This window comes from Bacillus yapensis (assembly GCF_005280205.1).
Lineage (GTDB): Bacteria > Bacillota > Bacilli > Bacillales > Cytobacillaceae > Robertmurraya > Robertmurraya yapensis.
Window position 1 is genome coordinate 230,687 of the sequence record NZ_SUND01000003.1, and the last position, 115,343, is coordinate 346,029.

The following is a 115,343-nucleotide window of genomic DNA, read 5'->3' on the forward strand; positions in this document are numbered from 1 at the left end:
CTATCGACTTTCTCGTAATAGCCGAAATACCATCGGCTAACGTTTTTCCGATAGAAGAAAAGAAATTATAGGCCTTCATTTCCTCAAGCTTTTCCTTCTTTTCTGCGAGATTGTGACTATTAATATCATTGCCGAGAACAGAGACCTCCATTTGCCCACCCTCGTTTTGGTTCACATTTAGCGCACTTTTAAAATCAGCATCCTCAAAGCCCTTCATCCGATGAATACCTTGATTTGCTTGCTGCATCCCGAATAAAACCGACACGAACATTAAGGCGGCGACAAAGATAAATTTTAGAAAAAACCTTTTCATTTTGAGCACCTCTTTGACTAACTGCGTATTTCTTTTAAAAGCGGGCAATCGTCCTTTACCGATTACCCACCTTAAAATTACTGTTCATCTGCTGGTTCACTTGTTGGCTGATCGACACTTTCTGCATCCCAGAATATTTCACTAAATACATTAGCAAATGCATCGGCTGAGCGATTCAATTCCTCAAAAGTGTTATCCACACCACCAAACTCAATTAACATCGCATTCCCTGACAAGTCCTGGTTAAACTTACCATTGGTGCTTGCCCCTTTTTTCTCAATAACGCCACGGCTTAAGCCTGGATAGGCCGCCTCTAATTTTTCATGAATCTTTGTAGCCAATTGAAGGTTTTTTTCATAATTTGGATTTTCAGCGCCAATGACAAAAGCTAGTTTCGCATATGCTTGCCCATTGATATCTATCGTCGTATGTTCTTTTCGTTTAGAATCTCGATGAATATCAATTAAATAAGTTAAATCTTTATTATTGGTAATGGCCGCTTCGACCACATTTCTTGATTCATCATAAGATCTTCCATATGTTAATCCTTTTTCGTTTAGATTTGTCATAATATCTGTTTTATCTACGACTGTTCCAATGCCCTTACTTTCGAGTTGCCCAAGCAAGTGGTCACCAATTTTCGTTACGTTAATTTTTGAATGCTGTGCACTGTTAGGATCCGTCACTCCTTTTAAATATGGGAGAAAGGACTCTCGTGTATGGGAAAAATAAATATAAACCATCTTTTTGTCTCCCGTTGTCTGGGACGGATTTGTCGTGTTGTCCGAGTTATTCTCATCAAGCCCTTCCGTATTTTGCAAGTCTGCTTCATTCTCCTCTTTTAATACTTCTGGTGGAGGAGAAGATTCAATCGGTAAGTTCGTATAATTCGTTCCTTGCCCAGCAACAACGATTCGCCCATCAAACAATGAAAATCCAGGCAACTCTCTTCCAAGCAAACTCCGCGGATCATCTAGACTAACATTCGTAGATAGCTTGAACATTAAGCTAGACAACTTTACATCAGAGCCTTTTTCAGGTAGTGCTTGTAGTAATGCGTGATTCTCCGTTCCAAAAAGTTGAAAAAGGATTTCTCCATTAATATTTGAAGTAGCTGTATTAATAGAGGATGACTTCAAACGATATTCCGGGTTTAACGACGTGATCAATCCACTTACGGAAAACATAAGCAACAGTACCAATGCTACTACCATGAAAAAATTGAGTAGGCTTGTCCCTTGAACCGTTACGACAAAAGATGAGTTTCTATTATATTTCATTGTTCCACCTCTCAAAGTAAGTCTACTAATTCATATGACTTTACTAGAGAAGATAGAACAAACGTCTATTATTTTTACATTACTATCTTGTATAATATCCTGCATTGTCTTGATTGACTGACTTGTGCAATGCAGAATTTAATCCATTTGCAACCAAATTTGCCATGTCTTCGATAAAGACATCAACTTCCTTTGGGGTTACCATCAGATTATGTCCAAGAGGAGAAAGGACCTCAGAGATTAATTTTCTTTTTTCCTCTTCTTCTAACGTTCCGATCATTCCTAAGAAGGTTTTACGGTGATGCTCTTCTGGTAAATCCTCTTCCGTCAGCTTTTTTCTTTTTCCAAAAGTCATCCCAGCAGGAGCCAGTGCACGGGATGGTCGGTTGCCTTCCTTAAGTTCCTTGCCGAAATGCTTCAGAATATAATCGATCGTATCGCTCGTAATTGACACAGCGTCCACCACGGTGGGAATTCCGATGGCAACTACCGGGATCCCTAATGTCTCTTTACTTAATTCTTTCCTTTTATTCCCGACTCCAGATCCCGGATGGATCCCTGTATCGGAAATTTGAATAGTCGAATTGACTCTTTCAATCGATCTTGCTGCAAGTGCGTCGATCGCAATGACGAAATCCGGTTTTGTTTTTTCCACTACGCCTCGGATGATATCACTCGTTTCAATCCCAGTAAGTCCCATAACCCCTGGGGCAATCGCACTTACAGGACGATAACCTTCCTCTACACTTTCAGGCTGTAATTCATAGAGATGTCTTGTGATTAAAAGATTTTCACATACTTGAGGGCCTAAAGCATCAGGGGTGACATTCCAATTTCCTAATCCAACTACTAAGCATGAAGCATTTTCTCCAATCCCTAGTTGCTTAATGAAATGGGAAAATTCATTCGCGAAGACTTCTTCTACCTTTTGTTGTAGCTCTGTATCCTGTTGACGAATCCCGATCACTTCAAGTGTCAGATATTTTCCTTCCTTTTTTCCGAGTGCTACTGCTCCTTGTTTTGTAATTTCTACTAAGGAGACTTTGATGTCGTTTTCTTCTTTCTCCTTAATAATCACACCTTCAATTTGTGAGATATCCTTTTCCCCATAAAGAGCACTTTGTTCACGCTCTGCAATGACCATTTCTCTCGCCTCTACTGCTAAATCCGTACGGACAGAAAACTTGCTTAAATCGATTGAATTCTCCATCTAAAGATCGCCTCACCTGTTTTATTTTGAAAAATATTCTATTATTTCCACATAAAAGTTAACTATTCTCTAGCATTGCCGCTGAAATTATAAAAAATTCATTTGTTATTCAATTGAGTTTGACTTAAAATAAATAGATAGTATTGCAAAACCAAGAACCGTTTGATAAAATATTTCTTGTTCTGCAAATTATGTATTTGAACGTGAATGTCGAGTTTTATATAATCTCGATTGCTTTGTGGGAGGTGAATGGAATGGCAAATATTAAATCTGCTATCAAGCGTGCTAAGACAAGTGAAGAGCGTAGCGCTCATAACTCTACAGTTAAATCTGCAATGCGTACTGCTGTTAAAAAAGTAGAAGCTGCAGTTGTAAATAACGACGAAGCTGCTGCAAAGGCAAGTTTTGTAGAAGCTGCTAGTAAATTAGATAAGGCTGCTGCAAAAGGTTTAATCCACAAAAATGCGGCTGCTCGTAAACAATCTCGTTTAGCTAAGAAGTTAAACTCTTTAAACGCGTAATTGTGTCAGGCTATCTTTTATAGATAGCCTTTTTATTTTGTATAAAAAAGGGAACCTCGTGAGGTTCCCTTTCATTGTCATATTGAAAATAGACCGTCGATTTCCACTCCGGGTGGACGCTTTCCGTGGGGCGGGGTCGAGCCGCTTTTCCCACTGGAGTCGCCACCCTCCGCTCCAATCAACTGGTTTAAGTTATTCTATGTAGTGCACACTTCTTCTTACAAACATATCTAAATTATATATACCGCCTCTGCACAATCACTTTTCCAATTACTATAAATCTGTCCAGCGTATTATCTTCTCATCAATTATTTTTCACATCAAAAAATAATAAATTTTATTTTATCTATATCAGTTGGATGGTAAAATTTAGTTAATTCATTTTCATTAAAGGAGTGAAGTAATGGAAGTATTATTAACAAGTCTTTTTTCAGCCATCATTATATTTATTACTATTTTTTCATTGATGAAGGCTTTCATTATCGCTTATAAGAGGAATGAAATATCACTTCGGAGATTCATTGTTTTTTCGACGTTTTCAATGGTAATAGGTATAATAGTCGCTTCTTTGTTACCTTTTGGTTATCAGAAAATTTTTGATTACTTATACTAACTCTTTTAAATATATCTAAATTCACTCAGAGCAGGGTCTCTACTCCTATCAAGAGTTACTTTTTGTATAGTTAAAGCTTAAGTGTTTATACGCTAGAGTACTACCATGGAGATGCTCTCTTGAGGATATCTCACTTTCTTATTGAGGTGATTACGTGGATCATGATGAGTACAAGGCATATTTGAAGCAGCAATATTCCCATGAAATTCGACCGTTACAATCAGTTAATGACGTTATCTCCGCATTTCAAAAAAAATTAGATATTGCCGAAACAGAATTATCAGAATCCGAAGCTATTTTCTTAAAAATGACAATTCCTAACTATATTAATGCACACAAAAACAACCCTATAAAATCTAACTTGGATAACTTAAATTTCATTTCGTATGGTGTAGTAAGAAATGAAAAAAGTGATCATTACTACAATCATATGAGGATTTCATCTGGTAATGAAAGAATACTTGTCATTATTGAATCCCAGTTAAATGCAATAACCTCCAATTGCGAAAAACTAAAAGTTGATATGCTTATCGAACGTGGAATCGACACATCTCATGTTAATCAAGAAACACCTGAGTTTTTTGCATATCTAATGCTTTTTGATTCTTATAAAGAGAATCATTGGCTACGCATGTAGAGGATGGAAAGAGAATGTCTATATTTCAAAGAGTGGAAATCCACCGTTTTAAATAAAAAAAGGAACCAGCTAGGTTCCTTTTTACGCTCTTCTTCCCTGTAGTCGGAAGAGGAACATTTCCATTAGGAGTTCTTTGTTCATGCCGCCGGTTTTGGATTGGTAGTCGGCGTCGGCTAACATTTTCATGATTTCCGTTAGTTCTTCGTCTTTAAAAAGTTGTGCTTGTCCAGCAGCAAGTTTTACACGGAAAGGATGAACCTTGATAAGACCAGCGATTTGTTGTTGCCCATAGCCTCTTCTCGCTAATTCTTTTACCTGATAAATCAAACGGAACTGCCCCGATAGAATCGACATAATTTTTATAGGCTCTTCGTTCTGCTTTAATAAGTCATAGTAAATTCTAAAGGCCTCTTCAATTTTTTTATGGATAATCTTATCGACTAAATCAAAAATATTTTGCTCTAAGGATCTAGATACGAGCTTATCGACCATTGCAGCAGTGATTTTTTGGCCCTCTGTGGCGTAAAGGGCTAGTTTATCAACTTCTGTTGTTAACATGGAGAGATGTGTCCCAGCAAGTGTGAGGATTTGCTGAATAGCATCCTCTTCAATTTCAACATTGTTGAGCCCAGCTCTTTCCTTAATCCAGGACCTTAACTCGTTTTCGTTCAGCTTTTTCGCTTCTCCGACAATTCCTTTTCTTTTTAATTCCTTCGTAATTTTCTTCCGCTCATCGAGTTTTTCATAGTTCCCTGCAAAAACAACAATGGTGTAAGGAGCCGGTTCCTCCAAGTAAGCCTCAAGCCGTTTTATGTTATGTTCAACTTTAGATTTTGATTTCTCAGCCGTTAAAAAGAAAGGATTGTTCAGGAATACGAGCCTTTTTTCACCCATAAAAGGGAAAGTTTCAGCATCCTCAATCGCTACTTCGATCGGAGTTTCCTCTAAGTCATAAACAGACAGATTAAATTCAGCCTCTTCCTCGTTTAATGCATATTTCGTTAATAAATGCTTTGTTTCATTGATAAGAAACGATTCTGTTCCATATAATAAATATATGGGAGAAAACTGCTTTTTCTTAATTTGTTTCCATAAATCTAAAACCAATTTCCTTCGCTCCGATCATGTAAAATCCATATTACAATCGTATAGAAGGAAAGGACTTTTGACAAGGGGATTACATTATGTAAAGGCTAATTTTTAGAAATTAAAAGGGAACTGGCACCTCGAAGAACCAATTCCCGATTTATAGTAAACGCTAGCAAACAAGGCCTAGGATACTTATCTACTAGCGGTACACCCTTTGTATGAATTATTGTTACCTCGGATTTGCAAACTATTTGTGACAACTCTTGTCAGTAAAGGAAAACTCAATTATACTAAGAAAAGCGTAAACATCTTATTTAAAAAAGTTAATTTAAATCCATTGCTTTATGAAATCCATCTACTATAATGGAAATGGGAGGGATTAGTGTGAATCCATTTGAAAAAGAAGTCCAAAGCAAACGAAATGACGCATTAGATGCAGGAGTAGGATTTATCGCCTCTTTTGGTTTCTTTGCTATTTTATTCATTATCGCAACAGTTGTTAAACAAATCGGAGCTTAAGATTTACCTACATATTTTTTAACGGAGACTACACCAAAGTGTAGTCTCTTTTATTTTTCGCCTAGTTAGTGTTTCGTTTTATCATATGAAATTGAGAGAAAAAGGTTCCCTTTTCTCCTCTAAATTGAAAAGTAATTGCCCCGTTCTCGTCTGTCCGATAGATGCGAATGCTTCGTTCCTCTAATCTTGTTAAAACGTCCCCATGTGGATGTCCAAAACGATTGTTCTCTCCAGCCGAAATTAAGGCTATTTTCGGTTCTAGCTGTTCCAATAAGCTTTCCGTGGTTGATGTCTTACTTCCATGATGTCCTACTTTTAAAACATCCACTTTTAAATTCGGGTAGCTGGCAAGTAGTTTCCTTTCACCTTCTTCTTCCAAATCACCGGTAAATAACCATCTTAATCCTCCGAAATCTGCATATATGACAATCGATTGATCGTTTTTCCCTAAATGAGTCATATTACTAGGTGAAAGAACCTCAAAACGGTAGCCTGCGTCTGTCCAAGCATCTCCTTTCATTCCGAAGTGAACCGGAATCTTTTTTTCATCACAAAGATCCATTATCTCGGTTTCAAGTTCAGACGATACTTCCACTTTTGGCAGGACCACTTCTCTGACCTTTAGGGTTTGTAAAACAGCCTTTGCCCCGCCAACATGATCCATATCTCCATGCGTAAGAATAAGCTTATCCAGCTTCGTAATTCCTTTGCTCTTTAAATACGGCACGACAACATCTTTGCCGACTTCAAAAGGATCAGCTCGCTCCATCCATTCCTCAGTCGGAAATTCGAGCGTTCCTCCCGTATCAATTAAATAGGTTCCCTTATTCATTGGGAGCTGAATTAGAATACTATCTCCTTGTCCAACATCAATAATGGTCACTTCTCCAGTTACATCAAGTTTTATCGTTAGCAGTTGGATTGCAAGTAAGCTAATAGGGATGATGAAAGCTAGGACAGTTTGTTTAATTGTTCGCGCCCTCTCCCAGCGGAAAAAGAAATAGGGGATTCCAACACAGTATAGGACAAGCAAAAGATTAGAAGGGCGCCCAAGGACAAGAGTGTTAAAGGGAAACTTCGATAAAAATAGCGTTAGCTGATGAACTAATCGTAGATTGAAATCAAAAAAATGGAGAAGAGGATTAAGCATATCTCCTATTAAAAGATGGAGGAAGTACATAATCATCAAAACGGGAGTAATCACGACAGAAAACAAAGGAACATAAACAAGGTTTACGATAAACGAGACAAGGGAAAATTCAAAGAAATGATAGAGAAGAATCGGCATTGAGGCAATTTGTGAAATAATAGAGGTAGCAATCAGAAAGGCTACTGGCTTTAGCGTGTATTTTTCAAGCATCGAGGCAGACAAAATGAGGGCATATGTGACAACAAAGGAGAGTTGAAAACCTACATTATAAACAATATGCGGATCGATGAATACATATCCAACAAAGACGATGCTTAGTATATCTACAGGCATTAATTTTTTTCGAGAAAATTTAGTTAGCACTAAAGCAAATAGCATCATCAGACAAGCACGAATGACCGATGGAGCACCACCTGTCAAAATGATATAGATTGGTACAAATGCCATTAGAACATAGACCATTTTCTCCCTTGTAACATGCAATCTCAACCCTGTATAAAAGAGAATGCCAATGAGCATGGCTACATTTAAGCCTGAAAGAGCGATTAAATGAACGATTCCGAGTCTTTGATAGGCGGTCATTAGATCGGGTTCAATGAGATTTCGATCACCAAAAATGAGGGCTGAAGCAAATGGAGCAGTATTTTGAGGGAAGTGAGCGTAGATATATTGGATGCCATTTTGCCTGATTTTTTGAAGAAAGGTGAGGACATTTCTTTTTTCTTCACATTTGTTAAGGTCGATATTTTCTACATCTAAAATCCAGGATATTTGTTCATGCCGAAGATACTCCTTGTAATCAAACGCATTGGGATTTCTCGAGGGTTCGGGCGGCTCTAATGTTCCTTTAACCTTACAAACGGTCCCAACCGATATTTGTTCGAAAGCTTCCTTCTCCTCGATTGTAGATAGTCTGTGTTGGAGTACAAGTGTCTCTTTGGTGTCTTCATCTTTTCCATAGGTAGTAAAATAATTTCCATCTATTTTTGGTGGTTCTTCAAATAGGATGGAAAAAGCCTTCTCTTCTCCGGTGAAAAGGGTTTGAGCGAGTCGATCACCAATCTCCGCTCTTCCTAAAAATAAAATGAAGATAAAAACAGTAACTATCATCATCGAGGCGGAAAATTTTCTTAATTGTATGAGAAAAAGAAAAAGCAGTATGGCTAGACCGAAAAAAATCCAATGTCCATCTAAGGCAAATAAGGCACCTAATAAAGCTGAGAGACAGATAAAGATCCAATTTCCTTTCAAGCATTAAGCCCCCTTCCTAAATAGAGAGGCTGTTGGGATGGAATTTCCGCAACAGCCTCTGCCGATATTCTTAAGATCATTTCTACTCTACACTTGCGTTCATTTTTGGTAAGTGAACGACTTCAATATTCTTCAAGAAATACTTATTCCACTTATTTGGATACGAATCTCTGAAAACAACTCTCGATATACCTGCTTGCGCTAATGTTTTTGAACAGTTTTCACATGGTTCATGGGTTACGTACGCAGTAGCTCCCTTTAATAAATCACGCTCTGCATGTAATACCGCATTTAATTCCGAATGGCAGCAACGAATACAACGACCGTTTTCATCTAATAAACAGCCTTCATCTTCACAGTGAGGATGTCCATGAATAGAACCATTGTAACCTGTCGATACAATATGTTTGTTGTTCACGATTACAGAACCTACATGCAATCTATTACATGTCGAACGAGAAGCAACTTGTTCTGCTATATCTAAAAAATATTCATCCCAACTTTTTCGCGCCATTGTATATTCCCCCCATTAATTCTGTTTAGTGACTTTTACCAAGACTTGTCTTAAGTTTAAAGGGAAGAGAGAAGGTACGTCAATTTGAAATTTTGCGATTTCACTTTACTGATATACTTTCTTTTAGCTTTTCAAATGTCTTTTCACCAAAACCACTGATGGACATAATGTCTTCAATTGTTTGAAAAGGACCATTTGTTTCTCGATATTCAATAATGGCGGCTGACTTTGCAGGTCCAATTCCAGAGAGCGTTTCTAGCTCTGTCGCAGTGGCTTTATTGATATTTATTTTGTCACTCTCACCACCTCCTGGAGAAACCACACCTGCCACACTTTCCGTTTCTTCACCAATCAAAGGTACGTAAATCACCATTTCATCGGTTACCCGCATCGCCAAATTTACCACTTCTCCATTAGCTGCTTCTGTAATTCCACCTGCTCTTTCAATCACATCTATCACTCTATCTCCTGTCGTCGCCTTATACACACCTGGATTCTGAACAGCACCCTTCACATCCACAAGGATTTCTTGCTCCTCTATTTCCTCTACTTGCTTTCCCTCTTCCTCCACAGTTGATTCTGGTTCGGTTGAAGATGGCTCCCAATTGCCGTTCTCCTCATCTTCTAATGGCTTTAAGACTGATGAAACTAAATAATAACTGAGCAATATGAACATCAAAGCAGCAATAACGACGAATTGCTTATGATTTTTTACCCATTCTAACATCTACATCTTTCCTTTCCATTGACATAAATTATCAGGAAATTTCATATCGTTTTATGAGAGGGCTCGCTCTGAAAGAGAAGGAGGGTAGTAACAATGAAAATTGGGTTCATTGGTACAGGTAACATGGGGAGAATTCTGATCGAGGCACTCCTAGATGGAAAAGCCGTATCCCCTTCTTCGTTATACATTACAAATCGAACGATATCAAAAGCACTTGATATACGTCAGGCTTTTCCTAATATCGTTGTATGCAACAAGGCCGAAGAGGTAGCAAAACAAGCTGAGTTGCTTTTTATTTGTGTTAAACCGATTGATATGTTTGATTGCATTCAACACATCACACCTTTTTTAACAAATGAACACTGTGTGGTTTCCATAACAAGTCCAATTAGTATTGAGCAACTTGAATCGGTTGTACCGTGTTCGAGCGCTAGGGTCATTCCAAGTATTACAAATAGAGCATTAGCGGGAGTATCTCTTCTTAGCTTTGGGGAAAAATGCACACCACATTGGAAGGAATCTTTACTAAGCTTAGTACAATCTTTTTCAACTCCATTACAAATCGAAGAAAACATTACGAGAGTGGCATCTGATATTGTTAGTTGTGGACCTGCGTTTTTTAGTTATTTGACGAGGAGATTTATTGATGCAGCAGTTTCGGAGACAAGTATTGATGAAGAAACGGCGACAAAATTAGCGAGTGAAATGTTAATTGGATTAGGTGAGTTATTAAGAAAAGAATTTTATACGTTGCCAACTTTGCAGGAAAAGGTATGTGTTAAAGGTGGAATTACTGGTGAAGGGATAAAGGTTCTCGAAGAAGAAATTGGGGATGTTTTTGAACATGTTTTTCAAGCTACTCATTCAAAATTCGCTGAGGATATAAAAGAAACAAAAAAGCAGTTTACTCTTAACTAATTCTTTGTTTTCCGGTAAAATCCTCCTTAAAAAACAAAAAAATTTAGCCATTCCGGAACAGGTCGGGATGGCTAAATTTTTTCTAAATATGCTTACAAACAAAAAATATCCGTTCAGATTGCGGATGCAATGCTTCATCAAAATCACCGAACATCTCCAAAATTTGAAAGCCAGCTTCTGCAAGCCATTGTTGATACGTCTCCACTGAGAAGGTTCTCTGTGTATGATTCTCATCAAATCGATCATATTTACCAGATTCATCTTCGACGAAGAAGGTGAGCTCATGGTCCACACTATCTGGAAATTCGCCCTCAAAACAATTCCAAATATAGCAAATTCCCTCATCATCGTATGTATACGTTTGATCAATAAAAATCTCATTCATTTTATAGAGAGAATGAACATCAAAAATAAATAAACCATCGCGATTTAAATATTGCTTAACCCGCTCAAATGTTTGTTTGACTTCTTCTTCTGTCTGCAAATAGTTGAGGGAATCACAAAAAATCCCGATCATATCAAAGGTATCAATTAACTCAAGTTCTGCCATGTTCTGCTGGAGAAACTGAATAGTTACAGACGCATCAGATGCTTTATTTTGTGCGACTGTGAGCATATCATCTGATAAATCAACACCAGTAACTTCATAGCCTTTATTGGCCAACCGAACGGATAACTCTCCCGTTCCACAGGCTAAATCTAAAAGCTTCTTCCCAGCTATATGATGCTTTTCACTTTGTTCTTGAATGAGTTCCACCCATTTTTCATAGGGAACATCCTTCATCAGTTCATCATACAAATAGGCAAACCTTTCATAACTCATGATAACTCACTCTGTATATGTTCAACCGGAGCATCGCCCCATAGACGTTCAAGATTATAATAGCTACGCTCATCACGGTGGAAAATGTGGGCAACGACGTCACCAAGGTCAACAAGAATCCATCTTGCCTCGTCAAAGCCTTCCATACGGCGTACATCATACCCGTTCTCTTCAGCCTTATCTTTAATTTCTCGGGCAATAGCTTGAACCTGCTTGTCGGAATTTCCATGACAAATCACAAAGTAATCTGCGATTAAAGAAATTCCTTTCATGTTCAATGCTACAATATCTTCCGCACGCTTATCATCCGCTGCTTTAACAGCTGTCTTCAGTAATTGGTTATCTATCATTTAATCAATCCTCCTGTTTGTAATTAGGTCATTATATGTATGGAACGTATCGGGAAAGACTGCTTGATTTTTCTTCATCAAAAACAGGATCGTGTTCTGAACCGACTTGATTAGTGCCGTGTCTAAATCCTCTTTTGCGAGCTCTCGTACCTCTTCAACCCCTGGAAAATGTCTGCCTGGTTCAATGTAATCCGCTAAATAGATTACTTTCTCTAGCAATGTCATTCCAGGTCTGCCAGAGGTATGAAATTTAATCGCATCCAAAACCTCTGCATCTGTAATGCCAACTTCTTTTTCAACTAAAAATGCACCTACTGGGGCATGCCACAGCTCACTATTATACTCTAGCAACTCAGGCGGCATTTTTTCCTCGACAATAATTTGTTTCATTTCCTCTTTCGGACGAAACTTTGCATAATCATGAAAAATGGCAGCAAGCTCAGCCTTTTTTTCATCTGCTCCATATTGCTTCGCTAGCTGAATCGCTGTTTCCATTACGCCAACCGTATGGACATATCTATGCTCTGTTAATTGAGCTTTGACAATTTCAAGTCCCTCTTTACGCTCCATATAAATTTTTCTCCTTCAAATACTCGATAATCGAATCCGGGAGTAGATAACGTATCGTTTTCCCTTCCAACATCCTCTGTCTAATCAAACTGGAAGAGACGGAAAACTCCGGAATGTCTAAATGGATTATCGGGTAACTTGTTTTCTCCTCAAAAGTAGGTCGATTAACGCCAATAAACGAAATCATGTCCATTAGCTCATCAATCTTGTACCATTTTGGCAGGTACTCAATCATATCCGCACCAATAATAAAATAAAATTGCACATCTGCATGCATTTCTTTTAATTGCTTGATCGTATCATATGTGTAAGAAGGTCCTGAGCGTTCCAATTCAATTGTTTCCACTCTAAAATATGGAACATCCTTGGTTACTAACTCTAACATATTTAGTCGATCCTCATTTGTCATCAGGCCAGACTTCTTTTTATGAGGAGGTTCTTGATTTGGAAGAAACCAGATCTCATCCAAGCTTAAGCCATGTAAGGCTTCATTCGCAATTAGAAGATGTCCATGGTGTGGAGGATCAAACGTTCCTCCTAAAATTCCAATCTTCCGCATTCATTCACCTCCAAAAGCAATAGCAACAATATTTGCGAAAAGAGCTTATGGTAAAACGATTTCTTTATTTTCTCTAGACTCTTTGTAAAGAACGATCGTATGCCCGATAATTTGGACAAGCTCTGCATCACAGCCCTCTACAAGTTGCTCTGCAACTGAATCTTTATCCTCATCACAGTTCTGTAAAATGCTGACTTTAATTAATTCACGTACTTCTAATGCTTCATTAATCTGTCTAACCATATTTTCATTTACTCCGCCTTTACCCACTTGAAAAATTGGGTTAAGATGATGAGCTTTTGAACGAAGAAATCTTTTTTGTTTTCCTGTTAACATTTTGTGCCTCCCAGCTGTGTTAACACTTTTGTTGTCATTCGACTTGTATCAGGCATAATCCCTGTCCATTTTTCAAAGGCCAGAGCTCCTTGATTGACGAACATTTCTATCCCATTTTGTGTGTTGGCCGCTTTTTCTCTAGCCATCTTTAAAAGTCTCGTTTCCAATGGGTTATAGATAATGTCACTAACAAAAGCATTTTTACTTAAATTATGTAAAGAGAGCGGTTCGCATTCAGTTTGTGGAGCCATTCCGATCGAAGTCGTCTGAATGATAATATCATAAGCTCCTAAACGGTTTTCCGCCTCTTCCAATTGTAGTATTGACGTATTGACGCTATAAGGACAATCATTAGCTAAATTCTCAGCTTTCGTAATGGTTCGGTTCGTAATGTCTAAATGCTTTACCCCAACGTGAGCCATTGTAAAATAAATCGCTCTTGCAGCACCACCAGCGCCAATAATTAACACTTTTTTTGATTCAAGATCGTCAAATTTATTTTTGAGTCCAAGAACAAAACCGCTCCCGTCCGTATTATATCCGATCAAGCGTCCATTTTCATTGACGACGGTATTAACAGCACCGATTGAACGGGCGAGAGGATCGATTTCATCTAGTAGCGGCATAATGGCTACCTTATGAGGAACCGTCACATTAAATCCTGAAATCCCAATCGCTCTAAAGCCTTTTACGGCATCAGCAAGATCATCAGGCTCAATTGCAAAAGCATGGTAGTGAGCATCCAATTCATAATGCTGAAATAAATCATTATGCATGACTGGCGACATTGAGTGGGCAATCGGCTTTCCAATTACCGCATATAAACTTTTCATTCTCCTCCCCATCCCTTTCGCTGTTTCTTTTTATATAAGCGATTTTCTCAGCATTGCATGAACGCCTTTTGGTACGTAGACAGCTACCTTTGCACCAGGTTCAGTTACAGTTATCCAACCGAGTCCTGAGAAAACAATATCTGTTTTGCCTTCTTTTATCGTAAATTCATGCTTTACTAAAGGTGGAAAAGTTTCTAATTGCTCCTTACGAGGTGGTGTTAACATCTCCCCGACATGTCTTTCATAAAGATCAGTCGCCTTTTCCAATTTTGTGCGATGAATTTCGATATTATTGGAAAAATGACAAACAAATGAACGTCGACCGCCCGAAATGTAATCAAAGCGAGCCAAGCCTCCGAAAAACAACGTTTGAGCTTCATTTAATTGATAAATTTTTGGTTTAATTTCTTTTTTCGGTGTGATGACCTTTAAATCCCTTTTATCAATATAATGGGCCATCTGATGATGATTAATAATCCCCGGGGTATCAACTAAAGACTTTCCATCTGCAAGAGGAATTTCAATGATATCAAGCGTAGTACCAGGGAAATGGGAAGTTGTGATCACATCTCCTTCACCTGTTACCTCTTTTAAAATTCGGTTAATGAAGGTGGATTTCCCTACATTCGTACATCCGACTACATAAACGTCTTTTCCTTCACGGTATTTCTCAATCGCTTCTGTCGCTTCTTTAATAAAGTGTCCCTTATCAGCACTTACTAATAGCACATCAATCGGCTTCAAGCCAAGCTCTTTAGCTTCCTGCTTCATCCAATTGATCAGCTTGTTTGGCTTAACCGAATGAGGGAGCAAGTCCACTTTATTTCCAATTAATAAAATCGGATTTTTCCCGACAAATCGATGCAATCCAGGTAACCAGCTTCCGTTAAAGTCAAAAATATCAACAATTTTAACGATTAAAGCATCACGTTCTCCAAGCCCATTTAAAATCTTTAAGAAGTCATCATCTGTTAAACTGACATCCTGAACTTCATTGTAATGCTTCAATCGAAAGCATCGCTGACAAATAATATCTTCTTTTTCAAGGGACGACTTCGGCGCATAGCCCAATTCATCCTTATGCTCCGTTTGAATTTTCACACCGCAGCCTATGCAAATATATTGTTCACTCAAAGATTAATCCTCCCAAACTAACATACCTTTTTTTCTAAACCAGTTGAGTATTCTTCTTTCAACCAAACGATTGAATTTGGTAAAAAAGCCATCTGTTGAAGCAACAGGAACTACCAAGATCGTATGAAAACCTCCGCGGTTCCCTCCGAGTACATCGGTTAAAAGCTGATCACCGATGACAACCGTTTCTTCTTTCATTAAGCCCATATCATTGATCGCCTTGCGAAATGCTTTTCCTAAAGGCTTTCTAGCTTGGAAAATAAACGGAATGTTCAATGGGTCAGAGAAAGACTGAACTCTTTCACGATTATTATTCGAAACGATCGTAATTTTAATATTTTCTTTTTGCATCGCCTCAAACCATTCCTGAAGCTTCGGTGTAGCGTTAGGACGATCCCATTCTACTAACGTATTATCTAAATCAGTAATAATCCCCTTGATCCCTTTTTCTTTCAAACTCTCAGGGGTTATTTGAAAAATATTTTTCACATGCTGATTTGGTAAAAAGTTATTTAACAATATAAGACACCTCTATTTCGTCATGACACATCCGTCGGTTTTAAATTTTTGCCTAAACCGAGAACATCATACCAATTTTAACTGTTGAGTGTTGGAATAGGCAAGCGGACAAAGAATTGAGATTATCTCCACTACCCTTTAGCTATGTTCAACACACTTCTACAAACAACCATAAAAACATGCTCTAAATATGTCGAAATACATAAAATCACAGTATTTACATAAAAAGTTTTCGACAAGGACACCGACTTTTCAACACTTGTGGATAACTTTATTCACAAAATACACATTGATTTATAGAGTTCTATTTTATTTATAAACATATTACTCACAACTTATCCACTGGTTACTGTGGATAAAAGGAACGGTTGTTCTACTGCATTATTTTTGTTAGAGTAAGAATACACCAAAGACCAACTTACATTATATGTATTTTTTTACTTAGTAGAACCTTTTATAACGAGGAGGTGAATTCTGACATGAGGAAATTGTCAGATGATCTATTAGTAGAATCCTATTTCAAAGCTCAAGAATTAAATTTAAGCAAAGATTTTATCCGTCTAATCGAAACAGAAATTCACCGACGTTCATTGGCTCACAAAATAAAAGTTTCCTCTTAATTTTATATGCCCTATAGGGCTTTTTTTTTGCCCTTAAAAAAGAGTCATTGTAGTGTAACCTAAACGTTCCCCTACCTTCATTTCCTTTGGAGTTTCAAACTTTAATGGCTTAAAAGAATCTTTTGTAAAGAGGAGAATAACCGTAGACCCAAATGTGAAATACGCCATTTCTTCTCCCTTTTCAATCTGCTCTCCATTATGGATCGTTTCGATCGAATTGACAAACATAGCCCCCACCTTGACGATAGCAGCTACACCATTTTCATGCTGGACTTCCGTGATCTTTCGAAAATTTTTCGATAGTGTATCTCTTCCATATTTGAGACCGTAACGATTGACAGGATAGGATTTTTCTCCCAATGTCCATGTCCCAACGATTTTTCCTGAAAGAGGGCTATGTATCCGGTGATAATGACTCGGACTGAGATAAAGAAGAAGATAAGTTCCTTTTTCATATTGCTGAGCCTTTTCCTCGCTGCCCAACATATCCAACAAGGAATATTGCTTCCCTTTCACATTTAGCGATAACTCTGAAGTAATCCCACCCATATCCTCAAGCACCGCATCAACCGGACTGACAACAGCGTTTTCAGCCTTGTCAATTTCTCTTGCATCTATATGTAATTTCCGAATGAAAAAGTCATGGAGGGTCGAAAACTCATGAATCGAATGGGCCATTTCATTCAAATTAATCTTATATACTTTTGCAAAAGACGGAATTAAAAACCGACTTGCTTTCGATTGAGCAAATCTGCTTAACAGTACGGATGACCATTTTCCGTTTGTTAGTTCAATGAGCGTGCGATAGAGCATTTGAATCAATTTACATACCTCCATAGGCGAAACATTTTGATTCCATGAGTGCTATTATATCATTTGCACTTACTTATGCACTATTGAATATCAAAAAAACACAAAAACAGCACCCGATTGGATGCTGCCATTGCCATTATTTATTCGTCAATTGTAAAAACTCTTCCACATCGTCAATACATAGCTGTACACCCTTTTCCCAGAAATCAGGCTGCGTTAGGTCTACATTTAAGTGCTTGAGTGCTAATTCTTCAACCGTCATTGAAGCTGTATCCTTAAGTAAGCTAATGTATTTTTCCTCATATCCTTTACCTTCTTCTATCGCTTGCGCGTAGATACCTAGTGAAAAAAGATACCCAAACGTGTATGGGAAGTTGTAGAATGGTACCCCAGTGATAAAGAAATGAAGCTTAGACGCCCAGAATAGTGGATGATACTCTTCTAGTGCATCCCCATAAGCTTCTTTTTGCGCATCTTCCATTAATTGATTTAAGCGCTCTGTATTAACAATTCCTTCTTTTCTTTCTTCGTAGAATCTCGTTTCAAATAAGAATCGAGCATGGATATTCATGAGTAAGGCTACTGAGCGTTGCACCTTATCTTCTAAAAGAGCAAGCTTTTCCTCTTCTGTAGTAGCGTTTTTCACTGAAGCATCCGCTACAATCATTTCCGCAAATGTAGAAGCCGTTTCAGCCACATTCATCGCATAGTTACGATTTAATGTATGCAAGTCTCTCATTGCATACGTATGGAAACCATGACCCAATTCATGGGCCAATGTAGACACATTAGAAGGAGTACCAGAATACGTCATGAAAATTCTCGATTGACTGTCTTCAGGGAAATATGTGTGGAATCCACCTGGTTTTTTCCCAGGACGATCTTCTGCTTCGATCCATTTGTCTTCGAAAGCTTTTTTCGCAAAGCCGGTCATTTCATCACCAAATTTTGCGAAATGCTCGAGAATAAACTCTGCTCCTTCTTGGTAAGAAATTTTTGTCTCTGCTTGTCCAAGTGGAGCATCTAAGTCATACCAGCTCAATTTTTCAAGCCCTAGAAGTTCAGCTTTTCTTTCTAAAAATTTCACAAGCGGAGCTTTGTTATCCGAAATGACCTTCCACATCGTGTCTAACGTTTCTTTTTTCATTCGGTTGATAGCTAGTGGCTCCTTCAGTACTTCTTCCCAACCTCTTTGTTTGTACACTTTCAAGCGAAAGCCAGCTAAATGATTAAGTGTTTTTGAGAGATAAGCAGATTTATCACCCCATGCTTTTTCCCATCCTTCAAAGACCTCTTTTCGCACGTTGCGATCAGGATGAGAAAATTTATTTGCTGCTTGTCCAACTGATAAGGCCTTCGGTGTACCATTTTCATTGATTTCTACTTTCGTGGTTCCAACGATGACATCGTATAATTGCCCCCAGCCATGGTAGCCATCGACACTAAGAGCATTGATTAGCGTTTCTTCATCCTTTGAAAGCTTTTCATTCGCCTCTTGTCTTCGTTCAGATAATACAAAGGAAAGCTCCTTCAATCCTTCTTGCTCCAAAATACTGCTCCATACATCATCGTTAATGGAGGTAAGTTTTTGATCCAGATCGGTCAATCCAATTTGAAATTCAGCACTAAGTGCAGTTACGTTTCCACGCAAGCCCTCTACGAGTCTATCCTCTGTATTTTGAGCTTGTAAACAACTTACAAAAGCTCCTGCCTGGCGAACCTTTTTGGTCACTTGTTCAAATGCATGAACAATGGATAAAAGCTGATCGCCGTCTTCTTTTGTATTCGTTGGTACCCAGTTTGAAACTTTTTCCTTAAAATTTTCAACAATCGTTTTCGTTTCTTCCAAATGTGCTGTAAATTCTGGTGAAGCACTCCCACCGTTAAAAAATACATCTAAATCCCATACCTCTGAATATGTAGTTGTCGTCATCAAATTTCCTCCTCTTAATATGTATAGTTACATTTTTCTGAAATTTCATTAATTATATCACAGTATATTTCGCTAGTCTAAATAAAAAAGCAGTAAGTTTTCCCCTACTGCTTTCCTTTGTATTATTTAAAGTAACCGCCGTAAAACCACCATGCTCCGAAAATCAATAAAATAATAAATAATACAATCCATAATGCTACCCAAGCACCACTTCCGCCACCATAGTACGGGTAAGGGGATGGATATGCATAAGGACCAGGGTAACCATAAGGCATTTCCTATACCTCCTTTAAACTATGCTAGTAATAAACTATGCTAGAGCCTGCCATCTGTATAGGCAAATGTCGATTTCTACGATATTTGTAGGACATTTTTCCAAGCAAACAGAAGGTAATAATCCCCAAACAAAAATAATTCTTTATGGGACAGACAAATACAATCCTCTCTCTTCATAATTATTAGTTATAGGCGAAAGTCATAATAGCGGGGGTGTCTACATGTCTGGAATTCTGACTGCGCTTGGAGTTTTAGTCAAAGAGATTATTTTTCTAGTCTCTTATGTAAAGAACAACGCCTTTCCTCAACCATTGTCACCTGAAGATGAAAAGAAATATTTAAGATTAATGACTGAAGGGGACAGTCATGCCCGTAACATGCTAATCGAGCACAATCTCCGACTCGTTGCCCATATAGTGAAAAAATTCGAAAATACCGGTGAGGATTCAGAGGACCTCATTTCAATCGGAACAATCGGCTTAATAAAAGCGATTGAAAGTTACTCCGAAGGAAAAGGAACAAAGCTTGCTACCTACGCCGCTCGCTGTATTGAAAATGAAATCCTTATGCATTTAAGAGCTCTCAAAAAGACAAAAAAGGATGTTTCACTACACGATCCAATCGGACAGGACAAGGAAGGAAATGAAATTTCACTAATTGATGTACTAAAATCCGATTCAGAGGATGTCATTGACACGATCCAGTTAAACATGGAGCTTGAAAAGGTCAAAGAATATATCGATGTACTGGATGGGAGAGAAAGAGAGGTCATCGTTGGTAGGTTCGGTTTAGATTTAAAGAAAGAAAAAACTCAACGCGAAATAGCCAAGGAGCTTGGTATATCTAGAAGCTATGTATCTAGAATTGAAAAAAGAGCCTTAATGAAGATGTTTCATGAATTTTATCGAGCCGAAAAAGAAAAACGAAAAAATGATGCGAATAATTAAAAAGAAGAAGCATTGGTCATCTAAAGCGACCAATGCTTCTTTCATTTAGTCTTCAACGCTTACTTCTGCGGCAATAATACAGCCGATTGTTCCACAAATGACAAACCCCATCACGATTGATAACATAACTCTCACACCCCATCAACAGTATTCAAGTTAACCTATTGTTAATTTGAATTTACCACATAAATACGGTGTCAACCTTCCAGGAATGTGAACATTCTGTTAAAGCTTTCGATCTTTCTTTTTACGAAAAACAAGTGTCAACAATAAGATATTAAGATACATGTGCATCACTCCTCATCTTAGAGAGCTCTGTTAGTCGGTATCCTTCTCCACCCACAAAACAGCATTTCTTCTTTGCATTAAAAACATCATTGTTATTCCCGCCTTTCATAAATTTTTTTAACGAACATTAAAATAAGCGATGTACGGTTAGTGCACGATTTTTCATATTTTCATAAGCTTCTCTCGCCATTTCATTACGCAAAGCATCATCCATAGACACTTTACGTTGTCTAATGGTCACTGTAAAAAACAAAATATTTAGGGTCATAACTCCCACCTCCTTATCAGAAAAGCGCCTAGCGCCTTCTCCGTAATTCAAGCATCCTTTTTTGGGCACAAAAAGGCCGTAAAGAACAATCTCTACGGCCTAAAAAAGTGCATAAAAAACCGCAGGGCACAATACTCCCTGCGGTTTGGATGCATATAGTAAGTTAAATTACGCGATCCATTCCTTAAGATTCATGAAGAACCATGCAGGTCGATTGTGAAAATAATCCATATAAAATTGTTGAAGACATCTTTGAAATTCCCATATTCATCATCATTTTCATCGACCTCCTTTTTAGAATTTTTCGCTTACAGTGGTAATTATATCCACTATCCTAGTAGTTGTAAACCTTTTTTTACCTATTTTTCAGAAAAATATACAAAAAACATACAATTCTAGCTTTCTAATCCCTGCTTTAAGTCCTCAATTAGGTCTTCAACATCCTCTAACCCTACGGAAATACGTACTAAACCATCTGTGATTCCAAGCTCAGCACGACGCTCTTGCGGAATCGACGCATGAGTCATACGTGCTGGAACAGAAATAAGACTCTCCACAGCACCTAAGCTTTCTGCAAGTGTAAAGTATTTTACTTTTCTAAGCAGTTCGTCAGCTGCTGCTTCACTTCCTATATCAAACGAGATCATTCCACCAAAACCAGTCGCTTGTTTCTTTGCGATTTCATGATTCGGGTGCGACTCAAGTCCAGGATAATAAACCTTTTTCACACGAGAATGTTTCTCTAGAAAGGCAACGATTTCTCGTGTATTCGCTTCAGTCTCTTCCATTCTTACTCCAAGTGTTTTAATCCCTCGCATCAATAACCATGAATCCTGTGGTCCTAAAACGCCTCCAGTTGAGTTTTGAACGAAATGAAGATCCTGCGCAAGCTTCTCATTATTCACTACAACTAGGCCTGCAACAACATCTGAATGTCCACCAATATACTTAGTTGCGCTATGTAGGACAATATCTGCCCCAAGCTCGATTGGATTTTGCCAATAAGGAGTGGAAAAAGTATTATCAACAATTGTTAGCAAATCATGTTTTTTCGCAATATTTGCAGCCTCACGAATATCAGTAATCTTCAATAACGGATTTGTTGGTGTTTCAATGTAAATTGCCTTTGTGTTTTCCTTGATGGCTTTTTCAATTTCTTCAAGATTGCTTGTATCGACGAATGTAGATTCAATGCCAAAACGATTTAACACTTTATTCATGACACGGTAAGTTCCACCGTATACATCATCTGTTAAAACGACATGGTCTCCACTATTTAAGAGCATGATCACAGCTGTGATGGCTGCCATCCCTGAACCGAATGCAAAACCAGCATGCCCGCCTTCGATATCCTTAATCAGTTCTTCAAGCGCATGACGAGTTGGGTTTCCTGTACGAGAGTATTCAAAACCCTTATGTCCCCCTACTCCCTCTTGCTTATAGGTGCTAACTTGATAAATCGGCACTGACACTGCACCTGTTGCAGGATCACCTGAAATGCCACCATGAATTAATCTTGTTTTACGTTTCATCCTAGATCCCTCCTTCATAGATTTTCTTGCTTAAGTATCTTTCACTTCCATCAGGAAAAATCACGACGATATTTGTACCTTGCGGAGCGATCTTTGCTTCTTCTAATGCTGCATGAAAAGCAGCTCCGGATGAACTTCCTACTAGGAGCCCTTCCTTTTTAGCTAGTTCCTTTACGAGCTCAAAAGCATTTTGATCTGAAACGGAGTGAATCGCATTAAAATAGTTCGGATCCATATAACCTGGAAGAAATTCCATTCCGATTCCTTCTGTTTTATGAGGACCAGGCTCTCCCCCATTTAATATCGATCCTTCAGGCTCAACAATCACTGTTTTGATACCTGCTTTTTGTTCCTTTAAATAGCGCGCGGTTCCCATAAAGGTTCCACCCGTACCAGCACCCGCGACAAAAACGTCAATTTGTCCGTCTAATTGATCCCAAATTTCCGGGCCAAGTGTCTTATAATAAGTATTCGGATTTGCAGGGTTTCCAAACTGCTGCGGACTATAAGAATTAGGAATTTCCTGAAGCAATTCATTAGCCTTTTCGATTGCTCCCTTCATTCCTTTTTCCGTAGGTGTATGCACAATTTCTGCTCCTAAAGCCTTCATTAACTCTTGTTTTTCCACACTGAATTTTTCCGGAACACAAACGATGACCTTAATTCCAGAATTGATTGCAGCAAGCGCCAAACCGATACCAGTATTTCCTGCCGTTGGCTCAATGATCGTGCTACCTTCTTTTATTTTCCCAGTTGCAATAGCCTCATGAAGAAGCTCCAAGCCTAATCGGTCTTTCACACTACCTCCCGGATTGAGGAATTCGAGCTTGGCAAAAAGACGAACTCCTTCTGGTAAGGAAAACTGTGTAATCTCAAGCATCGGTGTTTGACCAATCAGTTCATGGACATTTTTGTATACCTTCAAAATTTCTCACCCTTTAAAATGAACCTAGATGTTCTTCTTGTTGATTGCTGCCACAATCTTCATTACAAGTGTCGCTGAATGTAAAGCTGCTTTATCTAAAAATTGCTCAAAAGAGACATTTGATTCTTTTCCAGCAATATCTGATAAAGAACGAATGATGACAAAAGGAGTGCCAAATTGATGGGACACTTGCGCGATTGCTGCTGCTTCCATTTCTACCGCTTGGAGGTCGATAAATTTATCTTGAATTGCTTCAACACGCTTCGGATCATTCATAAAAGAATCACCCGTTGCAATCAATCCTTTTACAACCTGAATACTATCGATTTCACTTGCTGCTTCCTCAGCAATTTGCACGAGCTCCTCATTAGCAATAAATGCAGGCGGTAGCTGTGGCACTTGACCATATTCGTAGCCAAAAGCAGTAACGTCCACATCATGATGTCGGACCTCTGAGGAAATGACCACATCTCCCACATTTAAGTCAGGATGAAATCCACCAGCTGAGCCTGTATTCACTACAAAGTCAGGTTTATATTTTTCTAAAAGAATCGACGTTGACATAGCCGCGTTTACTTTGCCGATTCCTGAACGAAGTAAAATAACGTCTGCTCCATCCATATTTCCTAAAGTAAACTCACAGCCTGCGATCGTCTCAACCTTCTTATTCTCTATTTTCTCTCTTAGTAAAGTTACTTCTTCTTCCATTGCTCCAATGATTGCGATTGTCATCTTCCTACCTCTTTCTTAACTTTTGATTCCTTCCATAATCCAGACAAAATCATTCACCCGTTCAAAGTGAACAGAAAAATGGTTGTCTTCCATCATTTTTTTCAAAACAGGAATGGTCGTATAGTACTCCCTCTCAAGATCCTCTGCCAGATTATAAAAGTTTTGCTCTTTAGCTTTTTCAATAGCTTGTTTATATGCTTCAACTGATTCGTACATCGTATCCGCAAAAACTATTTTACCACCAGGTTGGAGTAACTTTCCATAAGCGGCAATAGCTTCTGCTTTTTCCTCGTCTGTTAAGTGGTGAAACGCATAGGTACTGACAATCGTTTGAACATCCTTTTCTGTGTGAAAGCTTTGAAAATCCCCTTCTTTGATCTCAGCGCGATCGCCTAATTTTTCAATGGCTTTTTTACGCATAGATGGTGAAGGTTCAAAGGCGGTTACCTGTAACCCTTTGCTTAAAAGCTTCTCTGTAAGGTTTCCTGTACCAGGTCCAAACTCGATTACATGACCAAAAGATCGATTCGCGACTATCGATAAAATTAAATCATAATGTTCGAATACTGCTTTATATTCAAGATCGTGGCCAGTGACACTCTCATCATAAGAGTCTGCCCAGTCTTCAAATAACTCGATAAATTCCTTTCCCATATTCACACTCTCCGTATCTTAGATGTAATATAAACAATTCCTATAAGTATAGTATGAATTAATGTTCTTAATGTACCATAACGAAGCATCCCTAGCAATGAGATAACTAACTTTCAGAATAGTAAGGTTTTTCACAAAAAAAAGAATGGCTTACTCGCCATCCTTTTTCACCTATTTTTATTCGATTGCAGATAATTGTTCAACCTGTGTAGGTTTCCAGCCTTGGCCATCCACCCATTCAATATAAACACGGTAAATTTCTGTCTTACCTTTTGTATAGACTGTACCAACAGACTTATTAGGGCCATTGTTTCCTAAGAAATGAATCGTCATCTGATCCTCAGATATTCCTGTTGCATAGGAAATCGCGTCAACCATTTCCTCCCAGTCCACACCGTCATAGGTGTTATGATGCTCACCCGTTTGAACGGTGCCAACCGGTTTCCATGCAGGATTAACAATGGTCTTCACCACATTTGGTGAACTTCCACCCTCGGATACAACCGCTTCTCCAGATTCTTCTTCCTCAACTTCATTTTCATCCATTTCTTCTTCGTCAGCTTCTTCTTCAGAAGCCTCTTCTTCATTTTCACCTGACACGTCAGTTGAGCTTTGTTCTGTCTCCGTTTCTTCCTCAGAAGCTTCATCCTCACTTACTTGAGAAGATTCATCTTCGGTTGCTTCCGGAGCATTACTTGTCTCACCTTTTGTTTCTTCGACATTTTGTTCTGCTCGTTCGTCATCGTTTCCTCCAAAAAAGATGTTAATGGAAACAACAATGATGAGAAGTAAAACAAAACCGATTAATCCATTTAAAACTATATTTGTTTTTTTCTTTTTTGTACGTCTATGGTAGCGTGATCCGTAATTATCAATTCGCATTGCATGTCCTCCCCTAAAAACATTAATCTTTAATTAGGCTCTTTTCTCAATCTATATTCCTTTTAGTGCAAAAAAATTAAAGACTTAATCTATTTTATACTGTTTACAAACTGTAAACAGAAAAGACCCTTGTGAAAAACACCCATAAGGATGTCACAATTCTATCACGTCTTGCTCAAAACTTGAAGGGATATATCACCTAGTCATTAAAACTAAAGAAGTTCCTAACTAGTAGGAACTTCCCCCATATTTCCTTTATGATCCAATTCATAGAGTCCTTTTACCAAATCTGCAAATAGTGGAGTAACCGACCCCTCCGCATCGTACACACCTAAATTAACTGTAACAAGAGCATACTTTGGATTGTCAAAAGGAAAGTAGCCAGCAAACCATTTGTTCAAAAGCTGCTGCTCACCTTCAAATCTCCCAGTTTCTGCAGTACCTGACTTACCAGCGACCTCATAAGGAAGCCCCTGTAATCCTCTTCCTGTCCCCTTCTCACTTACAACAACTTCACGAAGTAGCTTTTGTAGCTTCATCGCTGTATACGGGGAAATCGATTCATCCCCTAAAGGCTTATTCTCAAATGGCAATAAGGAAGTTCCATCCTTATAGTCAATTTCCGTAGCTGCCCTTACCATTTCACTTTTCCCTCCCCTTGCAATTGTTGCCATCATATTTGCAATGGCCAGGGGAGTTAATCTAACTTCATGCTGGCCAATACCAGTCATAGTCACAAAATTGTTATCCTTTTTAGCTGATTCATCTAAAAAAATCCTTCCATTGTCCTCCTCCATTTGTCGGAAGTTTTCAAAGTGGTAAATATCGCCTTCCCACCCCACTTGTCCTACAACGGAAAGTCTTTTCGCATAATCTTCAATAATATTCTCATCGATCTCCTTTAATTCCTTCGCCAAAGTTCCGAATGTATTGTTACAACTCTGAGCAAAGCTTTCAGTAAAGGACAGCATCCCATGTTGATACTTCTGGTCCGGAGCACCTGTAATCGTCTTATCACAGTCAAATTTTCTAGTAGGATCATCTAGATCATATTCAATTGCTGCTGCAGCGATAATCGTTTTGAAAACCGATCCAGGAATTTGTTGCTTTAACATCATATTATTAATCCCCGCTTCCGAATATGGGGCATCCTTATTTATATATGGACGTGAAACGGAAGCTAGAATTGAGTTTGTTTCAAGATCAAGAAGGACAAGCCCTCCATTCTCAATCTTATGTTGGTCGACGAGCGACTCTGCCATCAACTGGATTTCCTTATCTAAGGTTGTTTTTACATTGACTGGATAAAATGGATTGGCGGGCTCAACGTACTTCACATTAATCCCAAATAATGGCCCTCCTATTCCATCAACATGGTAAACTAGCTTCGACTTCCCATCAGGAAGTAAGAACTCATCAAAACTTTTCTCTAAGCCAGTTAAGCCAACTAACGAATCTGTCGGTAGTTCTTTATCCGGATATCTCTTTTCCAGAACGGTTTGATTTTGACCTGTGATCCCAATCAGTTGTTCTGCCGGATATTCCGTTAACGCATATTTCTTTTCCACCGCAAACACACCCGGAATTTCTAATTTATTTATTTGTTCCATTTGCGAGTTTGTTAATGACATAATTTTTGGGTTTCCAAACGCAAAAGGTTCTTTTGCTTGCTCAATTTTACGAAGAAGAGTTGAGGTAGGGACATCAATGATTTGTGCCACTCTCTCCGCATCCCAATCCATATTTTTTAAAAAGGGAAAAAGAATTAGAACAGGTATCCTTTGATGGATCAAAGATTCGCCATTTCGGTCAAGAAAACCTCCTCGTCCATTATCAATAATCATTTCCTGTGAACGCTGTTTTACACTAGCCTCAAGAAGATTGACATGATGTTTAGAAAAGTCACTTGAAGCAATCAATTGGATCTGGACGAGTCTGCCAATCAAAAGCGCAATCAAACATAAACATATTGATAATAAAACAACCGCTCTTTTCCTCCACATAAAAAACACCTCGTCAAAAGTGTTGACGAGGTGTTCACGTTTCAAACATTTTATTTAATTTTAGTGATGCGTACGTTCATTTCTCCACCTGGCGTTTGTACAGTAACTTCCTCTCCCACTTTTCGGCCAAGAAGGCTTTTCGCAATTGGAGAATCATTTGAAATTTTCCCTTCAAACGGATCCGCTTCCGCACTACCAACGATTGTGTAAGTCTCTTCTTCACCATCAGGTAGCTCTAAGAATGTAACAGAACGGCCAAGAGTAACTGCATCGCCGCTTAGTTCGTCCTCTTCGATAATTTTTGCATTACGAATCATATTTTCAATCGTAGTGATACGACCTTCAACAAATGCTTGTTCTTCCTTTGCGGAATCATACTCAGAGTTCTCTGATAAGTCACCAAAGCTACGAGCTATTTTAATTCTTTCAACAACTTCTTTTCTCTTTACTGATTTTAAATGGTCAAGTTCTTGTTCTAATTTTTCTTTCCCCGCTAAAGTCATCGGGAATACTTTCTCTGTAGCCAAATCCTTCACTCCTTCTAGTTTCACAACCCCCAAATTAGATTGTGTGCTTATATTTTTATCTTCTTAATTTAGCAGAGCTAAATTCGATTCGCATTTTAAAAAACCGCTTTCGCTGAATTATAAAACGCTTTATGTAGCTGGGCATTTATACTTTTCACAAATGCACAGGAGCGCGCCCCTTTTATAGGGCGCGCAATATAGAGTGTCCAAATAGACCTTTTTTAAACCAGGAGCTATCCAAATGATAGGGATTTCACTCCATATTATTTAATGCTTATTGTGTCATAAAAATGATTTTTGTTCAAGAATTGTTTGAATCTTTGTGACCATTAAATCGATTGCCACATGATTATGACCACCCTCAGGGATGATAATATCAGCATATCGCTTCGTTGGTTCAATAAATTGATTGTGCATTGGACGCACAACATTCACATATTGATCAATGACTGAATCCAAAGTACGTCCACGTTCCTTGATGTCTCGTGAAAGTCTGCGAATGATCCGAATATCGGCATCTGTATCTACATATAGCTTAATGTCCATAAGTTCACGAAGACGTTCATCTTCAAGTACAAGAATTCCTTCTAGAATGATAACATCCCTTGGTTCCACTTGAATGACTTCTTCAGATCTTGTGTGCAAAGCATAATCGTAAACTGGTTTTTCAATCGACTGGTTGTTTTGCAGCATTTTAATATGTTCATACAATAATTCGTTATCAAACGCTAATGGATGATCATAATTGGTCTTTAGACGTTCTTCAAATGGCAGATGGGCCTGATCCTTGTAATAGGAATCCTGCTCAATCATTAAAATAGAATGTCCCTTAAATTTGTTGTAAATTGCTCTCGTTACACTTGTTTTACCTGAACCGGATCCCCCGGTTACGCCAATGACAACAGGTTTGCGCATCGTTCTTAGAGCTCCTTTCGCATCATGTTGTTAGGGTAAACCGGTTGGTTCACTTTAAACTTCACAATTTGGAGTGGGTGACGCGCTACATCTAGCTCATTACCCTTTTCGTCCCAAATTTTCTCAATTACTTGCGTAAAGTTTTCAATTTCAGGTCCAAAGAATTCAACCTCTTGACCTACTTTGAAGTGATTACGTTGTTGTAATGTGACCAATTGCGTATTTGGATCATAATCCAATACTAACCCCACAAAGTCAAAATTCGTCTTTTTGCTATGGTTTCCAAACATTTGCTCATTATACCCTGGAACACCTTCAAAAAATGCAGAAGCGGTCTCACGATTTGCACATTTATCAAGCTCTTCAAGCCATTCACGCTTAATCTTAAAGTTATCTGGGTCAGCACAGTAAGCATCAATTACTTTGCGATACACACTAACAACCGTAGCGATATAGTGGATAGACTTCATTCTTCCTTCAATTTTCAAACTGTCGATTCCGATTTCAATCATGCGTGGAATGGATTCAATTAATTTTAAGTCCTTTGGACTCATGGCAAAAGGAGCATCTTCTTCAGAGAATAAAGAAACTTCTTTTTCACCTTGTAAATCATAGAGGTCATAGTCCCAGCGACATGATTGACAGCATCCACCACGGTTCGAGTCACGAGCAGTCATGTGGTTACTTAAAGTACAACGACCAGAATAAGCGATACACATTGCTCCATGGATGAATGTTTCAATCTCAATATCGACTTTTTCCTTCATCAATTCAATTTCTTCAGCACTTGTTTCACGTGCAAGAACGACACGCTCTAGTCCTTCTTCTTTCCAAAATTGAACAGCTTTCCAGTTAGAAAGAGATTGCTGTGTACTTAAATGCACTTCAATTTCCGGTGCTAATCTGCGGCATGTTTCAATAATAAGAGGATCACCGACGATAATTCCCGCAATTCCAGCTTCTTTTAATCCTAAAATATAGTCTTCTAGTCCATCGATATTTTCATTATGAGCAAAAATATTCGTTGTTACATAGATTTTTGCCCCATATTTTTTCGCAAACTCTACGCCTTCTTTCATTTCTTCAAATGTAAAGTTACCAGCGTTTGAACGTAATCCATACTCTTGTCCACCAATAAAAACAGCATCTGCACCATAGTGAACAGCTATTTTTAATTTTTCAAGGTTACCCGCTGGCGCAAGTAACTCTGGTTTTTTCACAATGACACGTTTGCCATCAACGATTTTGGAAATTCGATCTTGCATCGTTGTTGCCATGAGTGAACCTCCTTATTTATATGATTCTTAAGCGCATGTCGGTTCTATTAAAGCCGACTACACTTTTCTTTGTCCAGTTCCGTCGGCTAGACCCTCGAGTCGCTTCAGGCCAGTGGTTGAAGTCAAAGTACAGACTTCATCCCCTGTCCTTCCAGCGCTTGTCGGGTCTAATCAAGCCGACTACACTTTTCGATTAATAGACAGTTTCTTTAAAGAAGAAGCCTGTGTCTAGTCGACGATTTGGTGGTTGAATTTTTTCGATTTCGGCTAAAAATTCATCTTTTTCGTCTTCGTATTGGTCCGGATCTTCAACACAAAGATCAATTGCTTTGCGGTAAAGCTTAGTCACAGTCTCAATGTATTCGGAACTCTTTAGAACTCCGTCAATTTTAAAAGAATCGATTCCCGCTTCGATAAACTCTTGTAGTTCATCGATCATGCAAATATCATTTGGACTCATAATATGAGTTCCATTAGCATCCTCGAAAATAGGGTATTTGTTTTCACGTTCTTTATCATGTAAAAACATGTTGCTGTTTTCTTTACGATTTTCGATTTCAAGCGCTTTTCCTTGATACTCGAAATAATTCCCTAATAGAGAACGCTTTGATTGGAACATCGCTGTCATTCCGTGTACTTGAATTTCAATTTCGACCTCAGCATGCTCTTTCATTTCAATGACTGCATCCATGCTAATCTCACGGGCTAGGATCGCGCGTTTAGCCCCTTTTCGTCCCCAATAATTACAATGGTACCAGTTCGTTCCCGTTGTTTCTGTACCCCAGTGCAGCTTTAATTCTGGTGCAACTTCCTTTGCCACCATCAACACGGCTGGATCACCGAAAATAACTGCATCAGCATTTGCCTCATCGACAAATTTCAAGTAATCATAAAGCTCTTCAATTTTTTCATTATGAAAAATTGCATTGACAGCCACATAAACTTTTTTCCCTTTTGAATGGGCAAGTTCGATCGCTTTTGCTACATCTTCTCGTGAAAATTCGCCCGCAAGTCTTAATCCATAACGTTCTTCTCCGATAACGAATGCATCGGCACCTGCTTCACATAAAGGAAGAATATCTTCAACTGATTTGGGCGTTACCAATAATTCAGGTTTTTTCAATCTAATCACCTCTTCTTACTAATCGCGACTCCATCTCCCACCGGTAAGATAACTGTATGGTAGTCTGGATGACTCATAAGCCATTCATTAAATTCGTTTATTTTCTTAACTAGACTGCGTATCCGTTTATTTTCAATGTTTGATTCGCAGACGAGTCCTTTAAATAACACATTATCTGTGATTATTATCCCATCATCTGAGAGATAGTTCGAATACATTTCAAAAAAACGTTTGTATTGCCCTTTTGCAGCATCGATAAAAATTGCATCATAAGGGGCCAATTGTTTTACGTGCTCCTCGACTTCAAGTGCATCACCTTTGATTAAATGAATGCTATCCGTTTTATTAGCTAATTGAAAATTTTCTTCAGCCTTTGTATAACGTTCTTCATCTCTCTCAATGGTCACAACCGTTGTATGAGGTAAAGCATCTGCCATTCTCAAGGCAGAATAGCCAATTGCTGTTCCAACCTCTAGAATCTTTTTCGGCTGCTGTATCCGTAAAATCTGCAGTAATGCTTCGATTCCCACCGACTCCATGATAGGAACATTATTTTCTACAGCATAGCTTTCAATACGTGAGAAAAGTTCAGACCTCTTTGGAATTAGCTGTTCAATATATTGTTGTATTTCACCGTTCATTTACTGCCCCACCTCAGGTCTTTTTGAGCATAAGCACTTTTAACATTAATTATCTATAGACATGAAAAAATAGCGTTCACACCGCAAGATTCATAGACGTAAGACAAACGAATCGAGCAAACATGTGGTACACGCTATCGACTGATGTATAAAACACTTTTACTATTTTAGCATAAAGCAAATAAATTCACAATGATTCAAAGCAGACTAAAATTGAAAAGAGGAGTGCCTAAAAGACACTCCTCAAAATGATCAATTATTAATGAATTAATTTATTAATTAATATGCTCAGCTTTTAATTGATTATGTTCTTCTAAAGTCTTGGAGAAGTAAACTTCACCAGATGGAGCTGCTAAGAAGTATAAATAATCTGTATCTGCCGGGTTTAAAGCTGCTTCAATCGATGACACACCAGCGTTGGCAATCGGTCCTGGCGTCAAGCCTGTGTTGATATAGGTGTTATAAGGATCATCAATTTCTAAATCCTCATACAACACTCTTTCTTTATGCTCGCCTTTTGCATATAAGACCGTCGGATCGGTTTGGAGAGGCATTCCTACATCTATTCGATTATAAAAGACGCTCGCAATTTGATCGCGCTCTATCTTCTCCGTCGCTTCCTCTTCAATTAATGAAGCCATCGTGAGTAGCTTATGTGGCGTATATTCTTTTTCCACCATAGCACCTGAGTATTCTTCAATCACTTCTTCTGTTTTGTCGAGCATGACTGAAACAATTTCTTCTAAAGTAGGATCCTCTTTATAGTACGGATAAGTAGCTGGGAAAAGATAGCCTTCAAGTGGATGCTTAATATTTTCCGCTAAGATTTCTTCCGTTAATAAATTCGGATACTTTTGCATCATTTTTTCAATAAACGCCTTATCGTTTAGTTGTTGGAGAACTTCTTCGCTATTAAGATTGGCTTTTTCAGCAATAATCGTAGCAATCTCTTTTAGTTGTTTTCCTTCAGGTAACGTAATTTTGAAGACGACTTCTTCCATGAGCTTACCGGTTTTTAGACTTTCGATAATTTCCGGGAAGGTCATCGCAGGCGTCAAGGCATATTCTCCTGCCATAAAACCTGATTCATTCTTAAATTTCACATAATATTTGAAGACTTTAGCATCTTTGATGATGCCATTCTCTTCTAGTATTTGGGAAATTCCCGTAACGGATGAACCTATTGGGATTTCGACTGTTTTTTCTTTTTTGCTAGATGGGTCGACTGGCTGAAGGGCGCCTTTTATATAAAAGTAACCGCCTGTAAGTGTGCCTGCCACAACTAGAAATAAAACGATGGATATGATTAATACTATTTTTCGTACTACTTTGGCTTCTTGTTGTTGTTCTATCATTTTTTCACGCATATAATCCTTTTTAGTTTTTGTTTCCTCCGATGCCATCAAGTTCCCCCCAATAAACAAACGTGGATGTTTTTCTACTTTTTTTGCTCATCTCGCATCATTATACTATATTTCCTTAAATTTCGCAGTTACTAGCCAAAAAATCAAAAAGTTCGATAAGAAAATGGCCAGGAGCTTGTTGATTTGCGCTCCAGACGTCGCTTTCCGCGGGCGGGCAGTGAGCCTCCTCATCGCTTTGCTCTTGCGGGGTCTCACCTTGCCACGCTTTTCCCGCAGGAGTCGACGCCTTCCGCTCCAATCAACTATATAATGGCTAGCACATTTTTTATAAATCAATTTTGCTTTTTTATCGAGAAGACCTTTCAGGATAATAGGTGTAGTATTAGCTAAAAGAAGTAGATTTTACAATTTTGAGAGCGACGAAGAAATGACTGGAGCTAATTGGAGCGGAAATCAACCTTTTAATACACAACAAAAAAGGTACCGAGAGCAAATTCTCGATACCTTTTGTCTTACCTATTCGTCTTCTTGTTCATCTAGGAATGTGTTTAGCATTTCCTCGATTAGATCCCATTCTTCCTCTGTTTCAATTGGTTGAAGGTCTCCGTCGTTGTTATCTTCAGAAGGAGTGAAAGCAGATGCATGGATTTCAGTTTCTTCATCATCTGAATCGTCTTCTCCGATTGGATAGTAAAGTACATAAGACTTTCCGAATTCCTCTGAATCGAAAGTAAAGAGAATTTCACAAAGCTGTTCGTTTCCGTCTTCATCAACTACTGTAATATGGTTATCACCGTGGTTCATTTTGTCACCTCATCATTTTTGACTATCTAAGTAACCTTGTAAAATCATGACTGCTGCCATTTTATCGATTACTTTCTTCCTTTTTTTACGACTCACATCTGCCTCAAGAAGGACTCTCTCGGCAGCCATCGTCGTTAAACGTTCGTCCCAATAAACAATCGGTAGGCCAAACAGCTTCTCCAATTCATTCCCGAAAAAGTAGCTTGCCTCTCCTCTTGGTCCGATCGTGCCATTCATATTTTTTGGCAAGCCAACAACGATTTTGCTTACCTCATACTCTTTAATAATTTTACCAATTTGCTCAAAACCAAACACATTTCTTTCTTCATTTATGCGAATTGTTTCTAAGCCCTGGGCTGTCCACCCTAATTCATCGCTAAGAGCAACGCCAACTGTTTTCGAGCCGACGTCTAGTCCCATGGTTCGCATATTCTTATGATCCCTCTCGCTGTTGTTTTAAATATGACTTCACCAATTCCTCGATGATTTCGTCTCGCTCAAGTTTGCGAATAATATTTCTCGCATCACGATGACGCGGTATATAGGCAGGATCACCAGAAAGTAGGTAACCAACAATTTGATTTATCGGGTTATAGCCTTTTTCTTGAAGAGCCTCATATACTTCTAAAAGAACTTCCTTGACGTCATGTTCAAACGGCTCTTCCGGAAAGCTAAATCTCATTGTCTTATCAAATGAGCTCATAATTTGCACCTCGCTTTTAAATTCAACGCGAATTAATATTTAAAGGCTTGTGAGAAAAGAGCCTTCTTGATGTTACCTACATTTTACACTACTTTGTCCTAATATCAAAAGGATTTAACATATTCCTCAACAAAAGCAAGAGCGTCATCCAATTTATTAGGATCCTTCCCGCCTGCTTGGGCCATATCTGGACGGCCACCACCGCCACCACCGCAGCGTGTTGCTACTTCTTTAATTAGCTTTCCAGCATGATAGCCTCTGTCGTTTAAATCCTTTGTTACAGCAGCAATAATATTCACTTTGTCCTCATGAACACTTCCAAGCACAAGTACAGCAGAACCAAGCTTTTGCTTTAAGTCATCTGCCATATTACGTAGATTGTTCATATCAACACCTTGAATTTTTGCTGAGAGAACAGTTACTCCATTGATTTCTTTCGCCTTATCAACAAGGCTTCCAGCTTCAATGTTACCCAATTTTGCAGCAAGAGATTCATTTTCTCTTTGTAATTGCTTGATTTCTCCAAGAAGGATATCAACTCTATTCGCAACTTCCTTAGGATTTGTTTTCAGCTTCTCACCAGCCGATTTTAAAACATTGATTTGTTCAATCATTTGCTGATAAGCACCTTCACCAGTTACCGCTTCAATACGGCGAGTTCCAGCTCCAATTCCACTCTCAGATACAATTTTGAATAAACCAATCACTGAAGAGTTCGGGACGTGACAGCCACCACATAACTCTAAGCTATAGTCACCAACTTGAACTACGCGAACAATATCTCCATACTTTTCACCGAAGAGTGCCATAGCTCCCATTGCCTTAGCCTCTTCAATTCCTTTGTACTCAATATTAACTGCTAAGCCACGCCAGATTTTTTCGTTCACAATCGCTTCGATTTGTTCGAGCTCATCCGCCTTAACTTGCCCAAAATGAGAGAAGTCAAAACGAAGTCGATCAGACTGAACTAATGAACCTGCCTGATTAACATGGTTTCCTAATACATCCTTTAATGCTTGATGTAAAAGGTGAGTTGCCGTATGGTTTTTAATAACCTTACTACGGTTTTGCTCATCGACCGTTGCCACCACCTGAGCATTTTCTGCCAATGTGCCTTCTTCCACGATGGCTCTATGGAGATTTTGTCCATTTGGAGCTTTTTGCACGTCTTTAATAGAAACCTTCAACCCAGCAGCTGTTAGCGTACCTTCGTCGGCAATTTGTCCGCCACTTTCTGCGTAAAAAGGAGTCTCATCAAGAATAATTTGCACTTCTTCTCCAGCTGAAGCTGAGTTAATGAGCTGTCCATCCTTCACAATAGCTACAACAGTCGAATTTGTTTGAAGCTGGTCGTAACCAACAAACTTACTTTCGACTTTAATTTCTCCTAAAACGCCACCTTGAACCTGCATAGAATCGACATCCTGACGAGCAGCTCTTGCACGTTCTCTTTGTGCTTCCATTTCTGCTTCGAAGCCGTCGTGATCAATCTTTAGGCCTTCTTCTTCAGCATACTCTTCCGTTAACTCTACAGGGAATCCATACGTATCGTATAGACGGAAGACATCTTTTCCTTGAATTGTGTCACTGCCAGCTTCCTTCTCTTTTTTCATGATAGCAGCTAGAATGTTCAAGCCTTCATGAAGTGTTTCATGGAAACGCTCTTCTTCGTTCTTCATGACTTTTTGAATGAAGTCTGTTTTGTTTTTCACTTCAGGATAGTAGTCAGCCATAATCTCACCAACGACTGGCACTAGTTCAAACATGAACGGACGATTAATATTAATTTGTTTAGCATAACGTACAGCACGACGAAGAAGGCGACGAAGAACATAGCCACGACCTTCATTTGATGGTAGCGCACCATCTCCAACAGCAAAAGCAACCGTACGAATATGGTCAGCAATAACTTTGAATGCTACATCGCTTTCTTTGCCTTCTCCATATTGAACGCCTGAGATTTCTTCCGTTGCACGAATAATCGGCATAAACAAATCCGTATCAAAGTTTGTTGGTACGTCTTGAACTACAGAGGCCATACGCTCAAGACCCATTCCAGTATCAATGTTTTTCTTTGGTAGCGGCGTATATGTTCCATCTGGATTATGGTTGAATTCAGAGAACACAAGGTTCCAAACCTCTAAGTATCGGTCATTTTCTCCACCAGGATATAGTTCCGGATCTGACAAGTCATTTCCATATTTTTCACCACGGTCATAGAAAATTTCTGTGTTTGGTCCACTTGGACCTTCCCCAATATCCCAGAAGTTTCCTTCTAAACGAATAATACGTTCTTCAGGAACACCGATTTTCTTGCTCCAATATTCAAATGCTTCTTCATCCTCTGGATGGATCGTTACAGATAAACGCTCTGGGTCAAAGCCAATCCATTTTTCAGAAGTTAAGAATTCCCACGCCCATTCAATCGCTTCTTCTTTAAAATAATCACCGATTGAAAAGTTTCCTAGCATCTCGAAAAATGTATGGTGTCGAGCTGTTTTTCCAACGTTCTCAATATCGTTTGTACGAATGGATTTCTGCGCATTCGTAATACGAGGATTGTCAGGAATCACACGTCCATCAAAATATTTTTTCAGAGTTGCTACACCAGAGTTAATCCAAAGCAAAGATGGATCATCATGTGGTACAAGTGGTGCACTTGGTTCAACAGAATGTCCTTTTTCCTTAAAGAAATCTAGATACATACGACGAATTTCAGCGCCAGTCAAGTTCTTCATCATTTTTCCTCCTAATTGTAATTTTTTGCAAATAAAAAAGCCCTCATCCATAACAGGGACGAGAACTATGCTCGCGGTACCACCCTGATTACGAATGAAAAGCCTCATTCATCTCTCAAATCCCATTAACGCTGGGAGTTACGGCAGGCTTTTACCTGCATTCTGGAATAGCTTTCTGTTACCCTTCATCTAGAATTTCTTTCAGCCTCGGAAATTCCTCTCTTCAGACGGTCTGCAACATACTCGTTCCTTCAACATGTTTACCTATTACATTTTCCTTATAGACGCAATTATAGCGATACAAAAAAGGATTTGTCAATCTTGTAAGCACAAATTAGTCTTCTGTCTTTATTTTTGCCTGGATAAAATGGTCTCTTGCATGAACAAGGCTGACTTTTATGATAGCAAGAATGGGCACAGCAACGATAAGCCCGACTACTCCTCCAAGCTCTCCACCTGCTAAAAGGGCCAACATAATCATTAATGGATGCATATGTAGGCTTTTTCCAACAATAAGCGGAGAAAGAATATTCCCCTCTGTAAATTGTAAAATTAGAACAATAATCGACGAGGTGATGACCATTTTAACTGACATCGTAGCGGCTATGATAATGATTGGTACTAAGGCAATGATCGCTCCAAAATAAGGAATAATATTTGTAATTCCCACGATCGAACCGAGGAGCAGTGGATACTTCATTTTTACAATCCAAAATAATAGAGCAGCTATCGATCCAAGTGTCACACCAACAAGAATTTGCCCTCTTATATAGCCACCTAACGATTCATCTACGTCGTGTAAAAATCGGATCCCGCTTTTCCGCCATTTTCTAGGGGTTAAATACCAAGCTGATTTTTTAATAAGATTGATATCCTTCAGCATATAAAACGTAATGAACGGAATAAGGGCAATAATTAAAATCGAGTTGACAATTGAAAGTAGTATAGCTAAAGCTTTTGACAATAAACGGTCAAGTGTCGTTTCTGCGGCAAGGATTCCCTGATCAATCATATCTTGGACGCCTTCTGGCCATTCAGAACTTTGCTGTTGAATTAATCTAATCCAGTTGCGATATTGATTGGCCAAAATAGGAGCATTCTCAGTTAAATCCCTTAACTGAATAATAAAGGCAGGTATTCCTTTGTATATGGCAAAGCCAAGCCCACCAAAGAACAAAAAGTAAATAATTGAAATGGCTAACCATCTCGGCAAAAAGCTTTCATGGAGCTTTTCGACTATCGGATGCAATAGATAGGTAATAAATGCTGAAATAAGAAAAGGAGAGAGAATAAGAACGATATTATGTGCAATAGGTAGCCAGATAGGTTTAAGTTTTAAAAAGATATAGATTACAAAAAAAAGCAGAAGGAGAAACCCAAGTCGATAAAACCATTTTAAGCGAATATCCAATGTTCCTACCTCCTTCCAACATAGTGTGGGAGGAATTGGGAAAAAATATGCTTTTTTAATACAAAAAGCTCCCCTTCAGAAGGGGAACTAGTTAAAATATCGCTTTTGCTTTTCTTTGGATTTTTTTCATACCCTGGCGAGACAATAGGTCATTTTTTTGCGCATATCTATACGCCACCATTCCTGCTCCAAATGCTATTGTCGAGACTATCGCCTTATTCACAAAATCACCTTTTTTCTACAGAATGTAGCGACGCTCATCTTCATCAAACAAATCATCTAAAGAACTTAAAGAGCCATCCTCTTCCACTTGGTGAGTGTTAATCATTCCATGAGAAACAGAAAGCTCAATAAAACAATTCCAGCAGTAATATTGATTAATCCCGATCTTACCGATATCTTTGCTATTACAGTTAGGACAATTAAACATTGGAAAAGACCCCTTACGACAATTTTTTCATGGTTGAATATTGACGATGATGGCATCTTTCCCAATCATAGGTGGTTCATCTGTTTTGACAACCCGTTTTCCTTCTGTAATATCAGCAAAGAAGCCATCGGAACATTCATACCCTACAATTGTTCCCAGCTCCTCCTGAAAATATACATCAGCAAGGATACCTAAGCTTTCCCCAGTACTTGATACTAACGGTTTTCCAACTAAACGTTCCTTCCCTTCAAAGAGCTGGTAGGTCTCCTTTAACGGTTGTAAAATCGTTGTTTCTTCGATCATAACTCCATCTGCTCCAAAAGAGGATACCTCTTCAAATGGGATTAGATATGATTTTTTGATGAGCGCGCCCTTTCGTAAGATTAATCCTTCTACTCTACCGTGTTCCGCTAAGCATAGGTCAAAAACAGTACCTAATTTTTCTCCAGTGCTAGTGACGAATACAGGCAATCCTTTTAATAATGATAATGTCCGCAAAGACCTCCCCACCTTTTTCGAACATTATTATTCTTTACTGGCAAGGGTAAAACATTAGGTGTAAGGTTTACCAAGTTACTTCTTCTTTCTTTGCTTGGCTATTATTTCGTTTCTTTCTCCTCCATCTGCTAGCTCCTCGGAAAATGCATGATTCTTTTTATTTAAGTTTAAATTTGGCGCTGCTTGTTGGTTTACTTTATTCATTTGAATCACCTCTGTTTATAAGGTTTGATTTTTTCTATGTCCCCATACGAAAAAAAGAATGCCAAAAGTGGCATTCAAATTATTTGCTATTCACTCTCCATAAAATCATAAGGAGTTACGTTTTCCATTCCAATTAGCGGGTCAATATCCATAATGGTGTCTTCATATAAAAGCGGAGCTTCGTCCGATGTTTCCTCTGCAGGTCCAGATTTCTGCTCACCCGTTTTTTCAATCGCTTCCCTCAGCTTATCCTGTAAAGTCGTGAGTCGACTTTGCTCGTCAGCTCTGGCAACAGCCATACGTAGTGCTTCTTCTTCCCCACATAAAATAAGGGACTGTTTACTTCTTGTAATCGCCGTGTAAATCAAGTTCCGGCGAAGCATTCGGTAATAGCTCTTAACCACCGGAAGGATAACAATCGGGAATTCACTTCCCTGGGATTTATGAACAGAGGTACAAAAAGCATGTGTAATTTGAGTTAAATCCCCACGTGTATAGGTCGCTTCAATTCCGTCAAAAGAGACAATGACCATGTCCTCTTTCTCAGTATTTTCTTTTGCATAGAAGATCGAAACAATCTCCCCAATATCGCCATTGAATATATGATTCTCTGGTTGATTGACAAGCTGAAGCACTTTATCCCCGATCCGATACTTCACTTCCCCAAACTTAAGCTCTTTACGAGAGCCATCATCATTTGCATTAAAGATTTGTTGCACAATTTCATTGAGCTTATCAATTCCAGCGGGACCTTTGTACATCGGCGCAAGCACTTGAATATCCTTTGATGTATAGCCCTTTTTCTTTGCATTTTCAGCTACCTTCTGAACAACTTCTCCGATTTGCGCTGGTCCACACCGAATAAAGGAGCGATCTCGTTGAGGCTTCAAAATATCGTCAGGTAGTTGCCCTTTTTTAATACTATGGGCAAGATCAATAATCGATGAGCCTTCCTCCTGCCGATAAATATCCGTTAACCTTACCGTTGGAATTCGTTCTGACTCAAGAAGATCCTTTAACACTTGGCCAGGACCTACGGAAGGAAGCTGGTCTTCATCTCCCACAAGAATCACCTGAATATGCTCTGGCACCGCCTTAAATAATTGATGTGCTAACCAAATATCGAGCATCGATGTTTCATCGACAATCAAGATTTTTCCTTCTAGTGGATCGTCTTCATTACGACTAAAACCTTCTACTCCATTCCATCCGAGCAAACGATGAATCGTTACAGCTGGTAGCCCTGTTGATTCGGTCATTCGCTTGGCAGCCCGACCTGTTGGTGCCGCTAACAGAAATGGGAATGGCTCTTCATTTTTATAATCCTTCGGATCTAATGAACAACCATGAAGTTCTGAATATAATTCAACAATCCCTTTTATAACCGTAGTTTTCCCGGTTCCTGGACCACCTGTCAAAATAAGCATTGGAGACATTAATGCAGTCTGAATCGCTTCCTTTTGGGAAGGAGCGTACTGCACCTTTAATCTTTCTTCCAGTTCACCAAGGGCTAACAGAAATTCCGACTCAGGAAATTGATCCTCGTATTCCTTTTGTTGAAGAACACGTTTTATATTCCTAACTAAACCTTTTTCTGAATAATAATAGGATGGCAAATAAATTCTTTTTTCTTCAATAATGATTTTCTTGTCTTCTGCAAGCTTCACAAGTTCATTCGAAATATCGGTAAACTCAATTTCATCACGCTTGTTATCTTCGAGCAGGGCTTTTACGCTAACCAGTAGTTCTTCCGCCGGGATATACACATGACCTGCTTGCTGACATTCATTTTCTAAGACGTACAAACAGCCTGCCTTAATACGGTCAGGGTGGTTTCCAGAAATCCCAATCTGAAATCCTAATTCATCTGCTCGACTGAAGCCGATACCCTCAACATCTTCAACAAGCTGATAAGGATTCGACTGAATGACATCAAGTGTTAGCTCCTTGTAGGCCTGATAAATTTTCATGGAAATTTGCGGACCAAAGCCATATTGATTAAGGGCAATCATTGCTTGCTCTAGACCCTGGTTCTCCATTAACGTATCATATAATTCCTTGGCTTTTTCAGAAGGGAGCTTTGGCACACTATCTAATAACGAAGGTTGAGTCAAAATTTTGGAAATCGCGTTTTCCCCTAACGTATCGACGATATTTTCGGCTGTTTTTTTTCCGATACCTTTGAATAATTCCCCAGATAAATAAGCAATGACACCTTGTTTTGTCTGTGGAAGCTCCTTACGAAAGTGCTCAGCTTGAAACTGTAGCCCAAACTTCGGATGATCCTTCATTTGCCCGTAAAAGATATACGTTTCTTCGTCATGAACCCTTGGGAAATATCCAGTAATGACCGCTTCTTTATCTTCATAATTTTCATTCGTGTCATCTACGCGTATTCGTAGTACCGTATACAGATTTTGCTCATTATGAAAAATCGTTACAAGGTGTCGACCCTTTATGTACTTGCTCTCCTCATTAAATAAATCGAGCTTTTCCTGCTCTGCCAAAGTCTTCTCCCCCTTTCTAGCTCTAAATTACATTTCACCTATTCGAGTGAACCTTTTTCCATTAGCTTTTTACCATAGCCTGCAAGCATATGATCTGGTTGTACCTCTAACGCCTTTTCAAACATCGCTAGAGCCGTTTCTCCATCCTCTTTATATCCATAAGCGACGCCTAGATTGTAGTATGCGTCTGCATGATTTTCGTCAATTTTTACACATTCATTGAATTGAACAATTGCTTCATCAATAAGCTCTAAGCCAGCTAAGCATAGACCATATTGAAAACGAGCTTCTGCATCTTCTTCATTGAGTTCGACACTGCGCTGTAAGTATGGCAACGCTAATTTTGGCTGCTCAAGCTGAGCCAAAGTTAATCCAAGCATAAAATAGTTATCGCTTGAATTTAAGCCCTTTTGCATCGCCATTTCAAACATATCTTTTGCTGCTTCTAATTTGTCATTTTCAAAATAAAGATTTCCTGCGCTATAGTATGCAGCAGCGGCATTTTCATCAAGCCCCATCGCTTTTTCAAAAAAGTCTAGAGCTTTTTCGTTTTCACCTACCGCAGCAAGAACATTCCCAAAATTAATATAGGAAACCGCATCCGTTGGATTTTCTTCAATCGCTTCCATGAAAATCTTCGCTGCTTCTTCCCATTTTCCTTCTTGCATATATTGAATACCTTGTTGATTTTTGTCCATGTTTTCACGCTCCATTGTAAAAAGTATAACACAAAAATTTCATATAAAAACCTCGACTCATATGATTGAATCGAGGCTTATGTTTATTTTTACCCTACATAAGTAAGGCGTTCTCCATCTTTGAAAATTTCATCAATGGTACCACCACCAAGGCACTCATCGCCATCGTAAAAGACAACTGCTTGACCTGGAGTAACGGCACGAATTGGTTCGTGGAACACGACCTTCGCCTTCCCATCCTCTAGAAGATGGACGGTCACTTTGTTATCCGGTTGGCGATATCTGAATTTAGCCGTACACTCGAACACCTGAGGCTTAGCTTTATTGGATACCCAGCCGATATCTGTCGCGATAATGGAATCGGAATAAAGCTTGTCATTATGGAAGCTTTGTCCTACAAAAAGAACATTTCGGTTCAAATCTTTTCCGATAACAAACCACGGCTCACCTTGTCCGCCAATTCCTAATCCATGACGTTGACCAATTGTATAGTACATGAGACCGTCGTGACTACCGACAACTTCCCCTTCAAGAGTTTCCATATTTCCTGGCTGTGCAGGTAAGTAATTACCTAAAAACTCTTTGAAATTGCGTTCACCAATAAAGCAAATTCCTGTACTATCTTTTTTCGTAGCAGTGGCTAAGCCCGCTTCTTTTGCGAGTTCTCTAACCTTAGATTTCTCAATATCACCAATCGGGAACATAACTTTTTCAAGCTGCTCCTGCGATAATTGATTTAAGAAATACGTTTGGTCTTTATTTTCATCAATCCCTCGAAGCATTTTTACTTCGCCATCACTTTCCGCTACTCTCGCGTAGTGTCCCGTTGCTAAATAATCTGCTCCTAAATTCATCGCATGCTCAAGGAATGCTTTAAATTTAATTTCTTTATTACACATAACATCTGGATTCGGAGTGCGTCCAGCTTTATATTCTTCAAGGAAATAAGTAAATACTTTATCCCAATATTGTTTTTCAAAATTCACAGCATAATAAGGAATGCCGATTTGGTTACATACACGAATCACATCTTCGTAGTCTTCGGTTGCTGTACATACACCAAATTCATCTGTATCATCCCAGTTTTTCATGAAAATCCCGATAACATCATAGCCTTGTTGCTTTAATAGTAATGCCGCTACGGATGAATCCACACCACCAGACATTCCGACAACAACGCGTGTATCTTTTGGATCCTTTTTCAATTTCCTTCACCCCACTTACTTACCTATTATTTCTCATCTTATCTATTTGTTAGTCGCTTCACAATTGTTGCTACTGTCTCTGCAACCTTGTGAACTTGCTCGACTGTATTATACAATCCGAAGCTAAAACGGATAGAATTACGCAATTTCTCGGATTTTTCACCGAACATCGCCACTAATACATGTGATGGATCAATGCTTCCCGCAGTACATGCAGAACCACTTGATGCGGCAATACCTGCCAAATCTAAATTTACCAGCATTGCTTCAACATCAGTACCAGGAAAGCTTAAGTTTAAAACATGTGGGAGTGAATTTTCAAGTGATCCGTTTATGGAAAAATCAATTTGTGATTTCTTCAACTCATTCACAAGAATTTCCTTGAATTCTCGATAAAGTTTAACCTTGTCTTCTCTCTCTACTTGAGCAATCTTAACTGCTTCCTGAAACCCAGCAATCGAAACAACACTTTCCGTACCAGCACGACGTTTTCGTTCTTGCTCCCCACCGAATAAAAGCGGAGCTAGCTTAACATCTTTTTTCACATATAAAAAACCGATTCCCTTTGGTCCATTGATCTTATGAGCAGAGACACTTAACAGGTCAACATTCAACTCTTTCACATCGATGCTCATTAATCCATATGCTTGTACAGCATCAGTATGGAATATAGCTTTATGCTCTTTTAACAACTCCCCAATTTCTCGGATCGGCTGCAAGCTTCCTACTTCATTATTTCCGTACATGATTGATACTAAAATTGTATCGTCACGCAAAGCCTTTTTTACATCTGAAACAGACACAAGGCCCTGTTCATCGACTGGTAAATACGTAACCTCAAAGCCTCTTTTTTCAAGCTGCTGGCATGTATGAAGGACAGCATGATGCTCAATGACAGTCGTAATGATATGCTTTCCGCTCTGTTTATTGGCTTCTGCCACGCCCGTTAGAGCATAATTATCCGCCTCTGTTCCCCCGCTTGTAATAATAATTTCGTTAGGAAAAGCACCAATACTCTTTGCCAACTGTGCTCTTGCCTCATCGACTAAATGCCTAGCTTCCCGACCAAAAGCGTGGATGCTCGAAGGATTCCCAAATTGCTCGGTCATTACCTTCGTCATTGTCTCAATTACCTTTGGATGCATAGGGGCTGTCGCCGCATGATCTACATATATCCGTTCCAAATCTTCCACCTACTAACTTTCCATTTAAACTTACTATTTCCAATGATTTTAACGAACTTACTTATCGGTTACAAAAAATAAGGCCTCTTTAAATAGAGAGCCATAGAGATAAAACAATTATATAAATCAACACTCCAGGTTGATTGAAAACGTTTGTCTTTCGAGGAGCAAAGCCTTGGGAGGAGCGGAGTTACCATAGTAGGTAATGAGCACCGGACAAGGCGAAGCGACGAAGAAAGCGAGCGTTTGTCAACAGCCTGGATTAGATGTAAAACATATATGCATCAGACTCGCCACGGTCCGTATGATTTGCTAAATCCTCAAGAGTTGTATTCTCTAAAACATCCTTTACTGCATCACGAATTCGAATCCACAGCTCTCTTTTGGCTGGTTCTTCGTCTTCAATTCCTTCAACTGGAGTTATCGGTCCTTCCAGAACGCGAATGATATCTCCTGAAGTAATTTGTGCAGGTTCATTAGCCAATACATAGCCTCCGTACGCACCACGTATACTTTTTACAAGTCCCGCATTTCTTAATGGGGCAATAAGCTGCTCTAAATAATGCTCAGAAAGATCATTTGCCTGTGCAATTGCTTTTAAAGAGACAGGTCCTTCTCCATGCTTTTTCGCTAGTTCAATCATGATCGTTAGACCGTAACGGCCCTTCGTAGAAATTTTCATAAACTCGCACCTCGTTTAGAATCATTTTGTGATTGATCATATATGATCTGTTTAGTTTTTAATCTATTCAACCAACGATCAGTGAATCGTTGACATTGTGGTAAACAAATTCCCGCCAGCGGGCCAATCATTAAACAAATAAATATCGTTCCCCAGAAAACCGGTCCTCCTAGCTGCCATCCGACAAATAAGACAAGAACCTCCATAACAGCTCTTACATTTCGAACCTTCCAGCCTGTTTTTGCTGTTAAGGCAATCATTAAGCTGTCCCTTGGGCCCGCTCCAAATTGAGCCGATATGTAAAGTCCCATTCCATAAGCATTAAGAAGAATTCCTGCGACAAACATAGTGACTCTTCCTATTAATCCTTCAGGAGTTTCAAGAAACGGAATAAGTAAATACATATCAATGAAGATACCAACTAAAATCATATTGAGAAATGCGCCGATTTGCGGAAACTCTCTCGAGATAAGGGATGCCACAGTTAAAATCCCAACTCCTACAATGATCGACCAACTACCAATTGTGAGTCCAAACTGATAAAACAGTCCAACATGGAAGACATCCCATGGTGTTGCCCCTAAATCAGCTTGAATTAACAAAACTAAGCCTAGTGCCATGACCAACAATCCTAAAAGATAAATGACAAACCTTGGCCCCACTTGACCTTTTTTTCGAATACTCATTGGTGATATCCCCATTCTTTTACCTAGGGCTCATTTCTTATACTTATAAAAATGAAATCCCTCTATCGATATAAATATTATCAAAATCCTGATTAATTTGATAGGCTTTTGCCATTATAGCATAACATGAAGGTGTAAGTTAATGTAGAAGTCTGTCTTCATTTTGTTTCAAATGCAAATTTAGTCGTCTCATGTTATGGTAAAAGAAAACTAATGTGAAAAATGGAGAGATCAAGATGAGTATGAAACCTCTTGCCTTTCGAATGAGACCACGAACAATCGATGAAATAATTGGGCAGCAGCATCTTGTCGGTGAAGGTAAAATCATTCATCGAATGGTAAAAGCAAAGCAACTGTCCTCGATGATATTGTACGGACCACCTGGAATTGGGAAAACCTCCATCGCTAGTGCCATCGCAGGCAGTACAAAGTTTGCTTTTAGAATGCTGAATGCCGTAACTAACAATAAAAAAGACATGGAAATTGTCGCCGCAGAAGCTAAGATGTCAGGCAAAGTCATCCTACTCCTTGATGAGGTCCATCGCCTCGATAAAGGAAAACAGGATTTCCTTCTCCCACACTTAGAAAATGGCTCAATCGTTTTAATAGGAGCAACGACGAGCAACCCATATCATGCGATTAATCCAGCCATTCGTAGTCGCTGTCAAATTTTTGAACTCAAACCATTGGAGATAGAAGAAATTGTCCAAGCATTGAAGCGAGCAATCGAAGATGAAGAAAGAGGATTAGGTGATTACAAGATTGAGATCTCAGAGGACGCTTTAAGTCATCTTGCAACTTCCTCGAACGGTGACGTGAGAAGCGCTCTTAATGCGTTAGAACTCGCTGTTGTTTCGACTGAAAAAGATGAAGATGGAATTACTTGTATCGACCTCGCAACAGCTGAGGAATGTATGCAAAAGAAAAGCTTTACCCATGACAAAGATGGAGACGGACACTACGATGTTCTCTCAGCCTTTCAAAAATCGATTAGAGGTAGCGATGTCAATGCTGCCCTCCATTATTTAGGTCGATTAATTGAAGCAGGAGATTTACAGAGTATTAGTAGAAGAATGCTCGTAATCGCCTATGAGGATATCGGTCTAGCAAGTCCACAAGCCGGGGCAAGAACCTTAGCTGCAATAGAAACCGCCGAACGAGTTGGGTTCCCTGAGGCTAGAATACCTCTAGCAAATGCCGTCATCGAACTATGCTTGTCACCGAAATCGAACTCTGCCATTATGGCGATTGATCAGGCAATCTCTGACATTCGTAAAGGAATAAGCGGCGAGGTACCAGATCATTTAAAGGATGCCCATTATAAAGGCGCGAGCGAGCTAGGAAGAGGCATAGATTATTTATATCCACATGACTATGAAAATGGTTGGGTGCAGCAACAATACCTTCCTGACCGGATTAAAAATAAAAAATATTACGCACCAAAGACAACTGGAAAGTTTGAGCAAGCTTTGGCTAGTGTGTATGAGAAGCTTTCAAAAAAATAAACAAGAAAAACCGCACGGATGCGGTTTTTCTTGTTTTATTAAGCCGCCACATCCCTTTTCTTGAACACAAAATGTGCTAAGAACTGGAAGATTGCAAAATAGACGACGAGCATGATAATGGAAAACGTCAATGTCATTCCTTCTACAAGAGGTTGCCCTTCAAAATACTGAGTTAGGTCAGTATTAGCAAACAGAATATATTTAGCCCAATCAAATTTCATTGCAACAAGCATTGTAATTTGTGAGCCAGTAAACATCAAGAATAGAGATATTCCAATGGCAAGGGAACTGTTGCGGAAAACAGCCGATATCATGAAAGCCATTGTCGCTAGCATGATCATGCTAATCGATTGCAAACCATAAGTGATAACAAGATGGACAAACATACTTTGCTCTTTTACCGTTCCTTGATGATAATTCAAATATGGATTCGATGTATCTGGCGCTCCGAATAGGGCTAAGCCTAATAGAGACGAATAAGCAAAGGTTACAGCTAATAGAATCAGAGCAAATATTAGTATAGTTGCATATTTGCTAACTAGAATTTTCCCTCTATTAATTGGTCTAATTAATAGAAGCTTAATCGTTCCCCAATTAAACTCACTCGCAACAATTCCAGCAGCAATAATGATCGTAAACATACCAGCAAATTCAATAATAGGAAGCAGATCTGTTACAAACTCCCAAACAGAATAGTCTACATTTGGAGAGAGATTGTGCTCAATACGGTATTCATTAACAGCGATTTGTTCTTTATAATAGGTTAATTCTGCAGCAGGAACTTGCCCTTCCAATTCGTCCATCTGTTTCTTGAGGTCCGCATTTTCCATCTGTAGCCCTTGCTTCCACTCAGTATTATCTGGGACTGTGCCCCCACTTGATTGAAATTTGATAAAAGCACCTGCTACCGTTGTTATCAAAATGAGTAAGCCAATCATGACAAAGGTTCCAGGTCGCTTAAATATCTTTAAAAGTTCATTTTGAATTAACTTAAACATGTAAAACACCTTCTTTTTCCGTAGTGACCTCTAAGAATCGATCTTCTAGCGATTTCGTAATCTCGTGGATTCCATAGATTAGAATATCTTCGTTAACAAGACTTTTTACCACAAGTGGGACGTCTTCCTTCTGGATAGTCGCTGCTAAGCCAGAAGATGTCAATTCGAAGCTGATATGTGGATATGTAGGTTTTAGAATTTCGATTGCTTTCTCTCCTGAACTAATTTCAAATTCAAAAACCTTCTCTACGCCATTGACAAAATCATGTACAAGCTGAACATCTACTAGCTTCCCTTGTTGAATAATTCCGATCCGATCACACATCATTTCCATTTCAGCTAAAAGGTGACTCGAGACAATGACAGCCATATTTCGTTCTCTTGCTAACATACGAATATGATCCCTAATTTCACGAATACCGGCAGGGTCTAAACCATTTGTTGGTTCATCTAATATCAAAATATCAGGGTCGTGAAGAAGACATTGTGCCAGTCCAAGACGCTGTCTCATCCCAAGTGAATATGTTTTTACCTTATCCTTGATTCGATCGGTCAAACCGACTAGTTCTACAACTTCGGCAATTTTCTTCTTATCAACACCGGAAGACATTCTAGCAAAATGAACAAGGTTATCGTAACCACTCAAGAATTTATACATTTCTGGATTCTCTACGATTGCGCCAATATGCTTTACTGCCTTTTCAAAATCAGTTTTAATGCTGTTTCCAGCTATTTTGATATCACCGTCCGTAATTCCCATGAGCCCTACTATCATTCGAATCGTTGTTGTTTTTCCGGCTCCGTTTGGGCCAAGAAAACCAAATACTTCTCCCCGATGTACGTCAAAACTAATTTGATCAATAATCGTTTTCCCTTTGATTTTTTTTGTCACATTTTGAATTTCTACTACTGCACTCATCGCACTACTCCTCTTCAAAATATTTGTTTCATCCACTCAATCACAGATAGTCCCTTTGTTTCTCTCAACTCTTCTACATTTTCGATCGCCCGAATAGCTCCATTCTGAATGGCAATAACCTCATCTAATAGCATTTCGATTTCATCAATTTCGTGGGTTGCAATGACAACGGTTTGATTCGCAAAATCGATATAGGATAAGAGCCCTTTGACAATCGATTCCCTTACCATTGGATCCAATCCGGAGAATGGTTCATCTAATAGTAGAATAGGTGTATTACGTGCTAAAGTAACAACTAGTTTCAATCTAGCTCGATTTCCTTTTGAAAGTTGCTTTAATTTTTTATTTGGCTCTAGTTGCATAAATGCCACTAACTCTTCTGCTTTTTTCCAATCAAAGTCTGAAACTTGACTTGCTGAAAAATTGATCATGTCTTGCACAGTAAAAGCAGAATAATAGAAATCTAATTCTGAAAGATAGGCAATATCAGCAGCTATTTTGCGATCTACTTTTTTTCCATTAACAGATACTGTTCCACTAGATGGGAATACAAGACCAGCCATCATTTTTAAGGAAGTAGATTTCCCACTGCCGTTTGGTCCCAAAAATCCGTAAATTTTCCCTTTCTCGAGTGTGAAAGATACATCGTTCAATGCTGTTTCACGACCATACTTTTTTGTGACATGCTCAAATGAAATCATCCTCTGTCCTCCTTCTCCTCGAAGTTTTTCAATCCACTAATCATCTCCTCTTTCGTATAACCGAGCTCTTTCATGTTCTTTACAAAAACTTCAATGATTTCTTTCTGTAATCTTGATTTCAGCTCACTAATGATGTCTTTCGCTTCAGTGACAAATGTGCCCTGCCCACGCTTTGTTTCCACGATTGCCATCCTCTCCAATTCGCTATAAGTTCTTTGAACCGTATTAGGATTTACCCCTGTTTGTATGGCCATTTCTCGAACAGATGGAAGTTTCTCCCCCGGTTGTATTTCCCCTCTAACAATTTGATGACAAATTCTATCAACAATTTGCCAATATATCGGTTTAGATGCCTGGAATTCCTCCATATTTATCACACCTCAACTTTCCGCTCTAGAATCCAAACCGATGTTAAGAAAACGCCGACTGTAATCAGAATAGAGATGATGATACTTGTTAAGTGAAGTTCAGCTGTTTCAGGGAATATCGTGTTTTCTCCTAATTCTTTAGTAAAATCATGGAAATTAATTGTTCCCATTTCTTTAAAATCCTGAACGGCCGGGATCTTGCTAATCAAATTCCCAAGAATTGTGACACTTAACCAGACAATCAATAAAACAAACCAACGTATTTGATTTAGAATAGGTATTCTTTTTAAAGCATGGTAGAGCGTCCAGTAAAAAAGCAACCATACCGTAAAATAGATGGATGATAGGAACATCCCTCCAGCCATAATATATAGATGGTCACTGAGCATTTCTGATAAGCCGATAAATTCTCCTAAGTATTCCGTTCTAACAATAAAAACCTTTACAAGAATAATGGATACTAGTAAAGAAGCGACAAAATAAGTTATACCTGCCGCAATTTTTGCTAAAAATAGCTTCCAGCCACGATTTGGATTATGTAGCCATAATTGACTTTGAGCTTCAACTTGTAAGGAAGTAAAGAGATTTGCCGGTAAATAAAAGACATGCAATACGATGATGATGAACGAGACTATCGCTGGTATGCTAGGTTCAGCAAAGTATTCTTTTAGCGCAAATGAAGCAATCATCGCAAAAAAGATCAAAAATAAACCAATAATAAATCCATTGAAAGATAATTTTAAGTCTTTTATGTACAGGCCCTTAAAAGCTGTCATTTTTTAACCTCCACCCTCGTGTTAGTGTTTTAGTGTTCTAGTTAAATAGTACACTAATATTTTTCAAAACACAAACATTATTTGTAATAAATTCCATTCACATAGAATTCTCGACCTTCGGTGACGCTAAATAAAAAGACTTTTTGTAAGGAGTGATGATGTGAAAAGTAGAAAGGATAAGTGGACCGAAGAAGAAAATCAAATGCTCAGAAGTATCGTTTTAGAGCATATTCAAATGGGTGCGACAAAAACAGCAGCCTTTAAAAGAGCAGCCAGTGTACTAGGTAGGACTTCTGCTGCTTGTGGTTACCGTTGGAATCATGTCTTAAATGAAACAGAAGTGCCTTCCACCGCCTCAACACAGCTACAGCTTCCACCTCCTAAGGAATACGTACAAACCTCTACTCCAGAGCTCGATTTAGACAAGGTTATTCTTTTTTTACAACAATTAAAGGAAAATAGGTCAACTGATGAAGACACGAATGAGAAAGAGGCACTTCTTAAAGAACGGAGCCACTTATTAGAAAAGAAAACTTCGCTTGAAAAAATCTATCTAGAGAAGAAAGAAAACTATCAAAAACTCCTTCAACAATACGAAACGTTTGCAAAAGTACTAAATGAATCACAAGAGCTTATTGGTGAGCGGAGCGTGCATTAAAAAATTGGTCAGGCTCACTTTCTCAAAGCCAAAATTAAAGGACATACCATATTTTATCTGACAAATATGGTATGTCCTTTTATTGAACCGAAGCTTAAATTACTTCATCTTGCTTTTTAATATTTATAGTTAATTACAATTGAAAGTCATAACGATTCCTAAGTCGCATGTAATACAGCCATGTTCTGACTGTGAATGAACCAAAAATAATAATACAAAATAAATACATAATCGTATTTAGTAAACTCAATCCCGATGTACCATTATTAAGCATCCCAGCAATAAATATCACTAGGTATAAAATATACATGCTAACCAGAGGAAGAAACAAAATTGTATATGCGAATGCTACTTTTCTTGCATGTTTTAAGTGATGTAATTTATCACTATAGATTTTAGGGCGTTCCTCTTCTTGTGAAAATTCACGGCTCCATATCGTCCACTTTTGTAAAGAGGAGTAAGAAATAAAAACACTCTTCCAGCCTGCTTCTCTATGCATGTCGAAATAGCTTTCATTAGATATATTTTGATAATCAGCACAATAACTTACATTACGAGGAGTACCCATGATAAAGTAGAAAGCTGTTCCTGTTCTACTGACTCGGTAAAGATTATATCCATATCTCTCCATGTTTTCGAGCCATTCTTCAAGTCTATCTGGAGAATACATCCACCCTGGCTTTCTTTTAACTACCATTTTACCTGAAAGTTTCAATTGCTTTTCTTTTTCCTTACTTAGTCTTCCTTCAGTATGCTTACCACTTTGAAGTTTGCTGGTTTTTTCGCTAGTCAAATATTTGTTGGTTTTCTTAATAATGACAACTGAATAGATTGATAAAACAAATATTGCTATTGCAAAGACCAATAAAGAGTATGTTAAAATCCACATTGGACTAGGGACAACTTCAACAGGTACATCTTGAAACAAAGAAGAGATCAGCAGACTAAGATTAAATATAGCAATACCCGATAAATAAATTAAGATACCACTGAAAATGTACATAATTGTCCTATTCCGTTTGATTATGCCATCGCGTACAGAAAAGGTTTTTATTTGTTCAATAGGTTCTTCATTTGAGATTATGTACCATTTTCCACATTTTATAACCTCTGTCCAACCTTCATCTACTAAAGTCCTAGACAATGAAAAACCATGCGGTTGATCGTATCCTATTCGGTATGTTACTGAATTCGACTTGCCTTGCTGAAAGAAAAAGCAACGCGTCCATTGATTCAATCCCACTAATAAATAACCTTTTTTCGCCATCTCAGAAAGCCATAGTTCAGTTTTTTTAATGTCGTAGCTCCAAAATGGTTTAACTACTTTAATCATAAAAAATCCTCCTCGTATTTTATGGCATTCTGGTGCAATTCTTTCAGTCTCTCTATCTCAGCAGCTATTAAATTTTTTCCAATCTCAGTAACCTCATAAACTGTTTTTCTTTCTTCATCAGCGAATACAGTGATTATCCCATCTTTTTGCATTTTGGTTAGTGTGCCGTAAACTGTACCAGAACCCAATCGAATTCGTGATCCTGAAATCTCCTCTACATGTTTGACAATTCCGTATCCATGCCGCGGTATTGTTAAAGATATAAGAATATAAAATGCTGTTTCTGTCATTGGTAAGTACTTTTTTATAACTTTATCAAAGTCCAATATGACCACCTCATTCGATTTACCTTTGTATTTTTTTATAATAAAAATAGCAAATTAATATGTCACAAATAGATATGTCTCAATATGACTATATCACGATGTGACATATATATCAAGAGTATTTATTCCATATATTGGATTTAACTAAAAGAAAGGAATCTATATACATGACTAGCAACAGAGTTACTGCTATGAACTACATAGAAGTTATATTGCACAAATATAAAAAGCCCAATTTCTTAACATTAAAATTAAGAAATTGAACCTTTAACATTAGTTAGGAATAGCGACTGATTGCTGAAGAGCAAATCCCATTATTATGTTTGTCCCTATTAGCTTATTGAACCAAATGGCAGTTAGTTCAACAAGGACTATTGATCTTGTTTAATCCATTGGGAACTAAAACTTCTTTGGTTTCTAAATTTAGAATTCTTGTTCGTACATCATTCTTTGAAATGAATAAAACTGATCCATCCCTATCAATACAATAAGCAATTGGTATCGAAACACCTGTATTTCCAAATGAACCGTCAGCATGACTGGTACCAATAATCATAGTGTGTATGTAATGGCAACCTTTTTTGCTTCAGCAATCCATTCATCAAACTGTTCTGTACTAAACATACCTACACTAATTGGATGAACAATTAAATCAATATCATCAGATTCATCACTCTTTATACCTTGGATTATTATCTCGTCGCAAAGAATGTGACCTATTTTCAAACCCTCTACTACCACAAAAGATGTTGGGCTATACTTTACCCTATCTTGAATAACATCACCCATACGATTAATTATTATAGTTCTATCCTTCGGCTTCTCTTTTAATCTTCTGTGTCCACCAATAAAAACTGTATTATAATCTTTTGCTAAATTACAGGCTTGTTCTACATTTTCATTCAAATAACCTTCTGGAAATATAACTATGTCAACAGTAGGATTATTCTTTAGTTCATCTTCAAGTTGTTTAATATTTTTTTCTAATTTTGGTTGAATGATTAATAATTTCATTATAAACACCTTTCAATAATAGCGATAAGAATAATAATTCTGTATTTGATAACATAATCCTTCTTCAACTGCTTCGTTAATCAAATAAGGAAATAGCTTCTGATCGACTTATTAAGGAATTTAATGATATTACCTACAAAGCATCAGGACAATGATTTAAATTATTTATCGCTTCTACCCATATTACTTTCATTGTTATTTCACAAATAAGCTAAAATCGATTATACTGAACTAACTATCATATTCAAAAAGGAGGAATTTCCTATGACTGAGAATAATCAATCACAAGAAGCTCCAAAAAAGAAAATCAGCCTGCAAGAGGCAATGAAGCAACAGCTTGAAAACAAAAAGAATCAGACCTCTACTGGTAAAGGAAAAATGAATGCCGACCTTTCAACTAAAAAATTGAAAAGCCAGCAATCGAAAAAACCTAGCAATACCCGCAGAAAAATGGGTGTCTAGTGAGGCACACATTCCCATGGTACCAAAGTTAAGCTAACTGTTAAAAGCATTCCACCAGAATGCTTTTTTATCTGCTCTTTTCTCTACCTATTCTTCATGTATTCTCCCCCTTACTTCAAAAAGAAAAGCCATTCTCCATTTTGAAGAGTAGCCTCCTGTTAGCTCAAGAACAACTTAGAATTTTTCCGCATTTAAATTCTTTGAGCATTTTTATTGTACTGTGCAACTGGAAAGTTGTTCTTCTTAAAGATAAGCGCCCTAAAGATCAAAAAGAGATAGTGGGTTAATCCTTTACATCTTCCTTTCATATTTCACTAACTAGCTGCCATAAAGCGGTGTTTTCTTTATTTTTCGGACCAATCCTATTACAGTTTTCATATTGAGGCTTTGAATTCCTTTATTTCTAGATTAGACCCTAATAAATTTTTCAGAGGTAACTAATTATTATGTCGTTTGTTAACTTCAATCGTAATAAACTCCGGCAAATAGCTGGGAGTACATCCTTTTGCTACTATTTCATCTTTGTAAAGACCCGTTTTCTCACCAAGTTTAATACAACGTGCACGATTCTTTTCATCATAGACGCCTATCCAGCCTGCGGTGAAATTCATAGCCCATTGAACTTCCGGTTCTTCCTGCGTAATATTAGCTTCTAATGCAGATAGCAAGTATCCGGTGTTATCAGGAGGTGTTTGTCCAGTCCATCTCAATCGCGCTTGATAATACCAAAAAGCTCGCCTTTGAAGAGTAGAAGGACTATTTTCCCATGACTCCATCAATGCAATTAGCTTCTTGTCTTTGGTAAGCTGATTAGCCATTAACCAATCCATTAAGTTATTTCGCTCATCAAAAGTGTGAGTCTGCATATCCTTATCAAGCTTATTTAGCACATCTTGTGAAAGAAGTTTTTTGTCCATAATTAAGATTGCTAATAGTCTGGGCAAAAACTCTTCGGTTGACCAAAGTTCCATAGCTAGTTCGTGATCTCTTTTAATGTCCTTCGCTATTTTTCGTAAGTCTCCTAGCTTAGTTTTACTATTGATCTGAGGTAGAATGTTTTCTGCTTTTGTAGAGCGTTTAATTTCATCCATTTTATACAACTCCTTTATTAAAGGACTGTTTCATAATTTTCCTTGACGGGATATATCAAGAACTTAATTTTGTTATAAGTTTTATCGCAGCCGCATATATCTAAATATTACCATTTTTATATTGTAGCCTATATCGTATTAAAGCTTTCTCCACCTATACTAGAAGAGCAACCATCTCTAATATAAAAAACATTTACTTCCTTTAACTTTCCTTGTTTAACTATCCTGCACCGTTAGTTGAAGAACTTGGCTATATTTTAACTTGAATACCAAGCAAATTATTTCTTGGATAGATAGTGCCTCGCATTAACAAAGAATATAGTACCGAAGAGAAATAAAAGGACTATAACCGAGCTTGCGATAGCTGAATACTCACCTTTAAAAATATATTCACTTATCAAATTAACAAATACCATTACTGCCATAACAGCGTACAAACCTATTAAATATTTCATATTTTTGTTCATAACCTCACTTTTCTTTAAATGAAATACCATTTTAACTAACCCGCTCCGTTATTAGTAAAAAAAGCGTTCCTGCTTTGTTCCAGAAACGCCCTCGTTCGTATTATAAGTTCAGGCAAAAAATCTGGTTGACTATTTTTTCAATTTATAGATTGATAGTAGCCAGGTTAAAACATCCGCCCTTGAGAATTGCACCAATTTGTATAACATTATTTTTTTACAATCGGTATATAAATATCAAAATGCGGATCAAGCGGATCTTGATTAGTTGGATAATATTCGTGTTTAATCGGCATATAAGGATCATAGTAATCTACACCAGCTTCTCTAAATGCGGTATAATCGCTGTCAAATAACCATTGATGTAAATCCGTATAGGTCTTTTGTATATCTTCTCCTTTATTATGTGTCGTCATCACATAAGTCCATTCTGGAACCCTTATTTCAATCATTCCTTCAGGTATTTCCTGCTCCTCACTCACTTCATATACCGCGTAATGTGCGAAACCATTCTCAATTACATGATATGATAAACCCAATTGAACATCGGGATTCACCTTATTCTCTAATTCATCAGCACGGTCTTTAACTTGTTGAATTACGTTTTTTAAATTTGGTACAATTTCAGAGAAAGTTCCCTCCCATTTCAATCCTACTGCCCGATAGGTTGGTAACGTTATAATTTTGTAGCTCAATTTATTTCCTCCCTTTTTCAAACTTGATTTACTGTGAATGCTAACACAGTTAATCGTTACTCTTCACTAACCTGCTCCGTTCAATAATTTCAACAATAATAAGCGATAATCCTTCTTGGACTATCGCACCTTTTATTTCAATAGGAACCTAAAAATTCTGTATGAAGTTCTGTCTCTATAACATTATTTTCGAAGAAAACACTATACGCTTTAGCGTTTGGCCTTGAACTAACTATTTTACTAATTCCTTGTTCCTTATAATGAATAGCAACCCCATCATCTGTTGCAATCCCAGATTGTATTTTATTTGAACCAATAAGTTTGTGATATGTAGGTCTCCTTTGTATTTCACCATCGTAATGCGGACAATTGCTCCCCTTTAAAAAACCAAAACATTTTATTGGTTCAATTCCATCCCCATACGAATCAGTAACACCTTCTTCAAACCAACAAATAGAACCTGCACTTAACCCAGCTAAAATAATGCCTTGATTCCACGCTTTTCTTAAAATACCATCTAAACCCCATTCTCTCCACAAAGCTAAAAGGTTTTTAGTATTTCCTCCACCAACGTATACAATGTCTTTCTCTAAAATAAAGCTCTCAAGATCCCTTGTTGGAGGTTCAAATAAAGATAAATGAGATGGTTTACAATCCTGTTGATTAAAAAAGTTATAATACCTTGATATATAATTATCAGAATCTCCACTTGCAGTAGGGATAAAGCAAATTTGCGGCTTAGTTTTCTTTGCTTGTTTTAATATATACAAATCCAACAATGAATTATCAGGTTCCATTGAAAACCCACCACCACCAAGAGCAATTATTTGTCTCATCTACATACTCCTTTCAGAAAAAAATTAAATAATAAGTTTTACAAACAATAAATAATCCCTTGTTAAACTAAATGCTTCGTTAGCACAATAAGCTTTGCGGTTATTAACAATAATAATAAATCAATCTAATATAAATCTCGGATTATGTATTATGTCGTTTATTATGTGGTGGAGATCCATTACAGTACGTACAGTTGTATCAATTATGTGGTTTTGAGCTACTTCAGATTCAATAAACTCTTTCAGTAAAACCAGAGATCGTTCTCCCATTCTATCTTCTTGGTTTCTTTTGGAATCTCTCTTTACTAACGTGTCTTTATCAGCCAGTAAAACAACATATTTAACTTCTACATTAAAATGTTTCAATTTTTCATTTATCCATTTTGCCTCTTCCGGAAATGTAACATAATCAATGACAACATCATTATCATAGTTAATAAAGTTAGTAGTTAGACTCAGGATATTATTCCATAATAAACTACGTTCATCTTCGCTTTCCCAAGGCTTTTTTCTCCCATTAATGTGCATATGACTTACGTAATCACCTGATATATAAGCACTTCTATTTAGACTTTTCACAAGTTCTTTTGAAGTAGTTGATTTTCCAACTCCTGCTGGTCCTGAAATTATATAAACCCTGTTATTTTCCAATTAATCCATAACCTTTCGTGATTTTATTCTACAAAAATAGCCTTACTTTTAAAGTAGGGCCATTAGCATAGTTTATATATTCGATATTCAAAATTCTAATCCTTCTTTACTATACTGTTCCTTTAGCTTAATAAGAAAGCTCTATACTTCTGGTTTAAAAAGACAACTGCTCTTATTGAATACTAGCACCTTCTACTTGAATAAAAGATTTATTGTATTTTGTTTTAAGTAGTTATACTGTTTTTCATTAGTATCGGCAAGTGCTTCCACTCTATCGGAAGGAAAATCCTTATATTTAATTCCCACTTTAAATTGAGATGCTGTAAAATCGTATCGTTTATTATCAATAATATTATAAAAATGCCACCCATCAGTGAGTTCGGTTTTTCTTATTTCACCACCTAATAAATCATTTACTACTAATGCGGTTACACCACATTGTCCCTTAGCCAGGTTATCCTTACTCCATTTTGAACTTGACTCCAAAGACCAGGATTCAAACAAAGCCTTCTTTAGTTCTTGGATATTTATCGTATCTATCTCCATATAAACCCTCTTTTTTCAAGATATAACTTTTCCATTAGAAATTCAGCCAATAGAATAACGTACCTCACAATTTCCAGTCGAACTGTCAAAATCATATAAATCAATTTCTCCAATTAATATTTGTTTCTATTTTTGGTGTTCCTTTAAATATAGTCATATTTCTCCTGCATGAGTTAATGCTCCACTAGAAAATACTTAAAAGATCTTCAAAACTTTCAATTGCTCTATCATAATGATTTACTTGCCCAAATCCATATTTAGCATAAATGAAAGGAATTTTAGCAAATCTAGCTGCTTCTAAATCACCTTCTGTATCTCCTATATAAACTGGATTTGATAGGTTATTTCTATCAATAATTAAGTTAATATTTTCCCCTTTTGATAGGGACGTTCTACCAGGGTTTTCAAAATCTAAAAAATACTTTTCAAGCTTATGATACTTATAAAAAGCTTCTATGTATCCATCTTGGCAGTTGCTGACAATATATAGTTTATATTTTTTAGAAAGTTCACTAAGGACATTTTCTACATTCGGATATAGAACACCGCCATGTTTTTCAATAAAACAATTTTCTAATTCAGCACAATTCTTTACTAATTGTTGTTGTTCCTTATAACTCAAGGTAGGAAAGAGTTTCCTACTTATTTCATTCATCTGTAAACCCATTGTACCTTCAAAATCTTTCCTAGTTAATTCACCTTTTATTTGATTATTTTTTCTTATTACACTGTTCCAAGCACTTAGAACTGTGTCTATTGAATCCCAGATCGTTCCATCTAAATCAAAAATTATACTATCCAATTAATCTTCGTTTCCTTTCAAAGTAGTTTATATCACCAATTTTTTCTTCTACTCTAGTATTAAATAAAACAGTAGCATATGTTAACTAAAAATATTCAATAATTAGAGCATTAATCCTTCTTGGAGCAATGCTTCAAATAATTCTTATTAAACTGCTTCTTTACTTCTATAAGAAAGGGCTATTCTCCTTCTTGAAGAATAACCCCCGTTTAAGTACATTTGCTCACATAATTCCCATAACTTTGTATAAAGAAACAGCGAATGCTTAATCGCTTTAATCAATTTATATTAGGGTAATAGTATTTAGGAATCATTCCCATATTGAAAAGGGCATTTACTTTTCAATCATAGACAACAATACTTTCTCCATTTCTTCTTTTGACAACTTATCTGTTGTAATCAATACGATTTTATATCCCTTTTCTGGTACTGTTATCCTCAAGCCACCAAGCCACTTCGATTGTTCTTGGGAAACATAATCAAATTGAAATCCATTTAAGGTATAAGATTCGGTTTTTTCAAATAAACCGGCCTCTGACTTTTCTATATCCGTTAATTGATTTATTTTCAGTTGTTGTGTGTTAAACCAAGACTCCCCTTTTTCATAATCAAATGAAACAACTGGTTCCTCACCTTTATTAGCAATACCGTAGCTTTCAAAAACCAATTCATATCCTTCAGGTAAATATGTCGGTTTTTTGGTGAATTTAAAACTTGCCAATTGTTGAGAAAATATTGGCATAAATTTGTTTTCGTAAGGCCTCATTAGTTCCCCAATCTGGTTTGATCTTCTAGCTTCTTTTCCACTTGGCTCCCTATTTTCTTCTTGAAGCTTGCTTTTTAACGCTACCAATTCCTTCATCAGTCTTGTATATTCGTTAAATTCTTCTTCAGTTAAAGTTTCTTGAGCTACCACTAAGGATTGATCTATCAAATCAAATTTTTCAGGCTCGTCATCAGGATACGTTTTCATTAAATTTTCCTTTGAACCAAATAGCTGGCTGATGATTGATTCTGCCGCATCTGCAAGATGAGAACCACCAAAACTTAAAGCTGTACCAATAATTATTACGGCCACAACTGAAGCAAGCATCAACTTAGGGTTCTGTCTCTTCCGTTTTTCCATTTTTGCTTGCTTTACCCCTAAAGCAACTCTGCTGTTTAATTCCTTTGGGATTTCAACCTTTTCCAATGCCTGTTTTATGTTATTCACAATTTTGAACCTCCTTAAGCTTTTTTCGGAGTTTACTTAAAGCACGGTATAAAACTGACTTTGTCGTCCCTAAAGGCATATTTAATAAGTCTGCAATTTCTTTCAATGAATACTCCTGGTAGAACCTTAAAATGATAATACTCTTTTCATCATCATTTAACTTATCAAGTAAATCTTGCAGGGTAACTGAAAGGGAAATATCCTCATCCTCAAAACCCATAAATTCTTCATATTGCGGTTTTAACTCAATCACTTTTTTATTTTTCCGAACAAGTTCAATTGCACAGTTGATGGCAATTTTGATTAACCAAGTCTTGAAAAATTCTGGATTTTTCAATGTATCAATTTTTTTAAACGAACGGTATGCCGTCTCCTGAACTACATCCAATGCATCATTTTGATTTTTCACATAAGTGAAAGCCATTCGGTATATATCATTCTGGTATTGTTGAAAAAGCTTAAGAAACGCTTGGTCATCGCCCTTTTGAGCCCTTTTAATTAAACGGATAATGGCGGTTCCTCCTCTTTATATGGCTTACATCTATTAGATAAATGAACCTCACATTTAGCTTCAATTTTTTAATATTTTTCATAATAAAAAACCGTCGTATTAGAACGGATATTCATAAATTGTTGATTCTTTTAAAAAATCCTTATTAAGCTAACCTGCTTCGTTAGTACAATAATTTCAACAGAAAAAGCGTTAATCCTTCTTCGATTATCGCACCCGTTTGTTTAATAAACTCAAAGAAAAAAGTTTTCTACCGCTTAATAACAACATTTCCTACATATTGAGCAGAACCTCTATTTGTACGCAATTCTACGTCAATCACATATTCCCCTTTTTCTTCAGGAAAATTGAAAGAACGGTCATCACTTAGTTCCAATTTAATCTTTCCATCTTCCTTCCATACCGAAACACTTAACTTTCCAACGTCAAAATCTTCATGCTCAAATTGTAATTCCGCTTTTTGTCCAGAATTAACATTTACTTGTTTTTGTTCCTTTGGGTATTTAATTGATGCTCTTACTGCATCTTCCTCGACAGGAACTGTTTTACAAGAAATATCTGAACGCAAAAATAAGAGCGGTTATCATTGCCCTGATTGTGAATCAGAACATATCGTTCGGTATGGAACATACTCAACAATTGTTGATGGAGATGAAGTAGAAAAGCAACGTTATCGATGGAAAGCGTGTAAGAAGACATTTACTGACCTAACAAATACAGCTCTATATCGAACACGCCATCTAAATCAATGGATTAAATTCATTGAATGTATGATAGAAGGATATTCTCTTCGTAAATTTGCTGAATTAGTTGGTAATATTACTCACGTTACATTGTTTTACTGGAGGCACAAACTCTTATCATCGTTAAAACAAGTGGAAATATCTAATTTTGAAGGTATCGTCAAAATGGGCGAGACCTATTTCCTATATTCCGAAAAAGGACAAAGAAAGATTAAAGACAGAAAACCTCGCAAACGTGGTGGTTCCGCTAAGAAACGAGGAATAAGCAACGAACAAGTATGTGTTTTAGTCGCAAGAGACCGTGAAAAGATGACTTTTTCGCAGACATTAGGAATGGTTCAATTCACAAAAGAGCAGTTAGACAAAGCTATCGGACATAAACTTTCAAAGGAAAATGTTTTATGTACCGATTCATGGCGTGCCTTTAAAACATATGCAGCTGAAAAAGGGATAGATATTTATCAATTCAAGTCTGATGGTCAGGTTCGTACAAAGGGACTATATCATATCCAGAACGTTAACAATTCTCACCGTAGGCTTAAAGGATGGATACAACGTTTTAATGGAGTTGCAACTAAATATCTGAACAATTATCTAGCTTGGTTTCAAGTGTTAGAATCCATTCAACATCAAAGGAATACTGTTACTATAAATGACTTGATGATTAAAGGAAATTTAATACAAATTATGGAAATATATGATACATTAAGGTTATCTAAATTTACGATATAAACATTATTTCTTATTCAACGGGGCAGGTTAGTTGAATAAAGGATGTAACTTGACAATTATAAGTATATAATTATAATGGACATTATAGAGTCTTATAGTCTTTGATTAAGAAGGAGGTCGATAACATTGAAGTATTCAAAAGCTACTAATTATGCTCTTCATACAATGTTAAATTTAGCTATGTCAAACTCATCCAAACCTATTGGTGTTCAGACACTAGCAGAACAGCAAAATGTTTCACCAACTTACTTATCTAAAATCCTAACTAAGCTTGTAAAGGAAGGAATGGTGTCTTCTGTATCTGGAGCAAATGGTGGATATTCATTGACAAAAGGTTGGGAATCCATTTCTTTCCTAGATATTATTTTTGCAATTGAAGGAAAGTCGTCATTGTTTGAATGCGGATTAGACCATGGACCGCATTGTCAGATTCAAAAAGTAATGTTGGAATCAGAAGAAAAAATGGAAGAAGAATTAAGAAGACAAACCCTAGCTGGTTTAGTCCAGACATCTAAATAAAAATGATGTCTTTTTTCACTCTCTTATTATAGATATAAAAGGTCTTTAATGTAAGCAATTGAGAAGTTTGGTAATTAATCTAGATAATAAAAAATTTAATTAAAGGAGTGTATAAAATGTTAGATTGCGTGATTGTTGGAGGAGGTCCAGCTGGTTTAAACGCTGCACTTGTATTAGGCAGGGCAAGAAGGAAAGTGGTATTATTCGATAATAATTCTCCGAGAAATGCTGTTACCAACGAGTCGCATGGCTTTATAACCAGAGATGGAATTAAACCAAGCGAATTTAGAAAAATTGCTCACTATGACATAGGAAAATATCCTTCTGTAATGATTAGAAATGAAAAAATTTCTGACATTAAAAAAAGGGGAATGATATTTGATCTAGTTACGGATGAAGGGGAATGTATTCAAGCAAAGAAAGTTATTTTAGCAACGGGTTTAAAGGAAATCCATCCTTCTGTGGAAAAACTTATGGATTATTACGGAAAAAGCCTTTTTAGTTGTCCTTATTGTGATGGATGGGAGTTGAAAGACCGTCCGCTTATTGTGTTATCTGAGCACCCAGCTGTATTTCATATGGTTAAAATTGTTTATAATTGGAGCAAAAACTTAATTGTTTGTACTAATGGACAAAAGGTTTTAACTCTAGAGCAAAAAGAAGTGCTTCAAAGAAAAGGAATAAAAATATTTGAACAAAAAATTAAAACACTTGTTGGTGAAAATGGGCTTTTGGAAGCTGTGATTTTTGAGGATGATCAAATAGAAAAGATATCTGGCGGATTTGTGACACCCGAATGGATTCAGGCTTCATCTTTTGGAAAATCTTTAGGTTGTGAAGTAAACCAACTCGGTGGATTCATTACAGATGAGTTAGGCAGGACGAATATTGAAGGTATTTATGCGGCAGGTGATACATCCGTAATCGCTCCTTCACAGGTAATTATTGCGGCGGCTCAGGGGAGTAGAGCTGCCATAGGAGTGAATTCAGACCTGACTCAAGAGGAATTTAATTAAAAATTATGAAGTAATTCACTTAAACTAACGGGTAGTTTTAGTTGAACAAGTCAATATTTTAAGAACGTAACTTCCATATATCGGGAGTTACGTTTTTTATAGTATCAACATTAAACTTTAACAGAGCCTTTATATTAAATATAATTACTGAATTAACCTGCCCCGTTAGCTTAATAACTTCAACAAAATAAGCGGTAATCCTTCTTGAATTATCGCACCCCGTTAGTTAAACAAGAAAAAATGGCTGCCGATAAGACAACCATATCTTGAACCAACATATAGTGAGTAAAACTACTTCAGCTGGGTAGTATATGTTTAGGATGGTGTGCTTTCATCATTATCATATTCCCCATTATTAAACAAGGAAGTGAATAGATGAATCAGAGTAACGAACGCAATAAATTTGGTGGAAATGTAGAAGAAAGTGGCAACAATCAAGCTATTAGTAATGCTAATCAAGGTTCGAGTGATTTTGGTGAAGCAGCAATAGCAGGCACTTTTAATGGAGCCGTTGCGGGTGCTATGATAGGCGCTCAATTTGGACTAATTGGTACTGTAATAGGCGGTGTTTCAGGTGGTGCTATTGGTGACCAGATTGTAGAGGGGGCTGAAGTCGATGACAAAACAGCTTCTAAAAATGATGATTAGAGCATTATAACTCTATAAATAAGTAGCAGACACTTTGCAAAAATGTATTTGTGTTAATTTCACCAAAAAAGGACCGTCAAAAAGACAGTCTTTTTATTTCACTTAAGCTACCCTTTAAATTAATAGGAATTCTATTTAATACCCTTCCCACCCATTACTTGTAGGGTGTTAATTTTCTCCACTCCAGTAATGATTTGTTTTGCCTTGCTTATTAATGCTTGTGCAGCTTCAAGAGTTAGAGATTCTTTATGAGCATTTTCATTACTCCACACCTCATAAACATAAACAGAATTTGGTTCATCTTCAGAAATATTTACGAGATATATTTCGCATTCATCTAGAATTTTCATTGATTCAGCTGCTTCCAATAAAATTTCTACCATTGTACCCCGTTTACCATCTTGTACCAAAAATTTGTTAAACAAACTAAATTTACTCATATCGTCCTCCTTAATTTTTCTACCTGTTAATTATTTCTACATAAAAGAAAATTATCCTATTAGTGCATAAAAAATTTATAGAACCTTCTTTCACTATGCTGCTCCGTTAATGTAATAAGAATGTATTATACGAAAAATGTAAAAGGATAGAAGATATAATAGTCATCTAAATTATGAACTAAGAGAAACCAAACGATATATGAAGCAACACAGATAATAATAGAGATACCTATCAAAATTGAAATATTCATTTCTTTCCTAAGTAATTTAAAAGATATTGCCAACCCAAATAATAAAAGTAAAATTGCTCCGAATAACACATATAATCCAATTGAAAAGCCAGAAATAAAACTTAAAAAATAAACAATCAAAGCACCCAAATAGAACCAAAGGGAAACCTTCATTTTTTTTACCCCCATAAAATTTCATCAATTACACATCTAAAGTTTCCACAAATTACGAATTATTCTTCAACTAACCTCCTGTTAGTACAATAACTTCAACAAATAAAAGCATTAATCCTTCTTGGATTAATGCTACCCTTAGTTTTACAAACTTTAATATTAATTAATTCAAAATAACTAAATCGGCTTGTTTCTTTGGTAAAACGGTTTCCATGTAAAAATCTTCTGCCTTCCAGTACCTCTTTTCAAACTTATCAATGTTAATCTGTGTTTCAACACTTTCACGTTTAAATCTTTCTTCCCTTGGACAATCCAGAAAAATCATAAAATCGAAATAACTTCTCCATTCTTTCCTTTGTAGAAACACTCCTTCAATTATAATTAGGCAGGTATCAGGTATTTTGACTAATTTTGTTTCTTGTGTATCCGAAATGTATTGATAAGTTGGTAAATGTAGTTCCTTGGATTTCTTTAGTTCTGCAAAGAAATTTTTTTTCAACCATCCTACATCCCACTGCAAATTGTAATACTCATACCACTCTTCATAATTAGTATTGTAACGCTTTTTTCTCTCTACAATGTAATCTTCTATATGAAAAATACAAACGGAAGTTTTTTCTTGGAAATATTGCTCAATTTTTCTTACAAATGTCGTTTTACCGGACCGACTCAATCCGTCAATTCCAATAACAATTTTTTGACCATACTCAACTTCTGGAAGTTCCTTAATTAATGTCAAATTTGTATCTTTCAAGTACATCTCCACCTTGAACTCTTATTTCACAAACCTGATCCGTCTTTTGCCATATGTTTTGCTTAATCCAACATAAATTATCTCCTTTGTTCTGATTGAAAGTAGAGTAAATTCGCTATAAGGGGTAGCGTCAGGAAAAGCAGTTTTACAACGTTTATGAAGTTTCAATATTAAAAAACCTAATTTTTCAGCATAAAATGAAGAAATTAGGTTTATTCACTAATAGAAAAAGACTTATAAATATTTATCATTAATCACTTTCATATGGTGTAACTCATGCCCGGCAATGCCATATGCAATGGTACCCACCGAAACTGGGCTGTTCATTACAGTTCCATTACGAACCCACGCTACATCATCAATGGTTGAAATAAGGCTTAACGTATTGGAGCGTACCGTGTCAAAACCAGCTAGTAACTGCTCCCATGATAATTTGTTGAAGTTTGCCGCAGAAACGTATTGATCCTGTTCCATTGCTGGGAGTGGTGCACTTTCATTTCGTGCAATGGCAAGCATTCGATACGACATCACTCGTTCCGAGTCGGTCAAATGCCCAATCACTTCTTTTAAAGTCCATTTACCTGGTGCGTAAGCCTTCCTTGCTAAATCCTCTGATACGCTGCTTAAGAGGGTAATGGTCTTAGTTCGTTGCTTACTAAGAATTTCTTCAATATCTCCATCTGGCACAAGACTAACAAACCTAGCATTCTCTGGATTTTCAATAAATAATGGTCGTGGACGCACAAGAATCCTCCTCATCGGAATAGTCAATTATGGTTCTAGGCTAATATTCGACTGTCAAGAAAATATTTCCTTTATTTTTGATATTTAGTTTCTTTACCGTAAAATAATTTCAAATTAAACAGCTTTATTATTCTGTACAACTGATTTATGCTGTTAACATACCTTAATTATTACTATTAATTAATCGCACATACATAGACTGTATTTCCTATTGCTCCTCAATTAACTTTTATTATTAAATTCTTAAATCGAGAACGGAATTCCTCTAAAAACAACAAAAAACACCTAAAACTATATAGTTCTAGATGTTTTGTATGTAGTAACCTCACTTACTCAGTGATACAGTTCGCCATAAATAGTTTGTTAAAGCACACAACAGAATAGATTGTTGTTTGGAGGTATTCTTAAAGATATCTAGTGAATACATTTCCCTTAGATTTTTAATTATATTGGTATCCAACCTTTTAAAAATGCACCACCCTCTGGGTGATTCCCTACTACTAATTCTCCACCATGTTGTCTAATAATTCGTTGTGATATCGTTAACCCTAATCCGGCTCCTCCAGTTGAGCGATTTCTCGATGCTTCCCCTCGATAAAGTGGTTCAAATACTCTTTGAAGCTCCTCAGCAAAGAATCCCTCCCCAGTGTCTTGTATCGTAAAGATCACACTGGTTTCATCTCTATAGCAATCAATGAAAATTTTACCACTCGTAGGTGTATGTCTGACCGCATTATCTATTAAGTTATTCATGGCTCTTTCTAATAAGTCTGAATCACCATTGATGTTGCAATCACTTGTCAAGTTATCTGCAATGATAGTGATATCCTTTTTCTCAGCTTGATGGCTTAGGCTTTCAATCGAGTTCTTGAGAACATGGCTCAGGTCAATTATATTTTCACTTAGTATCATTTCTTGATACTCTGTCTTCGCAAACGTGAAAAGCTCCTCTACAAGTCGGTCCAACTGCGCTGACTTCTCCTTACAAACTGCCAAATACTTTGCTCTCTTTTCAGGTGAATCAGCAATACCTTGCTCTAATCCTTCTAAATAACCCCGTAAGGCAAATAACGGTGTGCGTATATCATGCGCAACAGCAGCAATCACAAACCTCCGTTCATCTTCCAATTCAACCTGTTTCTGAAAGGATTTCTTTAGACTATCAACCATAAGAATAAATCCATCATGGACTTCAGCAATTTCTGAAATCTTTGAAGATGGTATTTGGATATCCAAATCTCCTTCTGCAATCTGCCGGGCACACAGGCTCATTTTCTCTAGCGGAATGAGTATATATCTTCGCATTGCATAAGCCACTATCAAAAAGGCCATAAATAGACCTGTAATTCCCGCAACTATTTGAGTCATTTTTGAATTGGTCGGGATTCCGAGATTAAATGACTTTGTTTCAAAAAAATGCCCACCTACGTAAAATATCCAAGGGAAAATAAGGATGACAAATAAACTAAGAATGGTGAATTTACGAATGCGAATGGTTTTCATTTTCTTCTCCTTTAAAACGATAGCCTATCCCCCATACGTTCACTATAAATTGTGGATTATTCGGATCCGCCTCAATTTTCTCGCGAAGCCGGCTTAGATGGACTCGAATAGTATGTTTATCACCAATTCCTTCCCAAAACTTTTCTAGTAATTGTTCATATGTAAAAACGTATTTAGGATGTTCGGCAAACAATTGCAGCAAATCATACTCTTTCGGTGTCAGTGAGATGGGCTTCCCTTTTATAAATACTTCTCTCGTAGACAAATTCAACGACATACGCCCATAGTCCAAGACCTTCCTTGGTTTTTGTTTAGAACTTGAACGCCTTAATACAGCTTTCACTCTTGCAACAATCTCACCCGGCGAAGCGGTTTTGACTATATAATCATCTCCTCCAAGTGCTAGTCCGCGAATCTTATCTACATCATCACTCAGCGCACTCAAAAAAAGGACAGGGATATTGCTTTCCATACGAATCTGCCTACATAATTCAAATCCGTTTTGTCCCGGCATCATTATATCCAAAATAATGCACTCTATTGTACATTGTTTCAAGATGACAAGTGCCTGAGCAGTGTCATAAGCAGTTTCCACATAAAAACCTTCATTTTCTAAGAAATCTCTCAATAGTTCTACAATACTTTTATCATCATCAACAACTAGAATCGTCTGTCCTTCGTTCACGAAAATTCCACCTTTCCTCAGATGACACAACCCTAATACCAACCTAACAACATATAAAATTCAGTTTATCATTTTTCTAATGAAAAATTAGTTTTATGACGAATTGTGATTATTTTGTGATTGTTTTATACCCTCTTTTGAGATATTCAAAGATTACTCTTTTAATGTGAAACGATCATGTTTTACTACACACTTTTACTACTTTAAAGGAGGACTTACAAATGGGGGTATTGAAGTTCAAACTTTCATATTCTCTCCATTTGGCGCTTTGTTTTGCCGTACATTATTCTGTATTGTAGCGGTCCGCATATTCGCAATACGCTCTCGATATATGCAAACTAGGCAAATGGACCTTCTTAAAGACCTAGTAACCAACGGGGGACTGAGCGAGGTGGAATAAGTAAAACCTGGAAAATCTTCTTACAAAATAAGACTTCACATCATTCTAAATGGAGGGAATATATATGCATATTCAAATTGTGTTATTTGATGGATTTGATCTATTAGACGCTATCGCACCTTATGAAGTGTTTACTGCCGCCGGTATGTACTCAAATGAAAATATCACTGTTGAACTCGTTTCTGCCGAAGGTGAAAGAATGGTGACAAGCGGAGTTAACCGTTTACAAATCCAAGCAAGTAGTAAACTTGACTTAACCCGTAAAGGAATTATTCTTGTTCCGGGTGCATCCGGTTCTGTTCATGATAATGGCTCTGAATCAATACCGATGAAATTACAACAAGCAACAGAAACAAACTTGAGTGATTTACTCAAAGAGGCCATTAAGAAACCAGATATATTACTTTCCACAGTTTGTGGTGGTTCTCTCATTTTAGCAATGAGTGGATTGCTAGAAAATCGGCATGCTGTTACCCACCAAATGGGAATGGGGCTTTTGAGTGCTACTAACGCTATTCCAGTTAATGCCCGAATTGTAGATGATGGGAATATTGTTACTGGTGGTGGCGTTACTTCGGGGCTCGATGTTGCCCTTTATCTAGTTGAGCGAGAATTGGGTCCTCGTATAGCACACGCAGTAGAGCAACTGTTTGAGTATGAACGCAGGGGGACAGTGTGGAGAGCAGAAGGGCATGTACCAAGAGAAAGCCAACAAGAAAAGATAATTGAACCGACAAGTGCTAATGCCTTAATCAAACCTAATATGAATTTTGACTATCAAGGAAAATGGGATACTACTATTTCCACTCCTATAGGAAAACTCCCCGTTTTATTAGATTTTAATAAAATAGATGGACAGATAATAGGGACTGCAAAGCAAGGAAAAGATCTTGTCACTTTAAACAATCTAATAGTAGAAGGGAATCAATTAAAGTGGTCCATGAAAGTTTCTAAACCCATGAGCCTTAAGTTAAATTTTATCGTTTCTGTAGATGGAGACAATATGATCGGTGAAGCAAAAGCCGGTATGCTTCCAGCTTCAAAGTTAGTTGGACATCGAATTTTGTAAAATGGAGTGTTATGAATGTATTCATTTATTTTATTTGTTCATGTAGTTAGTGCTATGTTTTTAGGTTGTTTTCTTGCATTCCCTTTAATAATTCATACATTCATTTCTCGAACAAGTAATGAATTAATAACTAGCCTAAAAACAGTTTTAGCCTTCACACAAGCAGGACATTATGCATTGGTTCTTGTTATGGTTTCTGGAGGTTGGATGGTCATTGGGTATGCATTGTACTCTTCCCTTTTCTGGGCAATAGGATCAATCCTGACTCTAATCCTTATCGGTGGCCTAATAGGAATGGTGCATAAGAATATAAAACAGATTATTTTTGCAGAGGATTCTAAGAAGACATTATTAGAAAATAAGTTGAAGTTAACATGGTATGGTTGGCTTATCTTCTTTTCTATATTAATTGCTGTCTTTCTTATGACCAATCGTAGTTTATTTTCCTAAGTATTATTGGAGGATTTCATTCAAATGAAACAAAAAGCGGGTATAATAATTTTCATTATTTCAGTGATGTGGGTGCTTCATACTTTTTCAAAGAATTTTATGGTAGATCCTCAATTCGAGAAATTTATTTCTAGAAAGGATCTAACGCTAACTGATCACAACTTATGGATATCCATGATTCGTATTCATATCTTACTTGCTATTATTTCTCTTATTACTGGACCTTTAGGAGTTATAAAAGCAATTCGCGATAAATCAAGAAACTTTCACCGTTGGAATGGTAGATTATATGTACTTGCCATTATTTTGAATTTCATACCTGGGGTCTATGTCTCTTTCTTTGCTACTGGAGGACTCCCAAGCATAATCGGGTTTCTTATTTTAAATACATTATGGCTTATAACCACAATTCTCGGATTTTTGTATATCAAAAGACAAAATGTTATGTTACATAGTCAATGGATCACTCGAAGTTTCTTCCTCTCCTTTGCAAATATTACCATTTATGTAATTGTAGCCATTTCACATAACTTACTGAATTTTTCTTATGGAAATTCCTACACAATAGCAGTTTGGTTAAGTTGGTCTTTTAATCTACTTGTGTCAGAATTAATCATTAGAAAGAAAATATTCTATTAAAAAACCTTTATGTAAAGAGGGATTTATATCGGGTAAAAAAGGCTTAACAGAGTAAGCCTTTTTTATCTAATGTTACCTCTTTATGCTAAATCACAGTTCCAGCTCACAGTCCAAAAAATTGACTTCTAAAAAACACGTCACCTAAAATCCAATATATAAGCATTACGATTATGAATCCCCCAATAAGTAAACAAATCCAAGATATATGCTTATTTTCTTTATCTATTAAAGGGAACAGTACGATTAACAAGCCCCCAATACCTAACGCTATAAGTGCTGTAAGTTTCGTTAAGAGAACTTCCCACATTTCCTTTCCCCCCTAATATTTATGTTAAAAACTAAATCCAGTGCGGACTAATCACTTACTTTGTTCAATAACTTCCACAAAAAAAAGCATTAATCCTTCTTTAGTTAATGTACCATTATTTTTAAGTGCAAAATTTCATTTAGAAGTTACTCTAATAAAATACCCATCTGGGTCTGCAATCTTAAATCCTCTCATGTCCCAATGGTATTTTTCCAAATCTACTTCAATCGGATAATTATATGTAAGACATCTTTCATAAACCTTTTCTAATTCATCTACAACAATAATGAACTCAAATCCATTTCCTTTAACAACGCTTTTGGCTTTGTCCTTAAAAAAGTGATTGTCATCTAAGACGGTATCTGACGTAATCAGAAGAGAAAAACAATCATAATTAAAACGTGCAGAACGTTCATTTCTACCATATAGTTCTAATCCAATAATGTTCTGATAGAATCTAATCGATGCTTCTATATCTTTGACATATAATTCTACACGAAAAAGTACACTCACTTACTCCTCATTCCCTTCATTTTTTACTACCTACTATTACAAACTTCCCTTTGTTGCCTAAGAAGAGAGGGGTAAACTTCTTTAATTAAACTGCCTCGTTAGTTTAATAATTCCATAAAAAAGAGCGCAATCCCTTCATAGATTATCGCTACCCTTTAGTGAATCAATAAAACTATGAATCATAACAAATCATCATAATCACATGTAAAGTGTTTTTTCATATATTTGTCATTCATCATATCATTTACTATTTTTTCGTACACTAGGAAAATATCATCACGTCTTTCTTTTTTTGCAGATAAAATTCGAATATAAAAATTTCTTTGTCTTATTCTACCTTTACTTGTACTAGGATATATTTGAATAACATAATATCCCCAAGGTTTTTGCTGAAAAAATTCAATGAACCAATGTGTGGTATATGGAAAATCAAAAGCGTATCCATCTTTAATAAAATCTAATTTATCATTTTCTCCAATAGGAATAACCTTATAATCAATGTATTTCATTGCACCCTTTCGATTATTCATTTGTCTTCTAACATATTTGCTTAGATTGTATTTAGTACCTTGTTTCTTCCTTAATCTTTTTTTCATCTTTCCTCCCATACTTCACTCATTTTATTCTTGATTCCTCTGTTCCGCTATATTAATAACTTCATAATCCTTTTTGGAATATCGCGACCGTTTGCAAAAGAAATTTTTATTTCTTCACTAAACAGCATCCTTTACTTTAATTGAAAAATAATAATATTCCATCAATTTTTGGTATTTTCTCTCCGTTTATACAGATAATTTCTTCGTCATGAATATTAGCTCTGTGTAGTGTCTACAGCTATGTAAGTATTGCTATAAAAAAGCATATGAATTCTCTTTATATTCCATAGTTTTTTAAACTCATTAATCGGAACTTTTCGATTATAGCCTTTGTGTTCATCATCACAATTCACCAGACGCCTTAATGATTCTGAAAGATAAATATACTCCTTGTCATAGCCTACAACAGGGACAAAATGCAAATTATTACGATCCTTCTGTACTTTAATAAAAACAATTACGGGAGTTCCTTTACTAACCTCATACTTTAATGTATTTATATTTCCTTTATAATAGTTTGTTTTAAATCCCTTTTTTCTTAACACCGTACGGATTCCCTTTGGATATACATTACCCGCCTTCGTTTTACTAGGGAAACGCGTATATAAAGCTTCACCCTCATCCTCCATCCCAAAATGACGCAACAGATACGCTGTTGAAAATGCTGCACATTCAGTATTTTGTTGAAAATCTATTCGATTGTTATGTTGAATAAGATAGTTAGCTGGATAATCTCTTTTTCGTAAAACAAGCATGGGTAATGTCATTAAATAGGCATTAATGATAGTTGAGATAATAATCCATAAAATAACTGTTCTAACTATAAACATACGACTTCCCCCATTGCTTTGCTTCATAACAATATTCTAAGTCCTTCTTTCACTATCCTGCTCCGTTTGAAATAAAGGAAACTTCTCTTAATGATTAGTCTTCAATTTCTTATCTCTTTACAACCTTTTACGATAAACCTTCGTCTTGTAGTGGCCCCATTCCTCATTTAACTGATCCCAATGTATGATCTTCCACGGATTGAAAATTGTTTGCCCATTTTTATTAAAAAAGTAATTATTATCTATATGGTAAGCAGCGTGTTGAATAATGCCATCATTATTTACCCAAGTAATTACATCTCCTCTTTGTATTTTATCGTTTATTAGGGAAAAACTTGCTCGTTCTAACCCGTTTAAAAATGTATCAGGGTGAACCCATTCATCGAGAATCCAATCTTGTCCTGTAATTGCAAATAAAGTAGCAGATAAGCAATTACTACCTGATACTGTCGAGAATTTGTTGGCATATTTCTTTATATGTATAGGTGTCTGTTCAGGAACTTCACAACAGATCCAATTATCCCAAAGCTGAGCATATTCTTGAATTGCACTCTCTTTTACTTGAAAAGGCAGCTCATTCCACATTTTATTCTGAATGATTAAGAGCTTATCCCCTTTCTCCTCGAAAATATAAACTTCGGGAAGTGATCTTGAAAAAGGAAATAGTGACAAAGGGAAAACTAATCCCCTTCCCACTTTATACTGATTAAATAGTATCTCTCTCTTTCTTTGTTCAGGGATTTTTGATATCCAATCGGGTTGTGCCACAATAACATACTTAACCTTGTCCGAAATGTTCCAATACATATAGCTATTTACAAGTTGAATTTGGTTGTAGGTCGAATGCTCGAAAAATTCCTTTCTTGGAACAACTAAGACCTCACTTAAATACTCTTCAAACATTGCTAAAGTGTTTTCTTCTACGAAAAAGAGGTCTATTTTGGGCACAAAATTTTCTATCCAATCACTAACTTCTTCTTTTGTTGGTTTAATAGTAACGGTCATAATAACCATATCTCCTTTAAACTCTGATTTCTCCTGCTTTTTCAATTATCCTAGCGGTTAGTAAAATAACTTCAACAACAATAAGCATTAATCCTTCTTTGGATTAATGCCCTCCATTATCTCTTCAATTCCTTCAAATTTCGGTTCAATATCTAAACCCTCGCTAGTACTTAAAAAACCTCCCTATTAAAATTGGAGGTTTTGAAAAAGCACAATGGTTAGAGCTAATGTTGATAGGGACCCTGCAGATAGTAATGTTATCATTTTTCTCCAGTTTATTTTTTGGGTAGGTTTTACAGCTTCTCGTGACACCGCAATCCACATAACTATAGAAAATATAGCTAATATGGCAGTAACACTCGTAGACATTTTCATTCCTCCTTAATGTATATTTTATGTAAAATCTAACATAACATTATTACGTTTGAGCACTGGTCATATAATTTCTGTACCTTATGTACGAATTAGAAAAATTTAGGTTTCACTGCATCGTGAGTATAATCGCTATAACAATAATTGAGTTTATCCTTCTTAGATTATCGCACCGGTTCGTAATATAAGGTTAGACAAATATTTCTGGTGGATCTTTTTCTATATGGTCTTATTAAAACTGTGGTCGGGGAATGCCCTAAGTATTCGACGACACAACAAGCAAGCAGCTGGCGACAAACGAATGAGAGTATGAAAGAAACTTCCAATACCGACTACATTCAAGGGATTTCGGTGTTCTTTTTTAGAGTCAACCATGTGCAGTACTGGGCTTCATTTCATAGATTTTTTGAAATGTGTTGACAAGCTTCGTCTTCTCGTCATCGTCCTCTGTATGGAGATACCCCTCCACAAGTCTATAACCGAATACGAGAAGGATCATCTCGTAGACGCAATGATCGGCGAAAGGGGATACATCTGTATACTCCGAAAAGCCTGTATAATAGGCAGGGACACATCGTCGGTAGTATTCGACCATGTGATCGATATCCGATTCATCCGCAATCAGGCTTGCAAGATCCTCACCCAAGTAGCCCCATCCAGATGTATCCCAGTCGATGAGAGCGATTTTCCCATCTGCATAGATCAAGTTGGCCACCCAGAAGTCCCGGTGGCATAGTACAAGGGGCAATTTTTCGATACGGTCAAGTACCTCGTCTGCGTTCTCATCGATATCGATGAGCATTTGCCTCACTTGCTCAGGGAATTCGCAGTCCTCCGAGCGTACATAATCGTAGACGACCGGCCATGACCGGTAATGCAGATACGTATTCTTCATGAGATCCGCATGACTTAGGTTAGACAGGCTCTGAAGAACAGCGGGCTGATTCACATACAACTTGCCTTGATAGCGACCTAACTCCAGAGCAGCCTGTTCATACATGTCACTGGTCAAGTCTAAACCGGTTACGCCATCGATATATTCTAGCCATAGCTGAATTTCATTTTCTTCGGCATTGATTTCGGCATAATAACATGCCGGCCAGCGGAAGGCATCCGAGAACGTCGCTCCAAAGTCTGACGTATAGAGATCGTATTCCCTGCGCCATGAACCCGGATCGCCGTAACGTTCCCATTTCTTCTGGATTTTCAGCACGATACGAAACGGCAATTTTTCGCCATCAGTGGTTTCGGCGATCCCCGTTATCAGATATACACTCCCCACAGTTCCACCCTGTAACTGCATGGTTTGGTAGTCAGCCGAGATGATATTCCTTTTGAATTGTCTGCTTAAGACATAGAGCAGCGTTTCGAATTTAATATTTATTTCTTCCAACCTCCCTTAATTTATACTTTTGTAATTTCTAACATACATTTTTCCGTTATAGCCCCGTTATATGATTTCCGTAACTTATGTACGAATTAGAGAAATCTAGGTTTCACTCCTAAACAATCCTGCCTTGTTAGCATAATTACTTAACAATAATTGAATTAATCCTTAATGGACTATCGAACCTGTCAACACAATGGGCCAAATATCATTTGACTGAATTTTTCATAAGCAACAGAACAGCATTAACTCCTTTTTGTTCAAGAAGAAATCTTTAAAGTCCCATTCAATATTTAGCTGATTTTCTCCGCCAGCTCTAAAATAATTCCCTCCGGACCACGAACGTAGCATAACTTATAACTATCTTCATATTGTTGTATCTCACTAAAGATTTCAGTGCCCTTCTTTCTCAAATTTGCAACAATAGCTTCGATATCTTCAACAGCAAAGCAAATATGACGGATACCCAGCGTATTTGCAAAAGGTTGCTGAATATCTGTTTCATCTGTCGGAGTATAAAAATTGACTAGCTCTATCCACACCTTACCATCTGGCATTCCCAATCCTACACATGCCGTTTTAACATCCTTAAGCCCAACGATTCTGTCCAACTGTTCTCCATCCAATTCCCATTCCGCTTGCACTTCAAGTCCTAACTCAAGAAAAAATGCCTTAGCCTTTGAAAGATCATTTACGTTTATACTCACATGATCTATTCTATTGATCTTCATATCTCATACCTCCTTATGTCGAATTTTATTTTCAATATTTTTTTCGAGTGAGTTTAGTTTGAGCGTAATAATAGAAATTACCTTTCTTCAACAAACCTGTCAATTAGTACTTTAACTTCAATAAAATAGACGATAATCCTTCTTAGATTATCGCCCCCGTTAGTTAAACGTCTTAAATTGAACTTTTCTCAGCTAGTTTGTTTTTCAAAGATAAATATGTAATGCAGCCTAAAATAAGATACATCAAACACAAAATAGGGCCCACAATTAATGAATAAATAAATACATTATATATATTCATTATCCTTAAACATATTAATATACCAAGAAAAATATATCCATTGTTCCTATTTTTACGAAATATTGAAGAAAATATAGCCAAAGCTAAGAAGGTTATTATTAAATGACAAATCAATAACATTGCTCCCCATAACAAATGATTTTCCAATGATAACCATCCTGGATACATGCCTCTATACCTCCCTTAAATTCTATAAGACACCGTTCTTTTAGGGTTCACCCATAAAATAATCCTGTTTTCAACTAAACTCCTCTTTTGCTTAAAAAGATTATAAGTTTGAAATTCAGCTTTCCAACCAGCTGTTTAAAAGTTACCTATAAAAAACCTGTTACTAATCTAAAGGATTTCTAAGATCTTCACCATACGATTCTCCATTTATAATAAATCCTTATTGCTGCCCTTAAGTTTAATTTGATCCCTTCACAATCTAATTTGTAGAACAACTCAATTTACAAAATGTCTTGCAAGGTCTTTTCAAGAGTTTCAAAGGTAAACGTGTAACCTTCACTTTCTAACCGTTCTGGAAGAACCCACCGACTTTTTAATACTAATTCTGTTTCAGTTTTAACTAGCAGTGAGCCAATTTCCAACATCCATTTGGGTGATGGTATACCAAATGGAACATTCATCGTTTTTCTTAACTCTTTCATCAATTTACGATTACTAACAGGTTGTGGTGAAGAGCAATTAAATACACCACTTAAACCTTCTTTATCTTTCAAAAATAGAACGATCTGAAACAAATCCTCGACATGCACCCAACTAAACATTTGGTTTCCCGTTCCCTGAATACCTCCAAGTCCAAATTTCATTAAATTTCGATAAGGTATAATTACTCCGCCGTTCTTTCCTAAAACAATAGCTATACGTAATGCAATTTGTCTAGTTTTTGGCAAGTCAAAGGAAAAGAAGGTTTTCTCCCAATTTGTTGCAACATTAACGGAGAATCCAGAACCGATTTCTCCATTCTCCTCTGTCATTGGACGATCTTCTGCGTGTCGATATATAGTTGCCGTACTGGAATTCATCCAAACTTTAGGTGGATTATTACATAACTGTATAGACTCTCCAAGGAGTGTAGTGGTCCAAATCCTTGAATTCATAATTTCATGCTTATTTGCTTCATTGTACCTACAATTCACAGTTTTACCAGCAAGATTAATAAGAATTTCACTATCCTCTAATGCCTCTAAAATCCCTGCCTGATCTTCCCAAGAGATATGTTGCTTTTGCCTTGATATGATATATACCTCATACCCTAATTCCTTAAATTTTTTATGAAAATATTCACCGATGAAGCCTGTTCCCCCTGCTAAAACTACTTTTTGCATAAAAAAACTCCAATCTATTCTAAAATGTTACTTATTCTAATAATTCCTTCTTGAATATATGCTACCCATAAGCTTAAGTACATATATTCATGGTACACACCTTAAACCCATATAGTGGTTTTGTTGTAGACAAGATCACTGTTGAATACTTTTTCGATTACTTCCGATAACTCAATTGGAAAATTAACTTTATCATCACTATTTACAAACAATTCCCTTTATTTTATCCACTTCATTCATAGAGGGTACTCCTCTAACAGAATCTGCAAAGTAGAAATAACCCTTCCATCCAGTATTTCCGAAATAAAACTCTCCTTGGAAAACTTCTGTAAGTTTATGAACGTTTAGCCCGATTTCCTCTTTTATTTCCCGTTTTGCACACTCTAAAGGTGTTTCTCCTAATTCCTGTTTGCCCCCTGGGAAATTCCAAAGGTTTGCCCTATCTTGTACTACTAAAATATTATGGTCCTCATCTTTTATTAGGACACGAGAAAATACTTTATCCATAAAACCATCCTTTTACCAAAATCTTGATTCTACAAAATTCCACGTACAAAAAGATTCTCCTTCTTCAAGTAAACTGCTTATTTAGCACAATAGGATACAGAACCTCTCCTTATAGATAATTATATTTTTGTTTATTACATGAGCCTGCTGATGTTAGCTAAGATTTATAAGATTTGGAATTTTTAACTATATTTTACCATAACAAGAAATGATCGCTGATTCTTATCAAAAAGACAAATCAAAAAAGCACCCTAAACACACTACGACAATATCAATTGTCAAAATGCATTGAGGGTGCTAATTATTATCCTTAATTTTTACTTACTTCTCGTCACTAACACGAGTGATTTTGATATCTTTTAGTAATTCCCTTACCACATAACTTGCCATAACCAATCCGGCCACTGATGGAACAAAAGCGTTCGATGCTGGAGGCATTTTCGCCTTACGAATTGGCGCATCTTCCTTCCCAACAACCTTGCGTACATCTTCACGGATGACAACTGGGCTCTCATCAGAAAAGACAACTGGAATCCCTTTTCGAATGCCCTCTTTTCTTAACTTTGTACGAATCACTTTAGCAATTGGATCCGTATGAGTTTTTGAAATATCAGCAATTTGGAAACGAGTCGGGTCCATTTTGTTCGCTGCTCCCATACTCGAAATAATCGGGATATTTCGCTTTAAGCATTCTTTCATCAAGTGAATTTTATAGACAATCGTATCTGATGCATCCACGACAAAATCCAAGCCATATTCAAAAATCTGTTCATACGTTTCTTCTGTATAAAACATTTTTAACGCAATGACTTCACATTCTGGATTGATATCTTTAATGCGCTCTTTCATCAAGTCAGCCTTTGGCCTTCCAACTGTTGATAATAAAGCAATAATTTGTCTATTCACATTCGTAATATCTACATCATCTTTATCGATAAGAATTAATCTTCCTACTCCAGAACGAGCTAGTGCTTCAGCTGCAAATGAGCCTACTCCACCGATTCCAAGTACAGCAACTGTACTATTTTTCATGATATCTAGCCCTTCTGTTCCAATGGCTAGCTCATTTCGTGAAAATTGATGCAACATGTAATAACCACTCCAACATTCAATATAATTAAAGCATGCTTCTATTTTTACCCGTTAAGAATATACCATACTTTTTATGTATTTGTTTTATTTGCGCAAAAAAAAATTCATGCATAGCTGCATGAACGGGTTTAAAAATGAAAGAGTCCCAATTGTGCCGTCGCATTTTTTTCCTTCGTTTTGAACCCGCACTCAGCAGGTGGGTGTTCTGTTCCAAGCTTTTGTAAGTCCTATGTACAAGGTACTAGGCATTTACTTCACTCGAAAACGCGAACTCCCGAAGGTAGTATGTTAGGTCAAAACATAGGGTCTACCACAAACACATCAGGACTCTTTCTTATTGGTATTATCTTAGCATATTGAGGCGCTCCGTTCAAGGAAACAAGCCTTGAAGATATTTCCAGTTCTACTGTTAAAAACCTTTCGTTTTCAAACAGCCTAACCTAATGCTATTGATTATTTCAATTTCAAAGCTAAATGAAGGTCAGTTAGCTGTGCTTCGCTCACTTCTCCAGGTGCTTCTGTTAACAAGCAGCTTGCGCTTGCTGTTTTCGGGAAGGCAATCGTATCACGAAGGTTCGTACTGCCTGCAAGAAGCATCACAAGACGATCCAATCCTAATGCAATTCCACCGTGTGGGGGTGTTCCGTATTCAAACGCCTCAAGTAAGAAGCCAAATTGCTCTCTTGCTTCCTCTTGTGTAAAGCCAAGAACTTCGAACATTTTCTCTTGAACGTCCTTTTCAAAAATACGTAGGGAACCTCCACCAAGCTCATAGCCGTTTAATACTAAGTCGTATGCTTGGGCACGTACTTCTCCTGGATTTGTATCTAACAATGGTAAGTCTTCACGAACTGGCATAGTAAATGGATGGTGAGCAGCAAAATAACGACCCGCTTCTTCATCGTACTCTAATAATGGCCAGTCAGTAACCCAAAGGAAGTTAAACTTGCTTTGATCAATTAGACCAAGCTCTTTTCCAAGCTTCAAACGAAGGGCTCCAAGCGCATCAGCAACAACGCTTCTTTTATCTGCTACAAATAGTAATAAGTCTCCTGCTTCTACTTCTAAAGCAGAGTTGATTCCAGCTGCTTCATCTTCAGTGATAAATTTAGAAATTGGACCTTTTAAGCCATCCTCTTCAGCTTTTAACCAAGCAAGACCTTTCGCACCATAAACAGCAACAAATTCTGTTAAAGCATCAATGTCTTTACGAGAGTAGTTCGCTGCAGCGCCTTTCACATTAATCGCCTTCACTTGACCACCTGAAGAAACGGCACCCGCAAATACCTTAAAGCTTGAATCCTTCACAATCTCTGATAGATCAACAAGTTCTAGACCAAAGCGAGTATCTGGCTTGTCTGAGCCGAAACGTCCCATCGCTTCATCATATGGCATACGGGCAAAAGGAATGGCAACTTCTATTCCTTTTACTTCCTTCATCATCTTCTGCATCATTTGTTCCATCATCGCGATGATGTCATCTTGACTCAAGAAGCTTGTTTCGATATCGATTTGTGTAAATTCAGGCTGACGGTCAGCACGTAAATCTTCATCACGGAAACAGCGAGCAATTTGATAATAACGCTCAATTCCACCAACCATGAGAAGCTGTTTGAAAATCTGTGGTGATTGTGGCAAGGCATAGAATTCACCAGGATGAACACGGCTAGGAACGAGATAATCACGTGCTCCTTCAGGCGTACTCTTCGTTAACATTGGTGTCTCAATATCTAAGAAACCTTCACCATCTAAAAAGTCACGAACAACTTTCGTTACTTGGTGGCGCATTTTAAACGTTTCAAACATCACTGGACGTCTTAAATCAAGATAACGATACTTTAGACGAACATCCTCAGACGCATCTGTTTTATCAGTAATTGTAAAAGGAGGTGTCTTCGCTTCATTAATAATCGTAACTTCCTTCGCTTTTACCTCGATTTTACCAGTCTTTAAGTTTTCATTGATTGTCCCACCTTCACGAGCGACAACCGTTCCTTTAATATCAAGGACATATTCATTTCTAATTTTTTCAGCAACTGCTAGTGCTTCTGGTGATTCTTCTGGATTAAATACAACCTGGACAATCCCCGTGCGGTCACGTAGGTCGATAAAAATAAGTCCCCCTAAATCACGACGCTTTTGCACCCAACCTTTTAACGTTACTTGTTCACCAATTGCTTGCTCTGGTACCTCTCCGCAAAAAAATGTTCTCCCGTACACGAAAAAACCTCCCTTATTCAAATGAAGACTTAAATTTATCAATGAACTCATCAAGGCTGTATTCAACTTGCTCGCCTGATGCTAACGATTTAACGTTGATTTTGTTTGCTTTTAACTCGTCTTCCCCAAGAATGGCCACATATTTGGCATTTAGACGGTCAGCTGCTTTAAACTGAGCTTTAATTTTTCGATCCAAATAATCACGTTCTGCTGAGAAACCTGCTTTTCTAAGCTTGTGTAGTAACCCAACAGTATAATCCTGTGCCGCTTCTCCTAAACCAACGAGATATACATCGATTCCTTCGTTAAGAGGAAGTTCAATATTCTCAGCTGCAAGTGCTGCGATAAAGCGTTCAATACTTAGACCAAATCCAATCCCTGGAGTTTCAGGTCCACCAACTTCTTCTACTAAGCCGTTATAGCGTCCTCCTCCACATAGGGTTGTAATCGCTCCAAAGCCTTCTGCATCACTCATAATTTCAAAAGCAGTGTGATTATAATAATCTAGTCCGCGTACAAGGTTCGAATCCACTTCAAACGGAATTTCTAATGCCGTTAAGTAGCTTTGAACCTTTTCAAAATAAGCGCGAGAATCATCATTTAAGAATTCTAGAATGGAAGGAGCAGACTTCATCAATTCGTGATCTCTGTCTTTTTTACAATCAAGAATTCTTAATGGATTTTTCTCCAAACGATTTTGACAATCGCCACAGAATTCACCGATGCTAGGTTTAAAATGATTAATAAGCGCTTCACGGTGCGCTGTTCTACTTTCTTTATCACCTAAGCTATTGATGACGAGCTTCAGCTTTTTCAGACCCATTTTTTGATAGAGGCTGAATGCTAATGAAATAACTTCCGCATCAATCGCTGGATCAGCACTTCCTAATGCCTCTACCCCAAACTGTACGAATTGGCGGAAACGGCCAGCTTGTGGTCTCTCATAACGAAACATTTGTCCCATATAGTAGAGTTTGATCGGCTGGTTCGCATAGCCGAACATCTTTTGCTCAACAAAGGAGCGTACAACTCCAGCTGTTCCTTCAGGACGTAGAGTAAGACTTCTTCCACCTCTGTCCTCAAAGGTATACATTTCTTTCTGGACGATATCAGTTGTGTCTCCTACACTTCTTGTGAAAAGCTCTGTTTGTTCAAAAATAGGAGTACGAATTTCCTTGTATTGAAATTTCTCACATAGCTCACGTGCATTTTTTTCGATGAGCTGCCATTTTTCTACTTCCCCAGGTAAAATATCCTGCGTTCCCCTTGGAATACTAATAGACATGAAAATCCTCCTTGCAATTTTTCCGATTATAATACAAAAAACTCCCGTCTCTTGTATACGAATATACAAGGGACGAGAGTTTGAATTCCCGTGGTGCCACCCTAATTGAAGGCGTAATAAAATATACGCTCCTCCACTTTTACAGTTAACGCCTGTTCACGTTCCTCTCCTACTAAAGAAAATCTCTCTTTCAGAGTGAAGCCTACGGAGTGTTCGTTCATTAAGTCATTATGTAGAAATGCTTTCAGCCTACGACATTTCCTCTCTAGTCATATGTTTCTTAACTACTTTGCTCCATCAACGGTTATGATGTTCTCTTACTTTATTTATATAATATTACGGACCAAAGACTCAATTGTCAAGTGCATTCATGAACGTTCTAAATGTTTCTTCAGCTTTCGAACATCTCGTAAGGTTAATCCAAATTCCGAAGCCAATTCGACCATGTTTAAACTCTGTTCTTTTTGTGTAAAATCATGAAAGTCTACTCCAAATAATTGATTTTCTCCTTGTTGAGTCGACAGGCCTTTATCACTAAATCTCATCACTACCACCCTTTTATGTTTGTTACTATTATTCTTTCCCGAATGGGGCAAAAAATTTTCATAACCACTGAGAAAAAGAGTAAAAAGGCTCAATATCAGGAAAATTATCCCTTCCAATAGGAGTTGTTTCCTTATATAATGGAATCGATTTACTAGAATGGAAAATGTAAATGGAATTTTTGAGGCAACAAAGGGAGGCACGAATGTTAAAAAACAAACAATTATACCTATTACTTTGTCTAATACTATTTATCAGCGTAATAACCCCAGCGAAGCAGACAAGCGCCGCAGGCACGATTACGATTTCTGTAGAGGATTTGAATGTACGTGAAGGCCCAGGCCTGAGCTACAAGGTTATTGAGAAGGTACAGAAGAATAAGCAATTCACCTTAGTTAAAGAACAAGGTGACTGGTACCAGATCAAATTAAGTTCAGGAAAAAATGGCTGGGTCGCGAATTGGCTCGTTTCGAAAAAAGAGACAGCAACAACGTCGAAAGCTACAAGCCAAAATGGCACGATAACAGGTAATAATGTTAGAGTTCGAACCGGAGCTGGGACAAGCTATCAAGTCGTCGGCTCATTAAACAAAGGCGATACGGTCGAAGTCCTTGAGCAAAACGGCAATTGGCTGAAAATAAATGCGCGGATTGGTAAGGGCTGGATTTCAAAAGACTATGTTCAAACGAATAAAGCCCAAACGGCAGCAACTAAATCAGGAAAGGTGACTGCCAGCAACTTAAACGTTCGTTCGACCCCTGCTCTAAATGGCAAGGTGCTCGGAAAACTAGCAAAAGGGACAACCGTCACCATTCATTCTGAAAAAACTGGTTGGGTCGAGATTACTTTTAATGGACAACGAGCTTGGGTAAGCAGTGAATTTGTTTCAAGTCAATCTACAACTACGAGTACAACTCCCTCTACGCCAACCACTAATACAACTGGTGTGAGCGGTAAGGTAACTGCAACCTCGCTCAATGTTAGGAGTAAGGGTGATCTAAGTGGACAAGTAGTCGGGAATGTGTCAAAAGGTCAATCCTTCAAAATATTAGAGGAAGCAAATAACTGGGTTAAAATCGAGTATAAGACAGGAAAAACAGGCTGGGTTGCGAGCTGGTATATCGAAAAATCAACCTCGACTTCTTCTAGTAGTGATTCAGTAAAAAATAGTACTTTAACCATTGACAACAATGGCACCAATATTCGATCCAGCGCTAGTTTAAATGCTAGTGTAATTGCTAGAGCAGATGCAGGTCAGACGTTTTCCATTGTTAAGATTCACAATGATTGGTACGAAATAAAACTAGCAAACGGAAAAAGTGGCTTTGTCGCTGGCTGGATTGTTTCAGTAAGCAGCGGCGTTCCTCAGGTTGAAAAGAATAATAGTAGCTCTGATTTAAAGAATAAAAAAATCCTGATTGATCCTGGTCACGGTGGAAGAGATAGTGGGACAATAGGAGCACAAGGCTCTCTTGAAAAGCAACTCACGCTAAAAACTGGTCAGCTTTTATACAATAAGCTCAAAGCAAGAGGGGCAAATGTATTACTAACAAGAAGCAATGACCAATATGTTTCGCTCGCTACAAGGGTGAGTATGGCTCATTATCAAAATGCCGATGCTTTTATCAGTATTCATTTTGACAGCATTAATGACCGTACTGTAAGGGGGATGACAAGCTATTACTATCATTCCTATCAAAAGGATTTAGCACAAACGGTACATAAAGCAACCATCGCACAGACAAAAATGAAAGACCGTGGCGTTCGCCAAGGAAATTACCATGTCATTCGCGAGAATAGACAGGATGCGATTTTGCTAGAGCTTGGTTACTTAAGTAACCCGACAGAAGAGATGCTCGTAAAGACCAGCCAATACCAAGATCAAGTTACAAATGGTATTGTGCAAGGATTGAATAATTATTTTAATTAGTAATATCGAAGCCCTCCTAAAGTGGTCTCATTACCTTTTTAGGAGGGCTTTGTATATGACGGCTTCATGCGGACACTATTGTTTGGTATTTGAAAAAAGTTGTCTTCATGACTCGTTCATGCGGACACTATCGATGGATCTTTCAATATAGTTGTCTTTATGAACAAAGAGTAAGTAAAAAACGAGAGCCCTCAAGCTCTCGTTTTTACTTACTCTCTAAGATTAGCGTCACAGGGCCATCGTTCGTTAGTTGCACGTCCATCATCGCGCCAAACTTACCCGTTTCAACCTTGATTCCTTTTTCTCTTAAAATGTGATTAAATCCCTCATAGATTTGCTCAGCGTGTTCAGGTCTCGCTGCATCCATAAAATTAGGTCTTCTTCCTTTTCGACAATCACCATACAGTGTAAATTGAGAAACGGACAGAATCTCTCCTCCAACATCTAAGAGAGAAAAGTTCATTTTGTCAGCCTCATCCTCAAAGATTCGAAGATTCGCCACCTTATCAGCCAGGAAAACGGCGTCTTCTTCTTTATCCTCGTGTGTGACTCCAACTAGTAAAACTAGCCCTTTATCGATTTTCCCAACAACTTCCCCATCGACCGTTACCTGTGCTTCCTTACTTCGTTGAACAACAATTCTCATGAACAACCCTCCTAAAAAAAGAAAGATCTTCCATGGCGAAAGATCAATTCATTATTCTTCTTACAGAATATATATCTGGAATTTGTTTGATGCGCTCGACAACCTTTTGTAGATGAGCAACATTAACGATCATAATTGTCATGCTGATGGTTGCCATTTTGTTTCGATCGGATTTACCTGTAACTGCAGAAATATTCGTTTTTGTTTCACTAACCGCCTGCAATACTTCGTTTAGCAATCCTCTGCGATCATACCCTGATATTTCAATATCGACATTGTATTCCTTCCGATCGTTTAGGGATGTCTCCCATTCAACCGGAATGAGACGCGCCTTGGCATCAGCCGTATCGATATTTGTACAATCAGCACGGTGTACAGAAACCCCGCGACCCTTTGTAATAAATCCAACGATATCATCACCAGGAACCGGACTACAGCATCTTGAAAGTCGGATTAAGAGATTATCTATTCCTGTTACGCGAACACCGGATTCCCGTTTCTTTTTCGTCGGGAAGGATTTTAACTCACTAACCGCGTTGGCAATCGTTGTAATCTGCTCCAAATCTCTTTGCTTACGCCATTTTTCCGTTAAGCGGTTCGCAACTTGAAGAGCTGTAATCCCGTTATAACCAACTGCTGCATACATATCGTCTTCACTGAAGAAGTTGAATTTTTCAGCAACACGCTTGATATTATCAGGAGTTAAAATTTCTTTTAAGTCAAACTCCATATTTTTAATTTCTTTTTCAACAAGCTCGCGGCCCTTTTCAACATTCTCTTCTTTCCGCTGTTTCTTGAAAAATTGGCGAATTTTATTTTTAGCCTGGGACGTTTGCGCAATTTTGACCCAATCCTGACTTGGACCATAAGAATGCTTCGATGTAAGAATTTCGACAATGTCCCCTGTTTTTAATTCATAATCAAGGGTGACCATTTTCCCGTTCACTTTTGCCCCGATTGTCTTGTTTCCGATTTCGGAATGAACTCGATAAGCAAAATCAATTGGAACAGAGCCCGCTGGTAACTCTATAACATCGCCCTTCGGTGTAAAAATAAAGACCATGTCGGAGAATAGATCAATTTTAAGAGATTCCATGAATTCTTCTGCATTCGTTGCATCATCCTGGAATTCTAAAATCTCTCTAAACCAGGATAGCTTATCCTCTAAAGATGAGCCTTCATTCGCTGCTTTTCCTTCTTTATAAGCCCAATGGGCAGCAATCCCGAATTCAGCGATACGATGCATCTCAGAAGTACGAATTTGAACTTCTAATGGGTCGCCCTTAGGACCAATGACCGTAGTATGAAGGGACTGATACATATTTGGCTTCGGCATCGCGATATAGTCTTTAAATCGACCAGGCATCGGCTTCCAGCAAGTGTGGATGATTCCTAGTACCGCGTAACAATCCTTAATGCTGTTAACAACAATTCGAACAGCAAGCAAATCATAGATTTCATTGAACTGCTTATTTTGAAGAGCCATTTTACGATAAATGCTATAGATATGCTTTGGTCTTCCAGAAATATCTGCCTTAATTGCGACTTCATCTAAACCAGTCCGCATTTCCTTAATAACATCTTCTAGATATTGCTCTCGTTCAGCACGCTTCTTCTTCATTAAGTTAACTATGCGGTAATATTGTTGTGGATTTAGATAGCGTAATGCCGTATCCTCAAGCTCCCACTTAATCTTCGAAATTCCAAGACGATGTGCCAATGGTGCAAAAATTTCTAATGTTTCATTAGCAATACGTCTCTGCTTTTCAGCAGTCAGGTGCTTCAATGTACGCATATTATGAAGACGGTCAGCTAGCTTAATCAAAATGACACGAATGTCCTGTGCCATCGCCACAAACATTTTACGATGATTCTCAGCTTGTTGTTCTTCATGGGATTTATATTTAATTTTACCGAGCTTTGTCACACCATCGACGAGCATTGCGACTTCGTCATTAAAAGCTTCACGGATATCATCGAACGTAACATCTGTATCTTCTACAACATCGTGAAGAAAACCAGCTGCAACCGTATCATGGTCCATTTGCAGATCGGCTAAGATTCCAGCAACCTGAATTGGATGGATAATATACGGTTCTCCCGATTTTCTATATTGGTCACGATGAGCATGTCTTGCAAATTCATATGCTTTTTGAACAGTCTTGACATGTTCATCATTTAAATATTCCCTTGTTCTATCGATGACCTGTTCGGCTGTCAAAACTTGTTCATTGGCCATGTAATCACCTTATCTATAGAGGTATTTGTTATTCGCTTGTGAAAACTTATTTCTCACAAATTGTTACTTCCAGAGCATATTATTAAAGACTTTATCTCTATACCGAGAGAAAGTGCCTATATGTGAAAAATTAGAACTGAAGATTGCTTCATAAAAATATTATAATTGTTACTATTATCGAAAAAAAAAGCCAATCTGTAAAGAGATCGAGCACTCTTTTTCGAGAAAAATAAAAAATATGTCGAAATCTGCCCATTTTGTCATGTATCTTGGAATGCTGGCGATTTATACACCCAGTTTAACTAGGAATCTAGTAGAGTTTGTCCTATAAAGGTAGTTTATTGGACAGAATTACCTCTGATTCCAACTGTTTGTCCTCTAAAAAGAAATAGAGAAAGCTGTCCACAAATGGATACTAGAGCAACCTATCGGGACAGCTTTCCTACCTATTAAAATTGCATTAATGTTAAAACGTCATACCCATCTAGCTTTGTTTTTCCATCTAAATATGTTAATTCGATTAAGAAGGCGATTCCAGCAACGACTCCACCTAGTTCTTCCACTAGCTTGATTGTAGCTTCAATCGTACCGCCTGTTGCAAGAAGGTCATCTGTAATTAGAACACGCTGACCTGGCTTAATTGCATCCTTATGAATAGTTAGAACATCCGTCCCATACTCTAGGCCGTATTCCACTTTAACCGTTTCTCTTGGTAGCTTACCTTCCTTACGAACAGGAGCAAAACCTACTCCTAAAGAATAAGCAACCGGGCAGCCAATGATAAATCCACGAGCTTCAGGTCCAACAATTATATCAATTTCTCTCTCACGAGCATACTCAACAATTTTATCTGTAGCATAACGATACGCTTCTCCATCGTTCATCAATGGAGTGATATCCTTAAATTTAATTCCTGGCTTTGGCCATCCATCTACAATTGCAACATGTTGCTTTAAATCCATTTTTCAACTGCCTCCTCATTGTTAACCGACCCGTGCATCATTTGGTCAAACTTTTCCTTTAACTGTTCAACCGATGAATATAACAACTCTCCTTCAAGAGCATAATGTGCTTGCTTTTGTTGGTATGTGATCGATTCTGATAAATCTTTTTTATTTTTAACCTGATTTAAGGTAATAAATCCATTATTTTGATTGATAAAATCTAATTCTAAAAATACTTCGGACATAAAGTCAATCGTTGCCCTTGTCCACCCGCGATGCTTTGCAAGGTCATCACCATATTTCTTCAAGTCAAATGGTGCTTTTTTTGTTAAAAACGCATAGTACCATTTGAAATGCTCCCGCGTTGGCATCGTAGAGAAATAGTCACTTTCCTCACTATGAAAATGGGCGTATATTCTAGCTGGTGTTTTCCCTTCTATTAACGCAAGCAAAATTTCCTTAGAAGGTGGTAAATCCACAAGCACGATATTTTGGTCCGAAATCTCTAATGCTTTTGCTTCTTCAATGGAATTGATGAAGATAGTATCTGCGATTTCATCTTTAGCTACTTTATGGGCATGTTTTTCATTAAAGAGAATCCATTTCCCATTCGAAACAAGTCCTGCCAACTTTTCCACTCGCTTTAAACCACGATAATCAAACAGTTGCCATTCTTGAACCGCCAAATCTTGAAGAAAGATTTGTGGCTTTCGAATATTATTCCATTCGTTGATGGCTAACTCTCCAATGGCCGCTAGCTTAGAATGAGATGATACTTCGTCAACTAGCGCACCAAGACCGAAACCAACACCATCTAGTGTATTTCCTTGCACCTCTAACATGAGCTTCAAGTGATTTTGGTCCGCACCAATTTTCTTAATCTGAGCGATGTTCGCCTCTTTGATTAAAACTCTCGGTTTTGGATTGTGCATGCCAAACGGAGCAAGCATTTGCATTTCCTCAATAGCAGCTAAATTTACGTCTCGCAAATCAACCTCACTATCAAGCTTTGTTACCGGAATAAAATCATCCTCAGTTAACTGTTCAGTTGCTAGCTGATTTAAACGACTACGAAGAAGAGGAACATCCTCTATTTTCAAAGTCATACCAGCCGCCATCGGGTGTCCACCAAAATGTGGTAAAATCTCTCGACAAGTAGATAGGTTTTGGAACAAATCAAATCCTGCGATACTTCTTGCTGAACCTTTTGCCAAGCCCTTTTCTTCATCATAGCTTAAGACAATGGCTGGTCGATAAAATCGATCAACTAATTTTGAAGCGACAATCCCGATAACACCGGCATTCCAACCAGCCTTACCAACAACAATAACAGGGTTTTCTTCGATCGGAAAATTCTCTTCTACTTCTTTTATCGCTTCTTCAGCCATTTCCGTTACAATAGCTTGTCTTTCTTTATTGAGAGCATCTATTTCCTCAGCAATTGCTTCTGCTTCATTTGCATCTTCTGTAAGGAGGAGCTCAACCGCGATATCAGCACTATCAAGTCTTCCGGCCGCATTGATTCTTGGACCAAGTGCGAAACCAATTGTTTCTTCATTAACTGTCGATAAATCAGTTCCTGCCAACTTCAATAATGCTTTTAATCCATGGTTTTCCGACTTCTGTAAAGCACGAATTCCCCGCTTGGCAATTAATCGATTTTCATCCTTGAGTGGAACTAAGTCGGCAATCGTACCAATTGCTGCAAATTCTAATAAATGCTCAGGTACTTTTCCAAGCAAGGCATGTGCAAGTTTGAAAGCCACACCTACCCCAGCCAATTCTCGAAATGGATAAGTACTATCTTCAAGCTTTGGATGAATAATAGCAATGGCTTCAGGAAGTTCAGGTCCTGGCTCATGGTGGTCTGTAATGATTAAGTCTAGGCCAAGTTCCTTCGCTACCTGTGCTTCATGTACAGCTGCAATTCCGGTATCAACCGTAATGATTAATCGAACACCATTTTCCGCTGCATATCTAAACGCGTTTTCATTAGGTCCATAACCTTCTGTAAAGCGATTCGGAATATAATATTGAACATTGGCGCCTAATTCGCGTAGGGCAATCATCATAACAGAGGTACTCGTAACTCCGTCTGCATCATAATCACCAAAAATTAAGATCGGTTCATTATTTGTAATTGCCTCTTTTATGCGAGACACCGCAATATCCATGCCTAATAAGATGAATGGATCATGAAATTCAAGCTCTCTTTCAAAAAGAAAGGATCTCGCGTCCTCGGGCGAATCTATTCCACGCTTGACCAGCAATGACGCAACAAGAGGTGTAATGCTCAATTCCTCTGCAAGCTTTTCTTTTTTCTCCACGTCAACCGGTTCGCAAATCCATCTTGTTTTCGGTTTTAACATACGTCCACCTCTCAACTGTTCTATTATACTAGAGGGTGAATGGCTGTTCAAGAAAGATTCCTTTCCAGAAAAAAGGCTACGAATTTTTCGTAACTTTTAAGTCTGAACTTTTTTCTATTTAATCCTCTGGGTTATACGGATTTATATGGACAAAAACATCCTCTACATTTGCTTTTTCCATCAGTTTCTTCTTAACATCCTTGCCAACTAAATGACCTTCTTCTACTGTCATATGAGGATCGACTGAGATTTTCAAATCAATAATGACATAGGGTCCATGCTCTCTTGCGTGTAGCGCATCTATTTTCTTGACCTCTGGAACAGTCTCAACTAGTTTTCTTAATTCCAGTGTATCTTCATCGTGTAGAACGTGGTCCATCGTATTGTGAATGGCTTCCTTGCCTAATGTCCATGCCATTTTTAAAATCATGATCGAAACAACGATTCCCGCAACTGGATCAGCATATTCCAACCATTCGATGTGAAAGTACCCTCCGACAATCGCAGCGCCAATTCCGATTAATGCAGCAAATGAGGAATAAACATCTGAACGGTGGTCATAGGCCGTGACAATTAAGGCATCACTATTTAATTTTTTCGCCTGGTCATATGTATAGCGAAACATCGCTTCTTTTACTACTATCGAAAGAATGACAGCGTATATCGCAACTGTTTTTGGTGCCTCAATCGGGGCAAAGAAAGAGCGAAACGATGACTCTCCAATTTGGAAACCAACTAACACGAGTAATACGGCAACAATAATCGCCGCAATTGACTCTGCTTTCCCATGTCCATAGGGGTGATCTTCATCGGGAGGCTGTTTTGCTGCCTTTAAACCGATTAAAACAGCTAGGGAGCCAGCAACATCAGAAGCTGAATTTACTGCATCTGCCATTAATGCCCGACTGTTTGCATATAATCCAATGCCCCACTTCATTAACGCTAAAATAAGATTTCCCACAATCCCAATGATTGCCACAAACTCCGCTTTTTTAAAGCGTTCATCCTTTTGCACCGAATTACTCTCTCCTTTTTAAATCATACCCAAATAGTGTACCCCAAAAAGAAAGTCAAAACAAAGAAAAGAAAACCGCAGGAAATCCTGCGGTTAGACTTGTGGTTCATCCGTCTTCTTACGTTTTTCTTTATACGTAATAATGACACCTTTTTTCTTTAGTTCTCTTTTCTTAAATTCTACCCATAACTGAGCAGCAATAAAGATAGATGAGTAAGTACCCACTAGTAATCCAACTAACAAAGCAATTGAGAATGGTCGAATTGACTCACTTCCGAAAATCATGAGTGCAATAACGGTTAAAGTGACCATCAATACCGTATTAACGGAACGACCAAGGGTTTGTCGAAGACTCTTGTTCGCGATATCTGAGATATCCTCAAAAGACTTGATTTTTCTTCTCTTTTGCATATTTTCACGCATACGGTCAAAGGTTACGATCGTATCATTGATGGCATAACCGATAATCGTTAGTACTGCCGCAATAAAGTTTAGATCAACTTCCATACGACTAATGCTGAACACAGGGAAAATGAAGAATGTCGCATACAATAAAGCAATAATTGCAGCAACTCCCATATGAAACTCGAATCGGAACGTAACAAAAATAATTAGTCCGATTGTTGCAATAATCATTGCATATATAGCGTTTTTCGCTATTTCTTTTCCTACAGTTGGAGTAACACTACTTACGTTCGGTTCTGAACCAAACGTATCTTTAAATGACTCTTTTAATTCAGCAATTTCATTTTTCGATAGGACATCTGTGAATCGAGCTACACCGATCTCTTTGTCTTCGCCTGAAATGACAATATCGTCTGTTTCATATCCCATTTTTTCAAACGCACTTGCCACAGTTTCTGTTGTCAGTGGCGAATCTGAAAGAATTTCAACGCGCGTTCCTTTTGAAAAATCAATCGCTAGATTTAAGCGAAGGACTCCAAGTGCAATAACACCTACAACAAATAATATAATCGAGATTCGGAAAAATCTTTTACGACTCTTCACAAAATCGAATCGATCAAATTTTGTTGTTAAGTCTAGTGTATCGACGCCTTCAGCAATATCATGTATTTGACTCGGTTTAACCCCAAACCAGCTTGGTTTGTTTGCAAGGGCATTGCTGTTGACCCACAAACCTAAAAGCCATCTTGATAAGTAAACATTGGTGATAAAACTTACAAGAATACTGATGATTAAGCTTGTCGCAAATCCTTTAACTGAGCTTTGACCAAAGAAGAACAGTACAACACCTGCTAAAAGAGTTGTTAAGTTTGCATCTGTAACAGTTGACAAGGAACTTTCATTCCCTGCTTTGAAAGCTGCTTTAACAGACTTTCCTACCCTTAACTCTTCTCGAATTCTTTCATACGTGATGATATTCGCATCAACCGCCATACCGACCCCGAGAATTAACGCGGCAATACCAGGTAGAGTTAATACAACGTTCATCCAATCAAAAATAAGTAGCGTGATGTAGCAATATACGGTAAGCGTGATGGTTGCAATAATTCCTGGGAAACGATAATAGAACATCATGAATAAGAAAATGGCAATTACCCCGATAACCCCAGCAATAACGGTCTTTTCCATCGCTTGCTCTCCGAATTTAGCTCCTACGGACATAGAGTATGTTTCGTCAAGCTTAACAGGTAGCGCACCCGCGTTTAATAGTGAGGAAAGATTGGTAGCTTCTTCTAATGTGAAATTACCAACAATTGAAACGGAATCTTGGTTAAATATTTGATTTACAGTAGGTGCAGACAAGAACTTAGGATTCTCTTTTAAGATCTCTTCCTTATAAGAATCCTTGCCTTCCTCAAAGTCTAACCAAATAACTAAAACGTTATTAGGCGCACCCATATTTAAAACTTTTTCTGTAACTTCTTTGAATTTATCTGCGCTCTTTAAATCTATGGAAATACTAGGTTTTCCATTTTCATCAAAAGTTTGTTTTGCCCCGTTTTCCTTCAAATCTGCTCCGTCCATGAGAAGATTATCATTCGCATCACGGAAAGATAGATTTGCTTCTGTGGAAAGCATTTCTCTAGCTTCATTTTGATCAGTCACACCGGCAAGCTGAACCCTGATTCGGTCGTCGCCTTCAATTTGAATATTAGGCTCACTAACCCCTAATTCGTTAACTCGTCGATCTAACGCGTCAGCAGTGCTTGCTAATATTTTTTCATTAATTTTTTGGCCCTTTTCTGGGGTAACTTGATATAGAACCTCGAAACCACCCTGCAGATCAAGTCCAAGCTTTATATTGCCAACAATATTTTTCGTCGTTGCTCCAAATATTCCAATAGCGATTAGCAAAAATAGAAAAAAAGCAACGATTCTACTACGTTTTACCATTATGTAGATATCCTCCTTACGGTTAAGCAAAAAACGTCAGTTAGAAACTCTCGGTTTTACTACCAAATTAGCAAAAGTCAATATTGTAATTATGAAACAGTTTCAAACAAGTGTCAATTTTCATTCAGGTAGTTTTATTTCAAAAGTTCTTTAAGATCCTCCTCATTATCAAAGGAAAACTCTGACAGCTTTAGGGCCTCAACTGAAGCGTAATTCATAAATTCTCCAGCCTTCAAAGACATGACCTCTTCTACTATCTCGAACAATTTGATGTCTTCCTTCACACGCTTCCATTTTTTATTTATGAGGAAATCCCACAATTGCTGCTCTTGAATCGTCCCATATCCAAGAAGACTCAATTCTTCTACTTTACTTTTTAATGCTGGTTTAACTTCATTGCGAAATCGTTCATACGCATGAACGGCCATCCAGACTCCCCCTAGTATAAAACTAAATTATTTGCACTTGTCATGCTTTGTCCACTAAGGTGCATATAAATAATTGTATATGATCAAACGACTTTCATAAAGAAACTTCGGTAAAAAAGTAGCAAAATATACCTAAATTTCGTTAAAACCTTTTTTAGATTCATAATTTGCTTGATTTACATAGAGAAGAAGGCGGGAGTAGAATGTCTAAGTTTTTGAAAGGTACGATTATTTTACTAGTTGCAGGGTTGGTTACAAGAATTCTCGGATTTATTAATCGTATTGTCCTAGCCCGACTTATTGGGGAAGAGGGAGTAGGATTGTACATGATGGTATTCCCTACTCTTATGCTTGTCATTGCCATAACCCAGCTTGGTCTACCGGTAGCGATTTCAAGAAGTGTTGCGGAAGCAGAGGCCAAAGGGGATTTTAAGAAGATTAAGAAAATCCTCGTCGTTTCGCTAGCGACTACGGTTTCCTTATCGCTTATTTTTACACCAGCCTTATTTTTCAGTGCACCATACTTATCTGACATTCTATTTACAGATGATCGTACAAAATGGCCGTTACTTGCGATTACACCAATCATTCCAATTGTCGCTGTTTCGGCGGTCATTCGTGGGTACTTCCAAGGTCGACAAAACATGAAGCCTGCTGCATATTCGCAAGTAATTGAGCAGATCGTACGGATTGCATTAATTGCTGTATTCACCAAAATGTTCTTACCTTATGGAATTGAGTATGCTGCAGCTGGTGCCATGCTGGCAGCTGTTATCGGTGAGCTACTATCCATGATCTACTTGTTCACAGCCTTTAAGATGAAAAAGAAGTTCCGTGTAAGAAAAAAGTTTTTTTCACAAATAAAAGCAGGAAAATCAACTTTTCGAGAGTTAATGGGGGTAAGCATTCCGACACTAGGGAGCAGATTAATTGGTAATCTCTCTTGGTTTTTCGAACCAATTGTTGTTTCTCTGAGTCTAGCAATAGCAGGGATTGGAACAGCACTTGCTACAAAACAATACGGCTCACTTACGGGATTTGCCATGCCACTTTTGGCATTACCCTCTTTTATTACGTATTCCTTATCCACATCGCTTGTACCAGCTATAAGCGAAGCCCATTCGAAGCAAGATAAAGGATTAATTGAATACCGTTTGCAACAGGCCCTTCGCTTTGTCTTTTTGACGGGTGGACTAGCTATTGTCATTATGTATGTATTGGCAGAGCCGCTCATGGAAGCGATGTATGGCTCTGCATCAGGCTTCTTTTTTATTAAAATAATGGCTCCATTTTACCTACTCTATTATTATCAAGGTCCACTTCAGGCCACACTACAGGCATTAGATCTTGCAAGAGCTGCTATGATCAACAGTTTAGTAGGCTCTGTTGTAAAACTGGCTGTTATATTCGCACTAGCGAGTCAGCCGAGCTTCGGCATTAATGGGGTTGCACTGGGAATCATTGTTGGAATCGTTTTGGTGACCTTTCTTCACTTTGCCACAGTCATGAAAAAAATTTCCTTTACCTTTTATATCCGTGAATATTTGTTAGCGTTTATTGTAATGGGATTGTCTGGCTGGGCCGGAGCACTCACCTACCAGAACCTATTAGGGGAAATGTCTCCCGTGATGAAACTTGTGATGGCAACAATCGTCATTAGTTTCGCATATTGTTCTCTTCTTCTTGCATTCGGATTAATTCGCAAAAACGACCTTGAGCGTATCCCAATAATTGGTCAAGCTCTCTCCAGATTTGCGTTTAGATAGCGAATAGAGGAAAGGAGACAGGTGATTGTACCCGTCTCCTTTCATATTGGTCCTTTTACATCAATAAAGAACTCCCCGTCCTGAAAACTACAAAAGGAGATGTTCTTGATCTCCTTATAGCCCTTTTTTCGAAGTTCTTGTCTCAGCCATAACTGATTTTTTTCAATTCGTTCTAGATTTTTTTCTTGTATCTCTCCATCAACAATAAGAGGAATCGTAATCCCTCCCACTTTCTCTTCCTTTTTAAAAACGGTTAGCTTTCCAGAGGTTTCTAAAATCGCAAATTCCACATCGGCAATGTTACGAATATTTTTCTCTCTAAGCTGTAGCAAGAGATCGTCAAAATTGTATCTTTGCTTTCTCATCTGTTCTTCATCAATTTTTCCATGATTAATGATCAAAATTGGTTTTCCTTCAACTACATCCCGAAACCTTTTACTTTTGAGCGAGATAAGGGCAAAAATAATTTGGATCGTCATTAAAAGAATCATTGGTATAACGCTATGATATAGCTCGTCACGGGGTTTTTCTATCGCAATAACAGCCATTTCCGCAATCATAATGTACACAACTAAGTCTAAAATACTTAATTCGCCAATCTCTCGTTTACCCATCGCACGAAAAATCACGATAATAAGTGCGTATAAAAAGACCGTCCTGATTAATATGGTGAAAATCTCATGCATCCTCGATCCCCTTTTTCCTATTCAAAATGCCTGTACCGTCTTATTATGGTCTTTTACGACAAATATATTTCAATATGATCTAATTTCTTCTCTTCAGACAACGAAATTGCGAACAAAAAAGATTCTATTTTTCGTCCAGTTTGAATAAGCATGTACTAAGAATGTGGAATAGCTCTATAAAGAAAACATTGCTACATTTAGTTGAGGGGAGAGGGTCAAAATAGAGGAGTCAAGAAGCTTTGGAAGTGCTGTTTTATTCGGCGTAATTGCGATATTTTTACTGCTGATTATTAGTAGCTTTATTTTTTCACTCATTTTAAGATTTACGTCTACACAGGAATCTTCACTTGGTATTGTGACAACTGCCATTACCTTTATTACTCTATTTGTTGGAGGATTTGTCTCAGGAGGTAGAGGTAAGCAAAAAGGTTGGCTTATCGGTTCATTAACAGGAATACTGTATACCCTAATCATTTTCTTATTTCAATATTTGGGGTATGACAGCTTATTTTCCGTCGAACAAATCATTTATCATGTCTGCTATATTCTGACGGCTATGATGGGTGGTATTCTTGGAGTGAATATGACTACTCCGAAAACTCGGAGTGCATAAGACAAAAGCGCCCTAGATTGAATAGGGCGCTTTCTGCTATTATTAGCTCTTTGCTAACATATCACTTGTTTCTGGTGCAGACTCAACTACGTCACGTACAGCTGCACGGTCGTATGTAAGACGGCTTCCATCTCCACATTTGATGACAATCTTACCTTCATCCACTGCATCGACGATACCATGTAATCCGCCAATCGTGACAATCTTGTCACCTTTTTTTAAGTTCGTTTGCATTTGTTGAACTGCTTTTTGACGCTTTTGTTGTGGGCGAATTAATAAAAAGTAGAAAATCGCAAACATTAAAATAAGTGGTGCTATTGTTCCTAAAGTGCCTCCCATATATTTAACCTCCCTTCAAAACTATTCTCATAACTTATTTAGAAGTTTTTTGCGTCGGGCTTATTGAAGCCATATCTTTCAAAAAATTCTTCTCGGAAGTCCCCTAATCGATCCTCACGAATCGCTTCGCGGACTTGCTCCATTAATTTTAACAGAAAATATAGGTTATGATAAGTCGTAAGTCGAATTCCGAACGTTTCATCACAACGAATTAAGTGACGAATGTAAGCTCGGCTATAATTTTTACATGTATAGCAATCACAATTCGGATCAATTGGTCCAAAATCTCTCGCAAATTTAGCATTTTTAACAACAAGACGACCTTCACTTGTCATCAATGTACCATTGCGGGCAATTCTTGATGGTAATACGCAATCAAACATATCAATTCCACGAATCGCTCCATCAATCAATGAATCAGGAGAACCCACTCCCATTAAATATCTTGGCTTATTGTTCGGAAGCAACGGTGTTGTAAATTCAAGCACACGGTTCATGACATCCTTTGGCTCACCAACAGACAAACCACCAACTGCATAGCCTGGGAAATCAAGAGAAACAAGGTCTTTCGCACTTTGCTTTCTAAGTTCCTCATATTCTCCTCCTTGAACAATTCCGAAGAGACCTTGGTCATTTGGACGCTGATGAGCATTTAAGCATCTCTCAGCCCATCTAGACGTTCTTTCTACTGACTTCTTCATATAATCAAATGTTGCAGGGAAAGGAGGACATTCGTCAAATGCCATCATAATATCAGAGCCAAGGGCATTTTGGATTTCCATCGCTTTTTCAGGAGATAAAAAGAGCTTATCTCCGTTAAGATGATTTCGGAAGTGAACGCCTTCCTCTTCAATTTTGCGGAACTCACTTAAACTAAAGACTTGGAATCCACCTGAATCTGTTAAAATGGCGCGATCCCAATTCATAAATTTATGAAGTCCGCCCGCTTCTTTGACAATTTCATGTCCAGGGCGTAACCATAAATGATACGTGTTGCTTAAGATAATTCCTGCACCCATTTGTACTAATTCTTCAGGGGACATCGTTTTAACTGTCGCAAGTGTCCCTACTGGCATAAATACAGGTGTTTCAAAAGAACCATGTGGCGTATGTACGCGTCCAAGTCTAGCACCTGTTTGTTTACATGTTTTAATTAATTCATAACGTATTGCTGTCAATCTTCCGTACCTCCTGGCTTCTTTTAGAAGCTCTTAAATAATAGCTTTTTATACGAAATAACCTAAATAATTAACATCGCATCGCCAAAACTGAAGAAACGATACTTTTCCTCGACCGCTGTATTATAGGCGTTTAACACATGTTCTCGTCCTGCTAAAGCACTCACTAACATAATGAGTGTTGATTTTGGCAAATGAAAATTCGTAATCATCCCATCAATCGCTTTAAATTCATAGCCTGGATAAATAAAAATACTTGTCCATCCACTGGCCGCAACAAATTTCCCATCATGTGCACTCGCAATCGTTTCTAATGTTCGCGTGGAGGTTGTTCCTACAGTAACTATTCTTCCCCCATTTGCACGTATCTCATTAAGCAAGCTCGCTGTCTCTTCTGATACTTGATAGAATTCAGCATGCATTTCATGCTCATCAATATCATCCACACTTACAGGACGGAATGTACCAAGCCCTACATGCAACGTAATAAAAGCAATATGTACGCCCATTTCCTTCAACTCTTCTAAAAGAGCTTCTGTAAAATGTAGTCCTGCAGTTGGTGCAGCTGCTGACCCCCGCTCCTTTGCATAAACGGTTTGATAGCGGTCTTTATCCTCAAGCTGTTCCTTTATATAAGGTGGGAGAGGCATCTCACCTAAAGCTTCTAGCACTTCGTAAAAGATTCCCTCATAACGAAACTTAAGGAGACGGCCACCATGTTCCTTTTCCCCAACACAAATAGCGGAAAGAAGACCATTACCGAATGTAATAACGGAACCTTCCTTAATCCGCTTCGCTGGTTTCACAAGAGTTTCCCACGTATCTCCTTCGACCTGCTTTAAAAGAAGCACTTCAATTTTTGCACCTGTGTCTTCTTTCTCGCCGAATAGCCTTGCAGGTAAAACTCTCGTATCGTTTAGAACAATACAGTCTCCCGCACGCAAATAGTTTTTTACATTTTTAAAAATCTCATGTTCAATTTGACCAGTTTCTTTGTTTAAAACCATTAATCTGCTGCTTGTACGATCTTGCAGCGGAGTTTGCGCAATCAATTCTTCTGGCAAATGAAAATCAAATAAATCTACCTTCAATGATGTCACCCTGTTTCTAGTAAATAGCTGCTAAATATTTTTTATTGCGTCGGTAATTCCATTTGGAAATGTTGATAGACGAGGTCTGTTACCATGCGCCCTCGAGGCGTTCGTTGCAGAAAACCAATTTGTAATAAATATGGCTCATATACATCCTCAATGGTTGTCGATTCTTCTCCAATTGTGGCAGCAATCGTTTCTAAACCTACTGGACCACCACGAAATTTCTCAATGATCCCTCTTAATAATTTATGGTCAATATGGTCTAAGCCTAAACGGTCGACCTGAAGAAGCTCCAACGCCTCCTGTGCCAATTGATGGTCAATCGCCCCATTGCCACGAACCTGGGCAAAATCACGGACTCTTCTTAATAGACGATTCGCGATCCTTGGGGTTCCCCTTGATCGTCTCGCAATTTCCACTGCCGCTTGAGGTTCAATTTCCACTTCATAAACCTCAGCCGTCCGAATGACAATCTCCCTTAATTGTTCTTCACGATAATACTCTAATCTACTTAATACACCAAATCGGTCACGGAGAGGGGCAGATAAGGCTCCCGCTCTTGTGGTCGCTCCGACAAGTGTGAAAGGAGGAAGATCCAAACGAACGGATCTCGCACTAGGACCCGTACCAATTACGATATCTAGACAAAAATCCTCCATTGCTGGATAAAGAACTTCCTCAATCGAACGTGGTAGTCGATGAATCTCGTCAATGAATAGGACATCGCCTGGCTCTAATGCAGTTAAAATCGCAGCCAAATCGCCTGGTCGTTCAATCGCTGGACCAGCAGTCGTTCGAATATGAACACCCATCTCATTCGCAATAATCGTAGCTAACGTCGTTTTCCCAAGTCCTGGCGGGCCATATAGTAAAACATGATCCAATGTTTCTTTTCGTAGCTTCGCAGCTTGAATAAACACTTCGAGATTTTCTTTTACTTTATCTTGCCCAATATATTGTCTAAGGGTTTGAGGACGTAAGCTTTGTTCAAGGGAGAGTTCCTGCATATCTGCCTCACCTGAAACAATCCGTTCATCCATTCTCGTCACCCCTTTCGTAGGTTTCCATTTTAGTTCAGATTTACGCTCTTCTTATCGATCAGCGTAATAATTTTTGTAATCCCAATTTTATGTATTGATCGGTCGATAAAGATTCCTTTTGTAGAGCTGGTTCAATCTTCTTGAGTTCTTTTTCAGAATATCCTAATGCCTTCAGAGCCAACATTGCTTCTTCCAGCTCTTGATTCGTAGCTTGAACCGTTCTTTCGCCTCTTTCTGGCGCAAATAAATCTGGGAAGAAATCAGGTACGACATTTTGAAGCTTCCCTTTTAGATCCAGAATCATTTGTCTAGCAGTTTTCTTCCCAACACCAGGGAACTTCACTAGGAAAGCCTCGTCTTCATTTTCAATCGCGTCAACTACCTGCTCTGGTTCGCCTGATGCTAGAATAGCTAAAGCACCTTTTGGTCCAATTCCAGAAACATTTAGTAATTTTGTAAAAAGTGTTTTTTCTTGTCGAGATTGAAAGCCATATAACGCCATGACATCTTCACGGACATAATGATATGTATATACCTTTGCTTCTTGGCCTTGATCCTTTGAATAAATAAACGGATTTGGCGTCATAATTTGAAACCCAATCCCGTTCGTTGCTAGTACTATATATTCAGGTCCTACAAAATCAACCTTACCTTCGATAAACTCAAACACTGCATTCGCCCCTCTATTTTGCTGTACCCCATTGTACCATACATTCGGTTTGGCATAAAGAAACTAAAGTGTTCATAGGAGCGTGTGCACAAAATAAAAAGAACCGATTTACTCGGTCCCTAATTTGCCTGTTTATCTAAAGTATAATGTTTAAATGTTTCTAGCACTTCAACATAACGATCCTTATTTTTTATCCGTATTCCTTTTTTCAATTCCTCTTGCTTTTTGCTTTCAAGCTTTCCCATATCTAATTGAAAAAAAGTATGGATGATTTTCGATGTTTGTGGCCTGCCATTAAAAATTGTTAAGGTACCATCACTAGATATGCCAAAATAGCCATTCGTTTTTAACAGGGGAGAGATATCATCGACATATTCACGAAAAACCACTTTGTTCTCCGTCATGTCAATTAACTCCCAGTCCTCATATTTAGCCCAAAAATCTTCCATCGACCAAATCGTTTCACTGACTATTTCTTGGCTATATTCTCCATCTAAGTACATTCTTTCTAAGACAACCTGTACTTCGATAGGGTCAAACTGCATCGTTTCTTTTACATCATTCATTTGCCCGTGAACTGGCACACTATATTCAAATCCAATGAATAGAATAGCAAAAATTATAGAAATAATAGACCTTTTGTTTAGCACATTGGTCACCTCGTTTAGCGCCTGTTTTGGCCAAATTCATTTTAAAAACTCCAATACTATTGTGACCATTTTTACAAAAAATATCCTTTTTACGAGAATGATTTTGTAAAAGAAAGAAGCCAGCTCTTTTTACGGCTGACTTCTTCTTTCTAGCGATTATTGTTGATGGACTTAAAGATATTATCAATTTCCTCATTAACCATATCTTTTGGGCCACCTTCACGTAGATCATTATCTAGCGTGCGAATTCGGCTATACGTACTGTCATCCGTAGCAATAGTAAGAGATTTCCCCTTTAAATGAGGACTTACCGCATCCTCGATAGAAGCCTTTGTTTCATTAACACGGCCTTGATCCTCGAGCACGGCTGCAACAAGTACTTGATCACCATGGATAAGTGCTCTCGCATCTCCCACATTCACAACGGAAGCTGCAGTTGCACCGATCTTTTTGGCCAAATCTCCATTATAGTTTGTATAATATGCACTTCTTGCCCCACCATTTAGATTATTTAAATGGCCATGATAATTTCGATCACTGCGACTAAACAAAGTATCCCTATACTTACCGTCGGGTGCTGACTCATTATTGACACCTCTTAAGGTGCTTTCTTCACCTTCTCCTCCTAAGGTATGGTCCATTAATTCTGTTGCAGGACCGTCGTTATCTTCATTGATCCAATCTGTGTTTCCTCCACTTTCCTCATGATGTTCATTTGAATAATAACCCATTGGGAGTGGTGAATTGTTATCCCCATTAGTAGCTTCATCATTATTTCCACATGCTGCAAGCCCTAGCGCAATAAGAACTGTGGCCGGAACAATTATCTTTTTTTGCATTGAAAATGACCCCCCTTACACGAGATAAGAGCATAACCAATGCTCTCTATTAGAGTGTGAGGGTTATTCATTTTTCATTCTGTCAGTTACGACCATTCTTTGGATTTGATAAAAAAATTGTCGCCTTGCACTAAATTGACTAACTGTGAAATCAAGCAATTGTCGCACGAATTCTGGTTTATCATATTGCTTATCTCGAATCAAACGATTCCACTCGCGCAAGATATCCGTCGGAAAAGCTAAGCCATACAGAAAAAACTTCTCGTTCAGGAATGGCTTCATTTTTTCAAAATGAGTAAGTTCTTGGATTGACCAATCGATAGAAGGCAGAATTCGATTCGCGTATTGGAGATAATCGATCCGTCGATTTCCGATTGATATCAAATCAAAATCGATTAAATATAACTCTCCTGTCTTAGACCGAATAAAGTTATGGTGGGCAAGATCCCCATGCAATACCACTACCGATTCAGCATTGATAGAAGCCCACTCTCTTTCTACACCTTCCAGAGCCCAAGCTGACCACGCAAGCAATTCGTGGAGCATCTCTTCTTTTACGAATAATTTGATGACAGAGAGATTGTTTATAAATTCGGTAACACGGCTTCTCCATTTATGGACAAGAGGGAATTTTTCAAGAGTAGTATGCGTGACCATTCTTTCAGTTGATTGATGAAATTTTGATAAAAGAGTTAAACCGTCCTGCCTATCTTTTGGATTATTGAAGTTGAAAGGATTCATTGATGGAGGAATATACTCCAAGCATCCATAATATACTTTTTCAAAAAATAATGGTTCACGTTCTTCAAAAAGAAAAGAATATGTGTGATGAAAACCCGCTTTCTTTAAATCCGCTAATAATAATTGCTGTTTGATTAGTTGATCAAAAGACCGAAAGCTTTTTAATATAAATGGTCCAAGCGAACTTTCAACTAAATAAATTTTTCTTCCGAATGGTTTTATGTACTCGATTTCCCATGGCAACTGATTATCTAAATAAGAGAAGAGACGATTCAATAAAAAATCGTCTCCGGTATGATTAATCATCAAAATCTTCACTTTGAGGAAGATTTCCTGTCGGACTATATGGATTCATATATGGATTGCCGACGAATGGTTGTGGATAGACTGGAGCTCCACTCCATCCATAATTACTAGGGCCATACGTACCTAATAATCTTGGGCCTCCACATCCACAGTCATCCATAGGACCTTGGAATGCACCTGCTACTCCTGGCATCATCGGCATGTTTGGTCCTTGGTAGGCTCCTGCGACATTTGGCATTTGTGGCATATTTGGACCCTCGTACGCTCCCATTACTCCTGGCATATTTGGCATGTTTGGACCTTGGTGAGCTCCCATTACCCCTGGCATATTTGGCATATTTGGACCTTGGTGAGCTCCCATTACTCCTGGCATCATTGGCATATTTGGTCCTTCGTATGCTCCCATTACTCCTGGCATATTCGGCATGTTTGGACCATGGTATGCTCCCATTACTCCTGGCATATTTGGCATGTTTGGACCTTCATACGCTCCCATTACTCCTGGCATATTTGGCATGTTTGGACCTTCATATGCTCCCATTACCCCTGGCATATTCGGCATATTCGGGCCTTCGTATGCTCCCATTACTCCCGGCATATTTGGCATGTTTGGACCTTCATACGCTCCCATTACTCCTGGCATATTTGGCATGTTTGGACCTTCATACGCTCCCATTACTCCTGGCATATTTGGCATGTTCGGGCCTTCGTGTGCTCCCATTACCCCTGGCATCATCGGCATATTTGGGCCTTCGTATGCTCCCATTACCCCTGGCATCATCGGCATATTTGGGCCTTCGTATGCTCCCATTACTCCCGGCATATTTGGCATATTCGGACCTTCGTATGCTCCCATTACTCCCGGCATATTTGGCATATTCGGGCCTTCATGTGCTCCCATTACTCCCGGCATGTTTGGCATATTCGGTCCTTCGTGTGCTCCCATTACCCCTGGCATCATTGGCATATTTGGTCCTTCATACGCTCCAGCTACTTCTGGCATCATTGGCATATTTGGTCCTTCATACGCTCCAGCTACTCCTGGCATTGGGTACATTGGTTGTGGAAATGGATGATGGTGGTGAAAAGCCGGTAATTGCCCTGGACCTGGCATTACTGGCGACACCGGGAATAAGTGAGCTGGGTAAGGTGGATATGGGTAAGGTGCTTGCATCATTGGTGATACTTGTGGCATTGCTGGCATATTTGGCATATTCGGACCTTCATGTGCACCCATGACCCCTAACGGTTGATTCGGCATAAATGGTGAAGATTCTTCATAATCACTTTCTACTCCAGGCATATTCGGATAATTAGGTTGGTCAAAGGCTCCTTGTACCTGCGGAAACGGTTGATTAGGGACTCCTGCACCTTGCATTGCTGGGGAAACAGGATAAAATGGTTTATTTGGATACATCGGGTGTTGGGTACCTCCCTTGATTGGCTGTTCTTCTTCCATCGCAGCCTTTTGTTTTGGTTCGTATGGCTTTATTTCTGGCATAATATTTGTTGCTTTCGGCGCTGGCTTTGGTGCTGCGTTAATATTAGCCATATTCATCGTAAAATAATTATTAATATCGATTTCTGGAAGAATCGGCTTTGGCATTTTTGGTACAAACGGTTTTTTAGCAACCTCTACTTTTGGCGCTTCTACATTCGGTGCTTTTTGAACCGGCGCAGGTGCTTGCTCTTGGATAGGTGCTTCCTTTTGCTGTTCTTTCACGAATGGTAGCTGCTGTTCTTTCTTTACGCCCATATTAATTTTTGTTTCTTTGCCGCTAATGGTAGCCTCTTTTGTTACGCTTCCACTTGCAGTCGGAACTTTTATTTTCATACCGGGCATAATCATATCAGGATTACTGAGCTGGGAATTCATTTTTTTCAGCTCTTCAAAATTCACGCCATATTTCTTGGCGATTTTCCAAAGAGTATCCCCTTTCTGTACGATATGGATCTTCACGCTGTCTTCCCTCCTATGCAAATGTCCATATATTGTATGATGATGTAGGTAAATTGCTAATAATCTTCAAAAAAACTTATGCTTTGCCGAGAAAAATTATGATATTACATATGGGAACTTTTTCTAAATGAGTCGAAAAAAATCAGAATTCCATTCGAATTGGTCGACCTGTCTAATGATCTACGTTAAACTTTAAATATAAGGATAAAAAAGGGTGAGTTACGTTGAAGGGAAAAAAAATTCTAGGTGAAGAAAGAAGAGAGTTCATCTTAAATTTACTTAAAACAAGTAGAGAGCCTCTTACTGGGAGTGAATTAGCCACTAGAACCAATGTCAGCAGACAAGTCATTGTTGGAGATATCACTCTCTTAAAGGCGAAAAATGAACCAATCATTGCAACGAGTCAAGGGTATATTTATATGAGCCAACCTTCTAACTTTAAGAAATTCGAACGGATCATTGCCTCTTCCCATCCACCGGAAAAAGCAGAAGAGGAATTACTCCTGTTAGTGAATCATGGTGTAACAGTAGTAGATGTTAAAATTGAACATTCTGTTTACGGAGACCTAACTGCTTCGATCATGGTCTCTACTCCACAGGAAGTCGAACATTTTGTAGAAAAAATCAAAACTACAAAAGCGTCCTATCTATCAGAATTAACGGAAGGTATTCATCTTCATACGATTTCAGCTCCTTCTGAAGAAACATTGGACAAGGCTGTAGAAGCCCTTAGAGAAAATGGATTTTTGATTGAATAGACGAATGAGCAAGTCATAAAAACTAAGAGAAGCCATCCCAACGGGACAGCTTCTCTTAGTTTTTATTAAGATGGTAATAAGGATAGCTACCTAACACTTCAACTGTACAGCCTAGCGCTTCTAACTCTGCAATTGCACCCGGAATTAGGACATCATCCATGCTCATTTCTATATCTATAATGAAGAAATAATTGCCTAATCCCGTTTTAGTTGGACGGGATTCAATTTTAGATAAATTCAGCTTTCTCCAAGCAAATGCTGATAAAACTTGGTGAAGAGCTCCAGATCGGTCGTCCTCTGATAAGGTAATCATCAAAGTCGTTTTGTTACCTGCAACCTGTAACTTTTGGTCCACCATTTCAAGTGGTTGCTTGGCTAAAACAATAAATCGTGTATGATTGAAATCAAAATCATGAATATCCGCCTTCGCAATCGTTAATCCATATTCCTGTGCGGCTAGCTCATTAGCAATGGCAGCAGCCTTTATTTCTGGATGCTCCAGAACATATTTTGCTGCCGCTGCTGTAGAAGTAACACTAATTCTTTTCATACCCTTACATTGATTGTGAAGAAATTTATGACACTGAGCAATGGCATGAGAATGACTGTAAATAACCTCAATCTCTCGCCAATCGTCCTGATGATTAGGATGAACCATTAAATGCTGTCGAATCGGAGCTGTTACTTCCGCTAAAATAGGAAGCTTCATTTCATGAATTAAGTAATCCAGTGTAATATTGACCGAACCTTCAAGTGCATTTTCTAACGGTACCACACAAGCATCTACTTCGTCTTTTATAACAGCATCCAGGCAATCTGGAATCGTAATATAGGGAATACCTTCATCATTCGGAAAAAGTTCACGTACTGCAATATCTGTAAACGTTGCATTCGGACCTAAAAAAGCTATTTTCATTATGCCTTTCCTCCCCTGAAGCTCATCCTTTTCTATTTATACAGGACGCCTTTACTCTTTTATGCTCCTGAACCTAATACTTCTACATTTTCAACAAATTCAAGCTTTCTTAAGTTCGATAAAAGCTCATTAATTTCAATCGCCATCCCTGTAATATTCAAGGAAAGCGTTACTTGAGCTCTTCCTTGCAAGGGAATGGTTTGATGGATGGTTAACACATTACATCCAGCTGAAGCCACAACCCCTAATAGCTGAGAGAGAGTACCTGAACGATCCTCCAAATGAAAAAATAATGTGATTAACTTTTCCTTTACAATTGTGTGAAAAGGGAAAACCGTGTCGCGGTACTTATAAAAAGCACTGCGACTTAAATCTACCTGCTGGACTGCATCCCACACGGATTCTACTTTCTTTCGCTCGATCATTTCCTTTGCCTCAAGTGTCTTTTTCATCGCCTCAGGCAATACATCCTCACGAACCAAGTAGAATTTTTTATCTAATTTATCTTTACTCATTTTCCCCACTCCAGTACAAAACCGCAATTAATCAAGGAATTCAAATTCGTAATCTAACAATTTAACGATATCGCCATTCTTGATACCACGTTCTCTAAGGGCATCATCTATACCCATTCCTCGAAGCTGTCTTGCAAAACGGCGGACTGACTCATCTCTTGAGAAGTCTGTCATCTTGAATAGACGTTCAACTGCATCACCCGAGACAACAAAGCTGCCGTCTGGCTCTCTCGTAATGACAAATTCCTTTTGATCTGCTTCATGCTTATAAAGAACTCGATTAACCTCTGTTTCTTCCTCATGAACAAGTGGGAATTCAGGTGTTTCTTCAATTTTATCAGCAATCGCAAATAAAAGATCTCGTAAACCTTTTCTCGTCACGGCAGATATTGGAAAAATTGGATAGTCCTCTTTCAGCTGTGATTTAAATTTCTCAAGATTTTCTTCTGCTTCTGGCATGTCCATTTTATTCGCAACAATAATTTGCGGTCTTTCTGTCAGCCTTAAGTTATACTCTTTTAGTTCGTTATTGATGGCAACATAATCCTCATATGGATCTCTTTGCTCTATCGCAGCCATATCGATAACATGAACGATAACCCTTGTTCTTTCAATATGTCGTAGGAATTGGTGACCTAACCCTACTCCAGAGTGGGCACCTTCAATTAAGCCTGGTAAATCGGCCATAACGAAGCTGCGACCATCTTCGGTTTCAACCATTCCTAAGTTTGGAGCAATCGTTGTAAAATGGTAATCTGCAATTTTCGGTTTCGCAGAGGAAACAACGGATAATAAAGTTGATTTTCCTACACTTGGAAATCCTACAAGGCCGACATCAGCAAGAAGCTTCAATTCTAATACTACTTCTTTTTCAATTCCAGGCTCTCCATGTTCAGAAAGTTCAGGAGCTGGGTTAGCAGGCGTCGCAAATCTTGAATTACCTCGTCCACCACGTCCACCTTTAGCAATGATTGCTCTTTGACCATGTTCCGTTAAATCAGCAATAACTTCCTTCGTTTTTGCATCGGTCACAACTGTACCTGGTGGTACTTTGACAATCATGTCCTTCGCGTTTCGACCATGCTGATTTTTCGACATGCCGTGCTCACCACGAGGCGCTTTAAAATGACGTTTGTAGCGAAAATCCATTAATGTTCTAAGACCTTCTTCTACTTCAAAAACAACGTCTGCACCCTTTCCGCCGTCACCACCAGCTGGGCCACCTTTTGGTACATATTTTTCACGACGAAACGCGACCATTCCATTGCCGCCATCTCCGCCTTTAATATATATTTTAACCTGATCTACAAACATTTTTGTTCCTCCCGTCGGCAGTAGCTAATTAATTCATGAATCATCACATGACGAGAATCCACCATTACTCATTGATATGGTAAAAATACTTCAAGTGATAGCTCTTGTTCTGAAAGCTCATGCACTTTATTTCCTATGGATGATTGCTGTTGTAAAAACTGTTTAACTTGCTCTTTGTCTGTTATTATTCCTCTAAAATCAAAAAAGAAACCGATGCCAGATGGTTGTCTTTCAATCGTCACAGACAAATGATTTTCGTGAAAAGCTTTAATGCAATTATCTAATTCTTCCAGAAATGCAATTGTCCAATTAGCAAGTAGCTCATCATTAATATGACTACTTGTTGAACCATGTAGGTCTTCTATAATTTCAAATTCAAGGTGAATGGAATGACTTTCCCAATTATATGTAAGAAGCAATGCTGCAAACTGAGGAATGTTAAGGTTGGATAGCTTCGTTTCTTGCCTAGTCTCATCCACGATTTCATTAATAATCTCTTTGACGCGGTCGATTTTGTTTAAAGAAAGATTCCCTTTTATCAATTGAATTTTATTTAGCCAATCATGTCGAGTATGTCGCAATAGCTCAACAGTGTCCCAATCTTTTTTCATACAAAGCACTCCTAAGTATAACTGCCTTCTTCTTGCTAGTATATCAAAAAAAATCAGTATATAGGCTAGTTTTCAGATTCGTTTTTATGATATCCGTCAAAAATAAATTTTTCGCCCTGACTCGTAACTGCAAAAATGGGGGTATTTCGGTCTTAAAACAGATATATCGGTCTAAAATCGAATTTATCGGTCTAAACACCAAATTTATCGGTCTAGGCAGTCTAACGCCTCTTCACGTCCATAAAAGCTAAAAAAACTCTAACCAAAGCGGTTAGAGTTTTTAAAGACTTAAGCTTCTTGAGCTACTGGGTAGACGCTCACTTGCTTACGGTCACGTCCTAGGCGTTCGAATTTAACGACACCATCCACTTTCGCGAATAGAGTATCGTCTCCTCCTTTACCTACGTTCACACCTGGATAAATCTTTGTTCCACGTTGACGATAAAG

The 115,343-nt window shown here is 37.9% G+C and carries 122 protein-coding genes, 1 other RNA gene, 2 pseudogenes and 2 other annotated features (2 of these 127 running past the window's edge); of the genes and pseudogenes, 20 read left to right on the forward strand and 105 right to left on the reverse strand.

Features of this window, described 5'->3' with window-relative positions:
- The 3 genes from FAR12_RS05505 to gpr form a co-directional block, all read right to left on the reverse strand.
- Positions 1 to 313, reverse strand: partial view of a YqxA family protein gene (locus FAR12_RS05505; RefSeq protein WP_126407159.1) — the 5' portion only. It extends 29 nt beyond the left edge of the window; 313 of the gene's 342 nt are visible here — the first part of the coding sequence; its start codon is at positions 311 to 313; its stop codon lies off the left edge, out of view.
- Between the two features lie 77 nt (positions 314 to 390).
- Positions 391 to 1,593, reverse strand: a complete 1,203-nt coding sequence (spoIIP, locus tag FAR12_RS05510) for a stage II sporulation protein P (RefSeq protein WP_126407161.1) — start codon at positions 1,591 to 1,593, stop codon at positions 391 to 393.
- An 82-nt stretch (positions 1,594 to 1,675) separates the two neighbouring features.
- Positions 1,676 to 2,803 carry a GPR endopeptidase gene (gene gpr / locus FAR12_RS05515; protein ID WP_126407164.1) on the reverse strand — a complete coding sequence of 376 codons (1,128 nt, stop codon included), beginning with the start codon at positions 2,801 to 2,803 and terminating at the stop codon, positions 1,676 to 1,678.
- Positions 2,804 to 3,057: 254 nt separating this feature from the next.
- On the opposite strand from gpr, the gene rpsT reads away from it, so the two are divergent.
- Both rpsT and FAR12_RS05530 read left to right on the forward strand, forming a co-directional pair.
- Positions 3,058 to 3,324 carry a 30S ribosomal protein S20 gene (gene rpsT, locus FAR12_RS05520; protein ID WP_126407166.1) on the forward strand — a complete coding sequence of 89 codons (267 nt, stop codon included), beginning with the start codon at positions 3,058 to 3,060 and terminating at the stop codon, positions 3,322 to 3,324.
- A gap of 767 nt (positions 3,325 to 4,091) precedes the next feature.
- Complete coding sequence (locus FAR12_RS05530) at positions 4,092 to 4,574, forward strand: hypothetical protein (protein WP_126407170.1); 483 nt, start codon at positions 4,092 to 4,094, stop codon at positions 4,572 to 4,574.
- 81 nt (positions 4,575 to 4,655) lie between these two features.
- Here the strand turns inward: FAR12_RS05530 and holA are convergent, their stop codons facing one another.
- Positions 4,656 to 5,681, reverse strand: a complete 1,026-nt coding sequence (gene holA / locus FAR12_RS05535) for a DNA polymerase III subunit delta (RefSeq protein WP_126407172.1) — start codon at positions 5,679 to 5,681, stop codon at positions 4,656 to 4,658.
- 366 nt (positions 5,682 to 6,047) lie between these two features.
- Between holA and FAR12_RS05540 the strand changes: the two genes are divergently transcribed.
- On the forward strand, positions 6,048 to 6,182 hold the full coding sequence (locus FAR12_RS05540) for a YqzM family protein (RefSeq protein ID WP_126407174.1): 135 nt from the start codon (positions 6,048 to 6,050) through the stop codon (positions 6,180 to 6,182).
- A gap of 61 nt (positions 6,183 to 6,243) precedes the next feature.
- Here FAR12_RS05540 and FAR12_RS05545 read toward each other — a convergent pair whose 3' ends face one another.
- From FAR12_RS05545 to FAR12_RS05555, 3 genes are all read right to left on the reverse strand, one after another.
- Positions 6,244 to 8,583: a DNA internalization-related competence protein ComEC/Rec2 gene (locus tag FAR12_RS05545; protein WP_126407176.1), complete on the reverse strand. Its 2,340-nt coding sequence runs from the start codon at positions 8,581 to 8,583 to the stop codon at positions 6,244 to 6,246.
- 82 nt (positions 8,584 to 8,665) lie between these two features.
- A complete protein-coding gene (locus tag FAR12_RS05550; RefSeq protein WP_126407178.1) occupies positions 8,666 to 9,097 on the reverse strand; it encodes a deoxycytidylate deaminase in 432 nt (143 codons plus the stop codon).
- Positions 9,098 to 9,197: 100 nt separating this feature from the next.
- Positions 9,198 to 9,824, reverse strand: a complete 627-nt coding sequence (locus FAR12_RS05555; protein WP_126407180.1) for a helix-hairpin-helix domain-containing protein — start codon at positions 9,822 to 9,824, stop codon at positions 9,198 to 9,200.
- A 93-nt stretch (positions 9,825 to 9,917) separates the two neighbouring features.
- Between FAR12_RS05555 and comER the strand changes: the two genes are divergently transcribed.
- A complete protein-coding gene (comER, locus tag FAR12_RS05560) occupies positions 9,918 to 10,742 on the forward strand; it encodes a late competence protein ComER (RefSeq protein WP_126407182.1) in 825 nt (274 codons plus the stop codon).
- Between the two features lie 82 nt (positions 10,743 to 10,824).
- On the opposite strand, the gene FAR12_RS05565 is transcribed toward comER, so the two are convergent.
- Genes FAR12_RS05565 through FAR12_RS05600 form a run of 8 tightly spaced genes read right to left on the reverse strand, consistent with a single transcriptional unit; the run spans position 10,825 to position 15,866 of the window.
- On the reverse strand, positions 10,825 to 11,565 hold the full coding sequence (locus FAR12_RS05565) for a class I SAM-dependent DNA methyltransferase (RefSeq protein WP_126407184.1): 741 nt from the start codon (positions 11,563 to 11,565) through the stop codon (positions 10,825 to 10,827).
- Positions 11,562 to 11,915, reverse strand: a complete 354-nt coding sequence (gene rsfS / locus FAR12_RS05570) for a ribosome silencing factor (RefSeq protein WP_126407186.1) — start codon at positions 11,913 to 11,915, stop codon at positions 11,562 to 11,564. Before rsfS ends, FAR12_RS05565 begins: the two co-directional genes overlap by 4 nt.
- Positions 11,916 to 12,485, reverse strand: a complete 570-nt coding sequence (gene yqeK, locus FAR12_RS05575; protein ID WP_126407188.1) for a bis(5'-nucleosyl)-tetraphosphatase (symmetrical) YqeK — start codon at positions 12,483 to 12,485, stop codon at positions 11,916 to 11,918.
- Entirely contained in the window at positions 12,475 to 13,044 is a 570-nt protein-coding gene (locus FAR12_RS05580) for a nicotinate-nucleotide adenylyltransferase (RefSeq protein WP_126407190.1), read from the reverse strand. Before FAR12_RS05580 ends, yqeK begins: the two co-directional genes overlap by 11 nt.
- 45 nt (positions 13,045 to 13,089) lie before the next feature.
- Positions 13,090 to 13,380 (reverse strand): ribosome assembly RNA-binding protein YhbY, encoded by a 291-nt coding sequence (yhbY, locus tag FAR12_RS05585; protein WP_126407192.1) that lies wholly within the window; start codon positions 13,378 to 13,380, stop codon positions 13,090 to 13,092.
- Positions 13,374 to 14,213: a shikimate dehydrogenase gene (aroE, locus tag FAR12_RS05590; RefSeq protein ID WP_126407194.1), complete on the reverse strand. Its 840-nt coding sequence runs from the start codon at positions 14,211 to 14,213 to the stop codon at positions 13,374 to 13,376. Before aroE ends, yhbY begins: the two co-directional genes overlap by 7 nt.
- A 30-nt stretch (positions 14,214 to 14,243) precedes the next feature.
- Complete coding sequence (gene yqeH, locus FAR12_RS05595) at positions 14,244 to 15,347, reverse strand: ribosome biogenesis GTPase YqeH (RefSeq protein ID WP_126407196.1); 1,104 nt, start codon at positions 15,345 to 15,347, stop codon at positions 14,244 to 14,246.
- Positions 15,348 to 15,350: 3 nt separating this feature from the next.
- Positions 15,351 to 15,866, reverse strand: a complete 516-nt coding sequence (locus FAR12_RS05600; protein WP_126407198.1) for a YqeG family HAD IIIA-type phosphatase — start codon at positions 15,864 to 15,866, stop codon at positions 15,351 to 15,353.
- A gap of 479 nt (positions 15,867 to 16,345) precedes the next feature.
- Between FAR12_RS05600 and FAR12_RS05605 the strand changes: the two genes are divergently transcribed.
- The gene (locus FAR12_RS05605) at positions 16,346 to 16,486 is read left to right on the forward strand and encodes a sporulation histidine kinase inhibitor Sda (protein ID WP_126407200.1); all 141 of its coding nucleotides are present in this window, start codon (positions 16,346 to 16,348) and stop codon (positions 16,484 to 16,486) included.
- Positions 16,487 to 16,519: 33 nt separating this feature from the next.
- On the opposite strand, the gene FAR12_RS05610 is transcribed toward FAR12_RS05605, so the two are convergent.
- From FAR12_RS05610 to FAR12_RS23325, 3 genes are all read right to left on the reverse strand, one after another.
- Positions 16,520 to 17,308: a phosphatidylserine decarboxylase gene (locus tag FAR12_RS05610; protein WP_126407202.1), complete on the reverse strand. Its 789-nt coding sequence runs from the start codon at positions 17,306 to 17,308 to the stop codon at positions 16,520 to 16,522.
- 127 nt (positions 17,309 to 17,435) lie between these two features.
- The gene (locus tag FAR12_RS05615) at positions 17,436 to 19,232 is read right to left on the reverse strand and encodes a M3 family oligoendopeptidase (protein ID WP_126407204.1); all 1,797 of its coding nucleotides are present in this window, start codon (positions 19,230 to 19,232) and stop codon (positions 17,436 to 17,438) included.
- Positions 19,233 to 19,354: 122 nt separating this feature from the next.
- Entirely contained in the window at positions 19,355 to 19,507 is a 153-nt protein-coding gene (locus tag FAR12_RS23325) for a hypothetical protein (RefSeq protein WP_170972110.1), read from the reverse strand.
- A 222-nt stretch (positions 19,508 to 19,729) separates the two neighbouring features.
- On the opposite strand from FAR12_RS23325, the gene sigK reads away from it, so the two are divergent.
- A complete protein-coding gene (gene sigK / locus FAR12_RS05620) occupies positions 19,730 to 20,455 on the forward strand; it encodes an RNA polymerase sporulation sigma factor SigK (RefSeq protein ID WP_126407206.1) in 726 nt (241 codons plus the stop codon).
- 415 nt (positions 20,456 to 20,870) lie between these two features.
- Here the strand turns inward: sigK and FAR12_RS05625 are convergent, their stop codons facing one another.
- The 28 genes from FAR12_RS05625 to FAR12_RS05755 form a co-directional block, all read right to left on the reverse strand.
- Positions 20,871 to 21,011 carry a YrzI family small protein gene (locus FAR12_RS05625; protein WP_126407208.1) on the reverse strand — a complete coding sequence of 47 codons (141 nt, stop codon included), beginning with the start codon at positions 21,009 to 21,011 and terminating at the stop codon, positions 20,871 to 20,873.
- Between the two features lie 395 nt (positions 21,012 to 21,406).
- On the reverse strand, positions 21,407 to 22,543 hold the full coding sequence (locus FAR12_RS05630) for a bifunctional cystathionine gamma-lyase/homocysteine desulfhydrase (RefSeq protein WP_126407210.1): 1,137 nt from the start codon (positions 22,541 to 22,543) through the stop codon (positions 21,407 to 21,409).
- A gap of 1 nt (position 22,544) precedes the next feature.
- Positions 22,545 to 23,468 carry a PLP-dependent cysteine synthase family protein gene (locus FAR12_RS05635; protein ID WP_126407212.1) on the reverse strand — a complete coding sequence of 308 codons (924 nt, stop codon included), beginning with the start codon at positions 23,466 to 23,468 and terminating at the stop codon, positions 22,545 to 22,547.
- Positions 23,469 to 23,492: 24 nt separating this feature from the next.
- Positions 23,493 to 24,200, reverse strand: coding sequence for a 5'-methylthioadenosine/S-adenosylhomocysteine nucleosidase (gene mtnN / locus FAR12_RS05640; protein ID WP_126407214.1), 708 nt, complete (start codon positions 24,198 to 24,200; stop codon positions 23,493 to 23,495).
- 15 nt (positions 24,201 to 24,215) lie between these two features.
- Complete coding sequence (locus FAR12_RS05645) at positions 24,216 to 24,854, reverse strand: class I SAM-dependent DNA methyltransferase (protein ID WP_126407216.1); 639 nt, start codon at positions 24,852 to 24,854, stop codon at positions 24,216 to 24,218.
- Between the two features lie 177 nt (positions 24,855 to 25,031).
- Positions 25,032 to 25,736: a YrrS family protein gene (locus FAR12_RS05650; RefSeq protein ID WP_126407218.1), complete on the reverse strand. Its 705-nt coding sequence runs from the start codon at positions 25,734 to 25,736 to the stop codon at positions 25,032 to 25,034.
- A gap of 224 nt (positions 25,737 to 25,960) precedes the next feature.
- Entirely contained in the window at positions 25,961 to 27,739 is a 1,779-nt protein-coding gene (locus FAR12_RS05655; protein ID WP_126407220.1) for a peptidoglycan D,D-transpeptidase FtsI family protein, read from the reverse strand.
- Between the two features lie 50 nt (positions 27,740 to 27,789).
- A complete protein-coding gene (gene greA, locus FAR12_RS05660) occupies positions 27,790 to 28,266 on the reverse strand; it encodes a transcription elongation factor GreA (protein ID WP_126407222.1) in 477 nt (158 codons plus the stop codon).
- 282 nt (positions 28,267 to 28,548) lie between these two features.
- The gene (udk, locus tag FAR12_RS05665) at positions 28,549 to 29,181 is read right to left on the reverse strand and encodes a uridine kinase (RefSeq protein WP_126407223.1); all 633 of its coding nucleotides are present in this window, start codon (positions 29,179 to 29,181) and stop codon (positions 28,549 to 28,551) included.
- 5 nt (positions 29,182 to 29,186) lie between these two features.
- Positions 29,187 to 30,458 (reverse strand): peptidase U32 family protein, encoded by a 1,272-nt coding sequence (locus FAR12_RS05670; RefSeq protein ID WP_126407225.1) that lies wholly within the window; start codon positions 30,456 to 30,458, stop codon positions 29,187 to 29,189.
- A gap of 193 nt (positions 30,459 to 30,651) precedes the next feature.
- Positions 30,652 to 31,581, reverse strand: a complete 930-nt coding sequence (locus FAR12_RS05675) for a peptidase U32 family protein (protein WP_126407227.1) — start codon at positions 31,579 to 31,581, stop codon at positions 30,652 to 30,654.
- A gap of 5 nt (positions 31,582 to 31,586) precedes the next feature.
- Positions 31,587 to 32,222: an O-methyltransferase gene (locus FAR12_RS05680; protein ID WP_126407229.1), complete on the reverse strand. Its 636-nt coding sequence runs from the start codon at positions 32,220 to 32,222 to the stop codon at positions 31,587 to 31,589.
- Positions 32,223 to 32,497: 275 nt separating this feature from the next.
- The gene (gene mltG / locus FAR12_RS05685) at positions 32,498 to 33,625 is read right to left on the reverse strand and encodes an endolytic transglycosylase MltG (protein WP_126407231.1); all 1,128 of its coding nucleotides are present in this window, start codon (positions 33,623 to 33,625) and stop codon (positions 32,498 to 32,500) included.
- A 477-nt stretch (positions 33,626 to 34,102) separates the two neighbouring features.
- Positions 34,103 to 34,390: a DUF1292 domain-containing protein gene (locus FAR12_RS05690; RefSeq protein WP_126407233.1), complete on the reverse strand. Its 288-nt coding sequence runs from the start codon at positions 34,388 to 34,390 to the stop codon at positions 34,103 to 34,105.
- 12 nt (positions 34,391 to 34,402) lie between these two features.
- Complete coding sequence (ruvX, locus tag FAR12_RS05695) at positions 34,403 to 34,819, reverse strand: Holliday junction resolvase RuvX (RefSeq protein ID WP_126407235.1); 417 nt, start codon at positions 34,817 to 34,819, stop codon at positions 34,403 to 34,405.
- Positions 34,820 to 34,823: 4 nt separating this feature from the next.
- Positions 34,824 to 35,093: an IreB family regulatory phosphoprotein gene (locus FAR12_RS05700; protein WP_126407236.1), complete on the reverse strand. Its 270-nt coding sequence runs from the start codon at positions 35,091 to 35,093 to the stop codon at positions 34,824 to 34,826.
- Between the two features lie 104 nt (positions 35,094 to 35,197).
- On the reverse strand, positions 35,198 to 37,831 hold the full coding sequence (alaS, locus tag FAR12_RS05705; protein WP_126407238.1) for an alanine--tRNA ligase: 2,634 nt from the start codon (positions 37,829 to 37,831) through the stop codon (positions 35,198 to 35,200).
- Positions 37,832 to 37,882: 51 nt separating this feature from the next.
- Positions 37,883 to 38,095 (reverse strand) — a binding site (T-box leader).
- Between the two features lie 70 nt (positions 38,096 to 38,165).
- Positions 38,166 to 39,242, reverse strand: coding sequence for an AI-2E family transporter (locus tag FAR12_RS05710; protein ID WP_126407240.1), 1,077 nt, complete (start codon positions 39,240 to 39,242; stop codon positions 38,166 to 38,168).
- Positions 39,243 to 39,333: 91 nt separating this feature from the next.
- Positions 39,334 to 39,465: a YrzQ family protein gene (locus FAR12_RS05715; protein WP_126407242.1), complete on the reverse strand. Its 132-nt coding sequence runs from the start codon at positions 39,463 to 39,465 to the stop codon at positions 39,334 to 39,336.
- Positions 39,466 to 39,480: 15 nt separating this feature from the next.
- Positions 39,481 to 39,672 carry a hypothetical protein gene (locus tag FAR12_RS05720; protein WP_126407244.1) on the reverse strand — a complete coding sequence of 64 codons (192 nt, stop codon included), beginning with the start codon at positions 39,670 to 39,672 and terminating at the stop codon, positions 39,481 to 39,483.
- A gap of 27 nt (positions 39,673 to 39,699) precedes the next feature.
- On the reverse strand, positions 39,700 to 40,170 hold the full coding sequence (locus FAR12_RS05725) for a PRC-barrel domain-containing protein (RefSeq protein WP_126407246.1): 471 nt from the start codon (positions 40,168 to 40,170) through the stop codon (positions 39,700 to 39,702).
- Between the two features lie 75 nt (positions 40,171 to 40,245).
- On the reverse strand, positions 40,246 to 40,374 hold the full coding sequence (locus FAR12_RS23930) for a hypothetical protein (protein ID WP_281275635.1): 129 nt from the start codon (positions 40,372 to 40,374) through the stop codon (positions 40,246 to 40,248).
- Between the two features lie 86 nt (positions 40,375 to 40,460).
- Positions 40,461 to 42,881, reverse strand: coding sequence for an SF1B family DNA helicase RecD2 (gene recD2, locus FAR12_RS05730; protein ID WP_126407248.1), 2,421 nt, complete (start codon positions 42,879 to 42,881; stop codon positions 40,461 to 40,463).
- A gap of 38 nt (positions 42,882 to 42,919) precedes the next feature.
- Positions 42,920 to 43,579, reverse strand: coding sequence for a tetratricopeptide repeat protein (locus FAR12_RS05735; RefSeq protein WP_126407250.1), 660 nt, complete (start codon positions 43,577 to 43,579; stop codon positions 42,920 to 42,922).
- An 89-nt stretch (positions 43,580 to 43,668) separates the two neighbouring features.
- Positions 43,669 to 44,784, reverse strand: a complete 1,116-nt coding sequence (gene mnmA / locus FAR12_RS05740; RefSeq protein WP_126407252.1) for a tRNA 2-thiouridine(34) synthase MnmA — start codon at positions 44,782 to 44,784, stop codon at positions 43,669 to 43,671.
- A 38-nt stretch (positions 44,785 to 44,822) separates the two neighbouring features.
- Positions 44,823 to 45,968, reverse strand: coding sequence for a cysteine desulfurase family protein (locus FAR12_RS05745; protein WP_126407254.1), 1,146 nt, complete (start codon positions 45,966 to 45,968; stop codon positions 44,823 to 44,825).
- A gap of 262 nt (positions 45,969 to 46,230) precedes the next feature.
- On the reverse strand, positions 46,231 to 46,650 hold the full coding sequence (cymR, locus tag FAR12_RS05750) for a cysteine metabolism transcriptional regulator CymR (RefSeq protein ID WP_126407256.1): 420 nt from the start codon (positions 46,648 to 46,650) through the stop codon (positions 46,231 to 46,233).
- Positions 46,647 to 47,336, reverse strand: a complete 690-nt coding sequence (locus FAR12_RS05755; protein ID WP_126407258.1) for a YczE/YyaS/YitT family protein — start codon at positions 47,334 to 47,336, stop codon at positions 46,647 to 46,649. The genes cymR and FAR12_RS05755 overlap by 4 nt, the downstream gene beginning before the upstream one ends.
- 242 nt (positions 47,337 to 47,578) lie before the next feature.
- Between FAR12_RS05755 and FAR12_RS05760 the strand changes: the two genes are divergently transcribed.
- A complete protein-coding gene (locus FAR12_RS05760) occupies positions 47,579 to 48,841 on the forward strand; it encodes a replication-associated recombination protein A (protein ID WP_170972117.1) in 1,263 nt (420 codons plus the stop codon).
- A gap of 38 nt (positions 48,842 to 48,879) precedes the next feature.
- Here the strand turns inward: FAR12_RS05760 and FAR12_RS05765 are convergent, their stop codons facing one another.
- Genes FAR12_RS05765 through FAR12_RS05785 form a run of 5 tightly spaced genes read right to left on the reverse strand, consistent with a single transcriptional unit; the run spans position 48,880 to position 52,603 of the window.
- Complete coding sequence (locus FAR12_RS05765; protein ID WP_126407262.1) at positions 48,880 to 49,839, reverse strand: ABC transporter permease; 960 nt, start codon at positions 49,837 to 49,839, stop codon at positions 48,880 to 48,882.
- Positions 49,832 to 50,758 (reverse strand): ABC transporter ATP-binding protein, encoded by a 927-nt coding sequence (locus tag FAR12_RS05770; protein WP_126407264.1) that lies wholly within the window; start codon positions 50,756 to 50,758, stop codon positions 49,832 to 49,834. Before FAR12_RS05770 ends, FAR12_RS05765 begins: the two co-directional genes overlap by 8 nt.
- Positions 50,759 to 50,772: 14 nt before the next feature.
- Positions 50,773 to 51,459, reverse strand: a complete 687-nt coding sequence (locus tag FAR12_RS05775; protein WP_126407266.1) for an ABC transporter ATP-binding protein — start codon at positions 51,457 to 51,459, stop codon at positions 50,773 to 50,775.
- On the reverse strand, positions 51,456 to 51,827 hold the full coding sequence (locus FAR12_RS05780; protein ID WP_126407267.1) for a GntR family transcriptional regulator: 372 nt from the start codon (positions 51,825 to 51,827) through the stop codon (positions 51,456 to 51,458). Before FAR12_RS05780 ends, FAR12_RS05775 begins: the two co-directional genes overlap by 4 nt.
- A gap of 5 nt (positions 51,828 to 51,832) precedes the next feature.
- Positions 51,833 to 52,603: a hypothetical protein gene (locus FAR12_RS05785; RefSeq protein WP_126407269.1), complete on the reverse strand. Its 771-nt coding sequence runs from the start codon at positions 52,601 to 52,603 to the stop codon at positions 51,833 to 51,835.
- A 160-nt stretch (positions 52,604 to 52,763) separates the two neighbouring features.
- On the opposite strand from FAR12_RS05785, the gene FAR12_RS05790 reads away from it, so the two are divergent.
- The gene (locus FAR12_RS05790) at positions 52,764 to 53,261 is read left to right on the forward strand and encodes a hypothetical protein (RefSeq protein WP_126407271.1); all 498 of its coding nucleotides are present in this window, start codon (positions 52,764 to 52,766) and stop codon (positions 53,259 to 53,261) included.
- 133 nt (positions 53,262 to 53,394) lie between these two features.
- Here the strand turns inward: FAR12_RS05790 and FAR12_RS05795 are convergent, their stop codons facing one another.
- From FAR12_RS05795 to FAR12_RS05805, 3 genes are all read right to left on the reverse strand, one after another.
- Positions 53,395 to 54,594 (reverse strand): DUF2812 domain-containing protein, encoded by a 1,200-nt coding sequence (locus tag FAR12_RS05795; protein ID WP_126407273.1) that lies wholly within the window; start codon positions 54,592 to 54,594, stop codon positions 53,395 to 53,397.
- The gene (locus FAR12_RS05800) at positions 54,591 to 54,929 is read right to left on the reverse strand and encodes a PadR family transcriptional regulator (protein WP_126407275.1); all 339 of its coding nucleotides are present in this window, start codon (positions 54,927 to 54,929) and stop codon (positions 54,591 to 54,593) included. The genes FAR12_RS05795 and FAR12_RS05800 overlap by 4 nt, the downstream gene beginning before the upstream one ends.
- A gap of 543 nt (positions 54,930 to 55,472) precedes the next feature.
- The gene (locus FAR12_RS05805; protein WP_246010296.1) at positions 55,473 to 55,934 is read right to left on the reverse strand and encodes a hypothetical protein; all 462 of its coding nucleotides are present in this window, start codon (positions 55,932 to 55,934) and stop codon (positions 55,473 to 55,475) included.
- A 264-nt stretch (positions 55,935 to 56,198) separates the two neighbouring features.
- Here FAR12_RS05805 and FAR12_RS05810 point away from each other — a divergent pair, with 264 nt between their 5' ends.
- The gene (locus tag FAR12_RS05810; protein WP_126407276.1) at positions 56,199 to 56,396 is read left to right on the forward strand and encodes a hypothetical protein; all 198 of its coding nucleotides are present in this window, start codon (positions 56,199 to 56,201) and stop codon (positions 56,394 to 56,396) included.
- A 437-nt stretch (positions 56,397 to 56,833) separates the two neighbouring features.
- Here FAR12_RS05810 and FAR12_RS05815 read toward each other — a convergent pair whose 3' ends face one another.
- The 9 genes from FAR12_RS05815 to FAR12_RS23330 all read right to left on the reverse strand — a co-directional run bounded on the left by FAR12_RS05815 (position 56,834) and on the right by FAR12_RS23330 (position 63,773).
- Positions 56,834 to 57,487 carry a DNA alkylation repair protein gene (locus FAR12_RS05815; RefSeq protein ID WP_126407278.1) on the reverse strand — a complete coding sequence of 218 codons (654 nt, stop codon included), beginning with the start codon at positions 57,485 to 57,487 and terminating at the stop codon, positions 56,834 to 56,836.
- A gap of 673 nt (positions 57,488 to 58,160) precedes the next feature.
- On the reverse strand, positions 58,161 to 58,646 hold the full coding sequence (locus FAR12_RS05825; RefSeq protein WP_126407282.1) for a GyrI-like domain-containing protein: 486 nt from the start codon (positions 58,644 to 58,646) through the stop codon (positions 58,161 to 58,163).
- 137 nt (positions 58,647 to 58,783) lie between these two features.
- Positions 58,784 to 59,482 carry a Type 1 glutamine amidotransferase-like domain-containing protein gene (locus FAR12_RS05830; RefSeq protein WP_126407284.1) on the reverse strand — a complete coding sequence of 233 codons (699 nt, stop codon included), beginning with the start codon at positions 59,480 to 59,482 and terminating at the stop codon, positions 58,784 to 58,786.
- Between the two features lie 120 nt (positions 59,483 to 59,602).
- Positions 59,603 to 60,133 carry a P-loop nucleotide/nucleoside kinase family protein gene (locus tag FAR12_RS05835; protein ID WP_126407286.1) on the reverse strand — a complete coding sequence of 177 codons (531 nt, stop codon included), beginning with the start codon at positions 60,131 to 60,133 and terminating at the stop codon, positions 59,603 to 59,605.
- 192 nt (positions 60,134 to 60,325) lie between these two features.
- Positions 60,326 to 60,679 (reverse strand): YunG family protein, encoded by a 354-nt coding sequence (locus FAR12_RS05840; protein ID WP_126407288.1) that lies wholly within the window; start codon positions 60,677 to 60,679, stop codon positions 60,326 to 60,328.
- Positions 60,680 to 60,863: 184 nt separating this feature from the next.
- Positions 60,864 to 61,481, reverse strand: a complete 618-nt coding sequence (locus FAR12_RS05850; protein WP_126407290.1) for an HAD family hydrolase — start codon at positions 61,479 to 61,481, stop codon at positions 60,864 to 60,866.
- A gap of 334 nt (positions 61,482 to 61,815) precedes the next feature.
- Complete coding sequence (locus FAR12_RS05855) at positions 61,816 to 62,694, reverse strand: DUF4367 domain-containing protein (RefSeq protein WP_126407292.1); 879 nt, start codon at positions 62,692 to 62,694, stop codon at positions 61,816 to 61,818.
- Positions 62,687 to 63,205: a sigma-70 family RNA polymerase sigma factor gene (locus tag FAR12_RS05860; protein ID WP_126407294.1), complete on the reverse strand. Its 519-nt coding sequence runs from the start codon at positions 63,203 to 63,205 to the stop codon at positions 62,687 to 62,689. The genes FAR12_RS05855 and FAR12_RS05860 overlap by 8 nt, the downstream gene beginning before the upstream one ends.
- 250 nt (positions 63,206 to 63,455) lie before the next feature.
- Positions 63,456 to 63,773: a hypothetical protein gene (locus FAR12_RS23330; RefSeq protein WP_170972093.1), complete on the reverse strand. Its 318-nt coding sequence runs from the start codon at positions 63,771 to 63,773 to the stop codon at positions 63,456 to 63,458.
- On the opposite strand from FAR12_RS23330, the pseudogene FAR12_RS05865 reads away from it, so the two are divergent.
- The 4 genes and pseudogenes from FAR12_RS05865 to FAR12_RS05880 all read left to right on the forward strand — a co-directional run.
- A pseudogene (locus FAR12_RS05865) lies at positions 63,706 to 64,680 on the forward strand (IS1595 family transposase); the annotation flags it as partial. The gene FAR12_RS23330 and the pseudogene FAR12_RS05865 sit on opposite strands and share 68 nt — an antisense overlap.
- A gap of 126 nt (positions 64,681 to 64,806) precedes the next feature.
- Positions 64,807 to 65,199, forward strand: coding sequence for an Rrf2 family transcriptional regulator (locus tag FAR12_RS05870; RefSeq protein ID WP_126407296.1), 393 nt, complete (start codon positions 64,807 to 64,809; stop codon positions 65,197 to 65,199).
- 116 nt (positions 65,200 to 65,315) lie between these two features.
- Positions 65,316 to 66,215 carry an NAD(P)/FAD-dependent oxidoreductase gene (locus tag FAR12_RS05875; protein WP_126407298.1) on the forward strand — a complete coding sequence of 300 codons (900 nt, stop codon included), beginning with the start codon at positions 65,316 to 65,318 and terminating at the stop codon, positions 66,213 to 66,215.
- 375 nt (positions 66,216 to 66,590) lie between these two features.
- Positions 66,591 to 66,863 (forward strand): glycine zipper 2TM domain-containing protein, encoded by a 273-nt coding sequence (locus tag FAR12_RS05880; protein WP_246010297.1) that lies wholly within the window; start codon positions 66,591 to 66,593, stop codon positions 66,861 to 66,863.
- Positions 66,864 to 66,994: 131 nt separating this feature from the next.
- On the opposite strand, the gene FAR12_RS05885 is transcribed toward FAR12_RS05880, so the two are convergent.
- The 5 genes from FAR12_RS05885 to FAR12_RS05905 all read right to left on the reverse strand — a co-directional run bounded on the left by FAR12_RS05885 (position 66,995) and on the right by FAR12_RS05905 (position 71,393).
- Positions 66,995 to 67,303, reverse strand: a complete 309-nt coding sequence (locus FAR12_RS05885; protein ID WP_126407300.1) for a putative quinol monooxygenase — start codon at positions 67,301 to 67,303, stop codon at positions 66,995 to 66,997.
- Between the two features lie 567 nt (positions 67,304 to 67,870).
- A complete protein-coding gene (locus FAR12_RS05890; protein ID WP_126407302.1) occupies positions 67,871 to 68,467 on the reverse strand; it encodes a kinase in 597 nt (198 codons plus the stop codon).
- 228 nt (positions 68,468 to 68,695) lie between these two features.
- Positions 68,696 to 69,205 (reverse strand): DinB family protein, encoded by a 510-nt coding sequence (locus FAR12_RS05895; protein ID WP_126407304.1) that lies wholly within the window; start codon positions 69,203 to 69,205, stop codon positions 68,696 to 68,698.
- A gap of 444 nt (positions 69,206 to 69,649) precedes the next feature.
- On the reverse strand, positions 69,650 to 70,708 hold the full coding sequence (locus FAR12_RS05900) for a sensor histidine kinase (RefSeq protein ID WP_126407306.1): 1,059 nt from the start codon (positions 70,706 to 70,708) through the stop codon (positions 69,650 to 69,652).
- The gene (locus FAR12_RS05905; RefSeq protein WP_126407308.1) at positions 70,686 to 71,393 is read right to left on the reverse strand and encodes a response regulator transcription factor; all 708 of its coding nucleotides are present in this window, start codon (positions 71,391 to 71,393) and stop codon (positions 70,686 to 70,688) included. The genes FAR12_RS05900 and FAR12_RS05905 overlap by 23 nt, the downstream gene beginning before the upstream one ends.
- Positions 71,394 to 71,857: 464 nt before the next feature.
- Between FAR12_RS05905 and FAR12_RS05915 the strand changes: the two genes are divergently transcribed.
- Genes FAR12_RS05915 through FAR12_RS05925 form a run of 3 tightly spaced genes read left to right on the forward strand, consistent with a single transcriptional unit; the run spans position 71,858 to position 73,951 of the window.
- Positions 71,858 to 72,862 (forward strand): DJ-1/PfpI family protein, encoded by a 1,005-nt coding sequence (locus FAR12_RS05915; protein ID WP_126407312.1) that lies wholly within the window; start codon positions 71,858 to 71,860, stop codon positions 72,860 to 72,862.
- Positions 72,863 to 72,877: 15 nt separating this feature from the next.
- On the forward strand, positions 72,878 to 73,312 hold the full coding sequence (locus FAR12_RS05920; RefSeq protein ID WP_126407314.1) for a hypothetical protein: 435 nt from the start codon (positions 72,878 to 72,880) through the stop codon (positions 73,310 to 73,312).
- A 24-nt stretch (positions 73,313 to 73,336) separates the two neighbouring features.
- Positions 73,337 to 73,951 (forward strand): DUF2306 domain-containing protein, encoded by a 615-nt coding sequence (locus FAR12_RS05925; protein ID WP_126407316.1) that lies wholly within the window; start codon positions 73,337 to 73,339, stop codon positions 73,949 to 73,951.
- A gap of 103 nt (positions 73,952 to 74,054) precedes the next feature.
- On the opposite strand, the gene FAR12_RS05930 is transcribed toward FAR12_RS05925, so the two are convergent.
- The 15 genes from FAR12_RS05930 to FAR12_RS23335 form a co-directional block, all read right to left on the reverse strand.
- Entirely contained in the window at positions 74,055 to 74,258 is a 204-nt protein-coding gene (locus tag FAR12_RS05930) for a hypothetical protein (protein ID WP_126407318.1), read from the reverse strand.
- A gap of 135 nt (positions 74,259 to 74,393) precedes the next feature.
- Positions 74,394 to 74,771 (reverse strand): VOC family protein, encoded by a 378-nt coding sequence (locus FAR12_RS05935; protein WP_126407320.1) that lies wholly within the window; start codon positions 74,769 to 74,771, stop codon positions 74,394 to 74,396.
- Positions 74,772 to 74,950: 179 nt separating this feature from the next.
- Entirely contained in the window at positions 74,951 to 75,367 is a 417-nt protein-coding gene (locus FAR12_RS05940; RefSeq protein WP_126407322.1) for a hypothetical protein, read from the reverse strand.
- 215 nt (positions 75,368 to 75,582) lie between these two features.
- Positions 75,583 to 76,197: a cysteine peptidase family C39 domain-containing protein gene (locus FAR12_RS05945; protein ID WP_126407324.1), complete on the reverse strand. Its 615-nt coding sequence runs from the start codon at positions 76,195 to 76,197 to the stop codon at positions 75,583 to 75,585.
- A 117-nt stretch (positions 76,198 to 76,314) separates the two neighbouring features.
- The gene (locus FAR12_RS05950; protein ID WP_170972112.1) at positions 76,315 to 77,247 is read right to left on the reverse strand and encodes a hypothetical protein; all 933 of its coding nucleotides are present in this window, start codon (positions 77,245 to 77,247) and stop codon (positions 76,315 to 76,317) included.
- A 141-nt stretch (positions 77,248 to 77,388) separates the two neighbouring features.
- Entirely contained in the window at positions 77,389 to 77,571 is a 183-nt protein-coding gene (locus tag FAR12_RS05955) for a hypothetical protein (protein WP_126407328.1), read from the reverse strand.
- A gap of 370 nt (positions 77,572 to 77,941) precedes the next feature.
- Positions 77,942 to 78,958: an aminoglycoside phosphotransferase family protein gene (locus tag FAR12_RS05960; RefSeq protein WP_126407433.1), complete on the reverse strand. Its 1,017-nt coding sequence runs from the start codon at positions 78,956 to 78,958 to the stop codon at positions 77,942 to 77,944.
- A 296-nt stretch (positions 78,959 to 79,254) separates the two neighbouring features.
- Positions 79,255 to 79,692 carry a VOC family protein gene (locus tag FAR12_RS05965; protein WP_126407330.1) on the reverse strand — a complete coding sequence of 146 codons (438 nt, stop codon included), beginning with the start codon at positions 79,690 to 79,692 and terminating at the stop codon, positions 79,255 to 79,257.
- A gap of 750 nt (positions 79,693 to 80,442) precedes the next feature.
- Entirely contained in the window at positions 80,443 to 81,324 is an 882-nt protein-coding gene (locus tag FAR12_RS05970) for a TIGR01777 family oxidoreductase (RefSeq protein WP_126407332.1), read from the reverse strand.
- A gap of 198 nt (positions 81,325 to 81,522) precedes the next feature.
- The gene (locus FAR12_RS05975; RefSeq protein ID WP_246010298.1) at positions 81,523 to 81,831 is read right to left on the reverse strand and encodes an NUDIX hydrolase; all 309 of its coding nucleotides are present in this window, start codon (positions 81,829 to 81,831) and stop codon (positions 81,523 to 81,525) included.
- Between the two features lie 321 nt (positions 81,832 to 82,152).
- The gene (locus FAR12_RS05980) at positions 82,153 to 82,920 is read right to left on the reverse strand and encodes a tRNA threonylcarbamoyladenosine dehydratase (protein WP_126407334.1); all 768 of its coding nucleotides are present in this window, start codon (positions 82,918 to 82,920) and stop codon (positions 82,153 to 82,155) included.
- A gap of 141 nt (positions 82,921 to 83,061) precedes the next feature.
- A non-coding RNA gene (ssrS, locus tag FAR12_RS05985) (6S RNA) lies at positions 83,062 to 83,254 on the reverse strand.
- A 122-nt stretch (positions 83,255 to 83,376) separates the two neighbouring features.
- Positions 83,377 to 85,143, reverse strand: a complete 1,767-nt coding sequence (aspS, locus tag FAR12_RS05990; protein WP_126407336.1) for an aspartate--tRNA ligase — start codon at positions 85,141 to 85,143, stop codon at positions 83,377 to 83,379.
- Positions 85,144 to 85,156: 13 nt separating this feature from the next.
- Positions 85,157 to 86,428, reverse strand: a complete 1,272-nt coding sequence (gene hisS / locus FAR12_RS05995) for a histidine--tRNA ligase (protein WP_126407338.1) — start codon at positions 86,426 to 86,428, stop codon at positions 85,157 to 85,159.
- Positions 86,429 to 86,493: 65 nt separating this feature from the next.
- Positions 86,494 to 86,738, reverse strand: a binding site (T-box leader).
- Between the two features lie 58 nt (positions 86,739 to 86,796).
- Positions 86,797 to 86,973: a hypothetical protein gene (locus FAR12_RS23335; RefSeq protein WP_170972113.1), complete on the reverse strand. Its 177-nt coding sequence runs from the start codon at positions 86,971 to 86,973 to the stop codon at positions 86,797 to 86,799.
- 203 nt (positions 86,974 to 87,176) lie between these two features.
- On the opposite strand from FAR12_RS23335, the gene FAR12_RS06000 reads away from it, so the two are divergent.
- Positions 87,177 to 88,901: an N-acetylmuramoyl-L-alanine amidase family protein gene (locus FAR12_RS06000; RefSeq protein WP_126407340.1), complete on the forward strand. Its 1,725-nt coding sequence runs from the start codon at positions 87,177 to 87,179 to the stop codon at positions 88,899 to 88,901.
- Positions 88,902 to 89,106: 205 nt separating this feature from the next.
- Here the strand turns inward: FAR12_RS06000 and dtd are convergent, their stop codons facing one another.
- The 7 genes from dtd to FAR12_RS06035 all read right to left on the reverse strand — a co-directional run bounded on the left by dtd (position 89,107) and on the right by FAR12_RS06035 (position 98,900).
- The gene (dtd, locus tag FAR12_RS06005) at positions 89,107 to 89,547 is read right to left on the reverse strand and encodes a D-aminoacyl-tRNA deacylase (RefSeq protein WP_126407342.1); all 441 of its coding nucleotides are present in this window, start codon (positions 89,545 to 89,547) and stop codon (positions 89,107 to 89,109) included.
- A 43-nt stretch (positions 89,548 to 89,590) separates the two neighbouring features.
- On the reverse strand, positions 89,591 to 91,786 hold the full coding sequence (locus FAR12_RS06010) for a RelA/SpoT family protein (protein WP_126407344.1): 2,196 nt from the start codon (positions 91,784 to 91,786) through the stop codon (positions 89,591 to 89,593).
- A 449-nt stretch (positions 91,787 to 92,235) separates the two neighbouring features.
- Positions 92,236 to 92,748 carry an adenine phosphoribosyltransferase gene (locus tag FAR12_RS06015; protein ID WP_126407346.1) on the reverse strand — a complete coding sequence of 171 codons (513 nt, stop codon included), beginning with the start codon at positions 92,746 to 92,748 and terminating at the stop codon, positions 92,236 to 92,238.
- Positions 92,739 to 95,099, reverse strand: a complete 2,361-nt coding sequence (gene recJ / locus FAR12_RS06020; RefSeq protein WP_126407348.1) for a single-stranded-DNA-specific exonuclease RecJ — start codon at positions 95,097 to 95,099, stop codon at positions 92,739 to 92,741. Before recJ ends, FAR12_RS06015 begins: the two co-directional genes overlap by 10 nt.
- A 118-nt stretch (positions 95,100 to 95,217) precedes the next feature.
- The gene (locus FAR12_RS06025; RefSeq protein WP_126407350.1) at positions 95,218 to 96,114 is read right to left on the reverse strand and encodes a cation diffusion facilitator family transporter; all 897 of its coding nucleotides are present in this window, start codon (positions 96,112 to 96,114) and stop codon (positions 95,218 to 95,220) included.
- 93 nt (positions 96,115 to 96,207) lie between these two features.
- Positions 96,208 to 98,472 carry a protein translocase subunit SecDF gene (gene secDF, locus FAR12_RS06030; RefSeq protein WP_126407352.1) on the reverse strand — a complete coding sequence of 755 codons (2,265 nt, stop codon included), beginning with the start codon at positions 98,470 to 98,472 and terminating at the stop codon, positions 96,208 to 96,210.
- Positions 98,473 to 98,606: 134 nt separating this feature from the next.
- On the reverse strand, positions 98,607 to 98,900 hold the full coding sequence (locus FAR12_RS06035; RefSeq protein ID WP_126407354.1) for a post-transcriptional regulator: 294 nt from the start codon (positions 98,898 to 98,900) through the stop codon (positions 98,607 to 98,609).
- Positions 98,901 to 99,103: 203 nt separating this feature from the next.
- On the opposite strand from FAR12_RS06035, the gene spoVB reads away from it, so the two are divergent.
- Positions 99,104 to 100,666: a stage V sporulation protein B gene (spoVB, locus tag FAR12_RS06040; RefSeq protein WP_126407356.1), complete on the forward strand. Its 1,563-nt coding sequence runs from the start codon at positions 99,104 to 99,106 to the stop codon at positions 100,664 to 100,666.
- Between the two features lie 41 nt (positions 100,667 to 100,707).
- Here the strand turns inward: spoVB and FAR12_RS06045 are convergent, their stop codons facing one another.
- Complete coding sequence (locus tag FAR12_RS06045; RefSeq protein WP_126407358.1) at positions 100,708 to 101,352, reverse strand: DUF421 domain-containing protein; 645 nt, start codon at positions 101,350 to 101,352, stop codon at positions 100,708 to 100,710.
- 220 nt (positions 101,353 to 101,572) lie between these two features.
- On the opposite strand from FAR12_RS06045, the gene FAR12_RS06050 reads away from it, so the two are divergent.
- The gene (locus FAR12_RS06050) at positions 101,573 to 101,965 is read left to right on the forward strand and encodes a TIGR04086 family membrane protein (protein WP_126407360.1); all 393 of its coding nucleotides are present in this window, start codon (positions 101,573 to 101,575) and stop codon (positions 101,963 to 101,965) included.
- Positions 101,966 to 102,007: 42 nt separating this feature from the next.
- Here the strand turns inward: FAR12_RS06050 and yajC are convergent, their stop codons facing one another.
- The 9 genes and pseudogenes from yajC to safA all read right to left on the reverse strand — a co-directional run.
- Complete coding sequence (gene yajC, locus FAR12_RS06055; RefSeq protein ID WP_126407362.1) at positions 102,008 to 102,304, reverse strand: preprotein translocase subunit YajC; 297 nt, start codon at positions 102,302 to 102,304, stop codon at positions 102,008 to 102,010.
- Positions 102,305 to 102,342: 38 nt separating this feature from the next.
- Positions 102,343 to 103,482, reverse strand: a complete 1,140-nt coding sequence (gene tgt, locus FAR12_RS06060; protein WP_126407364.1) for a tRNA guanosine(34) transglycosylase Tgt — start codon at positions 103,480 to 103,482, stop codon at positions 102,343 to 102,345.
- Positions 103,483 to 103,544: 62 nt separating this feature from the next.
- Entirely contained in the window at positions 103,545 to 104,573 is a 1,029-nt protein-coding gene (gene queA, locus FAR12_RS06065; protein ID WP_126407366.1) for a tRNA preQ1(34) S-adenosylmethionine ribosyltransferase-isomerase QueA, read from the reverse strand.
- A gap of 41 nt (positions 104,574 to 104,614) precedes the next feature.
- A complete protein-coding gene (ruvB, locus tag FAR12_RS06070; protein ID WP_126407368.1) occupies positions 104,615 to 105,616 on the reverse strand; it encodes a Holliday junction branch migration DNA helicase RuvB in 1,002 nt (333 codons plus the stop codon).
- Positions 105,617 to 105,674: 58 nt separating this feature from the next.
- A complete protein-coding gene (gene ruvA / locus FAR12_RS06075) occupies positions 105,675 to 106,286 on the reverse strand; it encodes a Holliday junction branch migration protein RuvA (protein WP_126407370.1) in 612 nt (203 codons plus the stop codon).
- 119 nt (positions 106,287 to 106,405) lie between these two features.
- Entirely contained in the window at positions 106,406 to 106,936 is a 531-nt protein-coding gene (locus FAR12_RS06080; RefSeq protein ID WP_425456141.1) for a BofC C-terminal domain-containing protein, read from the reverse strand.
- Between the two features lie 149 nt (positions 106,937 to 107,085).
- Positions 107,086 to 107,775, reverse strand: a complete 690-nt coding sequence (locus FAR12_RS06085; protein WP_126407372.1) for a YhcN/YlaJ family sporulation lipoprotein — start codon at positions 107,773 to 107,775, stop codon at positions 107,086 to 107,088.
- Positions 107,776 to 107,838: 63 nt separating this feature from the next.
- Complete coding sequence (locus tag FAR12_RS06090) at positions 107,839 to 108,822, reverse strand: phosphotransferase (RefSeq protein WP_246010299.1); 984 nt, start codon at positions 108,820 to 108,822, stop codon at positions 107,839 to 107,841.
- Positions 108,823 to 110,634: 1,812 nt separating this feature from the next.
- Positions 110,635 to 110,782: pseudogene (gene safA / locus FAR12_RS24140) on the reverse strand (SafA/ExsA family spore coat assembly protein); the annotation flags it as partial.
- A gap of 224 nt (positions 110,783 to 111,006) precedes the next feature.
- On the opposite strand from safA, the gene FAR12_RS06100 reads away from it, so the two are divergent.
- Positions 111,007 to 111,540: a transcription repressor NadR gene (locus FAR12_RS06100; RefSeq protein ID WP_126407378.1), complete on the forward strand. Its 534-nt coding sequence runs from the start codon at positions 111,007 to 111,009 to the stop codon at positions 111,538 to 111,540.
- Between the two features lie 55 nt (positions 111,541 to 111,595).
- On the opposite strand, the gene pheA is transcribed toward FAR12_RS06100, so the two are convergent.
- The 5 genes from pheA to rpmA all read right to left on the reverse strand — a co-directional run.
- On the reverse strand, positions 111,596 to 112,456 hold the full coding sequence (gene pheA, locus FAR12_RS06105) for a prephenate dehydratase (RefSeq protein ID WP_126407380.1): 861 nt from the start codon (positions 112,454 to 112,456) through the stop codon (positions 111,596 to 111,598).
- A 59-nt stretch (positions 112,457 to 112,515) separates the two neighbouring features.
- Positions 112,516 to 112,971 carry an ACT domain-containing protein gene (locus FAR12_RS06110; protein WP_126407382.1) on the reverse strand — a complete coding sequence of 152 codons (456 nt, stop codon included), beginning with the start codon at positions 112,969 to 112,971 and terminating at the stop codon, positions 112,516 to 112,518.
- A gap of 27 nt (positions 112,972 to 112,998) precedes the next feature.
- Positions 112,999 to 114,285 (reverse strand): GTPase ObgE, encoded by a 1,287-nt coding sequence (gene obgE, locus FAR12_RS06115; RefSeq protein WP_126407383.1) that lies wholly within the window; start codon positions 114,283 to 114,285, stop codon positions 112,999 to 113,001.
- 68 nt (positions 114,286 to 114,353) lie between these two features.
- Positions 114,354 to 114,896, reverse strand: coding sequence for a sporulation initiation phosphotransferase B (locus FAR12_RS06120; protein WP_126407385.1), 543 nt, complete (start codon positions 114,894 to 114,896; stop codon positions 114,354 to 114,356).
- A 288-nt stretch (positions 114,897 to 115,184) separates the two neighbouring features.
- Positions 115,185 to 115,343, reverse strand: the 3' portion of a protein-coding gene (gene rpmA, locus FAR12_RS06125; protein WP_126407387.1) for a 50S ribosomal protein L27. 132 nt of this gene lie beyond the right edge of the window; the window shows 159 of its 291 coding nt (coding positions 133-291); its start codon lies beyond the right edge, outside the window; the stop codon is at positions 115,185 to 115,187.

What these genes read in the sequence shown, in the direction of transcription:
- FAR12_RS06085 (WP_126407372.1), bottom strand. Translation starts at nt 107,775, where the DNA reads ATGCAAAAAAAGATAATTGTTCCGGCCACAGTTCTTATTGCGCTAGGG.
- cymR (WP_126407256.1), bottom strand. Translation starts at nt 46,650, where the DNA reads ATGAAAATTTCTACGAAGGGCCGTTACGGTCTAACGATCATGATTGAA.
- alaS (WP_126407238.1), bottom strand. Translation starts at nt 37,831, where the DNA reads ATGAAGAACTTGACTGGCGCTGAAATTCGTCGTATGTATCTAGATTTC.
- FAR12_RS06090 (WP_246010299.1), bottom strand. Translation starts at nt 108,822, where the DNA reads ATGATTAATCATACCGGAGACGATTTTTTATTGAATCGTCTCTTCTCT.
- FAR12_RS05580 (WP_126407190.1), bottom strand. Translation starts at nt 13,044, where the DNA reads ATGCGGAAGATTGGAATTTTAGGAGGAACGTTTGATCCTCCACACCAT.
- mtnN (WP_126407214.1), bottom strand. Translation starts at nt 24,200, where the DNA reads ATGACAATCGCAATCATTGGAGCAATGGAAGAAGAAGTAACTTTACTA.
- FAR12_RS23335 (WP_170972113.1), bottom strand. Translation starts at nt 86,973, where the DNA reads ATGAGATTTAGTGATAAAGGCCTGTCGACTCAACAAGGAGAAAATCAA.
- FAR12_RS05555 (WP_126407180.1), bottom strand. Translation starts at nt 9,824, where the DNA reads ATGTTAGAATGGGTAAAAAATCATAAGCAATTCGTCGTTATTGCTGCT.
- FAR12_RS05615 (WP_126407204.1), bottom strand. Translation starts at nt 19,232, where the DNA reads ATGACGACAACTACATATTCAGAGGTATGGGATTTAGATGTATTTTTT.
- FAR12_RS05915 (WP_126407312.1), top strand. Translation starts at nt 71,858, where the DNA reads ATGCATATTCAAATTGTGTTATTTGATGGATTTGATCTATTAGACGCT.
- ruvB (WP_126407368.1), bottom strand. Translation starts at nt 105,616, where the DNA reads ATGGATGAACGGATTGTTTCAGGTGAGGCAGATATGCAGGAACTCTCC.
- recJ (WP_126407348.1), bottom strand. Translation starts at nt 95,099, where the DNA reads ATGTTAAAACCGAAAACAAGATGGATTTGCGAACCGGTTGACGTGGAG.
- FAR12_RS05975 (WP_246010298.1), bottom strand. Translation starts at nt 81,831, where the DNA reads ATGGATAAAGTATTTTCTCGTGTCCTAATAAAAGATGAGGACCATAAT.
- FAR12_RS23930 (WP_281275635.1), bottom strand. Translation starts at nt 40,374, where the DNA reads ATGAATAAAGTAAACCAACAAGCAGCGCCAAATTTAAACTTAAATAAA.
- FAR12_RS05925 (WP_126407316.1), top strand. Translation starts at nt 73,337, where the DNA reads ATGAAACAAAAAGCGGGTATAATAATTTTCATTATTTCAGTGATGTGG.
- obgE (WP_126407383.1), bottom strand. Translation starts at nt 114,285, where the DNA reads ATGTTTGTAGATCAGGTTAAAATATATATTAAAGGCGGAGATGGCGGC.
- FAR12_RS05565 (WP_126407184.1), bottom strand. Translation starts at nt 11,565, where the DNA reads ATGAGTTATGAAAGGTTTGCCTATTTGTATGATGAACTGATGAAGGAT.
- FAR12_RS05645 (WP_126407216.1), bottom strand. Translation starts at nt 24,854, where the DNA reads ATGGGAAAGGAATTTATCGAGTTATTTGAAGACTGGGCAGACTCTTAT.
- mltG (WP_126407231.1), bottom strand. Translation starts at nt 33,625, where the DNA reads ATGGCATCGGAGGAAACAAAAACTAAAAAGGATTATATGCGTGAAAAA.
- FAR12_RS05735 (WP_126407250.1), bottom strand. Translation starts at nt 43,579, where the DNA reads ATGGACAAAAATCAACAAGGTATTCAATATATGCAAGAAGGAAAATGG.
- spoVB (WP_126407356.1), top strand. Translation starts at nt 99,104, where the DNA reads ATGTCTAAGTTTTTGAAAGGTACGATTATTTTACTAGTTGCAGGGTTG.
- FAR12_RS05550 (WP_126407178.1), bottom strand. Translation starts at nt 9,097, where the DNA reads ATGGCGCGAAAAAGTTGGGATGAATATTTTTTAGATATAGCAGAACAA.
- gpr (WP_126407164.1), bottom strand. Translation starts at nt 2,803, where the DNA reads ATGGAGAATTCAATCGATTTAAGCAAGTTTTCTGTCCGTACGGATTTA.
- comER (WP_126407182.1), top strand. Translation starts at nt 9,918, where the DNA reads ATGAAAATTGGGTTCATTGGTACAGGTAACATGGGGAGAATTCTGATC.
- FAR12_RS05785 (WP_126407269.1), bottom strand. Translation starts at nt 52,603, where the DNA reads ATGACAGCTTTTAAGGGCCTGTACATAAAAGACTTAAAATTATCTTTC.
- FAR12_RS06035 (WP_126407354.1), bottom strand. Translation starts at nt 98,900, where the DNA reads ATGGCCGTTCATGCGTATGAACGATTTCGCAATGAAGTTAAACCAGCA.
- FAR12_RS05700 (WP_126407236.1), bottom strand. Translation starts at nt 35,093, where the DNA reads ATGAGCTCATTTGATAAGACAATGAGATTTAGCTTTCCGGAAGAGCCG.
- spoIIP (WP_126407161.1), bottom strand. Translation starts at nt 1,593, where the DNA reads ATGAAATATAATAGAAACTCATCTTTTGTCGTAACGGTTCAAGGGACA.
- FAR12_RS05955 (WP_126407328.1), bottom strand. Translation starts at nt 77,571, where the DNA reads ATGTCTACGAGTGTTACTGCCATATTAGCTATATTTTCTATAGTTATG.
- FAR12_RS06010 (WP_126407344.1), bottom strand. Translation starts at nt 91,786, where the DNA reads ATGGCCAATGAACAAGTTTTGACAGCCGAACAGGTCATCGATAGAACA.
- FAR12_RS05760 (WP_170972117.1), top strand. Translation starts at nt 47,579, where the DNA reads ATGAAACCTCTTGCCTTTCGAATGAGACCACGAACAATCGATGAAATA.
- pheA (WP_126407380.1), bottom strand. Translation starts at nt 112,456, where the DNA reads ATGAAAATAGCTTTTTTAGGTCCGAATGCAACGTTTACAGATATTGCA.
- hisS (WP_126407338.1), bottom strand. Translation starts at nt 86,428, where the DNA reads ATGTCTATTAGTATTCCAAGGGGAACGCAGGATATTTTACCTGGGGAA.
- FAR12_RS05980 (WP_126407334.1), bottom strand. Translation starts at nt 82,920, where the DNA reads ATGTTGCATCAATTTTCACGAAATGAGCTAGCCATTGGAACAGAAGGG.
- yhbY (WP_126407192.1), bottom strand. Translation starts at nt 13,380, where the DNA reads ATGTTAACAGGAAAACAAAAAAGATTTCTTCGTTCAAAAGCTCATCAT.
- FAR12_RS05795 (WP_126407273.1), bottom strand. Translation starts at nt 54,594, where the DNA reads ATGATTAAAGTAGTTAAACCATTTTGGAGCTACGACATTAAAAAAACT.
- FAR12_RS05900 (WP_126407306.1), bottom strand. Translation starts at nt 70,708, where the DNA reads ATGAAAACCATTCGCATTCGTAAATTCACCATTCTTAGTTTATTTGTC.
- FAR12_RS05965 (WP_126407330.1), bottom strand. Translation starts at nt 79,692, where the DNA reads ATGAAGATCAATAGAATAGATCATGTGAGTATAAACGTAAATGATCTT.
- FAR12_RS23325 (WP_170972110.1), bottom strand. Translation starts at nt 19,507, where the DNA reads ATGCCTTATGGTTACCCTGGTCCTTATGCATATCCATCCCCTTACCCG.
- FAR12_RS05940 (WP_126407322.1), bottom strand. Translation starts at nt 75,367, where the DNA reads ATGAAAAAAAGATTAAGGAAGAAACAAGGTACTAAATACAATCTAAGC.
- FAR12_RS05670 (WP_126407225.1), bottom strand. Translation starts at nt 30,458, where the DNA reads ATGGCAACAACGATGCAAGATCGAATTTCCAAAATCGTTGATGGCAAA.
- FAR12_RS05875 (WP_126407298.1), top strand. Translation starts at nt 65,316, where the DNA reads ATGTTAGATTGCGTGATTGTTGGAGGAGGTCCAGCTGGTTTAAACGCT.
- FAR12_RS05815 (WP_126407278.1), bottom strand. Translation starts at nt 57,487, where the DNA reads ATGGATGAAATTAAACGCTCTACAAAAGCAGAAAACATTCTACCTCAG.
- FAR12_RS05625 (WP_126407208.1), bottom strand. Translation starts at nt 21,011, where the DNA reads ATGACCCTAAATATTTTGTTTTTTACAGTGACCATTAGACAACGTAAA.
- FAR12_RS05885 (WP_126407300.1), bottom strand. Translation starts at nt 67,303, where the DNA reads ATGAGTAAATTTAGTTTGTTTAACAAATTTTTGGTACAAGATGGTAAA.
- FAR12_RS06120 (WP_126407385.1), bottom strand. Translation starts at nt 114,896, where the DNA reads ATGAAAAAAGATTGGGACACTGTTGAGCTATTGCGACATACTCGACAT.
- FAR12_RS05830 (WP_126407284.1), bottom strand. Translation starts at nt 59,482, where the DNA reads ATGAGACAAATAATTGCTCTTGGTGGTGGTGGGTTTTCAATGGAACCT.
- yqeK (WP_126407188.1), bottom strand. Translation starts at nt 12,485, where the DNA reads ATGGAGCGTAAAGAGGGACTTGAAATTGTCAAAGCTCAATTAACAGAG.
- FAR12_RS06045 (WP_126407358.1), bottom strand. Translation starts at nt 101,352, where the DNA reads ATGCATGAGATTTTCACCATATTAATCAGGACGGTCTTTTTATACGCA.
- FAR12_RS05655 (WP_126407220.1), bottom strand. Translation starts at nt 27,739, where the DNA reads ATGTGGAGGAAAAGAGCGGTTGTTTTATTATCAATATGTTTATGTTTG.
- FAR12_RS05880 (WP_246010297.1), top strand. Translation starts at nt 66,591, where the DNA reads ATGAATCAGAGTAACGAACGCAATAAATTTGGTGGAAATGTAGAAGAA.
- FAR12_RS06000 (WP_126407340.1), top strand. Translation starts at nt 87,177, where the DNA reads ATGTTAAAAAACAAACAATTATACCTATTACTTTGTCTAATACTATTT.
- FAR12_RS05605 (WP_126407200.1), top strand. Translation starts at nt 16,346, where the DNA reads ATGAGGAAATTGTCAGATGATCTATTAGTAGAATCCTATTTCAAAGCT.
- FAR12_RS06110 (WP_126407382.1), bottom strand. Translation starts at nt 112,971, where the DNA reads ATGAGTAAAGATAAATTAGATAAAAAATTCTACTTGGTTCGTGAGGAT.
- FAR12_RS05770 (WP_126407264.1), bottom strand. Translation starts at nt 50,758, where the DNA reads ATGAGTGCAGTAGTAGAAATTCAAAATGTGACAAAAAAAATCAAAGGG.
- ruvX (WP_126407235.1), bottom strand. Translation starts at nt 34,819, where the DNA reads ATGCGAACCATGGGACTAGACGTCGGCTCGAAAACAGTTGGCGTTGCT.
- dtd (WP_126407342.1), bottom strand. Translation starts at nt 89,547, where the DNA reads ATGAGAATTGTTGTTCAACGAAGTAAGGAAGCACAGGTAACGGTCGAT.
- sigK (WP_126407206.1), top strand. Translation starts at nt 19,730, where the DNA reads ATGTCTGGAATTCTGACTGCGCTTGGAGTTTTAGTCAAAGAGATTATT.
- FAR12_RS06015 (WP_126407346.1), bottom strand. Translation starts at nt 92,748, where the DNA reads ATGGATTTAAAGCAACATGTTGCAATTGTAGATGGATGGCCAAAGCCA.
- FAR12_RS05765 (WP_126407262.1), bottom strand. Translation starts at nt 49,839, where the DNA reads ATGTTTAAGTTAATTCAAAATGAACTTTTAAAGATATTTAAGCGACCT.
- FAR12_RS05920 (WP_126407314.1), top strand. Translation starts at nt 72,878, where the DNA reads ATGTATTCATTTATTTTATTTGTTCATGTAGTTAGTGCTATGTTTTTA.
- aroE (WP_126407194.1), bottom strand. Translation starts at nt 14,213, where the DNA reads ATGAAAAGTTTATATGCGGTAATTGGAAAGCCGATTGCCCACTCAATG.
- FAR12_RS05840 (WP_126407288.1), bottom strand. Translation starts at nt 60,679, where the DNA reads ATGGAGATAGATACGATAAATATCCAAGAACTAAAGAAGGCTTTGTTT.
- FAR12_RS05720 (WP_126407244.1), bottom strand. Translation starts at nt 39,672, where the DNA reads ATGTTTAATTGTCCTAACTGTAATAGCAAAGATATCGGTAAGATCGGG.
- secDF (WP_126407352.1), bottom strand. Translation starts at nt 98,472, where the DNA reads ATGGTAAAACGTAGTAGAATCGTTGCTTTTTTTCTATTTTTGCTAATC.
- FAR12_RS05630 (WP_126407210.1), bottom strand. Translation starts at nt 22,543, where the DNA reads ATGAAACGTAAAACAAGATTAATTCATGGTGGCATTTCAGGTGATCCT.
- FAR12_RS05945 (WP_126407324.1), bottom strand. Translation starts at nt 76,197, where the DNA reads ATGTTTATAGTTAGAACAGTTATTTTATGGATTATTATCTCAACTATC.
- FAR12_RS05890 (WP_126407302.1), bottom strand. Translation starts at nt 68,467, where the DNA reads ATGTACTTGAAAGATACAAATTTGACATTAATTAAGGAACTTCCAGAA.
- FAR12_RS05810 (WP_126407276.1), top strand. Translation starts at nt 56,199, where the DNA reads ATGACTGAGAATAATCAATCACAAGAAGCTCCAAAAAAGAAAATCAGC.
- rsfS (WP_126407186.1), bottom strand. Translation starts at nt 11,915, where the DNA reads ATGATAGATAACCAATTACTGAAGACAGCTGTTAAAGCAGCGGATGAT.
- rpsT (WP_126407166.1), top strand. Translation starts at nt 3,058, where the DNA reads ATGGCAAATATTAAATCTGCTATCAAGCGTGCTAAGACAAGTGAAGAG.
- FAR12_RS05680 (WP_126407229.1), bottom strand. Translation starts at nt 32,222, where the DNA reads ATGAACGGTGAAATACAACAATATATTGAACAGCTAATTCCAAAGAGG.
- FAR12_RS05690 (WP_126407233.1), bottom strand. Translation starts at nt 34,390, where the DNA reads ATGAACCACGGTGATAACCATATTACAGTAGTTGATGAAGACGGAAAC.
- FAR12_RS05775 (WP_126407266.1), bottom strand. Translation starts at nt 51,459, where the DNA reads ATGATTTCATTTGAGCATGTCACAAAAAAGTATGGTCGTGAAACAGCA.
- yajC (WP_126407362.1), bottom strand. Translation starts at nt 102,304, where the DNA reads ATGGGAGGCACTTTAGGAACAATAGCACCACTTATTTTAATGTTTGCG.
- FAR12_RS05755 (WP_126407258.1), bottom strand. Translation starts at nt 47,336, where the DNA reads ATGAGTATTCGAAAAAAAGGTCAAGTGGGGCCAAGGTTTGTCATTTAT.
- FAR12_RS05780 (WP_126407267.1), bottom strand. Translation starts at nt 51,827, where the DNA reads ATGGAGGAATTCCAGGCATCTAAACCGATATATTGGCAAATTGTTGAT.
- FAR12_RS05650 (WP_126407218.1), bottom strand. Translation starts at nt 25,736, where the DNA reads ATGCGAATTGATAATTACGGATCACGCTACCATAGACGTACAAAAAAG.
- FAR12_RS05930 (WP_126407318.1), bottom strand. Translation starts at nt 74,258, where the DNA reads ATGTGGGAAGTTCTCTTAACGAAACTTACAGCACTTATAGCGTTAGGT.
- udk (WP_126407223.1), bottom strand. Translation starts at nt 29,181, where the DNA reads ATGCGCAAACCTGTTGTCATTGGCGTAACCGGGGGATCCGGTTCAGGT.
- FAR12_RS05970 (WP_126407332.1), bottom strand. Translation starts at nt 81,324, where the DNA reads ATGCAAAAAGTAGTTTTAGCAGGGGGAACAGGCTTCATCGGTGAATAT.
- FAR12_RS05805 (WP_246010296.1), bottom strand. Translation starts at nt 55,934, where the DNA reads ATGAAATTATTAATCATTCAACCAAAATTAGAAAAAAATATTAAACAA.